The sequence below is a fragment of the Brevibacterium sp. LS14 genome, assembly GCF_012027885.1.
Lineage (GTDB): Bacteria > Actinomycetota > Actinomycetes > Actinomycetales > Brevibacteriaceae > Brevibacterium > Brevibacterium casei.
Map to the genome: position 1 here is coordinate 1 of NZ_SJXG01000035.1, position 91,974 is coordinate 91,974.

Consider the following 91,974-nt stretch of genomic DNA (forward strand, 5'->3'; position numbering starts at 1 on the left):
AAGCCCATGTCATGCTGATGGTACTGCAACTTGGTGGTTGTGGGAGAGTAAGTGACTGCCGCAATAATTGTTGGTGGGGGATCCTGTCCTTGGGGCAGGATCCCCTCCTTTTTTCATTCACGACCGCTGCGAGTCAGCCTTCTCGTCGGTGATTCCGAGGAATCGGCGCACCGCCTCGGCGCCGGCGACCTCGACCGCATCGTCGTGGACGATGTCATCGGCACGCAGCACCATCTGATGCTCCGTGCACGCCTCACCGCCCTGGACGACGATCGTGAAGTCCCCGTTGGGGGAGTACCCGAGCTTCTCGGACACCCGCCGGCTCGCATCGTTGCCCTCGACATACCCGGTGTGGAACGTGCGGGCACCGAGATGATCAGCGAAGGCGGTCACGAGCGCACGGCGCATCCGGGTGCCGTACCCGCGTCCCTGCTCGGACCGCGCCAGCCATGACCCGGTCTTCACCGACCGCGTCTTCGGAAAGTCCGTGCTGCTCGCCCCCTGCAGGCCGACGACGCGTCCGTCGACGCGGACGGTGAACTCGATGGTCCAGTCACCGGGGGAGTAGTTCGCGCGCGTCCCCCACTGATACTGAGCGATCGACCGGCCGATCTCCTCGTCGGTGCCGGAGTCCCAATCGACGAGGAACGCCCGCACACCGTCTCGGCGGACGCCGCCGCGGGCGATCTCGGCGAGCTCCGGAAGATCCGCCTCCCGCGTCGGTGTGAGCTCCATGTCTCCGGTCGTGATGCGGAGGCCGAAGGGCGGCCAGATCTCAGCGAGGTCCATACCGGAAGTCTAGGGGCTCGGAAGCCCGGCGCGGTTACTCACGCTCAGGACGGTGGCCCGCCGCGGTGACCCACCCACAGGCCGGTGGCCAGCTGCCTTCCCGGTGATGGTCCTCAGCGACGGCCGATCGTGCCGTAGGCCTTGCGCCACCGCAGGAGCGGCTGCAGCTGACCGCTTCCTGGCCCGGCCCCCAAGGCCACCACCTCGCCGACGACGAGACTGTGCGTGGCGACCTGGACGATCTCCGTCATCCGCAGCTCGAACCACGCGACGGAACGACTGAGGATCGGCTGACCCGACCGCGGACCCGGAAAGGTGTCGATGCCGGACAGGGCACCGTAGAGCGGCTGCCCCGAAGCGCCGAGACGCTCCGAGATGTCGCGCTGCTCGGCGCTGAGGACGGAGATCGCGAAGTGATCGGTCATCTCCAAGGTCTCCATCATCCTCGAGCCTGAGTAGACGCTCACCGCCATCGTCGGCGGATCGTAGGAGACGTCGAGGAACGAGTCGACGGTGATCGCGTGCGCGGCACCGCCTCGCTTGGCCGAGACCACGGCGACGGCCGCGGCGATGTCGTCGCTGAGCTCGCGATAGCGCTCTGTGAGCGAATACTCGTGGGACCGATCCATGGTTCTCATTCTAGGGAACTACAATGGAGCCATGACCTATCCATCTTCAGGCGGTTCAGCCACGATCGAGCGCGAGCAGACAGAACAGCTCGTCGAACCGGGCGACCACGAGCGGTTCAGCCACTACGCTCCCAAGGACAAGATCATGGAATCCATGGTCACCGGGACGCCGCTCATCGCCCTGTGCGGAAAGGTGTGGGTCCCCACGCGGGATCCCGAGCGCTTCCCTGTCTGCCCGAAGTGCAAGGAGATCTTCGAATCGATGCCTGAAGGACCCAAGGAGTAGATGGCCGCGGAACGTCTCCCAGGGACCTCCGCCGCCGAACAGCTCTCACCGGCCTTCCCCGAGCGCGCCGCTTGGGGAACGGCCGGCAAGTTGCGCGCGTGGCAGGCCGAGGCCCTCGAACTCTACTTCCGGGATCAGCCGAAGGACTTCCTCGCCGTCGCGACCCCGGGTGCGGGCAAGACGACCTTCGCCCTGCGTCTGGCCGCTGAGCTCCTCGCCCAGCGCGTCGTCAACCGCGTCACGGTCGTTGCCCCCACCGAGCACCTCAAAGTCCAGTGGGCGGACTCCGCCGCGCGCGTGGGCATCAAACTCGACCCGCACTTCAAGAACTCCCAGGGCAAGCACGCCCCCGGATTCCACGGTGTCGCCCTCACCTACGCCCAGGTCGCCGCGAAGCCGGTCCTCCACCACAACCGCACCGCAGCCGGGCGCACGCTCGTCATCCTCGACGAGGTCCACCACGCCGGTGATGCGCTCTCCTGGGGTGACGCGGTCCGCGAGGCCTTCGGCCCGGCCGTGCGCCGCCTGTCGCTGACGGGCACCCCGTTCCGCTCCGACACCTCGCCGATCCCGTTCGTCACCTACGCCCCCGACGCCGAGGGCATCCGCACCTCGGTCGCGGACTACTCCTACGGCTACGGCCGGGCACTCAAGGACTCCGTCGTCCGGCCCGTCCTCTTCCTCGCCTACGCCGGGGCCATGTCGTGGCGGACGAAGGCCGGGGACGAGATGTCCCACGTCCTCGGCGAGGAGACGACGAAGGACATCAACTCCCAGGCCTGGCGCACCGCCCTCGACCCGGCCGGCGACTGGATCCCCGCCGTGCTCAAAGCCGCGGACATGCGCCTGACCGAGGTCCGGCGCACGGTCCCCGACGCCGGCGGTCTCGTCATCGCCACTGACCAGGATGCCGCTCGCGCGTACGCGAAGGTGCTGCGCGAGCTCACGGGGGAGAAGCCCACCGTCGTCCTCTCTGACGAGGCGGGCGCCTCGGCGCGCATCGAGGAGTTCCAGAACTCGACCGACCGCTGGATGGTGGCCGTGCGCATGGTCTCCGAGGGCGTCGACGTTCCCCGCCTGTGCGTCGGGGTTTATGCGACCTCGTCCTCGACCCCGCTCTTCTTCGCCCAGGCCATCGGACGCTTCGTCCGCGCCCGCAAACGCGGAGAGACCGCTTCCGTGTTCCTCCCCTCGGTGCCGATCCTCCTGGCGCTCGCGAACTCGATGGAGGTCGAACGCGACCACGCCCTCGACCGGCCCCGCAACGAGGATGAGAACGACGTCGTCGTCTTCGACGATCAGGCCCTCGAGCAGGCCAACCGCAACGAGGGCGCCTCCGATCAGCTCGGCTCCTTCGAGGCGCTCGGTGCCGAGGCGCTGTTCGACCGGGTGCTCTACGACGGCGGCGAGTTCGGCACCGGCGGAGCGATCGGCTCCGAGGACGAACTCGACTTCATCGGCATCCCCGGCCTCCTCGAACCCGAACAGGTCCACGAACTCCTGCGCACCCAGCAGGCCAAGCAGGCCCAGCGTAAGACCGCCGCCGCACCGCCTCCTGCCGCCGAGGTCCACACGAGCGAACTCGAGCACCGGGCGATGAAGGAGGAGCGCAACCAGCTCCAGAGCCTCGTCGGCGCCTGGTCACGGCGCACCGGCACCCCGCACAAGACCGTCCACGTCGAACTCCGCAAGGCGTGCGGAGGACCTGCGGTGGCCCAGGCCACCCGCGAGCAGATCCAGGCGCGGATCAAGAAGCTCCAGGGCTGGTTCGTCGGCCAGAAGTGAGCCGGCCGGAAGTGAGTCAGCCCGAGTAGAACACCGTCGGGATCGCCGGCTCCCCGTCCTGGAGGCGCCTGGCCGACCGCGGCAGCTCCGCCAGGGACTCGTCATGGCGGGCACACGCCTTCTTCACTCCGCCGGCCCCCGTGAACGACCGGTCGATCTCCCCGCCCACGACGAGGTCGACCGACAGGTGCCGTCCGTCGTCGAGGTCATCGGGCAGGTCGGGGATGCCGACGGCCTCTTCGACGGCGATCGCACCGTCGATGAGGCGCCTGGCCTCCTTGTGCCCGCCCCGGGAGGGCTTGCCCGTCGAGTTCTTCGCCACCGCCGTCCACGTCCCCGATTCGTCGGCGCGCGCGACGAGCTTGTAGACGAGCCCCGCCGCCGGTGCGCCCGAGCCGGTGACGACGCGAGTGCCGACGCCGTAGGCGTCGACGGGGGAGGCGGCGAGCGCTGCGATCGCGTACTCGTCGAGGTCGCTGGTGACCGTGATCGTCGTGTCCTTCGCGCCGAGGCGGTCGAGGCCCGCCCTGACCTCGCTCGCCTGTTCGATGAGGTCGCCCGAGTCGATGCGCACCCCGCCGAGGCGGGGGCCGGCGAGTTCGATCGCCGTCTTGAGCGCCTCCTCGACGTCGTAGGTGTCGAGCAGGAGGGTCGTATCGGTGCCGAGCGACTCGAGCTGCGCGGCGAAGGCTTCGCGCTCCGAGTCGTGGAGGAGGGTGAACGAATGCGCCGAGGTCCCGATCGTCGGCAGTCCGTACCGCAGTCCCGCAGCGAGGTTCGACGTCGAGGAGAAGCCGCCGATGACCGCGGCCCTGGCCGCCGCCACTGCCGCATGCTCGTTCGTGCGACGCCCGCCCATCTCCGCCACCGGTCGGTCGCCGGCGGCCTGCGCCATCCGGGACGCCGCCGAGGCGACCGCGCAGTCGTAGTTGAGCGCGGAGAGGATGAGCGTCTCGAGGATGACACCCTCGGCGAAGCTCGACTCGATGGTGAGCAGCGGGGAGCCCGGGAAGTAGATCTCGCCCTCGGCGTAGCCCCGGATCGTTCCCGAGAAGCGGTAGTTCGCCAGCCAGTCGATCGTCGCGGCATCGACGATGCGCTCACGGCTGAGGAACGCAAGCTCCTCCTCGTCGAAGCGGAAGTCCTCGAGCATCTCGAGGATGCGTCCCGTGCCTGCGACGACGCCGTAACGGCGTCCGGCGGGAAGGCTGCGACCGAAGACCTCGAAGAGGCTGGGCCGGTGAGCAGCGCCCGATCTCAAGGCGGCCTGCACCATCGTCAGCTCGTACTGATCGGTGAAGAACGCAGTGGAATCGGTGCGTGTGAGATCACTCATAGGCGTGATCTTACGTCACGACAGCATCACGGATCTGCCGTATTGTGGAAACGTGAGCAATCCAACGACCCCTGTTCTGGAGCCGGACGTCGGCGTCCGCACCGCCGTGGATCCGGCCAGGCCGTGGAGGACCGTCGTCTTCAACGACCCGGTCAATCTCATGAGCTATGTCAGCTACGTCTTCCAGTCCTACTTCGGGTACTCCGCGGAGAAGGCTCACCGGCTCATGCTCGAAGTCCACGAGAAGGGCCGCTCCGTCGTCGCCACCGGAGGACGCGAGGAGATGGAGCGCGACACCCAGGCGATGCACGAATACGGTCTGTGGGCCGCGTGCCAACCAGAATCAGGATCAGACTGAGGCATGGCAGCCATCGACGCTCGTGGGGACGACGTCGTCCTCAGACTCGAGGACAACGAACGCTCACTCATGCTCACGGTCTTCACCGACCTCGCCGCCCTCCTCGCCGAGGATGAGGGGGAGGACGGTCGTCCCGATTCGGAGAACTGGGAAGCCCGGCTCGGCCTCGTCGAGCGCCCTCGCCCCGACGATCCGGCGCTGCTGCGGCTCTTCCCCGATGTCGACCCCCTCGACGACGAACGCTCGCAGGAGTTCCGGCGGCTCACCGAGTTCGACCTCGCCCAGGCGAAGGCGCACAACGTCCGCATCATCGTCGCCGGGCTGAGGCGAGGAGCGGCGATCACGCTCAGCCATGACGAGGTGCTCGCGTGGATGAAGGGCCTCAACGACCTTCGGCTCGTCCTCGCTGTCCGCCTCGGCATCGACACCGAGGAGGCGCAGGAGGAGAAGTACGCCCACCGCGACCAGCTCGACGAGTCCGAAGAGCTCACCCTGACCCTGTACGACTTCCTGACCTGGATTCAGGACCGACTGACGATGACCTTGCTCGCGCAGATGCAAGGGGATGACGACGAATGAAACTCACCGCCCTCGGCACCGCCGGCTCCTTCCCCGGCCCCGGTTCCTCCGCCAGCTGCTACCTCGTCGAGACCGAGGAGGAGAAGCCGACCCGCATCGTCCTCGACTTGGGCTCCGGAGCGCTCAGCCCTCTGCAGCGAGCAGTCGACCTCGACTCGATCACCGCTGTCGTGCTCAGCCACCTCCACCCCGACCACTGCATGGACATGCTCGGGTTCTACGTCCGCCACAGCTACGACCCGCGCTTCTTCTCCGGAGACGTCACGGACACCGGCACGATCCGCACCCGCACCGCCGTCTACGCCCCGGCCGGAGCAGAGGAGCGACTCACCCGCGCCTATCACACGGATCCCGGAAAGGCCCCGTCCGCCGACGGCTGCGAAGACACCGACTTCTCCCGCGCGTTCGAGTTCATCGACCTCGACGACCGATCGGTCTGGCAGATCGGGTCGCTGACCATCGAGACCTTCCTCGTCGACCATCCCGTCGAGACCTACGCCGTGCGGATCACGGACGCGACCGGATCCGTCATCGCCTACTCGGCTGACACCGACGAGTGCGCCAACCTCGTCGAAGCCGCCCGCGGGGCCGACCTCTTCCTCTGCGAGGCCGCGTTCCAGGAGGGCAGGGACTCCGCCCGCGGAGTCCACCTCACCGGCAAGCGCGCGGGTCGTGTGGCCACCGACGCCGACGTCCGCTCCCTCGTGCTCACGCACATCCCCGTGTGGACGGACTGCACGATCGTGCGCGGAGAGGCCGCGGGGGAGTACCGCGGCCCCATCGAACTCGCGAAACCCGAAGCCTGGTGGAGCGTGTGAGCCCCACCGCAACCGAGACCGAGACAGGAAAGAGGACCATGGCGCGCGCAGACGGACGAGGAGCCGATGAGCTCCGCGAGGTGAAGATCACCCGGAACTGGATCACCACCGCCGAGGGCTCGGCCCTCATCGAGTTCGGCAACACGCGCGTGCTCTGCGCGGCGTCCCTGACCGAAGGCGTCCCCCGGTGGCTCAAGGGGCAGGGCCGCGGATGGGTGACCGCCGAGTACGCGATGCTCCCGCGCGCCACCGACTCCCGGAGCACCCGTGAGTCCGTCAAGGGCAAGCTCGGCGGGCGCACCCATGAGATCTCCCGCCTCATCGGGCGCAGCCTGCGAGCGGTCATCGACATGACGAAGCTCGGGGAGAACACCCTCGTCCTCGACTGCGACGTCCTCCAGGCCGACGGCGGGACCCGCACCGCCTCGATCACCGGTGCCTACGTCGCCATGGCCGACGCGATCGACAAGGGCCGCTCGTCCGGACTCATTCCCGCCGCCCACCAGCCGCTGACCGATTCGGTCGCTGCGATCAGCGTCGGCATCGTCGACGGTCAGCCCCTCCTCGACCTGCCCTACGTCGAGGACTCGACCGCCGAGACCGACATGAACGTCGTCATGACCGGCTCCGGGAAGTTCGTCGAGGTCCAGGGCACTGCCGAAGGTGCGCCGTTCGACCGCGACGAGCTCTCCTCGCTGCTCGACCTCGCCGCGAAGGGCTGCGCCGACCTCACCGAGCTTCAGCGCGAGGCGCTGGGACGATGACGACCTTCGTCCTCGCCACCCACAACGAGAAGAAGAAGCGCGAGCTCCTCGCGATCCTCCTCCCTGTCCTCGGTGAGGGCACGGAGGTCCGCACCGCCGCCGAGGCGGGGCTCGGGGACATCCCGGAGACCGGGGTGACGTTCGCCGAGAACGCGCTCATCAAGGCCCATGCCGCCGCGGCGGCCACCGGGCTGACCGCGATCGCCGACGACTCCGGGATCGCCGTCGACGTCCTCGGCGGGGCGCCGGGGATCTTCTCCGCCCGATGGGCAGGACGCCACGGCGACGACCAGGCGAACCTCGAGCTGCTGCTGTCCCAGCTGCGCGACATCGACGCCGCACACCGGGGAGCGCAGTTCCGCTGCGCCGCCGCGGCCGTCACCCCTGACGGGCGCGAGTTCGTCGCCGAGGGTGCGATGCCCGGCCGCCTCGCCACCGCACCGCGTGGGGACGGCGGCTTCGGCTACGATCCCATCTTCATCCCCGAGGGCTCGGAGAAGAGCGCGGCCGAGATGACCCCGGAGGAGAAGAACGCGCGCTCGCATCGGCGCATCGCCTTCGACGGCCTCGCCGGCATCCTCGCCGAGCAGACGGGACTCTGAGACCGCCACCCGCCTCGGCGACCGCAGGCCGCTGACCCGGCATCCGCCCCGAGGACCGGGCCCCGTTCACGGTGAGCGGCCCGGGATGTGACACGGGACACATTCGCGCCCTGCCGTGTCGGTTAGACTGAGCGAGCCGATCGGCGTCCCGAACTACGAGGTGAACCATGAAGTCTCCGCGCACCGCCCTCTGGGTCGCAGCCGCCGCTGCCCTCACCCTCGTCCTCTCCGCGTGCTCGGCGGGCGCCTCCGATCCCGGATCGGACGAGCAGCGCGATTCGATGGCGATCGCCTTCACCGCCGAACCGGTCAACCTCGACTTCACCTCGACCTCGGGGGTCGCGATCCCCGAGGCCCTCATGGAGAACGTCTACGAGTCCCTCGTCCGCCTCGACGAATCCGGTGAGATCCAACCGGCGCTCGCCGAGGACTGGACGGTGTCCGAGGATCGGAAGACGTACACCTTCACCCTCCGCGAGGGAGTGAAGTTCTCCAACGGAGCAGACCTCACCAGCGAGGACGTCAAGTTCTCCTACGAGCGAGCGAAGAACGAGTGGACGAATGCGCTCGGGGCGAAGATGGACGTCGTCGACTCGATCGCCACTCCCGACGACTCCACGGTCGAGATCACGCTGGCCACACCGTCGAACCAGTGGCTGTTCAACCTCACGACACTCATCGGGGCCGTCTTCGACACCGAGGGCACCGAGGACCTCGCAAACGAGGCGATCGGCACGGGACCGTACGCGATCGAGAAGTTCACGCGCGGGCAGTCGATCGACTTCGTCGCGCGCGACGACTACTGGGGCGAGGCGCCGGCGGTGAAGAACGTCGAGTTCAAGTACTTCACGGACGCCGTCTCCGCCGCGAACGCCCTGAAGTCCGGCGAGATCGACGTCGTCTCCAACCTCCAGGCCCCGGAACTCGCCGGGGACTTCCAGAGCGCGGACTACCAGATCATCTCGGGCACGACGAACGGCGAGGTCGTGCTGACGATGAACAACGCCGACGGGATCTTCAAGGACAAGCGCGCCCGTGAAGCGGTGATGTACGCGATCGACCGCAAAGCCGTGCTCGACACCGCATGGGCCGGATACGGAGAGCTCATCGGATCGATGGTCCCGCCGACCGACCCCTACTACGAGGATCTCACCGGGGTGTGGCCCTACGACCCCAAGAAGGCGAAGCAGCTCATCGACGACGCCGGGCTCACCGGCGAGGAGTTCACCTTCACCGTGCCCAACCTGCCGTACGCGAAGGCGATCTCCGAGATCGTGTCCTCGCAGCTGAGCGAGGTCGGTCTCACCGCGAAGATCGAGACGCAGGAGTTCCCCGCAGTGTGGTTGGACAAGACCTTCACGAAGCACGAGTACGACATGTCGGTGATCAACCACGCCGAACCCCGCGACATCCTCACCGTCTTCTCCTCCGACTACTACACCGGCTACGACGATGCGAAGATCAGGGAGCTCGCGGAGAAGGCCGACACGGGCACCGAGGAGGAGTACATCTCCGGGATGAAGGACATCGCGCGCACGATCACCGAGGACGCGGCCGCCGACTTCCTCTTCCTCTTCCCCAACCTCGTCGTCGCCAAGGCCGATGTCGCAGGCATCCCCGTCAACCGCGTCTCGGATGCCTTCCGCATCGCCGACCTCAGCTGGAACTGACCTGTCCCGACCATGATCGCCTACGTCCTCGGTCGGCTCGTCCAGTTCCTCCTCTCCCTCCTCGTCGCCTCGGTGGCGGTGTTCGCCCTCATGAGCGTCCTGCCGGGCAATGCGGCGCAGGTGGCCCTGGGGACGAACGCCACCGCTGAGGCGGTGGCGGAGCTCGAGTCCCGCTATGGCCTCGATGAGCCGGCGCTCGTGCGCTACCTCGACTGGCTCGGCGGGATGGTCCGCGGGGACTTCGGAACGTCCTACGTCACCGGCGCCCCGATCACCCCGGTCATCGTCGACAGCGTCCAAGTCACCGCGATCCTCGTCGTCGCGGCGATCATCGTCGCCGTGCTCATCGCCGTGCCGCTGGGCACCTTCGCCGCCCTCGAGCAGCGCAGCTGGGTGGGGGCGACGATCTCGGCGCTCAGCCAGATCGGGATCGCGATCCCCAGCTTCCTCGCCGCGATCCTCCTCGTCATGGTCTTCTCCCTCACCCTCGGGTGGTTCCCCTCCCAGGGGTGGATGGCGCCGATCGAAGGCGTCGGCGGCTTCCTCGCCCGCCTCGTCCTCCCCGTCGTCTCCCTCGCCCTCGTCCAGGCGGCGATCCTCACCCGCTACGTCCGCTCCGCCGTCCTCGACGTCATGCGCGAGGACTACATCCGCACCGCCCGGGCGAAGGGGCTGACCCGGACCCGGGCGCTGTTCCGGCACGGACTGCGCAATGCGGCGATCCCGGTTATCACCGTCGCCGGGGTCCAGCTCGCGACCCTGCTCGTCGGCGCCGTCGTCATCGAACAGATCTTCGTCCTCCCCGGCATCGGCTCCGAGCTCGTGCGAGCCGTATCCAACCGCGACCTCGTCACCGTCCAGGGCATCGTCATGGTCCTCATCGTGCTCGTGCTCCTCATCAACTTCGTCGTCGACCTCCTCTACCCGGTCGTCGATCCGCGACTGAGGGCTGCCGCATGAGCGCGACGAACCCACGCGACCGCGTCCACGCCGACGGCCTCCCGGCCGCCGAGCATGTCGTCGGTGCCCGCGGCCGGGGACGGCGTCCGCGCAGACGTGTCGGAGCGCCGATGATCATCGGTGCTGTCCTCGTCGCCCTCGTCGTCCTCCTCGCCCTCGTCTCCTTCGTCTGGACACCCTACGATCCCGCTGCCGTCGACCCGGCAGCCCGGCTGCAGGCGGGCAGCCCTGCCCATCCCCTCGGCACCGACCGCTTCGGCCGGGACACCCTTACGTGGATCATGTACGGCGCACGGATCACACTCATGGTCGGCGTCGTCGCCGTCGGCATCGCCCTGCTCATCGGCACCCCGATCGGGATCCTCGCCGCGGTCTTCGCCCAGTACCCGTGGGGTCAGTGGCTGGGCGCCCTGATCATGCGCGCCAACGACATCCTCCTCGCCTTCCCTGCCCTTCTGCTCGCCATCATCTTCGCCGCCGTCTACCAGCCGGGGACGGGCCCGGCGATGGTCGCCGTCGGCATCGCCTCCATCCCCGGGTTCGCCCGTGTCGCCCGGTCGGGGACGATGCAGGTGCTCGGCTCCGAGTACGTCCGGGCCGCCCGCGCCGCGAACCGGGGCACCGCCGCGATCGCCGTCGTCCACGTCCTGCCGAACATCGCCGGCATGGTCATCGTCCAGGCGTCGGTGACGTTCGCGATCTCCGTCCTCGCCGAGGCGGGGCTCTCCTTCCTCGGCCTCGGCACCCAGGCGCCGGTGCCCTCGTGGGGGCGGATGCTCCAGGAGTCCCAGCAGTTCCTCGCCACCCGTCCCGAACTCGCGCTGTGGCCGGGCCTGGCCATCGCGGTGGCCGTCCTCGGCTTCAACCTCCTCGGCGACGGACTCCGCGACCGCTTCGACCCGAAGATGGAGGTGCGCTGAGATGACCGAGACCCTCGTCGACGTCACCGACCTCACGATCACCCCGGCCGGAAGCGGGGAACCGGTCCTCGACTCCGTCTCTCTCCGGCTGGTCCCGGGGGAGCGGGTCGGGCTCATCGGCGAATCGGGGTCGGGGAAGTCCCTGACCGCGGCCTCGATCATGGGACTGCTTCCCGACGAACTCCACGCGACGGGGACGATCCGCCTCGCCGGCTTCGACGGCGACGTCCTCACCGCGAGCGAGAAGCGGCTGGCCCGCATGCGCGCGGATCTCGTGTCGATGGTCTTCCAGGAGCCGATGAGCGCGCTCAACCCGCTCATGCGGGTCGGCGACCAGATCGCCGAGGCGCTGCGCCTCCACGGCGGCGTCCCCCGCGCGCAGGTCCCCGGACGGGTGCTCGAACTCCTCCGCGACGTGCGGATGCCCGCTCCCGAGAGCGCCCGCCTGGCCTACCCGCACCAGCTCTCCGGAGGGCAACGGCAGCGGGTCATGCTCGCGATCGCCCTCGCCAACGCCCCGCGGCTGCTCATCTGCGACGAACCGACGACCGCCCTCGACGTCACGGTGCAGAAGCAGATGCTCGACCTCATCGCCGAAAGGGTCGACGCCGTCGGGGCGGGGCTGCTCTTCATCACCCACGACCTCGCCGTCGTCGCGGGACTGTGCGACCGGGTCATCGTCATGTACCAGGGCCGCATCGTCGAGACCGGCACGGTCGAAGAGATCTTCACCGACCCGCAGCACCCCTACACCCGGGGCCTGCTCGCCTCCTCCGATCTCGACGCCACCGACGCCGACGGGCACCTCTTCACCCTGCGCACGGCACTCGACTACACGGGGCCGGGCGAAGACCCATCGGGGACGCCGGCCGGGAAGGCGACGACCGCCTCGGCGGCAGAGGAGGGCCTTGCGGACCCGCCGGGCCACGGCCCTTCGCCGCGCGGACGGGATGCATCGCCTCTCATCGAGGTCGCCGACGTCTCGAAGCTCTACCGATCCGGGGGACTGCTGCGGCGGCGGGCTCCGGTGCGCGCACTCGACGGGGTCGGCTTCACGGTGGCACGGGGCCAGCGGCTCGGGATCGTCGGCGAATCGGGGTCGGGGAAGTCGACGCTGCTCAACATCCTCTCCGGTCTCGACCGACCGACGAGCGGCCATGTCCGCGTCGGCGACATCGCCGTCGAGTCGGCGTCCGCCTCGGCGCTGCGCCGTCTGCGCGAGGACCTCCAGATCGTCTTCCAGGATCCCTTCGCCTCCCTCGACCCGCGGACGCGGGTCGAGGACATCGTCGCCGAACCGCTCATCGCCAAGGGCATCGGACGCGACGAGCGCCTCGCCGAGGTCGAGGCGATGCTCGCCGCAGTCGACCTCGACACCGCAGCGATGCGGCGCTACCCCCACCAGTTCTCCGGCGGACAGCGGCAGCGGATCTCGATCGCGCGGGCACTGGTCACCCGGCCCCAGATCCTCGTCGCCGACGAGCCCGTCTCCGCCCTCGACGTCTCCGTCCGGGCGCAGGTGCTCAACCTCCTCACCGACCTCGTCGACGACTACGCCCTCACCCTGCTCTTCGTCTCCCACGACCTCGGCGTGGTCAGGCATCTGTGCTCCGATGTCATCGTCATGAAGGACGGATGCATCGTCGAGGCGGGGACGACCGAGCAGGTCTACACCGCACCCCGAGAGGAGTACACGGCGAGCCTCATCGCCGCGACCCCGACCCTGGCCGCCGCGCTCACCGGCTGAGCCGAGACGCCGACCCGAGACCCACGACGAAGGAGAAGAGGACGATGACGGCTCTGTCCGATCTGACCGCAGCGCAGATGGCCGCGGGATACGCCGAGGGGGAGTTCTCCCCGCTCGAGGTGCTCGCGAGCGTGCAGTCGCGGATGGACGCATGCGAACCCGTCATCAACGCCCTCCACCACCGTGACGACGAGCGCTCCCGTGAGGCCGCCGAAGCGAGCGCCCGCCGCTTCGCGGCCGGGGCTCCACTCGGACCCCTCGACGGGGTGCCGGTGACGATCAAGGAGAACATCGCGCGCAGGGGAGTGCCGATGCCGTCGGGCCATGCGTGGCTCGACGTGCCACTCGCCGACCACGATGCGCCGATCACCGAGAGGCTCACCGAGGCCGGGGCCGTCATCGTCGGATCGACGACGATGCCCGATTGGGGCATGCTCTCCTCGGGGGTCTCCTCGCTCCACGGCATCACCCGGTCCCCGCTCGACCCGAGCCTGACGACGGGCGGATCGAGCGCCGGTGCCGGTGCCGCGGCCGCGGCCGGCTACGGGCCCATCCACATCGGCTCCGACATCGGAGGATCGATCCGCCTGCCGTGCACCTGGCTCGGCCTCGCCGGCCTCAAGCCGAGTTTCGGACGGGTCCCGCTCGACGCCCCCTACATGGGACGCTGCGCGGGCCCGATGGCGCGCACCATGGCCGACGTCGCCGCGGCGATGACCGTCATCTCCGCCCCCGACGACCGTGACTGGACGCGGCTTCCCGCCGGCGCCGCCGATGGTGCCGATGCGTCATCGTCGCCGTTCGATCCTGCGGGCCTGCGCATCGGCCTCCACCTCGACGCCGGGTGCGGGGTCCCTGCGACGTCGGAGACGACCGACGCGATCGCCGAGGCGGCCGCGGCATTCCGCACCGCCGGAGCCGAGATCGTGCCCGTCGCCCCCTTCATCGACGACGGTCTGCTCGCCGACATGGACCTGTTCTGGCGGGTCCGGTCGTGGAACGACCTCCGGGCGCTCCCGTTCGCCGAACAGCAGCTCATCCTGCCCTACATCCGGGAGTGGGCCCAGGGCGGGGCCGACGTCACGGGTTCGCGCCTCATGGAGTGCTACCACAGCGTGCAGGAGATCCGACGGCGCATCGTCGCTGCGACGGGCGACCTCGACCTCGTCCTCTCCCCGGTGGCCCCGGACGCGGCGTTCGCAGCCGAACAGCCGATGCCCTACCCCGATGCCACCGCGCCCATGGGGCACATCGGGTTCACGATGCCCTACAACATGTCGGAGCAGCCGGCGGCGACCGTGCTCGCGGGATTCACCGGCGACGGGCGGACGATCGGCGTGCAGATCTCCGGGCGCCGCTTCGCCGACGACCTCGTCATCGCCGCTGGCCGGTGGTTCGAAGCCGCCGCCGCCGTCCCCCTGCCGCGGCGCGCAGTCCTCGACGGAGCCTGAGCGAGACGAGAATCGCCGGGACTCCGACAGGAGTCCCGGCGATCACCGTCGGAGGGAGAGCGTCAGAAGTCGAAGAACTCGACGGAGAGCTTGTCGCCCTCGATCGTCACACTTCCCGACACCGACAGCGGATTCCCGTTCGAGAAGTACGAGGAGCCGCGCTGCTTTCCGTCGACGCTGAAGTCGAAGCTGCCGTTCTTCTCGGTGAAGAACGACCCCGTGTTGGTGTCACCGACCCCGAAGGAGGCCTTGACGTCGGGCATCTCCTTGATGTTCCACTTCGCGGTGTTCTTCTTCGCGAGCTCATCGAGCTTCTTGTCCGTGCCGCCGACCGGGATCTGCGTGGGATCGAACTTGATGAACTTGCACTTGGGCTTGATGTCCTTGTTGTCGAAGCACTTCTCGAGCTCGGCATCGACCTGCTTCTGGACCTCCTTCTCGAAGTCCGGGGTCGGGGCGAGATCGAGGTTGAGCGTGAGCGGTGAAACCTGCTCGCCGCTCGGCTGATCACCCGGGGCATAGGCCTGCGGGAAGTTCGCCGCAGCGGTGTCCGAGGCCTCGGAGACCCACTTGCTCGCAGGGATCGCGAACTCGTACTTGCCCGGGTAGACGGCGAAGGCCGTCGTGCCCGCCTGCGCCTTGTAGTCGGTGCCGTTGATCGTCAGTCCGTCAGCGGCGGGGACGTCGAGGGAGATGACGTGGAGCGCGGGCCCGGTCAGCGCCCACTTGTCGAAGAAGAGGTTCTGCTTGCCGTCCTTCTTCGCGGTGAGATCGACGTTGTAGTTCGCTCCGTCGAGCGTGTAGCTGACGGTGACTTTGCCGTTGTCACCGTCGACGTTCGAGGATTCGACCTTCGCGTTCTTGATCTTCGCCGGCGACGACTCGGTGAAGTTCGTCGACAGCAGGTCGAGGTTCGTGCCCTCAGGACGCGGGGACGGGGCGATCTTCTCCGCAGCGGCGAAGTCACCCTTGTTCAGCGCCGCGACGTAGTCCTCGGCAACCGAGTCCGGTCCGTAGTTGTTCTTGTTCACCGAGTTGACGACGAGAACACCGACGAGGACGAGCACGAGGACGAGGACGACGGCACCGAGGGCGATGAAGAGCGGCAGCTTCCCCTTCTTCTTCGGTGCCCGGGACTCTGCCCGGGTCGTCGCTGCGGTCGAACCGGCGAAACCGGGGGCCGGTGCCGGCTGCGGGAGGGCCTGGGACGACCCGGGTCCCGAACCCGTCCGCTGCCCCGAACCGGTCTGCTGCGGTCCGCTCTGGTAGGGGTCGGACTGGTTCTGGTACGGACCCGCCGGGTTCCGGTACCCGCCGTTCTGCTCCGGTACGGCGGGGTAGCGGCTCGTGCCCTGTTCGTTCGAATAACCGCCGGGGCCGCCCTGCTGAGGGCCGCCCTGCTGAGGACCGTTCTGCCCCGGACCGCCGAACTGGGGGCCGGGTGCGCCGTACTGCGGGCCGCCGGGCTGCGATCCACCTTGGTCGGGTCCGCCGTACTGGGGTGCGCCGGGCTGCGATGGGGACCCGCCGAAATGCGGTGCCGACTGAGGACCCTGCTCATTGCGCGATCCCGACCACTGCGAGCCGTTGTCGGCACCGGGGCCCTGCCCCTGCGGGCCTCCGGCGCCCGGGCCCGACGGAGCGCCGCTTTCGACGCGCGGCTGGGGAGTGGTCGCAGCGCCGTCCGAAGTCTGCTGCGATCCGGGACCTCTGCCCTGGTCAGCGGCCCCGAACGGGGGAGCGTCGGAGCCGAACGACGTCTCGTCGGCTTCCTTCGCCGCGGTGTTCTGCGCATCACGATCCGCCGCGGGTTCCCGCGCATCACGGTCCGAGGAGAACGGGCTCGGCATCGCGACCGTCTCCTCACCTGCGGACGCTCGGTTCGGACCGCTTCCCGAACCCGTCACGCCCGTACTGCCCTCGCCGGTCGACGCGTCCGTGTTCCGGTGGGGAGGATCGTTCGGTGGGGGCGGAACATTCTGTTCGTCGTTCCCGTTGCTCATCGCAGTCTGCTTCCTTAACTTCCGACACGCGCGTTCTGGCGCAATTGTACGTCCCGGACGTGGGAATCGCGTGGTCAATACCGCAATGTGCGCTTGCCGTCGGCGAAAATGGTACCGATGCACACTTCTCCACCTCAGAGCTCCACGCGCCATCCCGTCCTCCTGGGCATGGTCGAAGCCTTCCGCCTCGGCCTCATCGTCGTGCCCTCGGCGTTCGTCGTCGCGACGGTCTTCTGGCTCGTCGGCCTCGGCGCCCAGCTCGACTACTCGATCATCCCCGAGTGGGCCTTCGCCCTCTGGGCCGTCGTCCACGGTCTGAGCATGTCGACGATGGGCTTCGACTTCTCACTGCCCCCGAGCCTCGTCACCCTCGGAGTGTGGGCCCTCCTCGCCTCGGGGGCGGCCCGACTCATCACTGTGCTCTCCGATGCCGATCCTCAGCCCGGCGATGAGGCGGAGGAGACTCCGTGGTGGGCGACGTGCGCCATGGCGCTCTCGGGCTTCGCCCTCGTCTACGCGGGGCCGCTCGTCGTGCTCGCCGTCCTCGTCGGGGAGGCGACTCTCGATCCGCTCGGCGTCCTCCGGCTGCTCGCCCTGCTCGCGACGGCCTTCGCCTTCGGCTATGTCCGGGTCCGCGGCGTCGTCGACCTCCCGTGGCTGAGTGGACTCGACGAGGAGGTCTGGAGTGCCGCGACCGCCCTGGGCAGGCGCGTGCTCTTCGGCGCCCTCGGACTCGCCGTCGTCGTCATCGCCGTCGGGCTCGGACTGCGGTGGGCCGACCTCGCCGAGGCGATGGAGGCCTACAGCTCCCCGCTGTCGGCCGGCATCGGCCTCGTCGTGGTCCAGGTGCTCTTCGCTCCGGGAGCGCTCTTCAGCGCGCTGTCGTGGATCGCCGGCACAGGGGTGGGCATCGGCGACGGCGTCTCTTCGGCGTTCCTCACGGCCTCGGGACCTGTGCCCGACGTTCCCGTGCTCGAACTCCTCGTCGGGGGATACCCGGTGTGGGCGAAGGCCGCACCGGTCCTCCTCGTCCTCCTCGGGATCGGCTGCGTCGTCATCGGCCGCGCGCATGCCCGCCGGGTCCATGCCGCCGGATGGATGAGTGTGGCCGTCGCGTCCGGGCTCGTCCTCATCGTCGGTGAGACCGCTGCGCTCTTCTCCTTCGGTGCGATCGGTCCCATCGGGCTCGCCGCCTTCGGTCCCTCACCCCTCGTCTCCGCGCTCGCGGTCACCGGATGGGTCGGTCTGGGTCTGAGCATCGGCTGCGGGCTGACCATGCTCTCGCACATGGAGTTCGACCGCGAGGACGACGAGGCTCTCGCGGGAAGCGAGCGCAGCTGATCGCCGACACCCCGGGTGGTGGTCGGACTGGTGGGGTCGGAACTGCGGCACCGGAGGCCGCTCAGAGGTGCGCTGTGCTCAGTTCGAGCCGGGCAGCTCGAGGTCCTGTCCGGTGATCTGCTTGAACCAGGAGCCCAGTCCGTCCTCGTAGTCGCTCGCGCACTTGAGCTCCGCCTGCTGGGTGATCGCATCCCGCACGCACTCCTCGTAGCTCGACTGGACGGGCCAGAGCACCACGGAGGAGAGGGTGGAGAAGACGAGGTAGACGCTGAGCAGTCCGCCGAGGACGCCGAGGGAGATGCTGCGCTTCTGCTTCGCTCTGACCACGGCGATGATGTAGCGGACCGACCAGACGATCGCGGCGATCGCGAAGCCCGCGGCGGCGAGTTTGAAGGGCAGCGGATAGGTGAACGTCAGCACCGCGGCCAGGACGAGGAGGATGAGGATGAGTCCGTGCCGCGCCGGCGCGGCCTGCCTCTCCTCCTCGGGGGTGGGGGCATTCTTCTCTTCGGTGCTGTTCGGTGACGTCACCCCGTCATTTTGTCACAGTCGACTGGCAATCGCCTCGGCGCCCGGTCCGGCCCCAGCGGAAGCCGGCACGGTCCGGGTCGGTGCGCCCGTGACGGCGAGGATAGAATGGCCTTCGTGCGCATCGTTCTGCTGGCCTCCGGCTCAGGTACCCTCACCCAGGCCGTCATCGACGCCTTCACCGGACCCGGATCCGCCGACGTCGAGATCGTCGCGATCGGCTCCGATTCTCCGACCGCGGGTGTCCTCGCCCGGGCCGAGTCCGCGGACATCCCCACCTTCGTCGTCCGCCCTCGGGACTTCTCCGACCGCGATGCATGGAATGTGCGGCTGCGCGACACGGTCGCCGACCTCGACCCGGACTGGGTCGTCTCCGCCGGCTTCATGCGCATCCTCGGCGCCGACTTCATCGCCGCCTTCGACCAGCGGATCATCAACACCCACCCGGCGCTGCTGCCGGCCTTCCCCGGCGCCCACGGCGTCCGCGACGCGCTCGCCCACGGCGTCAAGGTCACCGGCGGGACGATCCACCTCGTCGACTCCGGGGTCGATACGGGCCCGATCATCACGCAGTTCACGGTCCCGGTGCTCGACGGAGACACCGAGGACAGCGTCCACGAGCGCATCAAGACCCGGGAGCGGGAGGAAGTCGTCCGCTTGCTCCGCTTCCTCACCACCCACGATCTCACCATCGACGGCCGCCACGTCTCGGGATACCCCGCCGCGGCGGACGTCGTCGTCTGAGCCGATCACCCACCAAGCCCTCAAGGAGGACCTGTGACAGGAACCCGCGCGATCAGGAGAGCGCTCATCAGCGTCTACGACAAGACCGGACTGACGGAGCTCGCCCGTGGGCTCGCCGCCGCCGGAGTCGAGATCGTCTCCACGGGATCGACGGCCGCGCGGATCGCCGAAGCCGGAGTCGAGGTCACCGAGGTCGAAGCGCTCACCGGGTTCCCCGAGACCCTCGAAGGCCGTGTCAAGACCCTCCACCCCAAGGTGCATGCCGGGATCCTCGCCGACTCGCGCAAGCCCGAGCACCTCAGCCAACTCGATGACCTCGGGATCGAGCCCTTCGACCTCGTCGTCGTCAACCTCTACCCGTTCGCCGAGACGGTCGCCAGCGGTGCGGGCTTCGACGAGTGCATCGAGCAGATCGACATCGGCGGACCCTCGATGGTCCGTGCCGCGGCGAAGAACCACCCCACCGTCACCGTCATCACCGACCCTGCCGACTATCCGGCCGTCACCGAGGCGGCGGCAGGGGAGGGCTTCGACCTCGCCTCCCGCCGGGCCTTCGCCGCCCGCGCCTTCGCCCACACCGCGGCCTACGACTCCGACGTCGCCTCGTGGTTCGCCGGGGAGCTCGCTCCCGCGGGCGAGCAGCCCGACTTCGCGGGACTGACCGGGAACAAGCTCGCGGATCTGCGCTACGGGGAGAACCCCCACCAGTCGGCCGCCGTCTACTCCGACGGCACGCGCGGCATCGCCGGGGCGAGACTGCTCGGCGGCAAGCCGATGTCGTACAACAACTACACGGACACCGATGCCGCGATCCGGGCCGCCTATGACTTCGACCAGCCGGCAGTCGCGATCATCAAGCACGCCAATCCGTGCGGCATCGCCGTCGCCGAGACCCCCGCCGCCGCCCACCGGGCAGCCCACGCCTCGGATCCGCTCTCGGCCTACGGCGGTGTCATCGCCGTCAACCGCGAGGTCGACGCCGAACTCGCGGAGTCGATCAAGCCGATCTTCACCGAATGCCTCGCGGCCCCGTCGTTCTCGCCCGAGGCGCTCGAGATCCTGGCATCGAAGAAGAACCTGCGCCTCATCGAACTCGGGGACATCGACGCCCCGGCCGAGGAGATCACCCAGATCACCGGCGGTTTCCTCGTCCAGGACCGTGACGTCTTCCAGGCCGAGGGCGACTCGCCGAAGTCCTGGACGCTCGCCGCCGGTCCGGCCGCGGACCCCGCGGTGCTCGCCGATCTCGAGTTCGCATGGAAGGCGTGCCGGTCGGTGAAGTCGAATGCGATCCTCCTGGCCAAGGACGGCGCCTCGGTCGGCGTCGGCATGGGTCAGGTCAACCGGGTCGACTCGGCGAAGCTCGCCGTCGAGCGCGCCGGTGCCGAACGCGCCTCCGGCTCCGTCGCCGCCTCCGATGCGTTCTTCCCGTTCGCCGACGGACTCCAGATCCTCCTCGACGCCGGTGTCACCGCCGTCGTCCAGCCCGGTGGGTCGATCCGCGACGACGAGGTCATCGCCGCGGCCGAGGACGCCGGAGTCTCCCTCTACCTCACAGGGAGCCGCCATTTCTTCCACTGAGCGGACCCGCACCTCCCCCCGCCATGCCCGGCGGGGGAGAGGGGCGCTCGCCAAGCGGTGGATCTACTGGAAGCGGCGCTACTCGCATCCGGTCTCGAAGGACTGGGTGCTGCTCGGCTGCCTCGCGGCGACCGGTGTGGCCGCAGCGTGCGCATTCATCGACTTCCGGCTCGGGGCCTTCGTCCTCGCCGCCGTCCCCGGGGGACTCGCGCTCATGCGGTCGATGCCCTCGCCGTGGGGCGAGTTCTGGGTCAACCGCTCGAAGGGCGTCGACATCCTCACCTGCCTGATCTTCACAGCCCTCCTCGTCGGACTCGCGATCGTCGTCCCGCAGAGCCGCTGACGTCAGCGAGAGTGACGGGCAGGGCTGCCGGCGCCCGGAGTCGCCGAGAAGTTACCGAGGCAGTGGCGATGGTCACATTGGGAGATCTCTGTGAAAGTCGGAGGTTCCGGTTGCCCTCGGTGACGAAAGTGGCATCGTGGTCTGCGTCAGGAGGTCCGTACGGGCCTCTTCCGATGAAAGGAGACAGCATGGGATTTGATGACCTGACCAACAAAGCCAAGGACGCCGTGAATAGCGATAAGGGCGAAGAGATCAGCGACCAGGGTCTCGACAAGGCCTCCGATGCCGCCAACAATCTCTCCGGCGGGAAGTTCGAAGACCAGATCAACCAGGGCCGCGACGGCGCCGATGGAGCCATCGGCAACCAGTGATCCTCAGTCCATTGCCGCGTCCGGCATGGACGAAGCGCCGAGGTGGATGATCACCTCGGCGCTTCTCTGTGCCCTGGGGGCGGTCAGCTGAGTTTCTCGACCGGGGCGTAGCGGAGGAGGAGGCGCTTCGTGCCGGCCGAACCGAAGTCGACGACGGCGACGGTCTTGTCGCCGGTGCCGTTGACCTCGGTGACGGTCCCGAGGCCGAAGGACTCGTGGGAGACCTTCTCGCCCACGGACACCGAGATGACCTCACGGTTGGGGCGGATGCGATTCGGGAAGCCTGCCGAGGGCGCACTCGCGGCGCGAGAGCCGCGGGAGGCTCCCGAGGTGCGTGAGGACCCGCCGACACCGGAAGCGCCGGAGCCTCCGCGCGAGGAGGACCCGCCGCCGTATCCGCGCGCACCGTAGCCGCCGAAGCTGCTCCCGCCGCCGCTGCCGAGGGCCGAAGAGAAGCTGCCGGTGCTCTCCCATTCGATGAGGTTCTCGGGGATCTCGGTGAGGAAGCGGCTGGGCGGGTTGTATTGCGGCTGACCCCACATGCTGCGCGTCTCCGCGCGGGTGACGAGCAGTCGCTGCCTCGCCCGGGTGAGGCCGACGTAGGCGAGGCGCCGCTCCTCGGAGAGTTCGCTGGGATTCTCGAACGAGCGGGCGTGTGGGAAGCCGCCGTCCTCGAGGCCGGTGAGGAAGACGACGGGGAACTCGAGGCCCTTCGCCGTGTGGAGGGTCATGAGAGTGACCTGCCCGAGCTCGGCGTCGGGGATCTGATCGGTGTCCGAGGCGAGCGCCACCTGTTCGAGGAATGCGTCGATCGATGCGTCTGCGGCCGCCTCGGCGGGGGACTGCGCTTCGGCATCCGACGGTCGGCCCGCCTCGGCGGGGGTGGGGTCCGCGTCAGCGGCCTCGGACTGTCCATGGTCGGCGTCGGCGGCCTCCGGATCGGCGGCGACAGCACGAGTCGCGGAGAAGTCCTCGGCGACGGCGACGAGCTCGGCGAGGTTGTCGACCCGGGACTCGTCCTGCGGGTCCGTGCTCTTCTGCAGGGATTCGAGGTATCCGCTCTGTTCGAGGATCGCTTCGATGACGCGGGAGACGGGGGCCACCTCGGCGGTGGCGGAGAGATCGCGGAGGAGAGCGTAGAACTTCTCCACCGAGGACTCGGCGCGGGTGGACAGGTGCGGGATCTCGCCGAGGCGACCGAGTGCGGCATAGAAGCTGATGCCCTCCCGGTCCGCGAAGTCGGCGATGATTCCCTCGGTGCGGTCGCCGATCGAGCGCTTGGGCACGTTGAGGATGCGGCGGAGGTTGACGTCGTCGTCGGGATTGGCGATGACGCGGAGGTAGGCGAGGGCGTCCTTGATCTCCTTGCGCTCGTAGAACCGCGTGCCGCCGACGACCTTGTAGGGGATGCCCGAGCGGACGAGCGCGTCCTCGATCGCCCGGGACTGGGCGTTCGTGCGGTAGAAGACGGCGAAGTCGCCGTAGGTGTACTTCTCCTCGTCGATGAGCTCGTCGATGCGGTCGACGACGAAGCGTGCCTCGGCCTGTTCGTTCTCCGCGACCCAGCCGACGATCGGCTTGCCCCCGCCCTCGGAGGTCCACAGGCGCTTGTCCTTGCGGTCCTGATTGTGGGCGATGACGGCGTTCGCAGCATCGAGGATGTTCTGGGTCGAACGGTAGTTCTGCTCGAGGAGGACCACCTCGGCGGCGGGGAAGTCCTGCTCGAACTCGACGATGTTGCGCACAGTCGCTCCGCGGAAGGCGTAGATCGACTGGTCGGCGTCGCCGACGACGGTGAGCTCGGCACCGGTCGACCCGCCCGCGCCGTCACCGGCGAGTGCCCGGATGAGGGCGTACTGGGCGGGGTTCGTGTCCTGATACTCGTCGACGAGGATGTGGCGGAACCGGCGACGGTACGAGTCGGCGACCTCGGGGAAGGCCCCGAAGAGGTGGACGGTCTCAGCGATGAGGTCGTCGAAGTCATAGGCGTTGGCCAGGCGCAGACGCTGGGTGTAGCGACGGAAGACGTCGCCTAAGACCTCGTCGGCGGGATTGTTCGGGCGCGGGACGAAGTCCTCGGCCGTCTGCAGCTCGTTCTTGAGGTTGGAGATCCGGTGGAGGATCGACCGCGGCGCGTACTTCTTCGAGTCGAGGCCGAGCTCCTTGAGGATCTGCGCGACGAGGCGCTGCGCGTCCTGGGCGTCGTAGATCGTGAAGTTCGTGCTTCTGCCCAGCGTCTTCGCCTCCCGGCGGAGGATGCGCACGCACGCGGAGTGGAACGTCGAGACCCACATCGCCCGCGAGGCCGGTCCGACGATCGCGGAGACGCGTTCGGCCATCTCCTTCGCCGCCTTGTTCGTGAAGGTGATCGCGAGCACTTCGCCCGGATGCGCGCGGCCGGTGGCCAGGGCATAGGCGATGCGCCTGGTGAGCACCGTCGTCTTGCCGGATCCGGCACCGGCGACGATGAGCAGGGGAGAGCCCGTGTGGACGACGGCCTCCCGCTGCCGAGGGTTGAGGCCAGAGAGCAGGTCGTCGGCGCGGGAGTCGGCGGTCATCGAAGTGTGGTCAGCTGCAGCAGTCATGTCGGAACCAACGATACCGTCCGCCCCTGACGCAGGCAGACGCCCTCACCCGAGCGCCCGGAAGGTGGCTGAGCCGGGGGAGGAGACGAAGGTCAGCCGACGAAGACCGCGACGAGGACGTTGAGGATCGCGAAGGCGAAGGTGAGGTGTGCCATCGTCGCCGAGGGGTGCCGCACAGCGGTGACGGTTCCGTTCGCCGAGGCGGTCGTGCCCGCCGCGGCTGATTCGACCGCCGTCTCTGCGGCGAAGCGCTTCTCCTGCCGGTTGCCGAGGAATGCGAAGACCGTGACGAGGATCGCGACGACGAGTTTGATGCCGATCTTCATGTGATCGACCTGGCCGCCGCCCATCTCCGCGAGGCCGACGAGGAGGAGTCCGGTGACGAGCTGGAGGTAGGACGCGTGGAGCATTCCCGGCAGCACCCGAGGCGAGCGGATGACCGTGAAATAGCCTCCCACGATGATCGCCATGCCGATAAGATGAAGGGTGAGGAGCACCTCGCGCAGAATTTCCATACCGTTCATCGTAATGGCATGATGGGTACTCGTGAGCGCGGGCCCTATGACTGGCGCACGCTGTTCCGCCCTGGTGTAATGGCAGCACGCCGGCCTTTGGAGCCGTGCAGTATAGGTTCGAATCCTATGGGCGGAGCTGGCCCCATCCGACTTGCGAAGGATACCTTTTCAATGCCGCAGATCCGTCCCACTGCCGTCATCGTCCTGGCCGCCGGCCAGGGCACTCGCATGAAGTCGGCACTGCCGAAGGTGATGCACCCGATCGGCGGGCGCTCCCTTCTCCATCACGCGATCGCCGCGGCCGAGGGCACCTCGCCCGACCACCTCGTCGTCGTCGTCCGCCACGAGCGCGACCAGCTCGTCGCCCACCTCGACCAGCTCACGGTCACCTCGACGCGCACCGTCCTCGTCGCCGACCAGGACGAGGTCCCCGGCACCGGGCGGGCCACCGAGTGCGCGCTCACCCAGCTTCCCGCCGACCTCGCCGGCACCGTCGTCGTCACCTACGGCGACGTCCCGCTGCTGACGACGGAGACGATCAACGGCCTCGTCGAGGTCCACGAGGGCGAGGGCAATGCCGTCACCGTCCTCTCCGCCGAGGTGGACGATCCCACCGGCTACGGCCGTGTCGTCCGCGACGCCGCCGGCAACCTCCTGCGCATCGTCGAGCAGAAGGACGCCACCGAGGCGGAACGGGCCATCCGTGAGATCAACTCCGGCATCTACGCCTTCGACGCGACGGCCCTGCGCACCGGTCTCGCCTCCCTGACCACGGACAACGCCCAGGGCGAGAAGTACCTCACCGACGTCGTCGGGGTCTCCCACGACGCGGGCCTGCCCGTCGCCGCCACCGCGACCGACGACCTCTGGCAGGTCGAGGGCGCCAACGACCGCGTCCAGCTCGCCCAGCTCGGGAAGGAGCTCAACCGCCGCACGTGCGAGAAGTGGATGCGGGCCGGCGTCTCGATCATCGACCCGGACACGACGTGGATCGACGTCGACGTCTCCCTCGGCCAGGATGTCACGATCCTCCCCGGCGTCCAGCTCCTCGGAGCCACGGATATCCACGATGGTGCCGTCGTCGGACCCGACTCGACGCTCAAGGACACCGAGGTCGGCGCCGGAGCCCAGGTCGTGCGCACCCACTCGGAGCTCGCGATCGTCGGACCCGGCGCCTCGGTGGGACCCTTCGCCTACCTGCGCCCGGGCACGAAGCTCGGCGCAGACGGCAAGATCGGCACCTTCGTCGAGACGAAGAACGCCGACATCGGGACGGGTGCGAAGGTGCCGCACCTGAGCTACGTCGGCGACGCGGAGATCGGGGAGGGCTCGAACATCGGCGCCGCCTCGGTGTTCGTCAACTACGACGGAGTCGCCAAGCACCGCACGACGATCGGCAGGCACGCACGGATGGGCTCGGACAACATGTACGTCGCCCCGGTCACAGTGGGCGACGGCGCCTACTCGGGTGCGGGCACCGTGGTGCGCAAGGATGTCCCTGCAGGAGCGCTCGCCATCAATGTGGCCCCGCAGCGCAACCTGGAGGGCTGGGTCGAAGCCAACCGCCCCGGCACGCCTGCAGCGCAGGCCGCCGAGGCCGCATCCGATAGGGGAACGGATAAGTGAACGAGATAACGACGGCGGGCGACAAGAAGCTCGTCCTGGTCAGCGGACGGGCGAACCCCGAACTCGCTGAGCAGGTGGCGGAGAACCTGGGCACCGAGCTCCTGCCGACCGACATCTACAACTTCGCCAACGGCGAGATCTACGTCCGGTTCTCCGAATCCGTGCGCGGCTGCGACGTCTTCGTCCTCCAGTCGCACAGCGCTCCCATCAACGAATGGCTGATGGAGCAGCTCATCATGGTCGACGCCCTCAAGCGCGCCTCGGCGAAGCGGATCACCGTCATCGCCCCCTTCTTCCCCTACGCGCGCCAGGACAAGAAGCACCGCGGCCGTGAGCCCATCTCAGCCCGCCTCGTCGCCGACCTCTACAAGACCGCCGGTGCGGACCGCATCATCACCGTCGACCTCCACACCGCCCAGATCCAGGGCTACTTCGACGGACCGGTCGACCATCTCATCGCGATGCCGATCCTCGCCGGCTACGTCAAGGACAAGTACCCCGGCGACCTCGCCGTCGTCTCGCCCGACGCCGGCCGCATCAAGGTCGCCGAGAACTGGTCGAACGCCCTCGGCGGCGTGCCCCTGGCCTTCATCCACAAGACCCGCGACATCACGCGGCCGAACGAGACGAAGGCCAACCGCGTCGTCGGTGAGGTCGAAGGCCGCACGTGCGTCCTCGTCGACGACATGATCGACACCGGAGGCACCATCGTCCAGGCCGCGGACGCGTGCATGGCGGCGGGGGCGAAGAACGTCATCGTCGTCTCCACCCACGCCGTGTTCTCCGGGCCCGCCGTCGAACGCCTGTCGAACTCCGTGGCCGACGAGGTCATCGTCACCAACACCCTGCCGCTGACCGAGGACAAGATCTTCGACAAGCTCACGGTGCTCTCGATCGCCCCGCTCATCGCCCGCGCGGTCCACGAGGTCTTCGAGGACGGGTCGGTGACCAGCCTCTTCGAGGTCTGAGACCCGCCGTCTACCGCACCGTGGACACCGACGAACCCCCGCCCCCGAGCGGGGGTTCGCTCTACACTGGAGGCAGGAGAGGGAAGGGAGCCCGGACGATGTCGACCCATGACTACAACCGCTACAGGGTGGACGTCGCCGGAGGCGCGCTCTCCGTCGGGGTGTGGGAACCGGTCTCCGCCGAACCCGGACCCGTGCCCACCGTGTGCGTCATCCACGGCATCACCTCGAACCACCTCTTCTTCGCCGGGCTCGTCCCCCTCCTGCCGGGCGTGCGCATCATCGGACCGGACCTGCGCGGACGCGCGGACTCACGCCTCCTGCCCGGTCCCTTCGGCATGCGCGTCCACGCCGAGGACGTCCTCACCGCCATCGAGACGTTCTCCGACTCGGGCACCGTCACCCTCGTCGGGCATTCGATGGGCGGATTCGTCGCGATGACGCTCGCCGGACTGCCTGCGGCCCTCGGCGCCGACGACACCACCACCGACACCGAGGCGACCGTGCGCTTCCGCGGCCCCGTCCTCATCGACGGCGGCCTTCCCCTCCCGCTCGCGCTGCCCGGCGCGGGGGAGGAGCTGTCGCCCGGCGAGGCCGAGAGCGAGGAGCTCAACGCCGCACTCGACACCGACGACCTCATCGCCGCCGTCCTCGGCCCAGCCGCCGAGAGGCTGTCGATGACCTTCACCACCGTCGAGGAGTACCTCGCGTTCTTCGCCGCCCATCCCGCCTTCGTCGACGGACTCGACACCGTGGCGACCGAGAGCTTCGTCTACGACCTCGCCGCCGAGGACGACGACACGTTCCAGCCCTCGACCTCGGTCGAGGCGATGGAGGCCGACTCCGCCGACATGTATCAGGGCGCTGCCTACCCGGCGGCGCTGGCCGCGGTCATGGGCGACGAGGAGCAGCAGTCCGACGTCGCCTTCCTCGCCGCCGAACGCGACCTCGTCGCCGCCGAGCCCGGCCTCTACCCGCCCGAGCTCGTCGCCTCCTACCGGCAGCGATGGCCGCGCATGGAGGTCGTCGAGGTCCTCGGCACCAACCACTACGACATCCTCCTCACCGCGGAGGGACTCGCCGCGTGCGCGGCAGCCGTGCAGGAACGACTTGGAGCACTCACCGAGGGTGCCGTAGAATAGTCGGGTTGCCTCGGCGAGGGAGACGCCTGTCTCCGTGATCGACGCGGTCCTGACCCACTTCGGGTGCCCTGGTATGCGGCCCCGGGTGCGGCTTCAGACTGTTTCGCCGTGGTGCATGAGAGATCACCACGAAGGAGAGAAACATGGCTGACTTCAAGCTCATCGCAGAACCCCGCGACGAATTCGGCAAGGGCGCTGCCCGCCGCATCCGCCGCGCCGGCCGCATCCCCGCGGTCGTCTACGGCCACGGCGGCGACCCCGTCCACATCTCGCTCGAGGGACACGCCACGATGATGGCCCTCAAGCACGCCAACGCCCTGCTCGAGATCGAGAGCACCGACGGCGCGAAGAACGTCCTCGCGATCGCCCGCGACGTCCAGATCGAGCCCGTGCGCCGTGAGATCGAGCACGTCGACCTCATCATCGTCAAGCGCGGCGAGAAGATCGAGGTCGACGTCCCCGTCCACGTCGTCGGCGACGCCGCCCCCGGCACGATGGTCTCGCAGGTCGAGTCGACGCTCGCCGTCCTCGCCGACGCGACCAAGCTGCCCGAGCTCTTCGAGGTCTCCGTCGAGGGCCGCCCCGCCGGTGAGCACATCCTCGCCGAGCAGGTCGAGCTGCCGGCCGGCGTCGAGCTCGTCGCCGACCCGGAGCTGCTTGTCGTCAACATCTCCGAAGAGCTCGAGATGGACACCGAGTCCGATGCCGACGAGACCACCGAGGACGAGGCCGCCGACGAGGAGTCGACCGACGAGGCCGCCTCCGAGGACGAGGCCTCCGAGGAGGAGTGAGAACACTGATCCGACCCTGACCGGGGTCGGACCGGCACTCACCCGAGTGTGACCACGACGACCGGCGGGCCGCCACCACGGCGGCCCGCCGATCTGCCTATCCTGGGTCCGGACACGCCTTCGGCGGGCGGCAGGGATGACGAGATGAGGAGAGGGCGACGATGAGCAGCGAAGCCTGGCTGGTCTTCGGACTCGGCAATCCGGGACCGGAGTACGCGGCGACCCGGCACAACATCGGACAGATGGTCGTCGCGGAACTCGCCTCGCGCATGGGCATCAGCCTGACGCGGACGAAGCTGCGTGCGAACGTCGGCACCGGCCGGCTCCCCACCGGGTCCGTTCCCGGGGTGCCGGGACCTCGGGTCGTCCTCGCCACCTCGACGGGATACATGAACAACTCCGGTGGGCCGCTGGGGCAGGTCGCCGACTTCTACGGCATCGACCCGGACCACATCATCGCCGTCCACGACGACGTCGACCTGCCCTTCGACACGATCAAGGCGAAGGTCGGCGGGGGAGAGGGCGGACACAACGGCCTGCGGTCGATGACCTCGGCGCTGGGCACGAAGGACTACGTGCGCATCCGCGCCGGCGTCGGACGGCCCGCCGGCCGCCAGGACACCGCCGACTACGTGCTGCGGCCGTTTGCGAAGGACGAGCGCACGACCCTGCCGATCTTCGTCTCCGACGTCGCCGACGCCGTCGAGATGTGCATCATCGAGGGCCTGCTGCCCGTGCAGGCGAAGTTCCACGCCCGCAGCTGAGGACTCCGGGACCGCCTCGGCGAGGGCGGGGACGAACCGGTCGGAAGGACCGTCGGATCAGACGATCACTCAGGCCCCGGGACGGGCACCGCTCCGGCGGTGGATGTACCACGCGGCGATGATGCCGCCGATGAAGCCGAAGAGGTGACCCTGCCACGAGACGCCGTTGGCCTGCGGGAAGAGCCCGAAGACGAGGGAGGCGCCGTAGGTGACGAAGACGAAGAGCCCGATCGCGAAGTAGATGATCCTGCGCAGGACGTCCTCGGTGAACCACGTGCGCACCGCGAGGTAGCCGAAGTAACCGAAGACGATGCCCGAGGCGCCGACGATGTAGTGGCCGGGGAAGGTCGTCAGCCACGCGCCGAGGCCGGAGACGACCGCGGAGATCACCGTGACGAGCCAGAAGCGGCGGGCGCCCTCGGCGGCGATGAAGAGGCCGAGGATGAGGAACGGGAACGTGTTGGCCAGCAGGTGTCCGAACCCGGCGTGGAGGAGTGGACCGGTGACGATCCCGTAGAGGGCGATCGGGTTCCACGACTGCAGGCCGAAGGCGTCGAGGTCTGCCGGCAGGATCGCGTCGACGATCTCGACGATCCACATGATCGCGAGCAGGATGAAGACGGGGGCGAAGCGGGAGAACCCGCCGGAGTACATCGACCGCAGGCGCGCACCGGGGGACTGGCGGGTGCCTGGCTGGGGTGAGTGCGGAGAGTCGGTGCCGAAGAGGGCCCGGGACTCCTCGGCGGTGAAACGAGGGGAGTTGTCGGAGCTCATGCCTCGATTATCGGCCACGAACTTTGGAGAACCCCCAGAGACGCGGGCCCGTGACCGTACTGTTAGGGAGCCCGGCGTCGGGTGTCGGCCCCGGTCGACCCTCCCGTTCCCGGTCCCTGTCCTGGTCAGGCGCGCACAGGTCGGATCGGGTCCGAGTCAGGGGCGTGGACTAGAATTGCCAGGTGCTCAACGGACTCGATCTCACATTGCAGAATCCCACCGTGACCGAACTCGTCGAGGCCATGGCCGACCCGACGACGACCGGCGGGACCATCGACGCGATCAAGGGACTGTGGCCCTCGATTCTGCGGCGCACCGTCTCCTCCGGGCCCGCCGCCTCACCGCAGCTCATCGTCACCGCCACGACCCGGGAGGCCGAGGACCTCGCGCGGTCGCTGGCCGACTGGGTGCCTGCCGACTCGATCGCCGTCTTCCCCAGCTGGGAGACCCTGCCGCACGAGAAGCTCTCCCCGCGCTCGGACACCGTCGGTCAGCGCCTCGAGATCCTCCGCCGCCTCGCCCACCCGAAGCCCGGGGGCGCACTCACGTTCATCATCGCCCCCGTCCGCGCGTTCCTCCAGCCCCTGGCCAAGGGACTCGGGGAGATCCCGCCGATCGAGCTCGCCGTCGGCGACGAAGCCGAGATCGAGGCGTTCTCCGCGCGTCTGACCGAACTCGCCTACACCCGTGTCGACATGGTCTCCCGCCGTGGCGAGTACGCCGTGCGCGGCGGCATCGTCGACGTCTTCCCGCCGACGGTCGACCATCCGCTGCGCATCGAGTTCTTCGGCGACGAGGTCGACGAGATCCGTGAGTTCGCCGTCGCCGATCAGCGCTCCATCCCCGCCGAGGCGGACGCCGACCCCCTGCGCCTGTCCGCGCCCCCGGTCCGCGAACTCCTCCTCACCGACTCCGTCCGGGCGCGGGCCGCCGAGCTCGCCCCCACCCTTCCCGCCGCCGCCGACATGCTCGAGAAGATCGCCGCAGGCATCGCCGTCGAGGGCATGGAGTCGCTCACCGCGGTCCTCGCCGACGGGATGGAACCGCTCATCGCGCTCCTGCCCGAGGGCACGAAGATCATCGTCACCGAACCCGAACGTGTGGCCGCGCGCGCCGCCGACCTCGTGGTGACGACGAACGAGTTCCTGGAAGCCGCGTGGTCGGGTGCCGCCGCGGGCGGGGACTCGCCGATCGACCTCTCCGCCGCGACCTTCCGCACGCTCGAGGAGATGCGCGAGGGCGCCGGACTCATCGGACTCGCCTGGTGGGAGATCGGGGGGTTTGCGACCGACGCCGAACTCGTCTCCCCGCACGCGAACCTCTTCTCCATCCCCGCCCGGCCGCCGAAGGGCTACGCCGGTGACGTCGAGGCGATCCTCACCGACGTGCGCGGGCTCGTCCACGACCAGTGGCGGATCCTCGTCCTCACCGAAGGACAAGGGCCGGGCCAGCGCATGGTCGAGGTGTTCTCCGAGGCCGGGGTGCCCGCGACCTTCGTCGAGGACCCGACCGATGCGCCCGAGGCCCTCGTCACCGTGACCACGGCCGCCCCGTTCGGGGGCTTCGTCTTCGACGACCTCAAGCTCGCCGTGCTCACCGAGGCCGACGTCCTCGGGCGGGCGGCTGCGACCTCGACCCGTGACATGCGCAGGCTGCCGACCCGCCGCAAGCGCAACCAGGTCGACCCCCTCAACCTCGCCCCCGGAGACCTCGTCGTCCACGAGCAGCACGGTGTCGGACGGTTCGTCGAGATGACTCAGCGGACGACGGGCAAGGGCGCCGCCAAGCACACGCGCGAATATCTCATCATCGAGTACGCGCCGGCCAAACGCGGCCAGCCCGGTGACCGACTCTACGTGCCCTCCGACGCCCTCGACCAGGTCAGCCGCTACGTCGGCGGTGAGAACCCGAGTCTGAACAAGATGGGCGGCGCCGACTGGCAGTCGACGAAGGCGAAGGCGCGCAAGGCGGTCAAGGAGATCGCCGGGGAGCTCATCCGCCTCTACTCGGCCAGGCAGGCGACCGTCGGCCACGCGTACGGGCCCGACACCCCGTGGCAGCGCGAACTCGAGGACGCCTTCCACTACGTCGAGACCACCGATCAGCTCACGACGATCGACGAGGTCAAGGCCGACATGGAGAAGTCGGTGCCGATGGACCGGCTCATCTGCGGCGACGTCGGCTACGGGAAGACGGAGATCGCGGTGCGTGCGGCGTTCAAGGCGATCCAGGACGGCAAACAGGTCGCCGTCCTCGTCCCGACCACCCTCTTGGTCCAGCAGCACTTCGAGACCTTCGCCGAGAGGTACGCGGGATTCCCCGTCACCGTCGGCGCGCTCTCCCGGTTCCAGACGAAGCAGGAGTCGGAGAAGGTCGTGTCCGACCTCGCCGACGGCAAGCTCGACCTCGTCATCGGCACGCACCGCCTCCTCAGCGGGGAGGTGCGGTTCAAGAACCTCGGGCTCGTCATCATCGACGAGGAGCAGCGCTTCGGCGTCGAGCACAAGGAGACGCTCAAGGCGATGCGCACGAACGTCGACGTGCTGGCGATGTCGGCGACCCCGATTCCGCGCACGCTCGAGATGGCCGTGACCGGGATCCGCGAGATGTCGACGCTCGCGACCCCGCCCGAGGAGCGCCACCCGGTCCTCACCTACGTCGGCAAGTACGAGGACCAGCAGGTCAAGGCCGCGATCCGGCGCGAGCTCATGCGCGAGGGCCAGGTCTTCTACATCCACAACCGGGTGCGCGACATCGAGGCCGTGGCCGCCCGCCTCGCCGAACTCGTGCCCGAGGCCCGGATCGCGATCGCCCACGGCAAGATGAACGAGCACCGTCTCGAGCAGGTCATCGTCGACTTCTGGGAGAAGAAGTACGACGTGCTCGTGTGCACGACGATCGTCGAGACCGGCATCGACATCGCGAATGCCAACACCCTCATCATCGACCACGCCGACCGCTACGGCCTCTCCCAGCTCCACCAGCTGCGCGGCCGCGTGGGTCGAGGCCGCGAACGCGCGTACGCGTACTTCCTCTACCCCGCCGACACCCAGCTCACGGAGACCGCCCTCGACCGGCTGACGACCTTGGCCGCGCACACCGAGCTCGGCGCCGGGATGCAGGTAGCGATGAAGGACCTCGAGATCCGCGGCGCCGGCAACCTCCTCGGCGGCCAGCAGTCGGGACACATCGAAGGGGTCGGCTTCGACCTCTACGTCCGCCTCGTCGGCGAGGCGGTCGCGAACTTCCGCGGCGAGGACACGGAACCCGAGGCGGAGATGCGCATCGAGCTGCCCGTCGACGCCCACCTGCCCGCCGAGTACGTCGATCACGAGCGGCTGCGCCTCGAGGCGTACCGGAAGCTCGCGGCCGCGGCGAACGAGGACGAACTCCAGGAGGTCCTCGACGAACTCGTCGACCGCTACGGTCCCTACCCGGAGGCCGTGGGCGTCCTCGCCGACGTCGCCCGGCTGCGGATCCGGGCGCGCGCCTCGGGCGTCAACGACATCGTCGTCCAGGGCAACTTCGTCCGCTTCGGACCCGTCGAACTCGAGGACTCCCAGGTCGTGCGGCTCAAGCGCCTCTATCCGAAGTCGCTGCTCAAGCCCGCGATCCGCTCGGTCCTCGTGCCCAAGCCGATGGACGGCAACGGGTTCGGAGCCAAGGAGATGACCGACTCCGACATCCTCCGCTGGGCCCACCAGTTCCTCGACGCGATCCTCCCGGTCGTCCCCGCCGAGGTGGTTCCCTCCGAGGTCGTTCAGGCATGACCGGCGACGGCGGCACGTCAGCGGAGGCGGCGCCCCGCGTCGACGGCATCGTCGAGGCGATGGCGGTGCTGCGCTCCCGGTGCCCGTGGTCGTCCGAACAGGACCATGCGAGCCTGGAGAAGTACGCCAGGGAGGAGACGGAAGAGCTCATCGAGGCGCTGGCGGACTTCCGCGCCTCGCCCGGCCCGGCGACGCGGCAGGCCGTCATCGACGAACTCGGCGATGTCCTCTACCAGGTGCTCTTCCACTCCGCGCTGCTCGATGAGAGCGGGGGAGAGGACTACGGCCACAGCCTCGGCGCCGTCATCGACGGACTCGAGGCCAAACTCGTCCGTCGCCACCCCTTCGCCTTCGACGGTCAGGGGCGGGGCGGACCGATGGCCTCGCTCGAGGACGTCGAAGCCGAGTACCGTCGGATCAAGGACGACGAACGCGTCGCCGCGGACGAAAGCGAGGAACAGTGAGCCTGGACAGGATCGACATCGAGGGGACCTTCAACTTCCGCGACCTCGGCGGGGCACCCGTGGGCGGGGGAGAGTCCGTGGCGACGGGGAAGGTGTTCCGCGCCGACGGCCTCGCCCAGCTCACGGACCGCTCGCGCGAGGAGCTGCGCCGCTTGGGGATCACGACCGTCCTCGACCTGCGGGACATCGGCGAGCGGGCGAAGCACCCCGACGCCCTCGCCGGCCTCGACGTCGACCACATCGAACTCCCGATCTTCGAGGACCGGTTCTTCCCGGCAGCGCCGCTGAGCGCCGAGGAGATGAGGGAGCTCGCCGAGACGACGGGACTCGACCTCACCGACCGTTCCCTGCGCCGGATCTACGACTACCTCATCGACCACTTCGGGCCGCGACTCGCACTCGCCGTCGACACGATCGCGAACCGGTGCGGGGACGGCATCGTCTTCCACTGCTCGGCGGGCAAGGACCGCACCGGCCTCGTGGCGGCGTTCGTCCTCGACCTCCTCGGCGTCGACCGGGACGACATCCTCGACGATTACACGGTCACCGAGGACCACCTCGGCGGGGCGTTCCTCGAATCCGTCCTCCGCAACTACTCGGACGCCGGGATCTCGGGCAACCTCGTCGAGACGGCGACGGCCGCACCCCGGGATCTGCTGGCGGGCATCCTCGATTCCCTCACCGAGACCTACGGTGACGACGCCGTGGAGAAGTACCTGCTCGAGCATGGGATGGATCCGCAGACACCGGCACGACTGCGACAGCGGCTGCTCGAGGCAGGCGACGACCGAGCCGCGTGAGGACGGGCGCCCTCGCGTTGTGCACTAAGCTGAACCGCAGGCACATGTTCCCCATGTGATACCGACTGCTAAGGAGTGATCAGTGACTGAGATCGTCGCCGCAAATGCCCGCGAAATCCTGGATTCCCGGGGAAATCCCACCGTCGAGGTGGAAGTGCTCTTGGCCGACGAGTCCGTCGGTCGCGCCGGAGTCCCCTCCGGTGCCTCGACGGGTGAGTTCGAGGCCGTCGAGCTGCGCGACGGAGATCCCGAGCGCTACCTCGGCAAGGGTGTGACGAACGCCGTCGACGCCGTCATCGACGAGATCAACGAAGCCATCGTCGGCCTCGAGAGCGACGACCAGCGCCTCGTCGACCAGGCGCTCATCGAACTCGACGGCACGGAGAACAAGTCCCGCCTCGGCGCGAACGCGATGCTCGGCACCTCGCTCGCGGTCGCGCGGGCGGCGGCGGTCTCGGCCGACCTCCCGCTCTACCGCTACCTCGGCGGCCCCAACGCCCACGTCATGCCCGTGCCGATGATGAACATCCTCAACGGCGGATCGCATGCCGACTCGAACGTCGACATCCAGGAATTCATGATCGCCCCGATCGGCGCGGCGAGCTTCCATGAGGCGCTGCAGTGGAGCGTCGAGGTCTACCACGCGCTCAAGGGCGTGCTCAAAGAGCGCGGCCTGTCCACCGGACTCGGCGACGAGGGCGGCTTCGCCCCTAACCTCGAATCGAATGCCGCGGCCCTCGACCTCATCCTCGAGGCCATCGAGATCGCCGGCCACCGTCCCGGCCGTGACATCGCGCTCGCCCTCGACGTCGCCTCCTCGGAGTTCTTCAAGGACGGCGCCTACGAGTTCGAAGGCGAGAAGAAGTCGGCTGCGGACATGGCAGCCTACTACGAGGAGCTGCTCGGCAAGTACCCGCTCGTCTCGATTGAGGACCCCCTCGACGAGAACGACTGGGAGGGCTGGGCGAAGCTCACCGAGGCGATCGGTTCGAAGGTCCAGCTCGTCGGCGACGACCTCTTCGTCACCAACCCCGAGCGCCTCGAGCGCGGCATCGACAACGACACCGCGAACTCGCTGCTCGTCAAGGTCAACCAGATCGGCACCCTCACCGAGACCCTCGACGCCGTGGCGCTCGCGCAGACCCACGGGTACACGACGATGATCTCGCATCGCTCCGGCGAGACCGAGGACACGACGATCGCCGACCTTGCGGTGGCCACCAACGCCGGGCAGATCAAGGCCGGTGCGCCCGCCCGCTCCGAGCGCGTCGCGAAGTACAACCAGCTCCTGCGCATCGAAGAGCAGCTCGGCGACGCCGCCCGCTACGCCGGCAAGCGCGCGTTCCCGCGCTTCGACGCCTGAGGCCCTGCCTCCGGGTTGGCCCGGCTGCACTGCGGCTGACATCCGCGCGCCGCACGGTGGCTGAGCTCAGTCGGTCGCACTGTGGCTGACGTCGGTGCGCCTCACGCTGGCTGACGTCAGTGGGCCTCACGCTGGCTGACGTCAGTCGGTCGCACGGTGGCTGACGTCAGTCGGTCGCACCACTGCGCCGAGGCGGGGGCGGGTGACCATCCACGGTCACCCAGCCCCCGTCTCGGCGATTGCGCGTCGGCTGTGCTCACCCCTGGTCGCCTCACCTACCCTGAGCGCCACGTCGCACCCTTGGCTCCATAACGCCCCGTTCGCTCCGCACGTCCTACCCGGAGCACCGAATCCTTCCCTTTCGCGGGTTGTTTTTGTCGTTGCACCGGCGGGGAGGACGCAACGTCACCTCGCCGAGGCGGTCGTCACCTCGCCGAGGCCGTCGTCATCTCGCCGAGGCGGTCGAGGCGGTCGTGGCAGTCGTGGCCCCCATCACCGCCCGCTTGATCTCTTCGAACTTCGCCTCCTGGAACAGTTCCTTCCAGCTGATGCGCACGATGCGCCACCCGCGATCGCGCAGCCACTGCTCGCGTCGACGCTCCCGTTCGAGCTCGTCGCGAGGCACCCCCGAACCGAGGTAGAGCTTGCCGATGCCGTCGACCTCGACGATGAGATTGGCCGCCTGATGACAGAAGTCGACCCGGATGGTGGTGCCGAACGTGTCGGTCGTGAAGCTCACCTGCGGGGTCATGCCGACGATGCCGTGCTGGTAGAACCGCACGGCTGCGACCGACTCCGCGGGTGACTCGCGGCGGGCATCGGCGAGATCGAGCGCGAGTTCCACGCGCTTCGAGTTCCGCTTCTCGAACGACTGGGCGAAGACCGTGCGGATCTTCGCCGGGGTCGTAAGCTTGCGACGCAGGGCGTCATCGAGCATGGCCACGGAGATCTCGAGGCTGTACGTGCGGGCGACATCGACGAGTGTGCGCTCGAGCGTCGTGACCTGCAGGCCGTAAGGGGTCGTCTGGATGTGCTGTTTCGGGATCGTCGCCCCACGCACGTGGAGGTTGGGGAATCGGCGATTGACTCCCGGGCGGACGACCTCGACCTGGTGCGTGACGGGGTAGGCGACCGGCAGTCCGTGCATGAGCGCCGCGGAGATGTGGGTGATGATCTCCGCGTCCGCCGGGGACGCGGCATTGCCGCGTGCATCGTCGGTCTCCGGGTCTGCGATGTGCCGCTGCCCCTGCTGGAACCGCACCTCGCAGTGGGCCATGACGGCGGCGTTGAGGGCTTCGATCGTGTCGCGCTGGTCGCCGTGTGCGACGAACTCGTCGTGGGTGCCCTCGTCGATGCTGCTCCAGAGAACGCGGTGGCTGTCGACGCTGCATACGTGACGCACGAGGTAGACGCCTCGGGAGAGGCGGAGCAGACAGCAGTCGCGAGCGCAGCGGAGGTCGGTGTGGGTGAAACCGAGGCGGGTGAGCTCTTGGGTCGTGAAGATCTTATACATGAAACCAAAGTGCATCAAACGAACTCTAAGCACAATAGACAGTTTGATAACTGTGGATAACTCTGTGCATGGGGTGTGGATAAGAGTGTGGACGCCGAGTCGGTTGTGACGGCCGAGCGCGCGCGAGCTGGGCGTCGCGAGCGGCGAGGGGCGCCATCCGTCATGGCTGCCGCTGAATCATCCCCGTGCAAACGTAGGACATGCGGCTCCGGGTGCGGGAAGCTGAGCTCCGGGTTGTGTGTGCTGCGAAGTGTGTGATTCGCCGCTCTGGGTAGGACGTGCGGCCTGTTGGGAGGGCCTTCCCCGGGCGGAGGACGCGAACACGCCACGACGGCGAAATCCTCGCCGAGGCGAAGTCGACACGGCAGACTTGTCAGTACTGCGACTGCCTTCCCAATCCCCGGTCGCACTAGGAAGAGTCATGGTTCCGAGCAAACCGAGAAGATCTGCCCCGAAGACGGCCCCCGGCAAAGCCTCCCCTCGGCGTCGCCCCAAGCCGGTCGTCGAGGTGCCCGCGCAGCGTGAGGCGCGCGGGCGCCGCATGTCGTGGCAGGCCGGAGTGTTCCTCGCCGTGCTCGCCATCGTCCTCGTCACCTTCCTGCCCTCGATCAACTCCGCTCTCAAGCAGGCGCAGCAGATCGCGGCGCTCAACAACGAGATCGACGCGACCCGCTCCGAGGTCGAGGCGCTGCGGGAGAAGAACGAGGATCTCAAGGACCCGACCCACATCGCGCGCAAGGCCCGGGAAGAGCAGTACTACGTCGAGAAGGGCAAGAACGCCGTCATCGTCACCAATCAGGAGACGAGCGAGGATGACGATTCGGACACAGTGTCCCCACAGCGCAGTCAACCCTGGTACCTTGAGTTGCTGGAGTCGATCGAAGAGGTCGGCAATTCGAGCAACACGACGGGAACCGGTCAATGATCACAGAGTGCACCGAGGCGGACTTCGCGACGCTGAAGGAGCAGCTCGGACGCATTCCCCGCGGTGTCGTCGGCATCGCCGCCCGCAGCACCACGGGAGAGCCGCTCGTCGTCGCCACGGCCCCGAGGCTCGAGGACGGCACCCCGTTCCCCACGACGTTCTACCTCACCCATCCGGCGTTCGTCGCCGAGAGCTCGCGCCTGGAGGCCTCGGGCATCATGGCCGAGTGGACCGCTGAGCTCGGTGAGGACGAGACCCTCGCCGAGGCGTACCGACGTGCCCATGAGGCCTACCTCGCCGTGCGGGCGGAGATCGGCGAGGCCGCCGGCATCGCCGAGGTCGAGGAGATCGCCGACTTCTCCGCCGGCGGCATGCCGACCCGGGTCAAGTGCCTCCATGCACTCGTCGGCCATGCCCTGGCCGCGGGCCCTGGCGTCAACCCGATCGGCGACCGCGCCCTGTCGTTCATGGACGACGTCCCGACCCCGGCCGTCACCCCCGCCGAGACGACCGACTAGGAGGAGACCATGCGCGTAGCCGCATTCGACTGCGGAACGAACTCGCTGCGCCTGCTCGTCGCCGACATCGATGACCACGGTGCGATGACCGAACTCCGCCGCGAGACCCGCATCGTCCGGCTCGGCCAGGGCGTCGACGCCACGGGGGAGTTCGCTCCCGAGGCCCTCGAGCGCACCTTCGCCGTCACCCGCGAGTACGCCGAGCTCGCCGCCGAGTACTCGCCGGAGCGGATCCGCTTCGTCGCCACCTCGGCGAGTCGGGACGTGAGGAACCGGGACGAGTTCTTCGCCGGCATCTTCGCGATCCTCGGCGTCGTCCCCGACGTCATCACCGGTGACGAGGAGGCCCGTCTGTCCTTCCTCGGCGCCACCGCCGGACGCAGCGCCGATGAGGGCCCGTTCCTCGTCATGGACCTCGGCGGGGGATCGACCGAGCTCGTCCTCGGTACCGGAGACGTCGAGGCCGCAGTGAGCATGGACATCGGCTCCGTGCGCCTGACCGAACGCCACATGGCCTCCGACCAGCCCGACGGCGAGCAGATCCGGGCGGCGGTGACCGACATCGACACCCACCTCGATGAGGCCGCCGAGGTGGTCGACCTCGGCGCCGCCCGCACCTTCATCGGCGTGGCCGGGACCGTGACGACGCTGACCGCCGGCATCCTCGGACTCGACAGCTACCAGCGTGAGCGGATCCACGGGGCCCGTCTCACCGTCTCCGAGGTCGAGCGGCAGGCCGACGACCTCGTGCGCATGGATCGGGACGCCCGCGCCGCACTGCCCTACATGCATCCCGGTCGCGTCGACGTCATCGCCGCCGGCGGCCTCATCTTCGCCCGCACGGTCTCCCGAGTCGACGACGCGGTCCGCACCCGCGGAGGCGAGCTGGCGATCACGGTCTCCGAGACCGACATCCTCGACGGCATCGCCCTCGACCTCGCCTCATGACCCACCCGACCGCACGCACCACGGGACGCCGGCTCACCGCCGGTGCGCGCCGGCTCGCGCTCATCGGACTCGTCATGGGTCTCATCGTCGGCACCGCCCAGCCCGCTCTCGCCGCGCCCAAGGCCGGGCCCGGACAGTGGTTCATCGAGGACTACGGCATCGACGAGCTGTGGAAGACCTCGACCGGGGAGGGCATCAACGTCGCCGTCATCGACTCCGGGGTGAACAAGGACCACGCGGACCTCAAGGGCGTGGTGACGAAGGCCAAGGACTTCAGCGGACTCGGCAAGGACGGCACGACCCCGATCGGGGGCAAGGAGACGATCCACCACGGAACCGCGGTCGCCGGCGTCATCGCCGGCCAGGGGGAGGGGCCGGGTCCCGTCGGCGTCGCCCCCGACGCGAAGATCCTCTCCGCCTCGATGTGGCTCGGACCCGACCGCCCGAAGGAGTCCGGTTCGACCCGCGAGCAGGCGGCTGAAGCCGTCCGCTGGGCCGTCGACAACGACGCGAAGGTCATCAACATGTCCCTCGGCTGGGACGATCCTGCATGGCCGGAGAGCTGGGACAAGGCGTTCGCCTACGCGTACGAGAAGGACGTCCTCGTCGTCGCCTGTGTCGGCAACGCCTCCCAGGGTGCGACCCAGGCGTGGTCGCCCTCGACCGTGCCCGGCGTCATCGGCGTCGGCGGTCTCGGCAAGAACGGTCGCGTGCTCGACGCCTCGACCGCACCGGGGACCGCCGTCGACCTCATGGGACCGGCGGCCGACATCCCGATCCCGTACTACTCAGGCGGCTACGCCGAGGGCCAGGGGTGTTCGTTCGCAGCACCCGTCGTCTCCGGAGTCGCCGCCCTCATCCGCGCGGAGAACCCCGACCTCAGTGCCGACGAGGTGGCGGCGAAGCTGCTCACCACCGCCAAGCCGGTGAAGGGCTACAAGGGTCAGAGCACTGCGGACAAGCCGGATCCGATCGTCGGCTGGGGCCGCCTCGACCCCGTGGCGGCGATGAAGGCAGACGTGCCGAATTCGGTGCCGAGTGCCGCCGACGCGCTCTCGAGCTGGGTGACGATGCACCGTCGCGCCGACAAGGATCCGACCGAGACCGAGACCGCTGCCCCGACCGAGGAGGGCGGTCAGAAGGCGGTCGCACCCACCGACGTCGTCTCCTCCCAATCGACGCCGACCCTCGGATACTGGACGCTCGGCGTCGGCGGGGCCGTCGCCCTGAGCCTCATCGTCCTCTCCCTCGTCGTCCACCTGCGTCGCCGCCGCTGATCCCGAGGGCGTGATACGCGTCTCATCTGGGGCGTCGTCGGATGATTAGTGAAAGTTTTCACAAGGGCCTAGGATGGGGCTATGGCTCTCATCAGAAACTCGAAACTGCGTCCACGCATCCTCGTCGTCGGCGGCGGATACCTCGGTCTCGTCACGGCCCAGAATCTGCTGAAGAATCTCGGCCGCGGTGAAGCCACCGTGACCGTCATCGACCCCAACCCGTACATGACGTACCAGCCCTTCCTCCCCGAGGTGGCTGCCGGTTCGATCGAACCCCGTCACGCCGTCGTGCCGCTGCGCCGCAACCTGCCCGGCGCCGAGGTCATCACCGGCAAGGTGACGTCGATCAACCACGCCGACAAGTTCGTCGTCGTCGAACCCGAGAACGACGAGCCCTTCGAGCTCGACTACGACCACATCATCATGGCCGCCGGCTCCGTCGCCCGCACCCTGCCGATCCCCGGTCTCAAGGAGAACGCGATCGGCCTCAAGCGGATCGAGGAAGCCGTGGCCCTGCGCGACCACCTCCTCTCCCGTCTCGCCGACGCCGCCCTCATGGAGGACGACGAGGAACGCCGCAAGGCGCTCACCTTCGTCTTCGTCGGCGGCGGCTTCGCGGGCATCGAGCTCCTCGCCGAACTCGAGGACGTCGTGCGCTCCGCGATCTCCCAGTACGAGACCCTCACCGAGGCGGACGTCCGCTTCGTCCTCGTCGAGGCCCTCGGCCGCGTCATGCCCGAGGTCGGCGAGGCACAGGCCCGCTGGGTCGTCGAGCACCTGCGCGAGCGCGGCATCGACGTCTACCTCGAGACTTTCCTCCAGGACTGCACCGACAAGCACATCAAGCTCTCCAACGGCGAGGAGTTCGACGCCGACACGATCGTGTGGTCGGCCGGCGTCAAGGCCAACCCGGTCCTCGTCGACTCCGACCTGCCGATCGACGAACGTGGCCGCGTGACCGTGCGCGCCGATCTCCGTGTCGAGGGCGAAGACGGCGTCGTCGAGGGCGCCTGGGCAGCCGGTGACAACGCCGCCGTGCCCGACCTCTCCGGTGGCGGCGTCGGCGGATACTGCGTGCCCAACGCCCAGCACGCGGTGCGCCAGGCCCCGGTGCTCGCAGCGAACGTCCTCGCCGCCCTCCGCGGAGAGACCGAGTTCAAGCAGTACTTCCACAAGACGATCGGCTCGGTCGCCGGGCTCGGCCTCTACAAGGGCGTCTCCCAGATGGGCGACTTCGAGGCCCGCGGACTGCTCGCCTGGCTCATGCACCGTGCCTACCACGGCTACGCGATCCCGAGCATCGACCGCAAGGTCAAGGTCTTCGGCAACTGGATCCTCAACTTCGCGCTCGGCCGCGACAACTCGGCGCTCGTCGACCTCGACGTGCCCCGCAAGGCCTTCGTCGAGGCCGCTGAGTCGAAGCCGGTTCCCAAGAAGGAAGCCGTCTCGGCCTGAGGTCCGCCTCTGACTGACGCGCCGACGGCGCCGGAAGTGTTCGCACTTCCGGCGCCGTCGTCGTTCCAGGTCACGATTGGGTCTCCGCCGGGTCCGCGGACTCGCGATGAGGCTACTCTGAGTCCATGAAGCGCACCGTCGGCATCGCAGCCCTGGTGGTCGCCCTGCTGCTCGGCGGCTGCGGAATCGGCGGGGAGGATCAGGCGTCACCCGCGCCCGAGGCGACGACCGCCTCGGCGACGGAGGCGCCACCGGCCGCAGGCACCCCGACGGCCGCTGAGGAGCCGCTGCCCCGCGGGCACTGCGGCACCGCTCCTGCACCCCTGGAGGATCAGAGTGTCTACCAGGGGACGCCGGAGACGGACTGCGGTGAGGCGATGCGGGCGGTCGGGACGTTCGGCCGCGGAGACGACGCGGTCGACGAGTCCGGGCACGGCACTCAGGTCGACGGGTGGCAGTGCGTGTTCCCGATGGACGCCGAGGTCGCCGACTACGGCCTCACGCTCGCCTGCGAGAAGGGCCCGCAGCGGTTCGTCGTCCGTCCCGCCTCCGTCGAGGCGCCCGCCGGCTACCACGTCCGGCCGTGGGACTACGAGGCCACGGCCACGGGTGCCGAGGGCATCTACTTCACCACCGAATCCCGCAAGCACCACTGCAGCTTCGCCGCCGACGGCGTCGAGTGCGACAACCTCAACTTCCCCGACGACCTCCCCGAGGTCGGATACATGGGCCAGCGGCAGCAGCCGACGGCGATCGTCCTCGGGACCAGGGGCGCCGCCCGGTTCGCGGCCTTCGGGGATCCGACGTTCACCCAGTTCTCCGATTCCGGCGGCTGGGGCACGCAGACGCGGGTGCTCGGCTACGGTGAGCTCCTCATCGTCCGCGGCATCGCCTGCACGACGGATGAGGACCGCGGTGTCGTCTGCGTCAACGGCGACCACGGCTTCGCGATCTCCTCCCGGGACTACTCGCTCGACTGACCTCCCCGAGGCGGGACCTCGCCGAGGCGGTGGCCGAGCGGGACCCGGCCGCCGCCTCGGCGAGAGGCGGGTCAGTTGGCGACGGTGAAGCGGGAGTTGATGTGCGCGGGCTTCTCGATCTCATCGACCATCGCGATGGCGAAATCCTCCGCGGAGATCGCATCGCCCACCGGAGAATCGGTGCCGACGGTGAACTTCTCGGTGCGCTCTCCCGGAGCGATGACCGGGGCAGGGGAGATGAGCGTCCACGGCTCGTAGTCGCCTGAGCGGAGGATCTCGAGGGCGCGGGTGCCGGTCTCGGCTTCGGCCTTGTACTCCTCCGGGAAGCCGGGAGTGTCCTTGAGCATGACTCCGTCGACGAGGAGCGACCCGGCGCCGCCGACGACGAAGATCCGCGTGTCGCCGCTGGCGGCGGCGATGGTGCGGAGGGCATCGAGCCATTCTCCGTGGTCGCCGCCGGTGCGGCTGGGGCCGGTGGTCGAGACGATGACGTCGTGATCGGCGACGATCTGCGCATCGAAGGCGGCGTCGCCCATCTCGCCCGTGATGCTGCGTGCGGCGCCGGGAACCTCGGTGCCCGAGCGGGTGATGGCGGTGACTTCGTGGCCCCGATCGGCGGCTTCCTTGGTCACGCGCGAGCCGACCATTCCCGATGCTCCGAAGAGTGCGATCCTCATGGTGAGTCCTTTCGACGGTGTTGCTGAGTTGACATCACAAAGATATGCTTTGGATACCGGATACCTCAAAGATACTATTGGAGCCATTCCATGGGAATCAGCTGGGAAGGCAACGCCTTCGACCCCGAATGTCCGACGCGGGTGATCCTCGATCGGATCGGCGACAAGTGGACCGTGCTCATCATCGATGTCCTCGAGAACGGGCCGCTGCGGTTCAACGAGATCCGCCTGGCGATCGGGGGCATCACCCCGAAGGTGCTCACGTCGACGCTGCGATCGCTGGCCGCCGACGGGCTCATCACCCGGGAGGCCTACGCCGAGGTGCCTCCGCGTGTCGAATACCGGCTGACCGACCTCGGGCGCTCACTGCGCGAACCCGTGGCCACTCTGCGCCGCTGGGCCGAACTCAATGCTGCTGCGATCACCGACAATCGGGAGCGTGAGGAGTCGGCGGCCGGCCGCTGAGCGCGGCCACCACCTCGGCGAGCTCGCGCAGCTCCCCGGCGATCCGATACCGGCGGGGGTGGCCGGAGTGCACCCAGTTGTTCGTGATCATCGACGCACTCGCCCCGTTTGTGATCGCCTTGAACTCCTCGACGTCGAGGCCGGCCGCGCGATCGGCGAGGAGCCGGTCGCTCACCTCGGGGGAGAGGGCGGACCAGTGATCGGCCGCCTCGGAGCCGATGACATGCCACTGCCCGCCGGCCTCGCGGTAGGCGAGCGGTCGCGAGGTCGGTGCAGCGGATCGTCCGGCGGCGTCCTCCTCGGACGGGGTGACGATGACTGCCGGGCCTGGGGCATCGACGGCGCGCGGGTCGTCGATGCCGATGACAGGCTGCGGCGGCTGCCCGGGGGAGAGGAGGAGAGAAGTCATAGGGCCATCATGCCCGAGAGTCGCGAACGCGGCGAGCCGATTCCATGGGTCCCCCCACTGGGACTCGAACCCAGACTGAATCGATTTTAAGTCGACTGCCTCTGCCGATTGGGCTATAGGGGGAGGAGCGCCGTCGCATCGCCAGCACTCACTCTACCGTCCCGTGTTCCCGGGTGCGCGGTCGCGCGTCCTCCGGATCGGCTGCCACCGACGGCAGCGCCCTCGAGGTCATCCCTTGAGATGGATTGCCTCAGATCGTGAACCGGGACTAGCGTCACCTCCATGACCCCGACCCCGCCCAGCCGACAGGCCTGGGTCATCCTCGTCGTCGGAGTGGCCTCGCAGATGGCGGCGACGGTGGCGATCACCGGTCCCGCCTTCCTCATCCCGCACCTCACCCGCGAGCTCGGCTACTCGCTCACCCAGGCAGGCACCGTCGCGGTGGCCCCGAGCTTCGGACTTCTCCTCACGCTCATCGCCTGGGGCGCCTTCGCCGACCGGTTCGGGGAGAGGCTCGCGATGTCACTCGGTCTCGGCCTCACCGCGCTCGCCTCGGCTGCGGCCGTCGCCGTCGCCGGCTCACCGATCCTGCTCACCGTCGCCATCGCCGCCTCGGGTGCCGCAGCCGCCTCGGTGAACTCGGCGAGCGGTCGCGTCGTCATCGGCTGGTTCCCCCGACACCGCCGGGGGCTTGCGATGGGCATCCGGCAGATGTCCCAGCCCCTGGGCACTGCGCTCGCCGCCCTCACCGTCCCACCCATCGCCGCCGCCGGCGGCATCGCCGCCTACCTCTGGTTCGCCGCCGCCGTCACCGCGCTCATGACGATCGTGTGCGTCCTCCTCGTCCGCAATCCTCCCCCCGCCGAGGCGGCCCCGAGTCTCGCGCCCACCGCCGAGGACGACGGGGTTCGGGGGAGTGCGGGAGCCGAGGAGACGGATCGTGACAGGCAGAGCGGGGGCGCAGCCTCGGCGGGGAATCCCTACCGGTCGGATGCCTTCCTCTGGCGCATCCACGTCGTCTCCGCACTCCTCGTCGTCCCCCAGTTCGCATTCTCGACGTACGGACTCATCTGGCTCATCGCCGACCAGGGCGTCTCGGCGGCGATGGCCGGAGGCATCGTCGCCGCCGCTCAGCTCACCGGTGCTCTCGGGCGCCTCGTCGTCGGCGGTGCCTCGGACGCGCTCGGAACTCGAGTGGGCCTCATCCGCGTCATCGCCGTCGCGGCCTGCGCACTCACGGCCGGCCTCGCCCTCGTCTCCCTCACCTCTCTCCCCGTCATCGCCGGGATCGTCTTCGTCCTCGCCTCGACGGTGTCGGTCGCCGACAACGGACTCGCGTTCGCCTCGGTGGCCGAAGCGGCCGGCCCCCGCTGGTCGGGGAAGGCGCTGGGAGCCCAGAACACGGGACAGTTCGCGGTCTCCGCCCTCGTCGGGCCCGGCCTCGGCGCGCTCATCACCGTGCTCGGATACCCGCTGTCGTTCGCGATCGTCGCCGTGTTCCCCCTCATCGGGGCAGGGCTGGTTCCGAAAGGCGACATCGATCGCATAACCTGATGTTCACCTCGACCCAATACCGTCCCAGTTGCCGGCACCGCTCCCCACAATCCCCACCCGGTGCAGGCACCGCCTAAGCGAAGGAGAGACCGTGTCCATCCTGCCGAACGAGAACCTGCGCGAGTACATCGACAAGCTGCGCATCGAGGGATACACGGTCACCGACAGTCACACCCCGGACCCGCAGCTCATCGATCCGCTCGGACGCGCCGTCGAGACCTGGCGTGAAGGCTACCCGTACCCGGACCTCATGGACCGGGAGGAGTACGAGATCGAGAAGTACCGCCTCCAGGTCGAGCTGCTGAAGTTCCAGTACTGGGGGCAGGACACGGACGCCAAGCACGTCGTCGTCTTCGAAGGACGCGACGCCGCGGGCAAGGGCGGGACGATCAAACGCTTCACCGAGCACCTCAACCCGCGTGCGGCGAGGGTGGTGGCGCTCAACAAGCCCTCGGACCGGGAGGCCGGTCAGTGGTACTTCCAGCGCTACATCTCGCACCTGCCGACCAGCGGCGAGATCGTCATGTTCGACCGTTCGTGGTACAACCGGGCCAATGTCGAACGGGTCATGGGCTTCTGCACGGAATCCGAGTACCAGACGTTCATGGAGCAGGCTCCCGTGTTCGAGAAGATGCTCATCGACTCCGACGTCCACGTCACGAAGTTCTGGTTCTCCGTCACCCAGCGCGAGCAGCGCACCCGGTTCGCCATCCGGCAGATCGACCCCGTCCGCCGATGGAAGCTCTCGCCGATGGACCTCGAGTCCCTGGGGCGGTGGGACGACTACACACTCGCGAAGGAGGAGACCTTCCGGCGCACCGACACCGACCACGCTCCGTGGATCACGATCAAGAGCAATGACAAGAAGCGCGCGAGGCTCAATGCGATGCGCTACTTCCTCAACCAGTTCGACTACGCGGGCAAGGACACCTCGGTCGTCTACGCCCCGGATCCCCTTCTCGTGCGCCGCGGACGCGACGCCGTCGACGACTGAGCATCGACGACACGAGCCGCCGACGACACCAGCCGCCGACGACACAGACCAGCCGCCGACGACACAGACCAGCCGCCGACGACGGGTGCGTCATCGGCGGCTGGTCGGCAGGGGTGGGTCTCGGGCGCTCAGGCCGGAGGCTCCGGGGGTCCGTCGTCCTGAGATGACGAGTCGTCCGTGAGGACGGCGTCGACATCGACCGGACCTGCGTCCTCGGAGCCGAACTTCTCCGAGTCGACCTCGTGCTCCTCGGTCTTCCCGTCGCTGCTCGATGCACTGCCTCCCACGGAGTGCTCGTCGCGGTCGACAGTGACTTTCGGTGCGGTGGTCTCTGCCACGGCCGGTTTCGAGCTCTTGTCCGGAACGGTCTCCTCGGTGGTGTGCTCATCGTCGGTGCTCATGTCTGCCTCCTCCTTCGTCGTGGTGGTTCGTCGGGCGTGGGTGCCCGGCGTCTGTGGGATGCGAGTGCGCCGGTGCCGGCGGCGGTCACGGCGAGGGCTCGCCGCCGTTGACGTTGAGCGTCTCACCGATGACGTAGCTCGATTCGGGCGAGGTGAGGAAGACGTAGGCGGGGGCCACCTCGGTGGGCTGTCCGGCCCGTCCGATCGGCGTCGACTTCCCGAACTCCGGCAGCGCCTCCTTGGGCTGGCCGTCGGAGACCTGTAGCGGAGTCCAGAACGGGCCCGGGGCGACTGCGTTGACGCGGATGCCCTGCGGGGCCAGCTGCTGGGCGAGGCCCTTGGTGAAGTTGTTGATCGCCGCCTTCGTCGAGGCGTAGTCGATGAGATGGGCCGAGGGGCTGTAGGCCTGGACCGAAGTCGTGTTGACGATCGTCGAACCGGCAGGCAGCAGCGGGATCGCTGCCTTGGAGATGCGGAAGATCGCCGCGATGTTCGTCTGATAGGTCGCATCCCACTGCTCATCGCTGAGGTCGGCGATGTCCTCGACGGAGATCTGGCGTCCGGCATTGTTGACCACGGCGTCGAGCCCGCCGAGGGCGCTGGCTGCGGACTCGACGAGTTCGCGGCAGAACTGGGCGTCGCTGAGGTCGCCGGGGAGGAGGTGGACGCTCTGCCCGGTCGCCTCGATGACCGTCTTCACCGCCTCGGCGTCGGGCTGCTCCTCGGGGAGGTAGTTGAGGGCGACATCGGCGCCCTCCCGGGCGAAGGCGATGGCCACGGCGGCACCGATTCCCGAGTCGCCGCCGGTGATGAGCGCCTTGCGACCCGTCAGCCTGCCGGTGCCGCGGTAAGAGTCTTCTCCGCGGTCGGTCTGGGGTTCGAGGTCGCGGTCGAGGCCGGGTTCCGGCTGGTCCTGCTCGGGTGGGCTGATGACCGGGTAGCGGGTCACGGGATTCTGGAAGGTCAGCTGGTCCGCCATTGTCGGCTCCTTCGTCGGGTGCTTCCGATACGGCATGGTGCCTTGCCTTCAACGGTAGTCACGATGAGGCATGGGCGCAAGGCCGACCGGACGGTGGCTGCGCCGCCGGCTCCCCTCCGCCGAGGTCGACCGTGGAGCCGGTGATGACAGCGATGCGGCCGGGTGGAAGGGGAAAGACCACCCGGCCGGAACCGTGGGGGCGCTCACGCGCCGAGGGAGACCGTGCGGGCGCACGGTGTGGAATCAGATCGCGTCGGCCGCTTCGCGCTGAGCCTTGCGGGCGGCGCGGCGCTTCTTGTGACCGGCGAAGCTGAAGAGGAAGACGATGATGGCGAGCAGCAGGAAGATCGCTCCGGCGCCGATGCCCGCATCGACCCAGAACTGCGGCGGGAAGAGCCGGATGAGCGAATCGTCGGCGTAGAACTCCCACGTGCCGTCGGCGAAGAAGACGCGGTGGAAGCCGCGGAAGAAGCTCTCCCAGCCCAGCAGTGCGACGACGGCGATGCCGGCCATGGCGATGATGCTGAAGATCGCGCCGAGCCGGAAGCCGAAGCGCATCCCCATGCCGCCCTTGCGCGAGAGGTAGAGCGAGAAGAGCACGGTGCCGATGAAGGCGATGATCGCGATGAGGTAGAGCAGAGAGATGAGCCCTTTGACGTCGGCCATGTGGTTGAGCTCGTCGGAGATGAAGACCGGTTCTCCGGTGGGCAGGATGACATCGGCGAGGTAGCGCCGGGAGTCGAGGTTGTGGAGGTAGTCGATGACGTACGTCGCGTAGTGCTCGCGATCGGCCTGGCCGAACCCGAACTGGTCGGCGGGGAAGCCGGGGCGGAAGTACTCGAACTTGAGGAACATCCCCGAGGCGATCGTCCGCACGGCCAGGGCGAGGAGGATGAAGGGCACCGAGAGGGCGATCCAGATCGTGCCGATGATCTCGAGCGGGTTCCTCCGCCGCTCCGGGAACTCGGGTTCATGGGTGTCGCGCGAGGTCGCCGCCTTCGTCACCGCCGCCCAGTCGGCATCGCTCATCACCGAGGACCGGGAGCCGGTCGTCGCGGCCGTGTTCGACGTCGCGGCAGGCGCCGCCGAGGTGTCCGCCTGGTGCGCTGGGACCTCCCGGGTCCGTGCGGTGTCCTGGGGGGCGGTGGAATGGGCGGGGGTGACCCGAACCGGTCCCGTCGAGGGCCGGGGTTCGTCCTTGCGGATCGGGTCCGTGATCGGATCGAACGCCTCGGTGTCGGTCGACGGGTCGTTCGCTGCCGTCAGCGGTGCCTTCGACGGTGTCTCGGCAGCACTGTGCGACCCCGAGCTCATTCGCCTGCTCAGAAGGTCATCGGTCTCGTTCTTCTCGTCTCCAGCCACGTTCCCATTGTCGGCGACGGGTGCCGGAGAGCCCGGGAGGACACGCCCTGAAGCCGGAGATCGCCGAGGCGGCAGGTCCGCCGGTGGGGGAGCCCGGTCCCAGCCTGCTCACCGTCAGGGACGCGTCATCCGAACAGCGCGGCGACGATGACGAGGGTGGGCACCGCGAGGACGGTCGTGATGAAGACGGCGTCGCGCATGAGCGCCTCGGACTGCCGGTACTGCATCGAGTAGATGTAGACGTTCTGCGCCGTCGGCAGACTCGAGGTGACGATGATGGCGAAGAGGTCGATGCCCGAGTAGCCGAGCAGGGGACCGCCGATGACCCATGCGACGAGCGGTTGGAGAACAAGCTTGCCGACGGTGATGTAGCTCAGCTGTGAGCGCGTCCCTCTCACCGGCAGCGCCCAGCCGTCCTTGAGGGAGATCCCGAAGGCGAGCAGGGCACCGGGCACCGCGGTCGCCCCGATCATGTCGATGGGTTCGAAGACGAAGCGGGGGAGTTCGAAGCCGGTCGCCGAGGCTGCCACCCCGGCCGCGGCACCGAGGAGGATCGGATTCTTGAGCACCTGGAGGATCGTCGAGTACCAGTGTGTGTCGTGCTTCTTCTTCCCCGCCGCGTCGAGCACGGCCATGCCGATGGGGGCGAGGATGATGAGCTGGAAGAGCAGGACCGGAGCGACATAGCCGACGTCATGGAGGACGTAGGCGGCGATGGGGATGCCGAGATTGCCGATGTTGACGTAGCTGACCGCCCATGCGGAGAACATCGCCTCTCCTGTGCTGCGCTTCCTGATCCAGCGGGTGAGGGCGAAGAGGACGAAGCCGGCGATGAGCGAGGACCCGCCCGTGGCGAGGAGGGCCGAGTTGAAGATGAGCCCGAGGTCGGTCTGGGAGACCGTGACGTAGAGGAGCGTCGGGGTGCCCGCATAGAAGACGAGCTTCGCGATGACCTGCTGACCGGTGGGGCCGAGCACCCCGGAGCGTCCCAGCAGGAACCCGACGAGGATGACCCCGGCGATGACGGCGAATCCTTCGAATACGGCCAGCATGGCTTACCGGTGGTCCTCGCTTCCTGGGGCCTCGGCGGACGGGCAGGGGCGGGTCAGGCGGTCTCGCCGCGGGCGTCGACGGCGAGGTGGGCCGCTCCTGCGGAGGCGGCAGTGACCGTGAGCACCGCAGGCCAGGCGCCGATCTTCTTCGCCAGCGGGTGGGAGAGCCCGAAGCCGCCGAGGTAGCCCAGGCCGAGCGCGGTCGCGGTCGGCCACCCGCGCTTGGCGTACCACGTGCGGGCGGCGTAGGCGCCGGCAGCGGCGAGCACGACGCCGCCGAGGGGCCGGATGCCGGTTTCGCGAGCGGTGAGGAACCCGCCGACGAGGCCGAGGGCGACGAGCGGGGCGGTGGAGACTTCGTGTGCGTCCTTCATGCCCTCCAGTCTAGAGACGCCGTCGGCCCCGCGGTCACGCGGTCTCACGACGAGGAACATCGATCCGCCGCTCAGCCTCCGGAACGACTCAGCCGACGGTGAGTCGGATCACCGAGGCGATGCCGAGCCCGGCGATGAGGCACACCGAGGTGGTCAGGCCGAGGATCGGCCACGGACTCGGCCTGCCGCGCTCGTCGCGGATGGATCCTGACCCGGCCCGGTACCGATGGACCTGGAGGGAGATCACCGCGGCCGCGAGTCCGATGCAGACGACGAAGACGGCGACGGAGAGGACGGGGAAGAGGGTGATCCAGCGGATGAAGAGGAGGCTGACGACCGTCATCGTCAGACTCGTGCGCAGCCACGACTGGGTCGTGCGCTCCGGCTGCAGGCCGGGGTCCTCGTGCGGGGCCAGCCTGGGCGCGCTCACAGCACTCCGGCGAAGACGAGGACGAGCAGTCCCGCTCCCAGTGCCGAGGCGAGGCTGACGATGGGGATGATGAGCGGCAGCGGCAGCGACTGCTTGCGGCGCATCGCCGCTTCGATCCGGTACCACCGGAAGGCCGCTCCGGCGGCGAGGACGAAGCCGATGGCCATGAGCACGATCGACAGCGTCGCCCGCAGGCCCGGGGAGAAGATCTCCCCGGTGAAGGCCTCGACGGCGATGCCGCCGCCGATGAAGGCCAGCGCCGTGCGGATCCAGGACAGGAACGTGCGTTCGTTCGCCAGGGTGAAGCGGGGGTCGGGATCCTCCCCGTCGGGAAACATCCGACGGGCGAGTCGGCCGCGTGCATCATCGGATTCCACGTTCCGAGGATACACGCGCAGGCTCGCCGACCGGGGGCGACGTCCGGGATGAGCGCGGTGCGGCGCCGGGACATCGGCGGCGCAGGCTCGGGGCGAAGGCTGTGTCAGGGCCGCCGGATACGGTGGCACCATCATGGACGATCACCAGCTGGACCAGCGGATCAGGCGCATCACCCGGGCGCCGTTCCGATCGCGTTTCCACCTCCGCGGGGCCGAGCTCGACTATGTCCTCGACCGGGCACCGGAGACCGTGCGAGCGCACGCCGAGGACTTCATCGCCACCCGTCTGGCGCCGGCCCACCCGCCGAAGGACGGCAAGCAGACACCGTGGAAGGGACACCCGGTCTTCCTCGCCCAGCATGCGACGGCGACGTGCTGTCGCACGTGCCTGCAGAACAGCCACGGCATCGCCGCCGGACATGCCCTCACCGAGGCGGAGCAGGCCGACGTCGTCGCCATCATCTGCCGGTGGATCGAACTCGAGGCCGCAGCCGCCCCGCCGAGGCGACCGTCCCCGCAGCCGGAGCGGGAGAGGAGGACGCCTCAGCCCACCCTGTTCTGATGTTTCCCGCCCGGCCCGTGCCCTTCGGCCTGTGCCGGTCCCAAGGACCCCGCCGCCCTGCGCTGTCCGCGATCCGGGGTGCCGTGTGGTGGCCGACACACCCTGTCGTAGCATGTCTCCAGACCCGTGTGGGTCGATGTCGACGAAGGAGACGCATGACTGACGGAGCGAGCCAGCCTCCCACCACCGGTGGGGATTCCGGTGCCGATCGCCTCGGCGAGGCCGAGGGCAAGCCGAAATGGAAGATCATCGGTCCCGGACTCGTCGTCGCCGCCACCGGTGTCGGTGCCGCGGACATGGTCGCCACACTCGTCGCCGGCAGCCGTTTCGGGTACGCGCTGCTCTGGGCCGTCATCGTCGGCGTCATCCTCAAGATCGTCCTCGTCGAGGGCGCGGGCCGCTACACCCTGGCGACGGGCAAGACGATCTTCGAGGGCTGGCGGAGCCTCGGTCGGTGGACGACGTGGTACTTCGGGCCCTACATCATCATCTGGGGCTTCGTCTACGGGGCGACCGCGATGAGCTCGGCCGCCCTGCCCTTGGCCGCGCTCTTCCCCATGGTGCCGCTGACGGTGTGGGCGATCGTCATGGGACTCGCCGGCTTCACCATGGTGTGGCTGGGCAGGTACACGGTCTTCGAGCGGATCACCGCGGTGCTCGTGGGCATCATGTTCGTCACCGTCGTCGGACTGGCGATCATCGCCGCCCCGAACATCCCCGAACTCCTCAGAGGACTCATCCCGCTCATCCCCGACGGGGGAGTCGTCTACACGCTCGCGCTCGCCGGCGGCGTCGGCGGCACGATCACTCTGGCCGCCTACGGATACTGGCTGCGGGAGAAGGGATGGATCACGCCGAAGTGGATGCGGGTGATGCGCATCGACAACACGATGGCCTATGTCATGACCGGCATCTTCGTCATCGCGATGCTCATCGTCGGTGCCGAGGTGGTCCGGGCGGCGGGCGTCTCGCTCTCGGCCGGGGACGAAGGGCTCCTCGACCTCACCGATGTCCTCAAGGCCCGCTACGGCGACGTCGTCGGCGTCGGATTCCTCATCGGGTTCTGGGCTGCCTCGTTCTCCTCGATCATCGGTGTGTGGAACGGCGTCTCGCTCATGTTCGCCGACTTCTGGGGGCACATGCGCAAGAAGCCGGCCGGTCACCCCGACACCCTCACCGGGGGCAGGTACTTCAAGTTCTACCTCCTGTGGCTGACGTTCCCGCCGATGCTCCTCTTCCTCCTCGGCAAGCCGATCGGGCTCATCCTCGCCTACGGGGTGCTCGGCGCGCTGTTCATGCCCTTCCTCGCTCTCACCCTCCTCGGGCTGCTCAACGGCAGGCGGGTGCCCAAGGAATGGGCGAACAAGTGGCACACGAACATCGCCCTCGGCATCACGGCCCTGCTCTTCCTCATCCTCGGCATCCAGCAGCTCATCGACGCACTCTCACCCCTGTGGAGCTGAGACACCGCAGTGGAGCTGAGACACCCCTGTGGAGCTGAGACACTGCGGAGGATGTGAGGCACACTGAGACCATGGGCGACGACGACGTTCTCAAGGACCATCTCCGCGCTGCGCTCCATCGGACACAGGAGAACCTCCTGTGGAAGCTCGAGGGACTGAGCGATCGGGAGCTGCGGCTGCCGCGGACTCCGACGGGGTTCAACCTCCTCGGCGCGGTCAAGCACATCGCCCAGACCGAGTACACCTACCTCGGCGAGACCTTCTCCCGTCCCTGGCCGCATCCCGACGAACTCATCACCGCTGCGCAGATCGCCGCCGACCCGCAGGCCGACTGGTATGCGACGGCCGACGAGACCACGGAGGACGTCCTCGGCTTCTACCGGCGGGTGCGCGCCTTCGGCGATGAGACGATCCGGGAGCTTCCTCTCAACGCGGTCGGAACGGTCCCGCATTGGCCGATGGTGACGGCGAGCGTGACGCTGGGCCAGATCGTCGTCCATCTCCTCGTCGACGTCACCCGACACCTCGGGCAGGTCGACATCGTCCGTGAGGGCATTGATGGGAAGGCGGGGTTGGGTGAGGCCAAACCGAACCTGCCGCAGAGCCACGACTGGGCCGCCTACACAGCGAAGCTCACCGCCCTCGCAGACGGCACCCGCTGACGGGTGCGGTCACCGGCCGCGCCGAGGCGTGCCGGGCGGACGATAAACTGGGAGGTGAGATGGCAGACGAGAACTCGGAAGCGCCCAGGCAGCAGATCCCCTCCCGATCCGGTGAGCGCGCGCACGGTGAGCGGACCCCGCCCCGGGGCAGGGGCGGATCCCGCCGCGGCGGGCCGAAGAAGCGCGGCCGCGGACGGGGTCGCACCGGCGCTGAGCACCGTGAGCGCCGCGCGCGCCTGCGCGAGGCCCGCGCGGCCCACCCCGTCACCGTCACCTACCCGCCGGAGCTGCCAGTCAGTGCGGCTAAGGATGAGATCGCCGAGGCGATCCGCGACAACCAGGTCGTCATCATCGCCGGTGAGACCGGTTCGGGCAAGACGACGCAGCTGCCGAAGATCTGCCTCGAGCTCGGCCTCGGCGTCGAGGGGATGATCGGACACACGCAGCCACGGCGCATCGCCGCACGCACCGTCGCCGAACGCATCGCCGACGAACTCGGCGAAGACCTCGGCGGCACGGTCGGCTATCAGGTCCGCTTCACGGCGCAGGTCGCCGACGAGACCCGCGTCAAGGTGATGACCGACGGAATCCTCCTCTCCGAGCTCTCGCGGGACAAGCTCCTGCGCGACTATGAGGTCATCATCATCGACGAGGCCCACGAACGCAGCCTCAACATCGACTTCCTCCTCGGCTACCTCAAGGAGGTGCGGAGGAAGCGGCCCGACCTCAAGATCATCATCACCTCGGCGACGATCGACCCCGAGTCCTTCGCCGCCCACTTCGACGATGCCCCGATCATCGAAGTCGAAGGCCGGACCTACCCCGTCGAGGTCCGCTACCGGCCCCTGACCGACGAGACCGCCGACGACGACGTCGACGGTCCCGGCGAATCCGGGGACTATGAGGCCGGGGCCGAGGACCAGATCGAGGGCATCATCTCAGCCGTCGACGAGCTCAGCGCCGAGGATCCCGGTGACATCCTCGTCTTCCTCTCCGGGGAACGGGAGATCCGCGACACCGCCGACGCGCTCGAGGCGCACCTGCGTAAATCGCAGCGACTGCGCGACTGGGAGGTCATCCCGCTCTTCGCCCGGCTCTCCGCCGGCGAGCAGCAGAAGGTGTTCAAGCCGCACACCAGGCCGCGCATCGTGCTCGCCACGAACGTCGCCGAGACCTCCCTGACCGTGCCCGGCATCAAGTACGTCGTCGACGTCGGCACCGCCCGGATCTCGCGCTATTCGAACCGCACCCGCGTGCAGCGTCTGCCGATCGAGCGGATCTCGCAGGCGAGCGCGAACCAGCGCAAGGGACGGTCGGGCAGAACGAGCGAGGGCATCTGCATCCGCCTCTACTCGGAGGCCGACTTCGCATCCCGTCCCGAGTTCACCGACCCGGAGATCCTGCGCACCAACCTCGCCAGCGTCATCCTCCAGATGGCCGACCTCGGATTCGCCTCGAGCGACGAGGAGATCCTCGGCTTCCCGTTCCTCACTCCGCCCGATGCCAAGGCCGTCCGCGACGGGCGCACACTGCTCACCGAACTCGGTGCCCTCGAGACCGAGAAGTCGGGCACGATTAGGGTCACCCCCACCGGCCGGAAGCTCTCGGTCCTGCCCATCGACCCGAGGCTCGCACGCATGGTCATCGCCGGCGCCGAGGCGGGTGTCGGGGGAGAGGTCCTCGTCATCGTCGCGGCTCTCTCCATCCAGGATCCGCGTGAACGTCCCGCCGAGGTGCGGGCTGCCGCCGATGAGAAGCACGCCCGTTTCGTCCACCGCGGCAGCGACTTCCTCTCCTATCTCAACCTGTGGAACTACCTCGAGGACTCGCAGGCGGCGATGTCGTCGTCGAAGTTCCGCCGTCAGTGCAAGGCCGAGTTCCTCAACTTCGTCCGCATCCGCGAATGGCAAGACCTCGTCGGTCAGCTCCGGTCGCTGCTCGGTTCGGCGGGCATCCGCGTCGAGCGTCCGAGCTGGCGCCAGCACGCAGCCGATGACAGTCGTGCCGGTGGGGGCCGACGTGCCGACGGAGCCGACTCCGACGGGGAGGTCTCAGCAGACTCCCGCCGAGGCGGGGGCCGGGAGACCGAGGATACGCGCGGACACCGGGGAGGGACCGCCTCGGCGAGGCAGGGATCGACCGCCCGGACAGCGCAGGGAAAGATCGGGTTCGCCGAGCTCACGGCGGCGAAGAAGCAGGCGAAGAAGGCACGCGGCGGGGTCGAGGGCGGACGCGGTGCCGATGCCGCGGCGATGAAGCTCGACCCGACGGCCGTGGCCATCCACCGCGCTCTCCTCACCGGTCTGCTCTCGATGATCGGGTCCCGGTCGGAACGGCTGGGGGACTACCAGGGGGCCAGGGGCACGCGGTTCGCGATCTTCCCCGGATCGGGCCTGTTCAAGGTCAACCCGGACTTCGTCATGGCCGCCGAACTCGTCGAGACCTCCCGCCTGTGGGCGCGCACGGTCGCCGCGATCGAACCCGATTGGGTCGTCGAGGCCGCCGGGGACCTCGTGAGCCGTCAGCACTCGGACCCGCACTGGTCGACGAAGGCCGGATCGGCGATGGTCTACGAGAAGATCGCGCTCTACGGGGTCACGCTCATCAGCGACCGTCGGGTCGCGTACGGGACGATCGACGCCGCAGCGGCCAGGGACATGGTCATCCGCAAGGGACTCATCGACGGCGACTGGCGCGAGAGGTTCGGGTTCGAAGACCACAACGCTGCCGTCATCGAGGAGGCCGAGGAGCTCGCCTCGCGTACCCGCAACCGTCGTGTGCTCGACCAGGACGATGCCCTCTTCGAGTTCTTCGATGAGCGCATTCCCGCCACGATCACCTCGGCGGCCGACCTCCGCTCGTGGTGGAAGGGTCAGAAGCGCCGCGATGCGCACCTGCTCGACCTCACGACCTCGGTGCTGCTCAGCGACGACAGCGAGTCACTGACCGCTTCGGTGGCCGAGGACTACCCGATGGAATGGGAGCTCGCGGACGGGACGACGGCGAAGCTGCGATACTCGTTCGATCCCGGCTCGAGTGAGGACGGGGTGACCGTCGAGATCCCGGCGAGCGCTGTGCCCGTCGTCGACCCCGACGAGTTCAGCTGGCAGGTTCCGGGGCTGCGCGAAGAGCTCGTCGCCGCCTACATCCGGTCGCTGCCGAAGGCCAAGCGGCGCTACTTCGTGCCCGCGCCCGACGTCGCCCGCGACATCCTGCCCTCGCTCACGCCGTATCAGGGCAGCCTGCCCGAGGTCCTCGCCGCGCATCTGAGCGAACGCGCCGGCGGGGGAGGACTGCAGGACCTCGTTCCGATCACCGTGAGCGCCGATGACTTCGACCGCGACCGGATCCCCGCCCATCTGCGCATCCGCTTCCGCCTCGTCGACGGGACGACGACCGTCGGGCTCGGCGACGACCTCAGCGCCCTGACGACGCAGGCGAAACCGGCTGTGAGGAAGGCCCGAGCCAAGGCGTCGCCGTTCGCGGAGAAGCGGGGCCTGACAGGGTGGAGCGTCGGCGACCTGCCCGATCCTGATGCCGCCGAGGCGGGGGTCGTGCCCGGACTCGCCGACCGCGGAGACAGCGCCGACCTCGTCGCCTTCGACACGGCCCTGCAAGCGCGGATCGCGAGCAGGGAAGCGGTCATCACGCTGCTCGCCCTGCGCACAGGAGAGACGCTGAAGTACCTGCAGGACGGCCTGACGACGGAGGAGAAGCTCGTCCTCGCCGGGCATCAGAAGCGCTCGGACGAACTGCTCACCGCCCTCATCCGATCAGGGGTGCGCGGAATCGTCGAATCCGAGATCGGGCCCACGGAGTCCTCGTGGGTCGGTGGCGAGGCGGAGTTCGCTCGGCTCGAGACGGCGGTGAATGCGCAGCTCATCGAAGCGACGACGAAGCTCCTGCCCTCCCTCATCACGGCGCTGCGGCGAGCGACGGAGTTGGACAGATTGGTCTCGAACTCTTCGTCGCTGGCGATCCTGTCCAACCTCGCTGACGTCCAGGCCTGGGCGGCTTCGCGGGTGAGTGCGGCGGCGATCGCGGCGATGACCCCGCAGATGGTGGCAGCGCTGCCGAAGTGGGTGGAGGCGGAGAAGGTGCGGATCGGGGCGATGGTCGATTCGCCGATGCGTGACCGTCAGCTCATGGATCGGGTCACCGGGAGCGCCGAGGCGGTGGCGAAGAAGATCGCCAACCGCTTCCCCGGACTGGGGCAGGCGGCGTGGGACCGGTGGCTCGTCTCTGTGCCGAGCCCCTGGCGCGACGTCCTCGTCAAGCTCGAGGAGCTGCGAGTCAGCCTCTATGCGAACTCGCTCGGCACCACGCACCCGGTCTCGGAGAAGCGGATCGCGAAGGCGCTCGCGCAGCTGTAGGCCGCTGCGGGGCGGGGGCGAAGCTCCGGGAAGGACGTTCTAGAGTGAGGCGCCGGTGAAGAACCCGCCGAAGAGCCACCAGAGGGGGAGGGCACCGGCGGAGACCAAGGCGCCCGCCGCCCACCAGATGCGCCACCGCCACGTCCGTCGCCGCGAACCGACGAAGAGGCAGACGAGGTAAACGATGACGCAGAATGCGCCGGAGAGGCTGAGCAGGACGAGTCCGGCAGCCTCCCATCCCGATGTCCCGAGGTCGAAGACGTACTTCGTGATCTGGGCGATCGACAGGGAGAAGAGGATCGCCATGCCGAGCAGCGGCACTCCGAGGACCCCTGCGATGATGAGCGGCAGGGCTTTGAGCCACCGCTCCTTCGGTTCCGACCGGCCGGCGTAGTCAACGTATTCCTCAGTCATCGACACTCAGCATAGACACCCAGTTCGGCAACTCGCTGGAAGCAGACCGAGCATAGGGGTTTCCGCGGTGAGCTCCGCCGACGCCGCCGCTGCCTCGGCGCCACTGTGACTGATCGGACAGGGACTCGGCGGGCGATCGGCGGTAGGATATTTTGGTGACTTCTGGCCGATATTCCGACAAAGAGATCCGGACGCAGGCGGCACGCCGCCGCACGTTCGCCGTCATCTCCCACCCCGACGCGGGCAAATCGACGACCACCGAGGCGCTCGCCCTCCACGCGCGGGCGATCGGTCAGGCCGGCGCCACCCACGGAAAGGCCGGCCGCCGCGCCACCGTCTCCGACTGGATGCAGATGGAGCAGGACCGCGGGATCTCGATCTCCTCGGCGGCCCTCCAGTTCGAGTACCGCGATGCCGTCTTCAACCTCGTCGACACCCCCGGCCACGCCGACTTCTCCGAGGACACCTACCGTGTGCTCTCCGCCGTCGACTGCGCCGTCATGCTCATCGACGCCGCCAAAGGCCTCGAGTCGCAGACGATGAAGCTCTTCGAAGTCTGCGCCCACCGGAACATCCCGATCATCACCGTCGTCAACAAGTGGGATCGTCCCGGACTCGATGCGCTCGCCCTCATGGACGAGGTCCAGCAGCGCACCGGCCTCCTTCCCACCCCGATCACGTGGCCCGTCGGACAGTCCGGTGACTTCCGCGGCGTCCTCGACCGGATCACCGGCGAGTACACGAAGTACACCCGCACCGACGGCGGCGCGACGATCGCCGGCGAGGAGACCTTCGCCCCCGAGGCCGCAGCCGAGCTCGAGGGGGAGGCGTGGACGACGGCCGTCGACGAATCCGAGCTTCTCGACATGGAGGATCAGAACCACGACCAGGAGACGTTCCTCGCGGGGAAGTCGACCCCGGTGATGTTCGCCTCGGCGGTGCTCAACTTCGGCATCCACAAGCTGCTCGACACCCTTGTCGACCTCGCCCCCGCCGCCGAGGCGCGCGAGGACAAGGAGAGCGCCCCGCGCGACGTCGCCGCTCCGTTCTCCGGATTCGTCTTCAAGGTCCAAGCCGGCATGGATTCGAACCACCGTGACCGCCTCGCCTACATCCGCGTGTGCTCCGGTGTCTTCGAACGCGGCAGCGTGCTCACCCATTCGGCCACGGGCAAGCCGTTCGCGACGAAGTACGCCCAGCAGGTCTTCGGCCGCGACCGCGACGTCGTCGACGAAGCCTTCCCCGGTGATGTCGTCGGCCTCGTCAACGCGAGCGCCCTGCGCGTCGGCGACTCCCTCTACCTGGACAAGAAGGTCGAGTTCCCCGGGATCCCGACGTTCTCGCCCGAGCACTTCATGGTCATCCGCGCGAAGGACTCCTCGAAGTACAAGCAGTTCCGCCGCGGCATCGAACAGCTCGACCACGAAGGCGTTATCCAGGTCCTGCGCTCGGACCTGCGCGGTGACCAGGCACCTGTGCTCGGCGCGGTCGGACCGATGCAGTTCGAAGTCGCCGAGGACCGGATGACGAACGAGTTCAACGCCCCCTGCTCGCTCGAACGACTCAACTTCTCCCTCGCCCGGCGCACGACACCCGAATGCGTGCCGACGCTCGCCCGCGAACGCAACGTCGAGGTGCTCAGCCGCTCCGACGGCGAACTCCTCGCCCTGTTCTCCGATCGCTGGCGCCTCCAGGGCGTGGAGAAGAACCATCCCGACCTCGTCCTCGAACCGCTCGTCGTCAGCTGATCGAGGACCGCGGACGCCGACTCCGCGGTTTTGACGAAGTCACTAAGATTGACAATCGAGTCCGCGCGCACGCGGACACCGCCGGGCTCACCCGGCACCCGGGGAGACCCGAGAGGACTGAAGGAGAATTCGTGGGAACGAAGAAGATTCGAGTCGCCATTGCCGGTCTCGGCAACTGTGCCTCGTCCCTGATCCAGGGTGTGGAGTACTACCGCGATGCGGCCCCGGGGACGAAGGTGCCCGGGCTCATGCACGTGGAATTCGGGGACTATCACGTCGGTGACATCGAATTCGTCGCGGCCTTCGACGTCGACGGCAAGAAGGTCGGCGCCGACATCGCTGAGGCGATCACGGCCAGTGAGAACAACACCATCACCCTCGCCGAGGTTCCCCCGACCGGTGTGTCCGTCCAGCGTGGTCCCACCCTCGACGGTCTCGGCCAGTACTATCGTGAGACCATCGTCGAATCCGACTCCGAGCCCGTCGACGTGGCGCAGGCGCTGCGTGACGCAGAGGCCGACGTCCTCGTCTGCTACCTGCCCGTCGGTTCGCAGGAGGCCACCGAGTACTACGCGCAGGCCGCGATCGACGCGAAGGTCGCCTTCGTCAACGCTCTCCCCGTCTTCATCGCCGGGACGAAGGAGTGGGACGAGAAGTTCCAGGCCGCGGGCGTGCCCATCGTCGGCGATGACATCAAGTCCCAGATCGGTGCGACGATCACCCACCGGGTGATGGCGAAGCTCTTCGAGGACCGGGGCGTCGTCCTCGACCGCACCTACCAGCTCAACGTCGGCGGCAACATGGACTTCAAGAACATGCTCGAGCGCCAGCGCCTCGAGTCGAAGAAGATCTCGAAGACCCAGGCCGTGACCTCGAACACCGGCGCCGAGCTCTCAGCCCGCGACGTCCACATCGGACCGAGCGACTACGTCGAATGGCTCGACGACCGCAAGTGGGCGTTCGTCCGCCTCGAGGGCCGCAACTTCGGCGATGCCCCCGTCTCGCTCGAGTACAAGCTCGAGGTGTGGGATTCGCCGAACTCGGCGGGCGTCATCATCGACGCAGTGCGTGCGGCGAAGATCGGCCTCGATCGCGGCATCGGCGGAGCGCTCATCTCCGCCTCCTCCTACTTCATGAAGTCCCCGCCCGAGCAGAAGAACGACGATGCCGCCCACGAGGCGGTCGAAGCGTTCATCCGCGGCGACATCGAACGCTGACCGCAGCCCCCGAAGGACGGGGCGCGAGGCCGAAGCCGGTCACACCACGGGTGTGGCCGGCTTCGTCGTCTCAGCCCCGTCCACCCGCCATGCGAGACCCGGTGGGAACAACGGAAGCTGTCGGTGGGCTGGTATCTTTCTCAGTGACCGCGATCACGTGGCCGACCGGCCGCCGATCACGGTGACCGACCGTGCGCACCCGCGCCGAGCACCGCCGACCGACCGAGGAGCACCCCATGTCGACCACCACCGCCGACACCGGAAAGGCAGCCGGCAGCCCTGACCGCCTCAGCTGGCTGATGAAGGTCCTCGTCGTCATCGAGAAGGCCGGCAACAAGCTGCCGCACCCGTTCTGGCTCTTCCTCTCGCTCGCCGTCATCGTCATGATCCTCTCCGCGATCTTCTCCGCGACCGGGCTGAACGCGGTCAACCCGGCCACCGGGGAGACGGTGACCGTGACGAACCTCTTCACCACGGAATCCCTGCGCGAGATCGTCGGGGGAGCGGTGATGAACTTCGTCACCTTCCCACCGCTGGGTCTCGTCATCATCGTCCTCCTCGGCGTCGCCGTCGCCGAGCAGTCCGGTCTCATCCCGGCGATGCTTCGCGGCACCATCGCCGGCGCCTCGCCGAGGTGGATCACCTTCATCGTCGCCCTGGCCGGCACCGCCTCGTCGATCGCCTCCGACGCCTCGTACATGATCATGATCCCGCTCGGCGGGCTCGCCTTCCGCGCCGTGGGCCGCAACCCGATGCTCGGCTGCATCGTCGCCTATGCCGCGACCTCCGGCGGGTACTCCGCGGCCCCGATGGTCAATGCCATGGACACCGTGCTCGGCGGTCTCTCCACCTCGGCGGCGCAGATCATCGACCCCGAGTACGTCGTCAGCCCGGTCGCGAACTTCTACTTCAACTTCATCTCGATGTTCGTCGTCGCCGGGGCGATCACCCTGGTCACCGAGCTCCTCCTGTCCAAGCGCGCCGACGCGATGGAGCTCGACCCCCTCGATGAGGACGATCCGGAGGCCTTCGACGTCAAGATGGCCCTCGACGCGAAGGAGAAGCGCGGTGTGCTCTTCGCCGTCATCACCATCGTCGTCTGCGCCGCGATCCTCTTCTTCCTCGCCCTGCCCGCCGATTCGTTCCTCCGCGACGAGGCAGGCGGCTTCGGACCCGAATCCGGGCTCATGGCAGGCATCGCCGCGATCATCGGCTTCGGCTTCTTCATCGTCGGCATCGTCTACGGCTACGCGACCGGTTCGATCACGAAGATCACCGAGATCCCGGAGATGATGGGCAAGGGCCTGCTGCCCTTCGTCCCCGTCATCGTCCTCTTCTTCGCCGCCAGCCAGTTCCTCGCCCTGTTCAAGATGTCGAGCCTCGGCGAGATCCTCGCGATCCGCGGGGCGGACTTCTTCGGCTCGCTCGACACCTCGACGTTCGTCATCCTCCTCGGTGGGTGGCTCCTCGTCGCCCTCGGCGCTCTCTTCCTCACCTCCGGCTCCGGTCTGTGGACGCTCATGGCCCCCGTCCTCGTCCCGATGTTCATGCTCCTGTCGATCTCCCCGGAGACGACGCAGGCGCTCTACCGGATCGGCGATTCGACGACGAACATCATCTCCCCGATGTCGCCCTACTTCGTCGTCGTCCTCGGCTTCATCCAGCGCTACAAGCGCGACGCCGGCATCGGCACGCTCCTGTCGTTCACGATCCCGCTCTCGTTCACGATGTTCCTCTTCTGGGGCCTGCTCTTCTTCCTCTGGTGGTTCACCGGCCTCCCATGGGGACCCGGTGCGGCCATGCACTACCAGATGAACTGACGTCTCCCGCAGAGGGCGAAGGTGAGGAATACGGCCGAATCGCCCAGCGTTACAATCACACAACGCTCTGTCGCCCGACCCTGCGGTCACAGTTGCCATCCAGGTGTGACGGCTAGACTTGAGCGTGATGTTCGATTCGCGCGACGACCGGTCTGCGCGACCCGCATACTCAGATCGAAAGGATCTCGACCGTGAGTAACCCCATGATGGACCGCACCATCAGAGAAGGCGTCCAGGCGGGACGCAACCAGCAGCCCGTCATGACCGACCAGCAGCTCAACGACCTCTTCAACCAGCCGGCAGCGGAGAACCGCAACACCGGCCGCCCCGTCGACGACCGGGCGATGACCTACGACGACGTCATGATGAAGACGGGCGTCCTCTTCGCCATCCTCCTCGCCGGCGCCGTCCTCGGTTGGTTCGTGCCCGTGCTCGCCTTCCCGGCGATGCTCATCGGCCTCGTCCTCGGCCTCGTCAACGCATTCAAGCGGGAACCCAACAAGGGCCTCATCATCGGCTACGCCGCGTTCCAGGGAGTCTTCCTCGGCGGCATCTCGATGATCTTCGAGACCCAGTTCTCCGGCATCGTCCTCCAGGCGGTGCTCGCGACCCTCTGCGTCTTCGGCGTCATGCTCGCCCTCTTCAAGTTCAAGGGCGTGCGCTACGGCTCGAAGATGATGAAGTTCATGATGATCGCCGTCGGCGGCTACGCGATCTTCTCGCTCATCAACTTCGGTGTCGCGATGTTCACCGGCACCGGCGGCGCCCGCGCCATCGAGATCAACATCATGGGCATGACGATGCCGCTCGGCGTCATCATCGGCATCTTCGCGACGATCCTCGCCGCGATGACCCTCATCGCCGACTTCCAGATGGTCGAAGAGGGCGTCAAGCAGCGCATCCCCGAGAAGTACTCGTGGCTGTGCGCGTTCTCCCTCATGACCACCCTCATCTGGCTCTACATCGAGATCCTGCGCCTCATCTCCTACTTCAGGAACTGACGCAGGGGCGTCGCAGTGCCTGCGGCGCCTATGATTGAGCCATGAACTCGCAGACGGCGGACCTCGACACCGAGGTCCGCCGTCTGCGTGTGCGCATCATCGGGCTCACCTCCGCCCAGCTCGCCGAGGCAGGGGAGGGGTCGACGACGTCGCGTCGGGACTCCATCGCCGCGGCGCTCGCCGAGTTCTCAGCGATCGGCTCGAATGGTCGCGCGGTTCCCGATCTCGGAGACCAGAGTCTCGCCGACCAGGTCGTCGTCCTCATCGAGACCGGCAGACGTCGGGCAGAGATGCTCGATTCCGCATCGCGCGAACAGCTGCTCGGCCGCCTCCTCGACGCCGCAGTGGACCTGCGCCGGAGACTGGCGTAGGCCATGACCGATCGCCGACCCTTCGTCTTCGCGCTGGCCGGAGCGGTCGCCGCGCTGACCTACTTCGGCTCCTCGGAATTCCTCGCCGGGATCCTCTCGCTCACCTCGGCGCCGCTGCTCGTCCTCGGGCAGACGGTCATCCCGCTCGTGCCCACAGCCCTCATCAAAGCGGCCATCGCGCTCTTCGGGACGGGTGACAAACTCGCCCTCGTCATCACCATCGCCGTCGTCGGCGTCCTCATCGGCGGTCTCATCGGGTGGCTCGGCGCGCACCATCGCAGCCTCTCCCTCATCCTCCTCATCGGGTTCGGAGCCCTGCCGGTCGTCCTGCAGCTCACCACCGGAGGGACGCTGGTCGGCGCGCTGCCTGCGCTCGTCGGGATCGGTCTCGGCTGTGCGACGTATCTCGGGTTGCTCCGCCTCGGCAGGGCGGACCACCGCACCGAACGGGTTTCTGCGCCTCCCGCCGTGGTCCCGGCATCCGCGAAGACCGGTGGGCCCGCGGAGACCGTCGAGCGTACGGACACAGCCGATCGTTCGGGGGCCGTCGAACAGGCGGAGACGGCCGACGGTCCCGACCGGCGGCTGTTCCTCGGCATTGCCGCGGGGCTGAGCGCGATCGGGGTCGCGGCGATCGCGGCCGGACAGTCCGCAGCGGTCCTCGCGCGGAACGCGGCAGGTACGGTGGCGAACCTGGTGCTGCCACGACCGGCCGCCTCGGCGCCACCCATCCCCGCGGGAGCGGACCTCGAGATCGACGATCTCGCCCCGATCGTCACACCCAACGCGGACTTCTACCGGATCGACACCGCGCTCGTCCCACCCGCCGTCGATGCGGGAACGTGGTCGCTGCGCATCCACGGCATGGTCGAACGCGAAGTGACGGTGACGATGGAGGAGCTGCTCGCGTTGCCCCTCGAGGAGCACTACTTGACGATCACCTGCGTGTCGAACGAGGTCGGCGGGGACCTCATCGGAAACGCGAAGTGGCTCGGCTATCCGCTGCGCGAGCTGCTCGCCCGGGCCCGGCCGAAGCAGGGAGCCGACATGGTGCTCTCGGGCTCCGACGACGGCTTCACCGCCTCGACGCCGCTCGAAGTCCTCACCGACGACCGCGCCGCCCTGCTCGCCGTGGGGATGAACGGAAAGCCGCTGCCCCGCGACCACGGATATCCCGCGCGCCTCGTCGTCCCCGGCCTCTACGGGTTCGTCTCGGCGACGAAATGGGTGACGAGTCTCGAGGTCACCCGGTTCGCCGACAAACAGGCGTACTGGACGACCCGGGGCTGGTCGACCCACGGACCGGTGCTCGTCGCCTCCCGGGTCGACGTGCCGCGGGCAGGTGCCCGGGTGCCGGCGGGCAATGGGCAGGTCGTCACCGCCGGCATGGCCTGGGCCCAGCACACCGGGATCGGGCAGGTCCAGGTGCGCCTCGACAACGGCGACTGGCAGACGGCCGATCTGAGCGAAGATCTGAGCGTCGACACGTGGCGGCAGTGGCGGCACGTCTTCACCGACGTCGCACCCGGCAGCCACACGGTGACTGTGCGGGCCATCGACAAGGACGGCACCGTGCAGATCTCCGACCGCAGGCCCGCGATCCCCGGCAGCGCGACGGGCCTCCACGACCGAGACTTCATCGTCGAGTGAGAACGGCGGGCGGCGGGCGGGCCTCTCGGCACCGACGCGGTGAACCGACAAAAACGCGGTTAGCACACCGCGTTTTTGTCGGTTCACCGCGTCGATGGCTGTCCTGCCGCCGAAATCGTCGCCGAGGCGGGGCTCAAGGGGAGCGACAAGTGTTCGCACGGGTTCATACGCCAAATACGGTAAATACGGTAAAATACGGAGTGCGGTCACGAACTCCCGACGATGAGCAGGTCAGTCATGACGATCACCATCCCTCCCGCCTCGGCGAGCAGCGGCGAATCACCCTACCGGCCGGGGTTCGGGACGACGCCGCCCGTCGCCGTCGGACGCCAAGCTGAGGTCAACGCATTCGCCAGGGCGCTCGACCAGCGTGGGGGAGCGGGACGGACCGTGTTCGTCACCGGTCAGCGCGGAGTCGGCAAGACGGTGCTGCTCAACATCTTCGAGGACGTCGCCGAGTCGCGGCAGTGGCTCACGGTGCGCGAACAGGCCTCGCCCGGATTCGTCGGCAGGCTCACCAGGGCGAGGCTGCCTGAGGCGCTCGAGGCGCACGATGCCCATGAGACGACGAAGTCCAAGGTCGTCGGCATCACCCTGCCGGCAGGGGCCGGGGGACTGACTACTCGGACCGAGACGACGAGCGCCCTGCAGCCGGACTTCCGGCACCACCTGATGAAGGTGCTCGAACTCCTCGACGCGCACGGCACGGGGCTCGTCATCTCCCTCGACGAGGTCCACCGCTCGAACCTCGACGAGTTCCGCGCCGTCACCGATGCCGTCGCCTATGCTATGTCGCAGGAGGCGCCGCTCGCGTTCGTCGCCGCGGGCCTGCCGGCGAGCATCGACACTATCGTCAACGACGAGGTCTCGACCTTCCTCCGACGCGCGAGTCGGATCAACCTCGGCAGCTTCACCCCGGACGAGACGGCGCTCGCCCTCCGCCTGCCGGCCGAGGAGTCGGGCAAGAGGTTCGACGCGCAGGCGCTCGCCCTCGGCACCGAGGCCTCGCTCGGGTATCCGTACATGGTCCAGATCATCGGAGACCTGGCTTGGCGGGAGTCAGCCGACGCCGAGGTGATCACCGCCGACCACGTCGAGGCCATCATCGGCGAGGCCAAGGAGATCCTCATCCAACAGATCTACGAACCCACCCTGGCCGCCCTCACCCCGGGTGCCCGGCGCTATCTCAACGCGATGGCCGCCGACGACCGGATCTCCCACACCGGGGAGATCGCCGAACGTCTCGGAGCGAAGAAGCAGACGGCCAACGACTACCGGCGGATGCTGCTTGCGCATGGCGTCATCGAGTCTCCCGCCCACGGCCTCGTTCGCATCGTCATCCCGCACCTGCGCGACTATCTCCTCGAGCAGACGCGTGGGCACTGAGCCCGCGCCGACCGAGGGGGTCGGGCAGAGCGCCCGGGCCGCCCCGGATCAGAGAAGTTCCGACCTACTGCCAGTTCTTCGCGTCCGTGACGCAGAAGGGATGACCGGCCGGGTCGATGAGGACCGTCCAGGTCTCGCCCGGCTGCGGTTCGGCGCGGGTGGCACCGAGTTCGACGCACCTGGCGACGGCGGTCTCGATGTCGTCGGCGGCGAGGTCGAGGTGGAACTGCTTGTGCCCGTCGTCGGGCCAGTCCGGTCGCTTGTAGTCGGGGATCGTTCCGATGCCCAGGGCGTGGCTCGGTCCCTTGAGCATCGCGTAGTTCTCGTCCGAGTAGACGATGGGCCAGCCGAGGACAGCGGTCCAGAACTTCCCGAGCTCGGCGGCGTCGGGAGCGTCGAGGGTGACCATCGCGAGGCTGGCCACCGGTGAGGTCGAAGAATCGGAGGAGGCTGTGTCTGTCTGTGTGTCGGTCATGTCTGCCATTCTTGTGTCATGGACGACGTCGCCGCTAGGAAAAACCCGCCAGGTGCGGAGGCCGGCGTCGGTGTCGCCGATCCCGGGCCGCCGGAGCACATGCTCGGTCGAGTGCTCCGGCCCAGTGAGTTGCTCGATCACGCGCGCTACCGCGTCGCCGATCCCGCCGAGGCGTTGCAGCCGTGGATCGAACGCTACTGGTCGGTGAGGTGGGACCTCGAGCCGGGGGAGCGCTACCGTGCGGCGACGGTGTCCGAACCCGCAGTCAATCTCACCGCCGAATGGGGCGACCTGCGCCGAGCCGGCATCACCGGCCCGGGACTGTGGGTGACGGGGCCGGTGACGCGCACGCGCTTCGACGTAGAGCTCTCCGGTGTCGGAGGCGTCGTCGGGGTGAAGTTCCGCCTCGGCGGGATGCGTGCGTTCACGACCGGGCGGCCCGCCGATATCCGCGACTCGACCGTCGCAGCGGAGCGGTGGTTCCCCGGGATCGACGCGGAGCTCGCCGTCCCGCATGACCTCAATTCCGCCGCCGAGGTGCTCGATCGTTGGCTGCTCTCCCAGGCACCGGAGATGACGACGGGGTACGAACGTGTGCGTCTGGCACTGGCGGCCATGTCCGATCGGGCGGTGACGAACCTGCGAGCACTCGCCGAGGCGGTCGCGATGAGCGAACGCAGCCTGCAGAGGCTCTTCCTCGACCACTGCGGGGTCGGGGTGAAGCGGATCCTCGTGCGCTCACGGGTCATCGACGCCGTCGCCGCTCTCGACCGCGGCTGGGACGGTTCGCTCGGTGATCTCGCGACGGGACTGGGCTGGTTCGATCAGTCGCACTTCACCGCCGACTTCCTCCGCGTCACCGGGTATCGGCCCACCGAGTATGTCGCGCTGCGGGACCGAGCCCGAGCCGGCAGGAGCGGTTCGGATGCTCCAACAGTGGAACGGTGACTGCGACCGCGTTCCAGCGCCCAGTTCAGCCGCGATGTTCCTGCGTCAGTCCGGATTCTCCATACGCGAGAAGGTCAAGCGGGAGCCGCTCCGAGTCCGGTGGCTGCAGCCCGCATCGCTGTTTCGGCGTCCGCGACAGTGAGCAGGGAGTTGCCCGCAACGATGTGCAAACCGTAGGCATCTTCCAGTGCGACGAGATTGAGTGCGAGCTGCTCGATGCCGATGACAGGGGAGAAGTCTCCTGAATCGGTGCCTGCAGTGAGGACCCTGCGATAGATGTCGAGTTGCCTGGTGAACATGTGCTCGACCATTTCGTCGTGGGCACTTGACGTGCCCGCGAGGACATCGAACTCATAGAGAAGCCGCATGAGCGCGTCGTCAGGCCCGGTCGGCAGTCCTTCGCTGATCGCGGCGGAAAGCTGCCGACGCGGATCATCGAGCTCAGCGATGACAGCTTCTCTGGCATCGCAGAACCGTTCGACGCCTGCGCGGTGCGTCTCGAGCAGCAGCGCATCGAGGTCGTCGTAGTAGTAGAGGATCGCGCCCCGTGTCAGGCCGGCTCGCCGCGCCACATCGGCCAGCGAGACCGATCTCAGGCCAGTCTCGCCGACGGTCTCCAGCGTCGCTGAGATGAGCGCGTCCCGCCGTTGGGATTGGTTCTTAGTCCGTGCCATGGAATGAGACTATCGCGTTCCGCTCTTGACATCGTCGGACCGCGGTGTGAGCCTGGAACCAATTCTTTGACACTAGCGTCAAAGAATAGAACTGACCGTGCAACGATGCATCGAAACGGGGCCGCACATGCTTGACCTTCTGCTCACTGACGCCAAAGTCCGCACCTTCGATCCGAATCTCCCCTGGGCGGAAGCCGTCGGGATTCTCGGTGGTCGAATCGCATTCGTCGGGGCAGCGGATGAGGCTCCGAAGGCGCGAGAGGTCAGGCATCTCGAAGGGCGGTTGCTCACGCCGGGCATCATCGACAGCCATAATCACCTGCTGCTCGGGTTCGACCCGGACGCCGTCAGCCTTGAGGGTGCGGAGACGCTGTCGGAGGTTCGCCGTCGAATTGGCGAACTCGCATCGCAGCGTCCGGAGCTGTCGTGGGTGTGTGCCGAGAACGCTGTCTACTCAGTGGTGGAGAACCGTCGACCCAACGCGGCCGACCTTGCCGGCCTCACGGACCGACCGATCTTCGTCACCACCTACGATCAGCACTCAGTATGGCTCAATGACGCCGCATTGGCAGCGCTCGGAATCAGCGATGGGCGCGACATCGCGTGGGGAAACCCCGAGTTCGGATCCGACGGGCGCCCAACTGGTTGGGTCACCGACTTCTATACCTCGGCGATGACCAGCGCAGGACTCGAAGCGCTGCAACGCGACATTCCCATGTACTCGCCCGATCGGCGGTACCGAAAGCTGCTCGGAAGCCTCGAGATGGCGACACGGTCAGGCATCACCACCGTCGTCGAACCGCAGGTTCCTGTTGCGGAGATCGGGTTGTTCGAACGAGCACTGAGTGAGGACAGGCTCTCGTCGCGGGTCATCGCCGCTCTCTTCCACCCGGTCGATGCCGCACCGGAATTTCGCCAGGACCTGAGAACCGCAGTCCACGATGCCCCACGAACTGACCGTCTCCGCTTCGGGCCGGTCAAGCTCTATGCCGATGATGTCATCGAGCCGCACACCGCGTGGATGCTGGACGACTACGCCAACCGGCCGGGCCACCGTGGACACCCCTCGGCACCGATCGGCGAACTGAGCAAGATCGTCACGGAGCTCGACCGGCTCGGCTTCCAGACGCACACTCATGCCACTGGTGACGGAGGAGTCCGGCTCGCGCTCGACGCCATCGAAGCCGCCACGGTGGCCAATTCGACACAGGATCGTCGTCACGGAATCGTCCACGTCGAGTGCCTCCACCCCGACGATCTGTCTCGATTCGCGTCTCTTGGGGTGACAGCAGCGATGCAGCCGCGCCACGCCTCTCCCGATCTCATCGAGGGAACCTGGATGGAGAATGTCGGCGAGGCGAGATGGGACCGCGCCTGGAGAGTCCGGTCGCTGATGGAATCCGGTGCTCATGTCGCGCTCTCGAGCGATTGGCAGGTCGGGGAGATGGATCCGTTGGTCGGCATCTATTCTGCGCTCACCCGTGCAGGTCTCGACGGCAGGACGTCGTGGACGACTGCCGAGGCCATCACGCTCGATCGAGCGCTGGAAGGCTACACGCGGCAGGGCGCCTGGGCTTGGCATGAGGAGCAGAATCTCGGAGTGATCACGGTCGGGGCGAAGGCGGACCTCGTCGCCTGGTCTGCCGATCTCTACTCTCTCGATGCGGCGGGAATCCTTGAACAACGGGCTGACCTGACGATCGTCGGCGGCGCCATCGTCCATGACGCAATGGCCCCACTCTCGTCCGACTTCCGCGTCGAAGTCGCCGCCAAGACCCGGAGCCAGGCGGCGAGCTGCTCCGGTCACCAACACCACTGACGGAAATCCATCCATCGAATCATCTGGAAGGCAGGACAATGCGAACCGATTCAAAGAAGAACCGTTCGACGAGTGCCGCAACCGAGAGCAACCTCCAGAGGAGTGCTGAAACTGAAGTCGATGGTTCGCGCACTCTGCGCAGACGCCTGCGACTGCGACACATCGTCTTCCTCGGACTCGCGTACATGGCCCCTTTGGCAGTGTTCGACACTTTCGGCATCGTTGCCGAAACGACCGACGGACGTGTGCCCTTGGCATACATCATCATCTTCGCCGCAGTCGTCGTCACTGCGCTGAGCTACGCGAAGATGTCGAAGTACTATCCGCGAGCCGGATCCGCATACACCTACGCCCGGGAGACGATCAATCCTCACGTGGGATTCATGGTGGGGTGGGCCGCTACGCTCGACTACCTTCTGCTGCCGATGCTCAACGCTCTCCTCGCTGCGATCTACATGGGCGCTGTCCTGCCAGAGGTGCCGTCGTGGATCTGGGTGATCTCGACAATCGTGATCTGCACGATCCTCAACGTCGTCGGAGTCAAACTCGCGGCCCAGGTCAATGTCATCCTCGTCGTCGTTCAGCTCGTTGTCGCTGCCGCATTCGTCTTCTTCGCCGTCCGGAACATCATCGTGGGTGCTGGAGGAAGCGAGCTGAGTCTGATGCCCTTCGATCCCAGCGGAGTGCCGACCGGAGCCCTTCTGGGAGGCGCATCTCTGCTCGCTCTGTCGTTCCTCGGGTTCGATGCGGTGACCACGATGTCAGAGGAAGCGGTCAGACCCACGGTCGACATTCCTCGCGCGATCATTGTCATCGTCATCTCTGCCGGCGTGTTCTTCGTCGTGGTCACCTACACCATGCAGGTGCTCTTCCCTGATGTGTCGACGGTCGGTGACATCGTCGGTGCATCGCCGGAGATCGCGAAGTACATCGGTGGTGCGGCGTTCCAGGCGCTGTTCGTCGGCGGGTACATGTTCGCAGTCCTCGGCTGCGGGCTGACCCAACAGATGAGTGCGGCCCGCCTTCTCTACGCCATGGGACGAGACGGGACCTTGCCGGAGCGGGTGTTCGGACGGATCAATCGCAGGTCAGGAGTTCCTGTGGTCAATATCGTCATCATCGCCGTGCTCGCCTCCACGGCAATGTTCCTCGACCTGGAATCGGCGGCCTCGCTGATCAACTTCGGTGCCTACGTTGCCTTCGGAGCGGTCAACCTCTCGCTGATCCTGGCCACGTTCAAGTATCTGCGACCCGCAGGAAGAATCGGCGTGTGGGCAGGATATGTTCTTCCCGGTATCGGCCTCGTCATCAATGTCGCCTTGTGGCTGAGTCTTGACGCGAACGCGAAGATCGTCGGTGTCGTCTGGGCGCTGGGTGGCTTCGTCTTCCTGCTTGTGCGCACCCGCGCCTTCAGAGTCTCGGCACCGACGATGGCCGAGCCGGAACTCGACTGAACGCTTCGGACTCTCCGGCGGCAGATGCTTCGTCTCGGCCGAGACCGAGTGCTCGGTCAGTGCGGACCTCACTCGCCGCCACCGCCTCGACGCTCCAGTCCTGCCGGGCGAGGTCGGGCACGGCGTCGATCATGCGCTCCTCCCAGGACCGACGCCACTGGGCTGGGAACGACCGCCGCAGCAGGTCGACCATGATCGGCACTGCGGTCGAGGCGCCGGGGGAGGCGCCGAGGAGGCCGGCGATCGATCCGTCGGCGGAGACGACGAGCTCGGTGCCCTGTTGCAGGACCCCGATCCGGTGGGGATCGGGGGTGACGAGCTGGGCTCTCTGGCCGGCGGGAATGAGCTCCCATTCATTCGGTCGCGCATTCGGGTAGTACTTGCGCAGCTGTGCGAACTTCTTCGCTGGGCTCGCGGCGAGCTCGCCGATGAGGTAGCGGACGAGGCTGAGATTCTGCAGGCCCGCAGCGGCGACGACGTGGAGGTTGTCCGGTCGCAGGGTGGTGAAGAAGTCGCTGAGGCGACCGTGCTTGAGCAGCTTCGTGCTGAAGGTCGCGAACGGTCCGAAGAGGAGATGCTCCTCATCGTCGACGACCCGCTTGTCGAGATGCGGCACCGACATCGGGGGAGCGCCGACATCGGCCTGCCCGTAGACCTTGGCATTGTGGCGTCTCACCACGGCGGGGACAGAACACCGGTAGAACGCGGCACCGACCGGCAGCACCGCATAGCCCTTGACCTCAGGAACACGGGCCTTCTGCAGCAGCCGCAGCGCGAAGCCGCCCGCGCCGACGAACACCGTTCCCGCCCGGATCGCGAACCGGCTGCCACCGGTCGCAGGCGTCTCGCCGATCGTCCCCGTGACCATCCAGCCGTCACCGTCTCGACTCAGACCGGTGACGGTGTGCCCCGTGAGCACCTCGCCCCCGCCTTCAGCGGTGATGACCGACGTCAATGCCCGGGTGAGGGCACCGAAGTCGACGTCCGTGCCACGGCGGACCCGAGAGGCCGCGACCGAGCCGTCGGGCCCTCTGCCCTCCATCGTCAGCGGTGCCCACGCGGCGATCTCCTCGGCATCCTCCGAGTACTCCATATCGGCGAAGAGCGGATCGGTCCGCAGCGTATCCACCCGCCGGCGCAAGTAGGCGACGTCGCGGTCGCTGAAGACGAGATTCATGTGCGCCGTGCGGTGGATGAACGTCGCAGGATCGACGAGGCCCGCCTCGGCGAGATGCGACCACCACTGTCGGCTGAGCTGGAACTGCCGGGCGATCGCGGCAGGCTTCGTCCCGTCGTTCGGATCGGGCATGTAGTTGAGTTCGCAGAACCCCGAGTGACCGGTGCCGGCGTTGTTCCAGGGGTCGCTGCTCTCGGAGGCGAGGTCGACGGACTTCTCGAGCACGACGATCCGCCACGACGGTTCGAGGACGGCGAGCATCGACCCGAGGGTCGCTGACATGATGCCGCCGCCGATGAGCACGACATCGGCATAGGGGAGAGTCTCGGTTCGCGGTGTGCGGGGCATGGTGTCCTCCATGTCGGATGCAGGTCACGGGCGGGTGTTCCCGGGCCGTACCACCACGATCCTCCCAAACGAATCATCCGTCCAATGAGTGGATCGATGAGTATGATCCGAATATGGATGAAAAACTCGATGCCCTCGTCCCGCATCTCAGGGCACTCGTCGAACTCGCCGATCAGGACGGTCACATGACCGACGCAGCCGCGGTCCTCGGCATCCCCCAGTCGACGATGAGTCGGCGCATCCACGGCCTCGAGGACCACCTCGGCGTCCCGATGGTCGTCCCGCGGGGGCGCACGGTCGGTCTCACTCAGCAGGCCAGGGACCTCGTCGCGGAGATCCGGGCTCCGCTGCGGGAGATCGGGATCGCGATCTCCGACCTCGCCGAGGCGGCCGATCCCGACCACGGCGTCGTCCGCTTCGGCTTCCCCCTGACGATGGGCGCCGGGGTCATCCCCGATCTTCTCGCCGCTTTCAGCGACGCCCATCCCGGGATCCGCCTCGACCTCAAACAGGCCCACGGAGCCGTCCTCGTCGACGACCTGCAGGCGGGTCTGCTCGATCTCGCGATCATCATCCCGCCGCCGAGGGAGCTCGCGCACGAGGTCCTTGCACGTCAGACCGTCGTCGCGACGGTCCCGGCCGACCACCGGTTGGCCCGGCGCCGAATGATCTCCTTGGCCGAACTCGCCGACGAACGGTTCATCGCCAACCCCGAGCCGTACAACCTGCGCACCCTCACCGACGCGTGGTGCCTGGCTGCCGGATTCGTCCCCGAGGTGAAGACCGAGGTGACGGAGTTCTCGACGATCCGCGAATTCGTCAGTCGGGGCATGGGCATCGCCCTCATCCCGCGCAGCGTCCGCCCCATCGAGGGCCTCACCGAGGTGGAGCTGAGGGGAACGCACGTCCGGGAGATCGCGCTCGTCTCCGCCGTCCGCCGGCCCAGCCGGGTCGTCGCGCGGCTGCGCGACTACATCACCGAGGCGGCAGAGGAGTGGGGAGAGGGGTCTGCGTCCTAGCCCCGCCACTCCTTCGCCGCGCTCACGGTGCGGAAGGACCGGACGAGGGCGAGAGTGGCAGGGGATTGAACGCGTTCAGCGAGTTTGGCGAGGAGGATCCGCCGCGGTGCCGGATTGCCGCGGATCGCGACGACCCTGACGTCGGGTCCGTGCGCGCGCACCGCCAGCCGCGGGGCGACTGCGACGCCGAGACCTGCCGAGACCATGCCGAGCAGCTCCGGGTAGTCGTTGGCCTCGAAGACGATGTCCGGGTCGAACCCGGCATCCCGGCAGATCCGCTCGAGCACTGAGGCGACCGGGTGCGAGGATCGGGTGATCCATCGGTCGTCGGCGACCTCCTCGAGATCGACGATGCGTCGGCGCGCCAGACGGTGCCCGGCCGGCAGCAGGAGCATCGTCGGCTCCTTGAGCAGTGTGGTCTGCACGGGGATGTCCTGCCCGATCGGCGCCCACGGATAGTCCCAGAGTGTCGCGAGGTCGACCTCCCGGCGCTCGAGTGCCTCCCCGATGCGGTCGAGGCGGTAGCTGCGCACGGTGACCTCGACATCGGGGTGGAGGTCATGGAAGTGGAGGAGGACCTTCGGCATCACCGAGGCGGCGAAGGTCGGGAACGTCGCGATCCGCACTTCGCCGCGGTCGAGCTGTGCGAAGGCCTCCATGTCGTTGCAGGCGGCTGCGAGTGCGTTGTCGATCGTCATCGCGTGCGCGGCGAGCTTGAGACCCGCATCGGTCAGGCGCATCCCTTTCGGGTGCCGGACGACGAGCGGAAGGCCGACTTCGCGTTCGAGCTTGCTCATCTGCTGCGACACCGCCGAGGTGGAGAGCGCGAGCTCATCGGCGGCCGCGGAGAGGCTGCCTGTCCGAAACACGAGAAGCAGGAGGAGGAGTCGATCGACGCTGTACGGCGCTGAACTCATGGTTTAAGCATAGCTTAGATCGAGGTAACAAAGTGTTGATTGAACTTAATCATGCTGCGTGACACCGTGAATCGAAAGCCGCATCACCGCGGCGTCGGATTCAGGAGACACACGTGAACGGTCAACTCCACGGACAGTGGTATCGGGGCGGCACATCGAAGTGCTGGCTCTTCATGGGCGATGAGATGCCCGCGGATCGAGCCCAGATCGCGACCGCCCTCGCGGCGGTTTTCGGGTCGGGCGACGACCGGCAGCTCAATGGGGTCGGGGGTGCCTCCTCGACGACGTCGAAGGCGGCGATCATCTCGCCCTCGGCGATCCCGGGCATCGACATCAGCTATCTCTTCGCCCAGGTCGGGATCGGGCAGACCGCGGTCGAGTTCACGTCGAACTGCGGCAACTGCGCCTCGGCCGTCGCGCTCTTCGCGATCCAGAACGGGCTCGTCCGTGCTGGCGGAGACGTGACCGAGGTGAGGATGATCAACGAGAACACCCGATCCGTCCTCGTCGCCGAGGTGGCCACCCCTGGTCGGGCGATCCCCACCGACGGCGACGAGACGATCCCCGGCAGCGCCATGCCCGGGGTGCCCGTCAACGTCTTCTTCGAGAACGTCGACGGCACCTCGACCGGGGAGCTTCTGCCCGCGGGTGCGGCGACGACGGTGCTCAGTGCCGCCGGGCGCACGGTCACCGTGAGCGCCATCGACGCCGGAGCTCCCGCATGCTTCGTCTCCGCAACCGACCTCGGGATGACCGGCAGCGACACCCTTCCCGAGGTGCGCCTGCGCCTGCCCGAACTCCTCGCCATCCGCGAGTCGGCGTCCCAGGCGATGGGGCTGACCCTGCCCGGTGAGGACCCCAGCCCTGCCGTTCCGAAGGTCGGCATCATCGGTCCTGCCGAGGACTTCACGACGACGACGGGAGAGCGGGTCGCCGCCGCCTCCTACGACCTCTCGGTGCGGATGGTCTCGATGTTCGACCCGCACCCGGCGATCGGCCTCACCGCGGCGATCGCCCTCGCCCGAGCGGCATTCGTCGACGGCAGCCTCGTCCGCTCACTCATCGGCCCGGACCGACTCCTCTCGCGCGGCGGCGAGGTGAGCATCCGCATCGGCACTCCCGCCGGGGTCATCACCTGCGAAGTGCAGCTCGACTCCGCCGGCGACGTCGCCCGACTCGGGGTCAGGCGCGTGGCCAGGCGCATCGCCGCCGCCGACATCGATCTTCCGCACGCCGACACCGCACTGCAGCTCGTCGGCTGACCCCACCCGCTCGGTCATCGGACCGGACGGCACCACGCAACCGCAATCAGAGACAATCACACTGACAATGAAGTTGGAGGACCTCCCATGACCCTCGTCCAGATTCTCATCCTGGTGGTACTGGTGGTGATGTTCATCGCCGCCACAAAGTGGCCGATCAACATCGGCATCATGGGGTTCGTCGGAGCGTTCCTCTTCGGCACCTTCGTCTTCGGCATGGACGACAAGGAGATCCTCGAGGAGTTCCCCGCGAGCATCGTCCTCACCATCGTCGGAGTGACGTTCTTCTTCAGCATGGCCCAGCGCAACGGGACCATCAAGATGCTCGTCGACCTCGCCGTGCGCGCCGTGCGCGGACGCCTCGGCATCGTCCCGTGGATCTTCTTCGTCATCGCCTCGATCCTCACCTCCCTCGGCACGTTCTCCCCGGCGGCCGTCGCCCTGCTGGCTCCCGCAGCGATGGGCTTCAGTGCCGCCTCGGGCTACAGCGGCGTGGTCATGGGCGCGATGATCATCAACGGCGCCCACGCCGGAGCGTTCTCACCGATCTCCGTCTCGGGCATCATCGTCCGCGACATCGCCGCGGAGAACGGCTTCGACATCGACCAGGGCGCCCTCTTCGCCGCCTCGTATGCGATCAACGTCATCGTCACGATCCTCACCGTCGCCGTGATGCGGGTCTTCGGTCGTCTGCGCACCACACCGGAACCCGAGGCCGTGGATGAGGCCGACGGCCCCACCGAGGCGACACCCTCGAGCGGTGCGGGCGCACCCGCGGGCCGCCTCGGCGGGACGGCGGCCCCCGCGGGCACCGGGACGTCGTGGGGCAAGGGCGGAACGACACTCGTGGACCCGGCACCCACCTCGGCGCCGGTGGGGCGCTCCGTCCTCACCCCGCAGGTGTGGCTGACGCTCTCCCTCATCGCGGTCATGGTCATCGGTGCGGTCGGCTTCGAGCTGCCGATCGGATTCCTCGGACTCACCTGCGGTCTCGTCCTCGCATTCACCTCGATGAAGCACTCGGACACGTTCGTCTCGGGGATCTCGTGGTCGACGGTGCTCCTCGTCTCGGGCATGATCGTCTACATCTCCCTGCTCACGAAGGCCGGCGTCATCGACTCGCTCTCGACGATGGCCGTCTCGATCGGCATCCCGCTCCTCGTCGCCGTCGTCCTCTGCTACGTCATCGGCATCAGCTCCGCCTTCGCCTCGTCGACGGCGCTGCTCACCGCGTTCATCCCGCTCTCGATCCCGCTGCTCGAGCAGAGCGAGCTCAGCGCGACCGCGGTCATGGCCGCACTCGCGATCTCGGCGACGATCGTCGACGTCTCCCCGTTCTCGACGAACGGCGCCCTCATCATCGCCAACGCGAAGGGCAGTGCGGCGAAGACGATCTGGCGCGACCTCATCATCTACGGTGCGATCGTCGTCCTCCTCGCCCCGCTGCTCACGTGGCTGCTCCTCGTCGTCTCGGGCATCATGTGACGACGTGACAGACGCGGGTGGGCTCCTCCGAACGGAGGGGCCCACCCGTTGTCATGTGCCGGCCGTCCTCGCCGAGGCGGTCGTTCCCTAGGCCCGTGACCGCGCGAGCAGCCTCACGAAGTAGGGAGCGCCGATGAGGGCGACGATGAGGCCTGCCGGGATCTGTGCGGGGGCAATGACGGTGCGCCCGAGGGCGTCGGCGACGACGAGCCCGAGGCCGCCGAGGAGCATCGCGACGGGGATGACCCGGGAATGGCGGCTGCCGACGAGGGCGCGCGCCGCGTGCGGGGCGACGAGCCCGACGAAGCCGACGACGCCGACCGCGGAGACGCTCACCGCTGCCAGGACGGCCGCGGTGATGAGCACGCCGAGGCGGACGGGTTCGCGGGCGACTCCGACGAGCCTCGGCGTGTCGTCGTCGAGGGCGAGGAGGTCGAGCTCCCGACTCCACACCGCGGCGAGCGGGATCGCGATGACGAGGACGAGGGCGACAGGGGCGACATCGGCCCATACGCGCCCGTACGTCGACCCGGACAGCCACGTGAAGATCGCCGGAGTGTCCCACGGGTTCGCGCGGATGAGGAAGAGCGTGGTCAGAGCCGTGAAGCCGTACCACAGGCCGATGCCGATGAGGACGAGGCGGTCGGTGTTCATCCCGCCCCGCCACGACAGGCCGTAGACGATCGCGAAGGCGACGAGTGCCCCGATGATGCCGAAGGTGGAGATGAGGACGACCGTGGCGCCGGGAACGAGGGTGACGACGATGACGGCGCCGAGCCCGGCCCCGCCGGTGATGCCGAGAAGCCCGGGCTCGGCGAGCGGATTGCGCGCACTGGCCTGGACGAACGTGCCCGAGAGGGCGAGCGCGGCACCAGCGAGGAGGGCAGCGGCGACCCGCGGTGCCCGGGAGTCGAAGGCGAAGCCGATCACCGGGGCCGTCTGATCGCGCAGCCACAGAGCGACGTCGCCGAGGAGGTAGAACCGCTCCCCGGTGAGCAGGGCGAGGACGGTGGCGACGAGGAGGCCGACGGTGAGGGCAGTGATGACGAGCGCGGCGCGACGGCCACCGTGCACCGTGCTCCGCGCCGCCGAGGTCGGCTGTGCCGGACCCGTGGTGCGCATCCGGCGGGCGAGGAGGACGAGGATGATCGCGCCGAGGATGGTCGTCGTCACCCCGGACGGCAGGGTGATCGCGGCCGTGGCTCCGACGATCGCGCGGAACACGGCGTCGGCGAGGACGACGATGATCGCCCCGATGAGTGCGGTCGCGGGGATCATCACGACATGCTTGGCGAGCACCGGGACGAACCGCGCGAGCAGGCGGGTGATCACCGGCGCGGCGAGGCCGACGAAGCCGATCGGCCCGGCCAGCGTCACTGCGGTGGCGGTGAGGAGGACGGCGAGGATGACGCCTATGGCCCGCGTCGAGCGGATCGGAACGCCGAGCACCGCAGCCGTGTCGTCGCCGAGGCTGAGCAGATCGAGGCGGCGGGCGAGCAGGAGGGCCGCGGCGACGATGACGGCGATGACCGGGGCGCTGCGCAGGGCGGCCGAGCCGTCGAGCTGATTGAGGGTGCCGGAGCCCCAGGAGAAGAGGCTCGTCGTCTCCTCGGCGAAGAGGATGAGCAGCGTCGACGTGCCCGCCTGCAGTGCCAGCGCCGTGGCGGTGCCGGCGAGGACGAGTTTCGTCGTCGACGCCGCGGCCCCGCCGGCGAGTCCGAGGACGAGCGCGGCGGCGAGGAGCCCGCCGGCGAACGCGACGCCACCGGAGGCCCACACCGGGACGGCGAGCCCGAAGGCGGTGACGAGGGTGACGGCGAAGTAGGCCCCGCCGGTGACCGCGAGCGTGTCCGGGGAGGCGAGCGGGTTGCGGGCCAGCGATTGGAAGAGCGCGCCGGCGACGCCGAGGGCGATGCCGACGAGGACGGCGGCACCCACGCGCGGCAGCCGCGACCCGATGAGGATGTCGCGGACACTGGGGCCCGCCTCGGCGGGGGAGGCGGCACCGGTGAGCGCCCCGAGGAGGTCGCGCAGACCGATCCCCGAGGTGCCCTGCGTGATGTGCCACGCCGAGAGCACGAGGAGGACGACGGCGAGACCGACGAGGACCCCGGTGGCCGTGAGCGCACCGAGGAGCCCGACGCCCCGGGACGGCGCCGCGGCACCGTCCCGGACGTCGGTCTCAGCGGCGTCGGTGGACGTCTGGGTCACTTCGTCAGGGCGCCGACGTAGGCGTCGAGGGCCTGTGCGGAGGACTTCGGGCCGCCGAAGGTCCAGATGCCGGCAGGGAACGGTGTGGCCCGATCCTCCTTGACGGCGGGGATGTTCGCCCAGATGTCGTTCTTCTTCAGCAGTTCGACGTAGTCCTCGGACTCGGGATCCTCGGTGCCGGTGTAGTAGAAGTTCGCGTCGCCGACCTTGGAGAGGCCCTCGATGTCGGTCTGGCCGAGCCCGTAGGCGGGGTCGACCTCACCGGTCCAGACGTTGGTCAGCCCGATCGTCTCCCCGAGCTCACCGATGAGCGAGCCCTGACCGAAGGGTCGGATGGCGACGTTCGAGCCGTTGACCCAGCCGTCGAAGTAGACGAAGTCCGTCGTTTCGGGCTTCGCATCGGCGATGGCCTGCTTCGACTCCTCGACCTTCGCGTCGAAGTCCTCGAGCACCGCCTGTGCGCGTTCGCTGCGACCGGTGGCCTGGGCGACGAGGGAGAACGTGTCCTTCATATAGGCGATCGGATCCTTCGCATCGGCGCCGGTCATGACCATGACGGGCACGCCCTGGTCTTCGATCTGCTGGATGACCTTGTCGTCGCGCGATTCCTTCTCGATGATGACGAGGTCGGGGTTCGCCGAGAGGATCGACTCGACGTTGGGCTCCTGACGGGTGCCGACGTCGGTCGTCGTCTCCGGCAGCTTCTCAGCGGTGTCCCACGCGGTGTAGCCCTTGACGTCGGCGGCGGCGACCGGGTCGACGCAGAGGGAGAGCAGGTCCTCGGTGTACTGCCATTCGAGGGAGACGACCTTCGCCGCGGGCTTGTCGAGTTCGATGGTCGTGCCCGTGTCGTCGGTGACCGAGACCGGGTCCGTCGAGGTCGCGGTCTGGTCGTCGGCGCACGACGCCGAAGTCGACTTCTGTGCGGCGTCATCCGCCGAGGCGTCGGTGTCGGTGGTCCCGCACGCGGAGAGTGCGAGGGCGCAGATCGCGCTCGCCGAGGCGAGGGCGAAGGTGCGTGGCAGTGTGGCCATGGGTGGGTCTTCCTTCTCGTGGGCGCACTCCGGGGACGAGTGCCGGCTGTGACAGGGAGGGGGAGAGCGGTTCAGGGGGCGGTGGTGACCGCGGTCGGCTGCGCCGATGATCGCTGCGATCGGGGCGCGGTGGGTCGGCGCCGTCGGCGCGGCAGAGCCTCGACGCGCACGAGGCCTGTGTCCTCGTCGGTGGTGACGGTGATCGGCAGGCCGTAGACCTCGGTGAGCATCTCGGCGGTGAACACCTCTTCGCAGGTCCCGACCGCGCGCGCTCGTCCCGCATCGAGGAGGATGACGTGGTCGGCGACGGCGGCGGCGTGGCCGAGGTCGTGGAGGACAACCCCGATCGCCGTGTCGTGGTCGTCGGCGAGTTCGCGCATGAGGTCGAGGATCTCCGCCTGGTAGCGCAGGTCGAGGTGGTTGGTCGGTTCGTCGAGGAGGAGGACCCCGGTGTCCTGGGCCAGGCAGGTGGCCAGCCACACGCGCTGGAGTTCCCCGCCGGAGAGCTGGTCGACGGGACGCTCGGCCATGTGCGCGGTGCCGGTGAGGGCAAGCGCCTTGTCGATCGCCGCGTGATCGGTCTCGGTGAGCGCGGCGAAGCGCTTGCGGTGCGGGTGCCTGCCGTAGGCGACGACGTCGTGGACGCTCACCCCTGAGGGGTGCGGGCGCGACTGCGAGAGCAGGGTGACGACCGTGGCGAACTCCCGCGAGGACAGCGCCGAGGACGGTGTCGTCGACCCGCCCGCCGTGATCGAGACGGCACCCGAGTCGATGGGGTGGAGGCGGGCCAGGGACCGCAGGACGGTCGACTTGCCGCTGCCGTTGGGCCCGACGAGCGCAGTGACCCGTCCGGAGGCGATCGAGAGCGAGACGTCGTCGACGACCGTACGGCGTTCGTAGCCGAGACGGAGGCGGGCCGCGTTGAGCGTCGCCCCGCCGTGCGCATCGAGGACGGACGGCTGCGCCTGAGCTGTCATCTTCACAATTGCATAGCCTATCCTAAGTTCCTGGGCGGCGGCGCGAATCGACCGCGATCCGCGCAGATATGGCGAGCATCACAGGCCGTGTCCGTGCCGACTCGTACTCTGGGGCCCATACATAGGATGGTGACGACGTGAGGAGGGCACCGATGAGATTCATCGCCACCGGAGACTGGCAGCTGGGCATGACCGCGCACTTCCTCAGCGCCGAGGCCAGGCCCCGCTTCCATCGGGCCAGGCTCGACGCGATCCGCCGGATCGGCGAGCTCGCCGAGGAGCGGGGCGCGGAGTTCGTCCTCGTCTGCGGGGACGTCTTCGAGTCGAACCAGCTCGATCGCGCGATCGTCTCCCGGACCTTCGAGGTCCTCTCGGCCTTCACCGTGCCTGTCGTCCTCCTGCCGGGCAATCACGATCCGCTCGATGCCGCGTCGATCTACGACTCCCCGGCCTTCACGTCCCGGCAGCCAGAGCACGTCCGGGTTCTCCGCGACTCCGCTCCCGTCGAGGTGGTGCCGGGCACCGAGGTCGTCGGAGCTCCGTGGTTCTCGAAGCGCCCCCTCCACGACCTCGTCGCGGCCGCGACGGATGACCTCGCCGAGGTGGCTCCCGGCCGGATCCGCATCATCGCCGGACACGGGGCGGTGAGCAGCCTCGATCCCGACCGGGAGTCAGTGGCGACGATCGACGAGGCGAACCTGCGCCGCGTCCTCGACGCGGACCGGGCGCAGTTCGTCGCTCTCGGCGATCGGCACGCGACCTACGAGGTTGCCGAGCGCATCTGGTATCCGGGCGCGCCGGAAGTGACCTCGCGGCGCGAGGACGATCCGGGCAACGTCCTCGTCGTCGACGTCGACCCGCAGACCCATGCCGTCGACGTCGAGAAGGTGCCGGTGGGCCAGTGGTCGTTCGTCGTCATCGAGGAGGACGTGGACTCTGCTGAGGACGTCACCGCGCTCGAGTCCCGGCTCGCGGCGATCGCCGACAAGGACCGCACCGCGCTCTGGCTCATCCTCCGCGGCACCCTCTCGACGGCAGCGAAGGCGAGGCTCGACGAGGTCCTCGACCACGCGGGGGACCTCTTCGCGCTCGTCTCCCTGTGGGAGCGGCACACGGATCTAGCCGTCATCGCCGCCGACGAGGACTTCGCCGGTCTCGGGTTGAGCGGGTACCTCCAGGAGTCCCTCGACGACCTCGCCGAGCGGGCCGCCGGCGACGACGCCGCCGCCCAGGATGCCCTGGGACTCCTCTACCGATTCGCGAGGAGCGGGACATGAGACTGCATTCGATCCGCCTGCAGAACTACCGCGGCATCGTCGACGCCACCGTCGACTTCGCCGACGGGGTGACCATCGTCGAAGGTCCCAACGAAGTGGGGAAGTCCTCGATCCACGAGGCGATCGCCCACCTGCGAGAGGACAAATCGAGTTCGAAGAAGGCGAGCGTCAAGGACACTCAGCCGATCGGCGTCGACGAAGGACCCGAGGTCTCCCTTCACCTCACGACCGGCGACATCGAGCTCAGATACGCGAAGCGCTGGCTGCGTGGCCAGTACACCACCCTGGAGATCCTGCGACCGCGCCCCGAGCAGCTGAGTGGAGACGAGGCCCACGAGCGTTTCCTCTCCGTCCTCGCCGACACCGTCGACGTCGACCTCCTCGTCGCCCTCGATGTCTCGCAGGGCGAGAGCCTCGCCCAGGCTCCGATGGCGCAGATCAGCGCGCTCCAGTCCGCGCTCAGCGAGACCGGGGCGGAGGTCGCCGATCACGATGCGTTCCTCGACCGGGTCGAGGACGAGTATGCGAAGTACTTCACGAAGTCGGGCAGGCCGACGGGGGAGTACCGGGACATCGACGCCGAGGTCACGGCGGCCCAGGAGGCCCACCGTGAGCTCACCGTGCGCAGCGCGGAGATGGACGACCTCGTCGAGAGGCATGCTCGGGCCTCTGCCCGACTCGAGTCCGTGCGCGAGCAGCTGACTGCGGCGGTCGCGGACAAGGAGGCCGCTGAGGAGGAGTTCGCGGCGCTGAACGCACTCAAGTCCGCGCTCACCGACGCCGAGCAGCGCGCCGAGGCGATCGCCCGCGACGTCTCGCTGGCCGAGGAAGCGCGGAAGCGACGGACTGCCCTCGTCGACGATGCCGATGCTGCGGCACAGACGGTGATCGCCGCGAGCGAGCGTGCCCACGACCTCGAGACTTCGCAGGCGGAGAAGGACGAGTCCTTCGCGCAGGCACAGCGTGAGGTCACCGCTGCCCGTGAGGTGCTCGAGGCGGCTCGGGCGGAGGCCAAGCGTACGGCGCAGCGTCTCTCCCGGACACGGGCGCGCGGTGACTATGCCGACCTCCGGCGTCGCCTCGGTGAGATCCGGGTGCAGGAGGAGCGGCGGGCCACTGCTGCGGCGACGGTGCGGTCGATCGCCGTCACCGCGGCCGATGTCGACCGTCTCATCTCGCTTGAGACCGACGTGCGCATCGCCGAGAGCGCGAAGACCTCCGCTGCGGCGCAGATCGTCGCCCGCCGCCTCGGTGAGACTCCGGTCCGCATCGATGGCGCGGAGCTCGAAGAGACGAGGGAGACCGAGCTCGCCGTGGTCAGTGATGTGCGCATCGTCGTCGACGGGGTCGCCGACATCACCGTGCGTCCCGGGGCGTCCCCGGTCGAGCTCGACCGGACGCTCGAGGCCGCGCAGTCGGCGCTTTCGGCAGAGCTCGAGCGCCTGCAGGTCGATTCGGTCGCTCAGGCACGGGAGCGGGCACACCGCCGCGCGGACGCCGAGGCTGAGGCAGCGGAGGCCGTATCGACGCTGACAGCCCTGCTCGGAGCGGACGGGCGCGAGGACCTCGAAGCGGCGTTCGCGCGGGCCGAGGCGCTCATCGCCGGCAGCGGAGACGACGGGGAGTCCGGTGACGAAGCATCGGACAGCGAAGGGTCGGCGGACGGCGCGCGGACGGACGGCGCGGGCGACGACGACGATTCTGCTGAGACGGTCGCCGATCTCGAAACGGCTCTTGCCGACGCTGACACGGCCGTCGATGATGCCCAGGCGGACATGGACGAGGCGACTGCGCGACTCGAGACAGCGCGAGCGAACCGCGACGACGCTCGCGTCGAGACCGTCCGCGCGCAGACCACCCTGCAGGAGGCGCGGACGCAGGCCGAACGTCTGGAGAAGGCGCTCGCCGAGGCCAGGGCGGCAGAGTCGGACGAAGCGCTCGGGTCGGCGGTGAGTGCCGCGACCGAACAGGCACGTGCTGCCGAGGCGCGAGTGGCCGAGGCCCGGTCCGCCTATGACGCCGCGGATCCGCAGACGCTGGAGATGAAGGTCAACAACGTCCGGCAGCTCGTCGTGAGCAAGGAGGCGCAGCGGGAGAAGGATCGGCAGGAGGTCGATCGACTCACCGCGCTCATTGACGACCGGGCCGGTGAGGGCATCTACGAGAAGCTCAAGAGCGCCGAGGAAGCACTCGAGACAGCGCAGAGGAGATGTGCTCGTCTCGAGCGCAGTGCGCGGGCGATCGATCTGCTCCGCTCGACGGTGCTCGCGCATCGCGATGAGGCCCAACGGAAGTACGTCGCGCCGTTCAAGGCGCAGATCGAGCGTCTCGGGCGACCGATCTTCGGTCCCGATCTCTCGGTCGAGGTGTCCGAGGATCTCGCGATAGCCTCACGGACACTCGACGGGACAACGGTGCCGTTCGAATCGCTCTCGGGCGGAACCCGGGAGCAGTTGGCCCTCATCGGCCGGCTCGCCGTCGCCGCCCTCGTCGACCCGTCGGCGGGTGCCCCGGTCATCCTCGACGATGCCTTCGGTTTCGCCGACCCCGAGCGCTTGGCCGCCCTCAACGTCGTTCTCGGCACCATCGGCGAGTCCGCGCAGGTCATCCTGCTCACCTGCCAGCCCGAGCGCTTCGCCTCCGTCGGCGGCGCGACGACCGTGAGTCTGGGGTAGTCGCTCGAATACTGCCGAACTCAGCTGTCAGTATCCACCAATCACACAGTACAAGAGTGGGCTAATATGAACTTGAAGTCACGAAATTCTAACCAGCGCCGAGTTTCCGCTATTCATGGGCGAGTGGCGTTGTCAACATTTATGGTGGCTTCTCTTGTGGTTCCGATCGTCATCGTCTTCCCATTTATATTTTCAATTTTTATCGGAGATGACTATCGGGCTGTCCAGGCAGGGTGGGCTCAATCAATTCTGCGAGAGTTCGTTGATAATGGATATGGATATCCAGGTCAGGTTGTCGGTATAACCGCCATTGGAGTGGCCCTTGCGGCATTTGGATCAAGAAGGTCAGAGTCGCTGACGTGGGGCGAGGAAGACGAGGCGGGAGATGTACGTAATTATGTTGATTTCTTGAATCTTATTTTTGCTGCTTATTTTTCAACTGTTGCGTTGTCGTCACTGACTCGTTTTGTGTCCGTGGGCCCACGTGAGACGAGTTTAGGTGTCGTATTTATTAGCCTGCTTGGAACATTTATCTGCATTCTGACCTCGGCGTCGATGGGGCCAAGTCGATTTTCTCGTTCGAAGGCTAGGGAAGAGAACATGCTGGAGCGCGAGAAGGTGAAGGAGCTTCTCGACAGTTTACGAGATGGCGCGACCGATCGCGGGCGCAATCCTTATACGATAGTTTGCGGCTGTGCAATTTTGTTGGTTGCAGTTCTTTCGGTAGTTACATCTATATCTCGCCTCCCATACGAGATCATTGCAGGGTTCTTGGTGGTGTCGTGTACCTACGGAATAATATGCACCCTATTTCTTGTTTATCTTCGGGTTTCTTCGTGGAGCAACTGGCTGCGAGGTCGCAATGCAAATAGAGGATTGTATATTCTGCTGAGAATTCTTGAGGCATTGTCGGTTGGGATGGCTGTTGCTGTGACTGGGGCGCTGTCGGCCAGTTCTGGTTCGTCTATCAGTTTGCCAGATTTGATAACTGTCGGCGTTTTGGTGGTAATTGTATTTGTGGCTATTGAAAAATTTGTATACTCATCTTCGCGACTAGGGGAAGCGATCAAAGTTCGACAAGAGAAGATTGTCAATAGGAGACTGATTTCGATTGACAATTGGTTAGATGTAAACGAACGTTGGCTGAAACCGGCGAGCCCTTAGAATCTGAGTGCACGCATTTTGTGCGAAAGTATGTGGGCTCTTCGCAGCTGAGAGTGTAGTCGGGTTGGGCGCGTCGGTCGCTGGATAGGGGTCGAGGCCCTCCGAGGATGGAAGTTCTGACACTGCCCATCCTGAGGACCTCGACATGGATCACGCTACCTTCGTTCGCCCTGACCTGACCACGTTCTGCCGTCTCGACGAGCTCGGCCTCGAGGCCGTCGGACAGCGGGTTGAGCCTGATCGTGCGGTGATCCAGTGCCGGGTCCTGGAGCCGGACCCGTGGTGCAGGGAGTGCGGGGCCGAGGGCGTGCCCCGAGACACGGTGATCCGCCGGTTGGCGCACGAGCCGTTCGGGCACCGGCCCACGACCTTGATGGTCCGGGTCCGCCGGTACCGGTGTGTTACCTGCCGTCGGACGTGGCGGCAGGACACGTCGAAGGCCGCGGCGCCGCGGGCGAAGATCACCCGTGGCGGGGTGGGCTGGGCGCTGACCGGTGTGGTCGTGGACCACCTCACCGTCAGCCGCGTCGCTGC

At 68.1% G+C, this 91,974-nt stretch carries 82 protein-coding genes and 2 tRNA genes; 57 read left to right on the forward strand and 27 right to left on the reverse strand.

Annotation, left to right across the window (positions count from 1 at the left end):
• Window positions 1–117: 117 nt before the first annotated feature.
• Both EZE58_RS04710 and EZE58_RS04715 read right to left on the reverse strand, forming a co-directional pair.
• The gene (locus EZE58_RS04710; protein ID WP_009374392.1) at window positions 118–789 is read right to left on the reverse strand and encodes a GNAT family protein; all 672 of its coding nucleotides are present in this window, start codon (window positions 787–789) and stop codon (window positions 118–120) included.
• 113 nt (window positions 790–902) lie between these two features.
• Window positions 903–1,418, reverse strand: coding sequence for a flavin reductase family protein (locus EZE58_RS04715; RefSeq protein ID WP_009374393.1), 516 nt, complete (start codon window positions 1,416–1,418; stop codon window positions 903–905).
• 31 nt (window positions 1,419–1,449) lie between these two features.
• On the opposite strand from EZE58_RS04715, the gene EZE58_RS04720 reads away from it, so the two are divergent.
• Window positions 1,450–1,704, forward strand: coding sequence for a DUF3039 domain-containing protein (locus tag EZE58_RS04720; RefSeq protein WP_009374394.1), 255 nt, complete (start codon window positions 1,450–1,452; stop codon window positions 1,702–1,704).
• Window positions 1,705–3,489, forward strand: coding sequence for a DEAD/DEAH box helicase (locus tag EZE58_RS04725; protein ID WP_167559989.1), 1,785 nt, complete (start codon window positions 1,705–1,707; stop codon window positions 3,487–3,489).
• A gap of 16 nt (window positions 3,490–3,505) precedes the next feature.
• Here the strand turns inward: EZE58_RS04725 and EZE58_RS04730 are convergent, their stop codons facing one another.
• A complete protein-coding gene (locus EZE58_RS04730; RefSeq protein WP_063250194.1) occupies window positions 3,506–4,825 on the reverse strand; it encodes a nicotinate phosphoribosyltransferase in 1,320 nt (439 codons plus the stop codon).
• A gap of 52 nt (window positions 4,826–4,877) precedes the next feature.
• On the opposite strand from EZE58_RS04730, the gene clpS reads away from it, so the two are divergent.
• From clpS to EZE58_RS04780, 10 genes are all read left to right on the forward strand, one after another.
• On the forward strand, window positions 4,878–5,183 hold the full coding sequence (gene clpS, locus EZE58_RS04735; protein ID WP_009374397.1) for an ATP-dependent Clp protease adapter ClpS: 306 nt from the start codon (window positions 4,878–4,880) through the stop codon (window positions 5,181–5,183).
• 3 nt (window positions 5,184–5,186) lie between these two features.
• On the forward strand, window positions 5,187–5,762 hold the full coding sequence (locus EZE58_RS04740) for a DUF2017 family protein (RefSeq protein WP_009374398.1): 576 nt from the start codon (window positions 5,187–5,189) through the stop codon (window positions 5,760–5,762).
• Window positions 5,759–6,580 carry an MBL fold metallo-hydrolase gene (locus EZE58_RS04745; RefSeq protein WP_009374399.1) on the forward strand — a complete coding sequence of 274 codons (822 nt, stop codon included), beginning with the start codon at window positions 5,759–5,761 and terminating at the stop codon, window positions 6,578–6,580. The genes EZE58_RS04740 and EZE58_RS04745 overlap by 4 nt, the downstream gene beginning before the upstream one ends.
• 38 nt (window positions 6,581–6,618) lie before the next feature.
• Complete coding sequence (rph, locus tag EZE58_RS04750; RefSeq protein WP_009374400.1) at window positions 6,619–7,344, forward strand: ribonuclease PH; 726 nt, start codon at window positions 6,619–6,621, stop codon at window positions 7,342–7,344.
• Window positions 7,341–7,946: an RdgB/HAM1 family non-canonical purine NTP pyrophosphatase gene (gene rdgB / locus EZE58_RS04755; protein WP_009374401.1), complete on the forward strand. Its 606-nt coding sequence runs from the start codon at window positions 7,341–7,343 to the stop codon at window positions 7,944–7,946. The genes rph and rdgB overlap by 4 nt, the downstream gene beginning before the upstream one ends.
• Before the next feature lie 167 nt (window positions 7,947–8,113).
• Entirely contained in the window at window positions 8,114–9,616 is a 1,503-nt protein-coding gene (locus tag EZE58_RS04760; RefSeq protein ID WP_009374402.1) for an ABC transporter substrate-binding protein, read from the forward strand.
• Window positions 9,617–9,628: 12 nt separating this feature from the next.
• Window positions 9,629–10,576 carry an ABC transporter permease gene (locus EZE58_RS04765; RefSeq protein ID WP_009374403.1) on the forward strand — a complete coding sequence of 316 codons (948 nt, stop codon included), beginning with the start codon at window positions 9,629–9,631 and terminating at the stop codon, window positions 10,574–10,576.
• Between the two features lie 110 nt (window positions 10,577–10,686).
• Window positions 10,687–11,496 carry an ABC transporter permease gene (locus EZE58_RS04770; protein WP_040341031.1) on the forward strand — a complete coding sequence of 270 codons (810 nt, stop codon included), beginning with the start codon at window positions 10,687–10,689 and terminating at the stop codon, window positions 11,494–11,496.
• Window position 11,497: 1 nt separating this feature from the next.
• A complete protein-coding gene (locus EZE58_RS04775; RefSeq protein WP_167559991.1) occupies window positions 11,498–13,243 on the forward strand; it encodes an ABC transporter ATP-binding protein in 1,746 nt (581 codons plus the stop codon).
• A 44-nt stretch (window positions 13,244–13,287) separates the two neighbouring features.
• On the forward strand, window positions 13,288–14,694 hold the full coding sequence (locus tag EZE58_RS04780; protein ID WP_144589297.1) for an amidase: 1,407 nt from the start codon (window positions 13,288–13,290) through the stop codon (window positions 14,692–14,694).
• Between the two features lie 62 nt (window positions 14,695–14,756).
• On the opposite strand, the gene EZE58_RS04785 is transcribed toward EZE58_RS04780, so the two are convergent.
• Entirely contained in the window at window positions 14,757–16,544 is a 1,788-nt protein-coding gene (locus EZE58_RS04785) for a hypothetical protein (RefSeq protein WP_179952589.1), read from the reverse strand.
• 270 nt (window positions 16,545–16,814) lie between these two features.
• On the opposite strand from EZE58_RS04785, the gene EZE58_RS04790 reads away from it, so the two are divergent.
• The gene (locus EZE58_RS04790; RefSeq protein WP_009374408.1) at window positions 16,815–18,038 is read left to right on the forward strand and encodes a DUF6350 family protein; all 1,224 of its coding nucleotides are present in this window, start codon (window positions 16,815–16,817) and stop codon (window positions 18,036–18,038) included.
• A 78-nt stretch (window positions 18,039–18,116) separates the two neighbouring features.
• Here the strand turns inward: EZE58_RS04790 and EZE58_RS04795 are convergent, their stop codons facing one another.
• On the reverse strand, window positions 18,117–18,569 hold the full coding sequence (locus EZE58_RS04795; protein WP_009374409.1) for a hypothetical protein: 453 nt from the start codon (window positions 18,567–18,569) through the stop codon (window positions 18,117–18,119).
• 114 nt (window positions 18,570–18,683) lie between these two features.
• Here EZE58_RS04795 and purN point away from each other — a divergent pair, with 114 nt between their 5' ends.
• The 4 genes from purN to EZE58_RS04815 all read left to right on the forward strand — a co-directional run bounded on the left by purN (window position 18,684) and on the right by EZE58_RS04815 (window position 21,605).
• Complete coding sequence (purN, locus tag EZE58_RS04800) at window positions 18,684–19,310, forward strand: phosphoribosylglycinamide formyltransferase (protein ID WP_040341032.1); 627 nt, start codon at window positions 18,684–18,686, stop codon at window positions 19,308–19,310.
• 33 nt (window positions 19,311–19,343) lie between these two features.
• Window positions 19,344–20,891, forward strand: coding sequence for a bifunctional phosphoribosylaminoimidazolecarboxamide formyltransferase/IMP cyclohydrolase (gene purH, locus EZE58_RS04805; RefSeq protein WP_009374411.1), 1,548 nt, complete (start codon window positions 19,344–19,346; stop codon window positions 20,889–20,891).
• Window positions 20,892–20,997: 106 nt separating this feature from the next.
• On the forward strand, window positions 20,998–21,234 hold the full coding sequence (locus EZE58_RS04810) for a hypothetical protein (protein WP_009374412.1): 237 nt from the start codon (window positions 20,998–21,000) through the stop codon (window positions 21,232–21,234).
• 188 nt (window positions 21,235–21,422) lie between these two features.
• Complete coding sequence (locus EZE58_RS04815) at window positions 21,423–21,605, forward strand: antitoxin (protein WP_009374413.1); 183 nt, start codon at window positions 21,423–21,425, stop codon at window positions 21,603–21,605.
• An 83-nt stretch (window positions 21,606–21,688) separates the two neighbouring features.
• Here the strand turns inward: EZE58_RS04815 and EZE58_RS04820 are convergent, their stop codons facing one another.
• The gene (locus tag EZE58_RS04820) at window positions 21,689–24,190 is read right to left on the reverse strand and encodes a UvrD-helicase domain-containing protein (RefSeq protein WP_240941149.1); all 2,502 of its coding nucleotides are present in this window, start codon (window positions 24,188–24,190) and stop codon (window positions 21,689–21,691) included.
• A gap of 92 nt (window positions 24,191–24,282) precedes the next feature.
• Complete coding sequence (locus EZE58_RS04825; protein ID WP_063250202.1) at window positions 24,283–24,705, reverse strand: hypothetical protein; 423 nt, start codon at window positions 24,703–24,705, stop codon at window positions 24,283–24,285.
• Window positions 24,706–24,769: 64 nt separating this feature from the next.
• Here EZE58_RS04825 and EZE58_RS04830 point away from each other — a divergent pair.
• From EZE58_RS04830 to pth, 6 genes are all read left to right on the forward strand, one after another.
• Window positions 24,770–24,841, forward strand: a tRNA-Gln gene (locus EZE58_RS04830).
• 35 nt (window positions 24,842–24,876) lie between these two features.
• Window positions 24,877–26,331: a bifunctional UDP-N-acetylglucosamine diphosphorylase/glucosamine-1-phosphate N-acetyltransferase GlmU gene (gene glmU / locus EZE58_RS04835; protein WP_144589295.1), complete on the forward strand. Its 1,455-nt coding sequence runs from the start codon at window positions 24,877–24,879 to the stop codon at window positions 26,329–26,331.
• Window positions 26,328–27,299, forward strand: a complete 972-nt coding sequence (locus EZE58_RS04840) for a ribose-phosphate diphosphokinase (protein WP_009374417.1) — start codon at window positions 26,328–26,330, stop codon at window positions 27,297–27,299. The genes glmU and EZE58_RS04840 overlap by 4 nt, the downstream gene beginning before the upstream one ends.
• Before the next feature lie 98 nt (window positions 27,300–27,397).
• The gene (locus tag EZE58_RS04845; RefSeq protein ID WP_063250204.1) at window positions 27,398–28,441 is read left to right on the forward strand and encodes an alpha/beta hydrolase; all 1,044 of its coding nucleotides are present in this window, start codon (window positions 27,398–27,400) and stop codon (window positions 28,439–28,441) included.
• Window positions 28,442–28,584: 143 nt separating this feature from the next.
• A complete protein-coding gene (locus EZE58_RS04850; protein WP_009374419.1) occupies window positions 28,585–29,232 on the forward strand; it encodes a 50S ribosomal protein L25/general stress protein Ctc in 648 nt (215 codons plus the stop codon).
• 161 nt (window positions 29,233–29,393) lie between these two features.
• Window positions 29,394–29,996 (forward strand): aminoacyl-tRNA hydrolase, encoded by a 603-nt coding sequence (gene pth, locus EZE58_RS04855; protein WP_063250205.1) that lies wholly within the window; start codon window positions 29,394–29,396, stop codon window positions 29,994–29,996.
• Between the two features lie 69 nt (window positions 29,997–30,065).
• Here the strand turns inward: pth and EZE58_RS04860 are convergent, their stop codons facing one another.
• Window positions 30,066–30,770: a rhomboid family intramembrane serine protease gene (locus EZE58_RS04860; RefSeq protein ID WP_063250206.1), complete on the reverse strand. Its 705-nt coding sequence runs from the start codon at window positions 30,768–30,770 to the stop codon at window positions 30,066–30,068.
• A 242-nt stretch (window positions 30,771–31,012) separates the two neighbouring features.
• Between EZE58_RS04860 and mfd the strand changes: the two genes are divergently transcribed.
• The 4 genes from mfd (at window position 31,013) to eno (ending at window position 37,167) form a co-directional block, all read left to right on the forward strand.
• Window positions 31,013–34,540, forward strand: coding sequence for a transcription-repair coupling factor (mfd, locus tag EZE58_RS04865; protein WP_231882239.1), 3,528 nt, complete (start codon window positions 31,013–31,015; stop codon window positions 34,538–34,540).
• Complete coding sequence (locus tag EZE58_RS04870) at window positions 34,537–35,004, forward strand: MazG nucleotide pyrophosphohydrolase domain-containing protein (RefSeq protein ID WP_009374423.1); 468 nt, start codon at window positions 34,537–34,539, stop codon at window positions 35,002–35,004. Before mfd ends, EZE58_RS04870 begins: the two co-directional genes overlap by 4 nt.
• Window positions 35,001–35,804 (forward strand): tyrosine-protein phosphatase, encoded by an 804-nt coding sequence (locus EZE58_RS04875; RefSeq protein ID WP_009374424.1) that lies wholly within the window; start codon window positions 35,001–35,003, stop codon window positions 35,802–35,804. The genes EZE58_RS04870 and EZE58_RS04875 overlap by 4 nt, the downstream gene beginning before the upstream one ends.
• Before the next feature lie 82 nt (window positions 35,805–35,886).
• Window positions 35,887–37,167, forward strand: a complete 1,281-nt coding sequence (eno, locus tag EZE58_RS04880) for a phosphopyruvate hydratase (protein ID WP_009374425.1) — start codon at window positions 35,887–35,889, stop codon at window positions 37,165–37,167.
• A 445-nt stretch (window positions 37,168–37,612) separates the two neighbouring features.
• Here the strand turns inward: eno and EZE58_RS04885 are convergent, their stop codons facing one another.
• Complete coding sequence (locus EZE58_RS04885) at window positions 37,613–38,680, reverse strand: hypothetical protein (protein ID WP_009374426.1); 1,068 nt, start codon at window positions 38,678–38,680, stop codon at window positions 37,613–37,615.
• Window positions 38,681–39,101: 421 nt separating this feature from the next.
• On the opposite strand from EZE58_RS04885, the gene EZE58_RS04890 reads away from it, so the two are divergent.
• From EZE58_RS04890 to EZE58_RS04915, 6 genes are all read left to right on the forward strand, one after another.
• The gene (locus tag EZE58_RS04890) at window positions 39,102–39,605 is read left to right on the forward strand and encodes a septum formation initiator family protein (RefSeq protein ID WP_040340891.1); all 504 of its coding nucleotides are present in this window, start codon (window positions 39,102–39,104) and stop codon (window positions 39,603–39,605) included.
• Window positions 39,602–40,123, forward strand: a complete 522-nt coding sequence (locus tag EZE58_RS04895) for a DUF501 domain-containing protein (RefSeq protein ID WP_009374428.1) — start codon at window positions 39,602–39,604, stop codon at window positions 40,121–40,123. The genes EZE58_RS04890 and EZE58_RS04895 overlap by 4 nt, the downstream gene beginning before the upstream one ends.
• Before the next feature lie 9 nt (window positions 40,124–40,132).
• On the forward strand, window positions 40,133–41,071 hold the full coding sequence (locus tag EZE58_RS04900) for a Ppx/GppA phosphatase family protein (protein ID WP_009374429.1): 939 nt from the start codon (window positions 40,133–40,135) through the stop codon (window positions 41,069–41,071).
• Window positions 41,068–42,348, forward strand: coding sequence for a S8 family serine peptidase (locus tag EZE58_RS04905; RefSeq protein WP_009374430.1), 1,281 nt, complete (start codon window positions 41,068–41,070; stop codon window positions 42,346–42,348). The genes EZE58_RS04900 and EZE58_RS04905 overlap by 4 nt, the downstream gene beginning before the upstream one ends.
• An 81-nt stretch (window positions 42,349–42,429) precedes the next feature.
• On the forward strand, window positions 42,430–43,803 hold the full coding sequence (locus EZE58_RS04910) for an NAD(P)/FAD-dependent oxidoreductase (RefSeq protein ID WP_009374431.1): 1,374 nt from the start codon (window positions 42,430–42,432) through the stop codon (window positions 43,801–43,803).
• A 125-nt stretch (window positions 43,804–43,928) separates the two neighbouring features.
• Window positions 43,929–44,783 carry a hypothetical protein gene (locus tag EZE58_RS04915; protein ID WP_009374432.1) on the forward strand — a complete coding sequence of 285 codons (855 nt, stop codon included), beginning with the start codon at window positions 43,929–43,931 and terminating at the stop codon, window positions 44,781–44,783.
• Between the two features lie 71 nt (window positions 44,784–44,854).
• On the opposite strand, the gene EZE58_RS04920 is transcribed toward EZE58_RS04915, so the two are convergent.
• Window positions 44,855–45,460: an NAD(P)H-binding protein gene (locus tag EZE58_RS04920; RefSeq protein ID WP_009374517.1), complete on the reverse strand. Its 606-nt coding sequence runs from the start codon at window positions 45,458–45,460 to the stop codon at window positions 44,855–44,857.
• Window positions 45,461–45,550: 90 nt separating this feature from the next.
• On the opposite strand from EZE58_RS04920, the gene EZE58_RS04925 reads away from it, so the two are divergent.
• A complete protein-coding gene (locus EZE58_RS04925; RefSeq protein WP_009374522.1) occupies window positions 45,551–45,925 on the forward strand; it encodes a helix-turn-helix domain-containing protein in 375 nt (124 codons plus the stop codon).
• On the opposite strand, the gene EZE58_RS04930 is transcribed toward EZE58_RS04925, so the two are convergent.
• Window positions 45,882–46,334 (reverse strand): hypothetical protein, encoded by a 453-nt coding sequence (locus tag EZE58_RS04930; RefSeq protein WP_009374523.1) that lies wholly within the window; start codon window positions 46,332–46,334, stop codon window positions 45,882–45,884. The two genes, EZE58_RS04925 and EZE58_RS04930, sit on opposite strands and share 44 nt — an antisense overlap.
• Window positions 46,335–46,383: 49 nt before the next feature.
• Window positions 46,384–46,457 (reverse strand) — tRNA-Leu (locus tag EZE58_RS04935).
• A 159-nt stretch (window positions 46,458–46,616) separates the two neighbouring features.
• Between EZE58_RS04935 and EZE58_RS04940 the strand changes: the two genes are divergently transcribed.
• On the forward strand, window positions 46,617–47,888 hold the full coding sequence (locus tag EZE58_RS04940; RefSeq protein ID WP_040340894.1) for an MFS transporter: 1,272 nt from the start codon (window positions 46,617–46,619) through the stop codon (window positions 47,886–47,888).
• A gap of 91 nt (window positions 47,889–47,979) precedes the next feature.
• Entirely contained in the window at window positions 47,980–48,882 is a 903-nt protein-coding gene (gene ppk2, locus EZE58_RS04945; protein ID WP_009374533.1) for a polyphosphate kinase 2, read from the forward strand.
• A gap of 128 nt (window positions 48,883–49,010) precedes the next feature.
• On the opposite strand, the gene EZE58_RS04950 is transcribed toward ppk2, so the two are convergent.
• The 7 genes from EZE58_RS04950 to EZE58_RS04980 form a co-directional block, all read right to left on the reverse strand.
• Entirely contained in the window at window positions 49,011–49,283 is a 273-nt protein-coding gene (locus EZE58_RS04950; protein WP_009374535.1) for a hypothetical protein, read from the reverse strand.
• Between the two features lie 85 nt (window positions 49,284–49,368).
• Complete coding sequence (locus EZE58_RS04955; RefSeq protein WP_009374537.1) at window positions 49,369–50,262, reverse strand: SDR family oxidoreductase; 894 nt, start codon at window positions 50,260–50,262, stop codon at window positions 49,369–49,371.
• Window positions 50,263–50,505: 243 nt separating this feature from the next.
• The gene (locus EZE58_RS04960; protein WP_040340896.1) at window positions 50,506–51,624 is read right to left on the reverse strand and encodes a TIGR01906 family membrane protein; all 1,119 of its coding nucleotides are present in this window, start codon (window positions 51,622–51,624) and stop codon (window positions 50,506–50,508) included.
• 125 nt (window positions 51,625–51,749) lie between these two features.
• Entirely contained in the window at window positions 51,750–52,676 is a 927-nt protein-coding gene (locus EZE58_RS04965; RefSeq protein ID WP_009374541.1) for an AEC family transporter, read from the reverse strand.
• A gap of 53 nt (window positions 52,677–52,729) precedes the next feature.
• Window positions 52,730–53,050 (reverse strand): hypothetical protein, encoded by a 321-nt coding sequence (locus EZE58_RS04970; protein ID WP_040340898.1) that lies wholly within the window; start codon window positions 53,048–53,050, stop codon window positions 52,730–52,732.
• Window positions 53,051–53,138: 88 nt separating this feature from the next.
• A complete protein-coding gene (locus tag EZE58_RS04975) occupies window positions 53,139–53,480 on the reverse strand; it encodes a DUF202 domain-containing protein (RefSeq protein ID WP_009374544.1) in 342 nt (113 codons plus the stop codon).
• Window positions 53,477–53,818, reverse strand: a complete 342-nt coding sequence (locus EZE58_RS04980) for a DUF202 domain-containing protein (protein WP_081590926.1) — start codon at window positions 53,816–53,818, stop codon at window positions 53,477–53,479. The genes EZE58_RS04975 and EZE58_RS04980 overlap by 4 nt, the downstream gene beginning before the upstream one ends.
• A 172-nt stretch (window positions 53,819–53,990) precedes the next feature.
• Between EZE58_RS04980 and EZE58_RS04985 the strand changes: the two genes are divergently transcribed.
• The 4 genes from EZE58_RS04985 (at window position 53,991) to hrpA (ending at window position 60,917) form a co-directional block, all read left to right on the forward strand.
• Window positions 53,991–54,419, forward strand: coding sequence for a DUF4186 domain-containing protein (locus EZE58_RS04985; RefSeq protein WP_063250213.1), 429 nt, complete (start codon window positions 53,991–53,993; stop codon window positions 54,417–54,419).
• A 155-nt stretch (window positions 54,420–54,574) separates the two neighbouring features.
• Window positions 54,575–55,882: an Nramp family divalent metal transporter gene (locus EZE58_RS04990; RefSeq protein WP_009374554.1), complete on the forward strand. Its 1,308-nt coding sequence runs from the start codon at window positions 54,575–54,577 to the stop codon at window positions 55,880–55,882.
• Between the two features lie 71 nt (window positions 55,883–55,953).
• Window positions 55,954–56,544: a DinB family protein gene (locus EZE58_RS04995; RefSeq protein WP_009374556.1), complete on the forward strand. Its 591-nt coding sequence runs from the start codon at window positions 55,954–55,956 to the stop codon at window positions 56,542–56,544.
• A 59-nt stretch (window positions 56,545–56,603) separates the two neighbouring features.
• A complete protein-coding gene (gene hrpA / locus EZE58_RS05000) occupies window positions 56,604–60,917 on the forward strand; it encodes an ATP-dependent RNA helicase HrpA (RefSeq protein WP_063250214.1) in 4,314 nt (1,437 codons plus the stop codon).
• A gap of 39 nt (window positions 60,918–60,956) precedes the next feature.
• On the opposite strand, the gene EZE58_RS05005 is transcribed toward hrpA, so the two are convergent.
• Window positions 60,957–61,331 carry a hypothetical protein gene (locus tag EZE58_RS05005; RefSeq protein WP_009374559.1) on the reverse strand — a complete coding sequence of 125 codons (375 nt, stop codon included), beginning with the start codon at window positions 61,329–61,331 and terminating at the stop codon, window positions 60,957–60,959.
• Between the two features lie 155 nt (window positions 61,332–61,486).
• Between EZE58_RS05005 and EZE58_RS05010 the strand changes: the two genes are divergently transcribed.
• The 7 genes from EZE58_RS05010 to EZE58_RS05040 all read left to right on the forward strand — a co-directional run bounded on the left by EZE58_RS05010 (window position 61,487) and on the right by EZE58_RS05040 (window position 70,524).
• A complete protein-coding gene (locus EZE58_RS05010) occupies window positions 61,487–63,079 on the forward strand; it encodes a peptide chain release factor 3 (RefSeq protein ID WP_009374561.1) in 1,593 nt (530 codons plus the stop codon).
• Window positions 63,080–63,210: 131 nt separating this feature from the next.
• On the forward strand, window positions 63,211–64,296 hold the full coding sequence (locus EZE58_RS05015; RefSeq protein ID WP_009374563.1) for an inositol-3-phosphate synthase: 1,086 nt from the start codon (window positions 63,211–63,213) through the stop codon (window positions 64,294–64,296).
• Window positions 64,297–64,532: 236 nt separating this feature from the next.
• Complete coding sequence (locus EZE58_RS05020) at window positions 64,533–66,116, forward strand: AbgT family transporter (RefSeq protein WP_009374565.1); 1,584 nt, start codon at window positions 64,533–64,535, stop codon at window positions 66,114–66,116.
• 191 nt (window positions 66,117–66,307) lie between these two features.
• On the forward strand, window positions 66,308–67,117 hold the full coding sequence (locus EZE58_RS05025; RefSeq protein WP_231882238.1) for a Bax inhibitor-1/YccA family protein: 810 nt from the start codon (window positions 66,308–66,310) through the stop codon (window positions 67,115–67,117).
• Window positions 67,118–67,158: 41 nt separating this feature from the next.
• Entirely contained in the window at window positions 67,159–67,488 is a 330-nt protein-coding gene (locus EZE58_RS05030) for a hypothetical protein (protein WP_009374570.1), read from the forward strand.
• Between the two features lie 3 nt (window positions 67,489–67,491).
• Entirely contained in the window at window positions 67,492–69,138 is a 1,647-nt protein-coding gene (locus tag EZE58_RS05035) for a molybdopterin-dependent oxidoreductase (protein WP_167559993.1), read from the forward strand.
• Between the two features lie 237 nt (window positions 69,139–69,375).
• Complete coding sequence (locus EZE58_RS05040; RefSeq protein WP_167559994.1) at window positions 69,376–70,524, forward strand: AAA family ATPase; 1,149 nt, start codon at window positions 69,376–69,378, stop codon at window positions 70,522–70,524.
• Window positions 70,525–70,588: 64 nt separating this feature from the next.
• Here the strand turns inward: EZE58_RS05040 and EZE58_RS05045 are convergent, their stop codons facing one another.
• Window positions 70,589–70,999: a VOC family protein gene (locus tag EZE58_RS05045; RefSeq protein ID WP_009374580.1), complete on the reverse strand. Its 411-nt coding sequence runs from the start codon at window positions 70,997–70,999 to the stop codon at window positions 70,589–70,591.
• 18 nt (window positions 71,000–71,017) lie between these two features.
• Between EZE58_RS05045 and EZE58_RS05050 the strand changes: the two genes are divergently transcribed.
• Entirely contained in the window at window positions 71,018–71,947 is a 930-nt protein-coding gene (locus tag EZE58_RS05050; protein WP_227007324.1) for a helix-turn-helix domain-containing protein, read from the forward strand.
• Between the two features lie 74 nt (window positions 71,948–72,021).
• Here the strand turns inward: EZE58_RS05050 and EZE58_RS05055 are convergent, their stop codons facing one another.
• Window positions 72,022–72,621, reverse strand: a complete 600-nt coding sequence (locus EZE58_RS05055) for a TetR family transcriptional regulator (RefSeq protein ID WP_063250218.1) — start codon at window positions 72,619–72,621, stop codon at window positions 72,022–72,024.
• 127 nt (window positions 72,622–72,748) lie between these two features.
• Between EZE58_RS05055 and EZE58_RS05060 the strand changes: the two genes are divergently transcribed.
• Both EZE58_RS05060 and EZE58_RS05065 read left to right on the forward strand, forming a co-directional pair.
• Window positions 72,749–74,440: an amidohydrolase gene (locus tag EZE58_RS05060; protein ID WP_063250219.1), complete on the forward strand. Its 1,692-nt coding sequence runs from the start codon at window positions 72,749–72,751 to the stop codon at window positions 74,438–74,440.
• A 38-nt stretch (window positions 74,441–74,478) separates the two neighbouring features.
• Entirely contained in the window at window positions 74,479–75,894 is a 1,416-nt protein-coding gene (locus EZE58_RS05065) for an APC family permease (protein ID WP_063250220.1), read from the forward strand.
• Here the strand turns inward: EZE58_RS05065 and mqo are convergent.
• Entirely contained in the window at window positions 75,851–77,419 is a 1,569-nt protein-coding gene (mqo, locus tag EZE58_RS05070) for a malate dehydrogenase (quinone) (RefSeq protein WP_063250221.1), read from the reverse strand. The two genes, EZE58_RS05065 and mqo, sit on opposite strands and share 44 nt — an antisense overlap.
• A 113-nt stretch (window positions 77,420–77,532) precedes the next feature.
• Here mqo and EZE58_RS05075 point away from each other — a divergent pair, with 113 nt between their 5' ends.
• On the forward strand, window positions 77,533–78,438 hold the full coding sequence (locus EZE58_RS05075; protein ID WP_009374594.1) for a LysR substrate-binding domain-containing protein: 906 nt from the start codon (window positions 77,533–77,535) through the stop codon (window positions 78,436–78,438).
• Here the strand turns inward: EZE58_RS05075 and EZE58_RS05080 are convergent.
• Window positions 78,435–79,355, reverse strand: a complete 921-nt coding sequence (locus tag EZE58_RS05080; RefSeq protein ID WP_063250222.1) for a LysR family transcriptional regulator — start codon at window positions 79,353–79,355, stop codon at window positions 78,435–78,437. The genes EZE58_RS05075 and EZE58_RS05080 overlap by 4 nt on opposite strands.
• Before the next feature lie 113 nt (window positions 79,356–79,468).
• Between EZE58_RS05080 and EZE58_RS05085 the strand changes: the two genes are divergently transcribed.
• Window positions 79,469–80,617, forward strand: a complete 1,149-nt coding sequence (locus EZE58_RS05085) for a PrpF domain-containing protein (protein ID WP_063250223.1) — start codon at window positions 79,469–79,471, stop codon at window positions 80,615–80,617.
• 87 nt (window positions 80,618–80,704) lie between these two features.
• Window positions 80,705–82,102, forward strand: a complete 1,398-nt coding sequence (locus tag EZE58_RS05090; protein ID WP_131248401.1) for an SLC13 family permease — start codon at window positions 80,705–80,707, stop codon at window positions 82,100–82,102.
• An 87-nt stretch (window positions 82,103–82,189) separates the two neighbouring features.
• Here the strand turns inward: EZE58_RS05090 and EZE58_RS05095 are convergent, their stop codons facing one another.
• The 3 genes from EZE58_RS05095 to EZE58_RS05105 all read right to left on the reverse strand — a co-directional run bounded on the left by EZE58_RS05095 (window position 82,190) and on the right by EZE58_RS05105 (window position 86,324).
• The gene (locus EZE58_RS05095) at window positions 82,190–84,313 is read right to left on the reverse strand and encodes an iron ABC transporter permease (protein ID WP_131248400.1); all 2,124 of its coding nucleotides are present in this window, start codon (window positions 84,311–84,313) and stop codon (window positions 82,190–82,192) included.
• Complete coding sequence (locus EZE58_RS05100; protein WP_131248399.1) at window positions 84,310–85,347, reverse strand: iron-siderophore ABC transporter substrate-binding protein; 1,038 nt, start codon at window positions 85,345–85,347, stop codon at window positions 84,310–84,312. Before EZE58_RS05100 ends, EZE58_RS05095 begins: the two co-directional genes overlap by 4 nt.
• 71 nt (window positions 85,348–85,418) lie before the next feature.
• Complete coding sequence (locus EZE58_RS05105; protein ID WP_063250227.1) at window positions 85,419–86,324, reverse strand: ABC transporter ATP-binding protein; 906 nt, start codon at window positions 86,322–86,324, stop codon at window positions 85,419–85,421.
• A 152-nt stretch (window positions 86,325–86,476) separates the two neighbouring features.
• Between EZE58_RS05105 and EZE58_RS05110 the strand changes: the two genes are divergently transcribed.
• The 4 genes from EZE58_RS05110 to EZE58_RS05125 form a co-directional block, all read left to right on the forward strand.
• A complete protein-coding gene (locus tag EZE58_RS05110) occupies window positions 86,477–87,601 on the forward strand; it encodes a metallophosphoesterase (RefSeq protein ID WP_063250228.1) in 1,125 nt (374 codons plus the stop codon).
• Window positions 87,598–90,276, forward strand: coding sequence for an AAA family ATPase (locus EZE58_RS05115; RefSeq protein ID WP_063250229.1), 2,679 nt, complete (start codon window positions 87,598–87,600; stop codon window positions 90,274–90,276). The genes EZE58_RS05110 and EZE58_RS05115 overlap by 4 nt, the downstream gene beginning before the upstream one ends.
• Window positions 90,277–90,342: 66 nt before the next feature.
• Window positions 90,343–91,440, forward strand: a complete 1,098-nt coding sequence (locus EZE58_RS05120) for a hypothetical protein (protein WP_131248396.1) — start codon at window positions 90,343–90,345, stop codon at window positions 91,438–91,440.
• Between the two features lie 145 nt (window positions 91,441–91,585).
• The coding region (locus EZE58_RS05125; protein WP_167559748.1) for a transposase family protein at window positions 91,586–91,974 on the forward strand (389 nt) is incomplete at its 3' end.

What these genes read in the sequence shown, in the direction of transcription:
- EZE58_RS04710 (WP_009374392.1), bottom strand. Translation starts at nt 789, where the DNA reads ATGGACCTCGCTGAGATCTGGCCGCCCTTCGGCCTCCGCATCACGACC.
- EZE58_RS04715 (WP_009374393.1), bottom strand. Translation starts at nt 1,418, where the DNA reads ATGGATCGGTCCCACGAGTATTCGCTCACAGAGCGCTATCGCGAGCTC.
- EZE58_RS04720 (WP_009374394.1), top strand. Translation starts at nt 1,450, where the DNA reads ATGACCTATCCATCTTCAGGCGGTTCAGCCACGATCGAGCGCGAGCAG.
- EZE58_RS04725 (WP_167559989.1), top strand. Translation starts at nt 1,705, where the DNA reads ATGGCCGCGGAACGTCTCCCAGGGACCTCCGCCGCCGAACAGCTCTCA.
- EZE58_RS04730 (WP_063250194.1), bottom strand. Translation starts at nt 4,825, where the DNA reads ATGAGTGATCTCACACGCACCGATTCCACTGCGTTCTTCACCGATCAG.
- EZE58_RS04740 (WP_009374398.1), top strand. Translation starts at nt 5,187, where the DNA reads ATGGCAGCCATCGACGCTCGTGGGGACGACGTCGTCCTCAGACTCGAG.
- EZE58_RS04745 (WP_009374399.1), top strand. Translation starts at nt 5,759, where the DNA reads ATGAAACTCACCGCCCTCGGCACCGCCGGCTCCTTCCCCGGCCCCGGT.
- rph (WP_009374400.1), top strand. Translation starts at nt 6,619, where the DNA reads ATGGCGCGCGCAGACGGACGAGGAGCCGATGAGCTCCGCGAGGTGAAG.
- rdgB (WP_009374401.1), top strand. Translation starts at nt 7,341, where the DNA reads ATGACGACCTTCGTCCTCGCCACCCACAACGAGAAGAAGAAGCGCGAG.
- EZE58_RS04760 (WP_009374402.1), top strand. Translation starts at nt 8,114, where the DNA reads ATGAAGTCTCCGCGCACCGCCCTCTGGGTCGCAGCCGCCGCTGCCCTC.
- EZE58_RS04765 (WP_009374403.1), top strand. Translation starts at nt 9,629, where the DNA reads ATGATCGCCTACGTCCTCGGTCGGCTCGTCCAGTTCCTCCTCTCCCTC.
- EZE58_RS04770 (WP_040341031.1), top strand. Translation starts at nt 10,687, where the DNA reads ATGATCATCGGTGCTGTCCTCGTCGCCCTCGTCGTCCTCCTCGCCCTC.
- EZE58_RS04775 (WP_167559991.1), top strand. Translation starts at nt 11,498, where the DNA reads ATGACCGAGACCCTCGTCGACGTCACCGACCTCACGATCACCCCGGCC.
- EZE58_RS04780 (WP_144589297.1), top strand. Translation starts at nt 13,288, where the DNA reads ATGACGGCTCTGTCCGATCTGACCGCAGCGCAGATGGCCGCGGGATAC.
- EZE58_RS04785 (WP_179952589.1), bottom strand. Translation starts at nt 16,544, where the DNA reads ATGCCGAGCCCGTTCTCCTCGGACCGTGATGCGCGGGAACCCGCGGCG.
- EZE58_RS04790 (WP_009374408.1), top strand. Translation starts at nt 16,815, where the DNA reads ATGCACACTTCTCCACCTCAGAGCTCCACGCGCCATCCCGTCCTCCTG.
- EZE58_RS04815 (WP_009374413.1), top strand. Translation starts at nt 21,423, where the DNA reads ATGGGATTTGATGACCTGACCAACAAAGCCAAGGACGCCGTGAATAGC.
- EZE58_RS04820 (WP_240941149.1), bottom strand. Translation starts at nt 24,190, where the DNA reads ATGACTGCTGCAGCTGACCACACTTCGATGACCGCCGACTCCCGCGCC.
- EZE58_RS04825 (WP_063250202.1), bottom strand. Translation starts at nt 24,705, where the DNA reads ATGGAAATTCTGCGCGAGGTGCTCCTCACCCTTCATCTTATCGGCATG.
- glmU (WP_144589295.1), top strand. Translation starts at nt 24,877, where the DNA reads ATGCCGCAGATCCGTCCCACTGCCGTCATCGTCCTGGCCGCCGGCCAG.
- EZE58_RS04845 (WP_063250204.1), top strand. Translation starts at nt 27,398, where the DNA reads ATGTCGACCCATGACTACAACCGCTACAGGGTGGACGTCGCCGGAGGC.
- EZE58_RS04850 (WP_009374419.1), top strand. Translation starts at nt 28,585, where the DNA reads ATGGCTGACTTCAAGCTCATCGCAGAACCCCGCGACGAATTCGGCAAG.
- pth (WP_063250205.1), top strand. Translation starts at nt 29,394, where the DNA reads ATGAGCAGCGAAGCCTGGCTGGTCTTCGGACTCGGCAATCCGGGACCG.
- EZE58_RS04860 (WP_063250206.1), bottom strand. Translation starts at nt 30,770, where the DNA reads ATGAGCTCCGACAACTCCCCTCGTTTCACCGCCGAGGAGTCCCGGGCC.
- mfd (WP_231882239.1), top strand. Translation starts at nt 31,013, where the DNA reads ATGGCCGACCCGACGACGACCGGCGGGACCATCGACGCGATCAAGGGA.
- EZE58_RS04870 (WP_009374423.1), top strand. Translation starts at nt 34,537, where the DNA reads ATGACCGGCGACGGCGGCACGTCAGCGGAGGCGGCGCCCCGCGTCGAC.
- EZE58_RS04885 (WP_009374426.1), bottom strand. Translation starts at nt 38,680, where the DNA reads ATGTATAAGATCTTCACGACCCAAGAGCTCACCCGCCTCGGTTTCACC.
- EZE58_RS04890 (WP_040340891.1), top strand. Translation starts at nt 39,102, where the DNA reads ATGGTTCCGAGCAAACCGAGAAGATCTGCCCCGAAGACGGCCCCCGGC.
- EZE58_RS04895 (WP_009374428.1), top strand. Translation starts at nt 39,602, where the DNA reads ATGATCACAGAGTGCACCGAGGCGGACTTCGCGACGCTGAAGGAGCAG.
- EZE58_RS04900 (WP_009374429.1), top strand. Translation starts at nt 40,133, where the DNA reads ATGCGCGTAGCCGCATTCGACTGCGGAACGAACTCGCTGCGCCTGCTC.
- EZE58_RS04905 (WP_009374430.1), top strand. Translation starts at nt 41,068, where the DNA reads ATGACCCACCCGACCGCACGCACCACGGGACGCCGGCTCACCGCCGGT.
- EZE58_RS04910 (WP_009374431.1), top strand. Translation starts at nt 42,430, where the DNA reads ATGGCTCTCATCAGAAACTCGAAACTGCGTCCACGCATCCTCGTCGTC.
- EZE58_RS04915 (WP_009374432.1), top strand. Translation starts at nt 43,929, where the DNA reads ATGAAGCGCACCGTCGGCATCGCAGCCCTGGTGGTCGCCCTGCTGCTC.
- EZE58_RS04920 (WP_009374517.1), bottom strand. Translation starts at nt 45,460, where the DNA reads ATGAGGATCGCACTCTTCGGAGCATCGGGAATGGTCGGCTCGCGCGTG.
- EZE58_RS04925 (WP_009374522.1), top strand. Translation starts at nt 45,551, where the DNA reads ATGGGAATCAGCTGGGAAGGCAACGCCTTCGACCCCGAATGTCCGACG.
- EZE58_RS04930 (WP_009374523.1), bottom strand. Translation starts at nt 46,334, where the DNA reads ATGACTTCTCTCCTCCTCTCCCCCGGGCAGCCGCCGCAGCCTGTCATC.
- EZE58_RS04940 (WP_040340894.1), top strand. Translation starts at nt 46,617, where the DNA reads ATGACCCCGACCCCGCCCAGCCGACAGGCCTGGGTCATCCTCGTCGTC.
- EZE58_RS04950 (WP_009374535.1), bottom strand. Translation starts at nt 49,283, where the DNA reads ATGAGCACCGACGATGAGCACACCACCGAGGAGACCGTTCCGGACAAG.
- EZE58_RS04955 (WP_009374537.1), bottom strand. Translation starts at nt 50,262, where the DNA reads ATGGCGGACCAGCTGACCTTCCAGAATCCCGTGACCCGCTACCCGGTC.
- EZE58_RS04965 (WP_009374541.1), bottom strand. Translation starts at nt 52,676, where the DNA reads ATGCTGGCCGTATTCGAAGGATTCGCCGTCATCGCCGGGGTCATCCTC.
- EZE58_RS04970 (WP_040340898.1), bottom strand. Translation starts at nt 53,050, where the DNA reads ATGAAGGACGCACACGAAGTCTCCACCGCCCCGCTCGTCGCCCTCGGC.
- EZE58_RS04980 (WP_081590926.1), bottom strand. Translation starts at nt 53,818, where the DNA reads ATGTTTCCCGACGGGGAGGATCCCGACCCCCGCTTCACCCTGGCGAAC.
- EZE58_RS04985 (WP_063250213.1), top strand. Translation starts at nt 53,991, where the DNA reads ATGGACGATCACCAGCTGGACCAGCGGATCAGGCGCATCACCCGGGCG.
- EZE58_RS04990 (WP_009374554.1), top strand. Translation starts at nt 54,575, where the DNA reads ATGACTGACGGAGCGAGCCAGCCTCCCACCACCGGTGGGGATTCCGGT.
- EZE58_RS04995 (WP_009374556.1), top strand. Translation starts at nt 55,954, where the DNA reads ATGGGCGACGACGACGTTCTCAAGGACCATCTCCGCGCTGCGCTCCAT.
- hrpA (WP_063250214.1), top strand. Translation starts at nt 56,604, where the DNA reads ATGGCAGACGAGAACTCGGAAGCGCCCAGGCAGCAGATCCCCTCCCGA.
- EZE58_RS05005 (WP_009374559.1), bottom strand. Translation starts at nt 61,331, where the DNA reads ATGACTGAGGAATACGTTGACTACGCCGGCCGGTCGGAACCGAAGGAG.
- EZE58_RS05020 (WP_009374565.1), top strand. Translation starts at nt 64,533, where the DNA reads ATGTCGACCACCACCGCCGACACCGGAAAGGCAGCCGGCAGCCCTGAC.
- EZE58_RS05030 (WP_009374570.1), top strand. Translation starts at nt 67,159, where the DNA reads ATGAACTCGCAGACGGCGGACCTCGACACCGAGGTCCGCCGTCTGCGT.
- EZE58_RS05035 (WP_167559993.1), top strand. Translation starts at nt 67,492, where the DNA reads ATGACCGATCGCCGACCCTTCGTCTTCGCGCTGGCCGGAGCGGTCGCC.
- EZE58_RS05040 (WP_167559994.1), top strand. Translation starts at nt 69,376, where the DNA reads ATGACGATCACCATCCCTCCCGCCTCGGCGAGCAGCGGCGAATCACCC.
- EZE58_RS05045 (WP_009374580.1), bottom strand. Translation starts at nt 70,999, where the DNA reads ATGACCGACACACAGACAGACACAGCCTCCTCCGATTCTTCGACCTCA.
- EZE58_RS05050 (WP_227007324.1), top strand. Translation starts at nt 71,018, where the DNA reads ATGGACGACGTCGCCGCTAGGAAAAACCCGCCAGGTGCGGAGGCCGGC.
- EZE58_RS05055 (WP_063250218.1), bottom strand. Translation starts at nt 72,621, where the DNA reads ATGGCACGGACTAAGAACCAATCCCAACGGCGGGACGCGCTCATCTCA.
- EZE58_RS05060 (WP_063250219.1), top strand. Translation starts at nt 72,749, where the DNA reads ATGCTTGACCTTCTGCTCACTGACGCCAAAGTCCGCACCTTCGATCCG.
- EZE58_RS05065 (WP_063250220.1), top strand. Translation starts at nt 74,479, where the DNA reads ATGCGAACCGATTCAAAGAAGAACCGTTCGACGAGTGCCGCAACCGAG.
- mqo (WP_063250221.1), bottom strand. Translation starts at nt 77,419, where the DNA reads ATGCCCCGCACACCGCGAACCGAGACTCTCCCCTATGCCGATGTCGTG.
- EZE58_RS05075 (WP_009374594.1), top strand. Translation starts at nt 77,533, where the DNA reads ATGGATGAAAAACTCGATGCCCTCGTCCCGCATCTCAGGGCACTCGTC.
- EZE58_RS05080 (WP_063250222.1), bottom strand. Translation starts at nt 79,355, where the DNA reads ATGAGTTCAGCGCCGTACAGCGTCGATCGACTCCTCCTCCTGCTTCTC.
- EZE58_RS05090 (WP_131248401.1), top strand. Translation starts at nt 80,705, where the DNA reads ATGACCCTCGTCCAGATTCTCATCCTGGTGGTACTGGTGGTGATGTTC.
- EZE58_RS05100 (WP_131248399.1), bottom strand. Translation starts at nt 85,347, where the DNA reads ATGGCCACACTGCCACGCACCTTCGCCCTCGCCTCGGCGAGCGCGATC.
- EZE58_RS05105 (WP_063250227.1), bottom strand. Translation starts at nt 86,324, where the DNA reads ATGACAGCTCAGGCGCAGCCGTCCGTCCTCGATGCGCACGGCGGGGCG.
- EZE58_RS05110 (WP_063250228.1), top strand. Translation starts at nt 86,477, where the DNA reads ATGAGATTCATCGCCACCGGAGACTGGCAGCTGGGCATGACCGCGCAC.
- EZE58_RS05115 (WP_063250229.1), top strand. Translation starts at nt 87,598, where the DNA reads ATGAGACTGCATTCGATCCGCCTGCAGAACTACCGCGGCATCGTCGAC.
- EZE58_RS05120 (WP_131248396.1), top strand. Translation starts at nt 90,343, where the DNA reads ATGAACTTGAAGTCACGAAATTCTAACCAGCGCCGAGTTTCCGCTATT.